Source organism: Streptomyces dysideae (assembly GCF_001514305.1).
GTDB lineage: Bacteria > Actinomycetota > Actinomycetes > Streptomycetales > Streptomycetaceae > Streptomyces > Streptomyces dysideae.
Genome location: NZ_KQ949101.1, coordinates 1 through 111,930, shown reverse-complemented (window position 1 = coordinate 111,930; position 111,930 = coordinate 1). Strand labels below are relative to the sequence as shown.

109 protein-coding genes and 7 pseudogenes (1 of these 116 only partly in view) are annotated in these 111,930 nt (G+C 70.2%); 55 read left to right on the top strand and 61 right to left on the bottom strand.

Annotated elements, in window-relative coordinates; all coding sequences use genetic code 11:
• From AQJ91_RS33530 to AQJ91_RS33510, 5 genes are all read right to left on the bottom strand, one after another.
• Positions 1–721 carry the 5' portion of a helix-turn-helix domain-containing protein gene (locus AQJ91_RS33530; RefSeq protein ID WP_324618037.1) on the bottom strand. 140 nt of this gene lie to the left of the window's left edge, so 721 of the gene's 861 nt are visible here — the first part of the coding sequence; its start codon is at positions 719–721; its stop codon lies beyond the left edge, outside the window.
• 125 nt (positions 722–846) lie between these two features.
• Positions 847–3,402 carry a tetratricopeptide repeat protein gene (locus AQJ91_RS33525; RefSeq protein ID WP_067029124.1) on the bottom strand — a complete coding sequence of 852 codons (2,556 nt, stop codon included), beginning with the start codon at positions 3,400–3,402 and terminating at the stop codon, positions 847–849.
• Between the two features lie 84 nt (positions 3,403–3,486).
• Positions 3,487–4,146, bottom strand: coding sequence for a DUF5063 domain-containing protein (locus tag AQJ91_RS33520; protein ID WP_067029122.1), 660 nt, complete (start codon positions 4,144–4,146; stop codon positions 3,487–3,489).
• Entirely contained in the window at positions 4,139–4,738 is a 600-nt protein-coding gene (recR, locus tag AQJ91_RS33515) for a recombination mediator RecR (protein ID WP_067029120.1), read from the bottom strand. Before recR ends, AQJ91_RS33520 begins: the two co-directional genes overlap by 8 nt.
• A gap of 89 nt (positions 4,739–4,827) precedes the next feature.
• On the bottom strand, positions 4,828–5,172 hold the full coding sequence (locus AQJ91_RS33510; RefSeq protein ID WP_067029118.1) for a YbaB/EbfC family nucleoid-associated protein: 345 nt from the start codon (positions 5,170–5,172) through the stop codon (positions 4,828–4,830).
• A gap of 331 nt (positions 5,173–5,503) precedes the next feature.
• Here AQJ91_RS33510 and AQJ91_RS33505 point away from each other — a divergent pair, with 331 nt between their 5' ends.
• The 3 genes from AQJ91_RS33505 (at position 5,504) to AQJ91_RS54695 (ending at position 8,444) form a co-directional block, all read left to right on the top strand.
• Complete coding sequence (locus AQJ91_RS33505; protein ID WP_067029116.1) at positions 5,504–6,256, top strand: SLATT domain-containing protein; 753 nt, start codon at positions 5,504–5,506, stop codon at positions 6,254–6,256.
• Positions 6,257–6,492: 236 nt separating this feature from the next.
• Complete coding sequence (locus AQJ91_RS33500; protein WP_067029114.1) at positions 6,493–7,938, top strand: DUF2079 domain-containing protein; 1,446 nt, start codon at positions 6,493–6,495, stop codon at positions 7,936–7,938.
• Positions 7,935–8,444: a hypothetical protein gene (locus AQJ91_RS54695; protein ID WP_067029112.1), complete on the top strand. Its 510-nt coding sequence runs from the start codon at positions 7,935–7,937 to the stop codon at positions 8,442–8,444. The genes AQJ91_RS33500 and AQJ91_RS54695 overlap by 4 nt, the downstream gene beginning before the upstream one ends.
• Positions 8,445–10,059: 1,615 nt before the next feature.
• Here the strand turns inward: AQJ91_RS54695 and AQJ91_RS58465 are convergent.
• From AQJ91_RS58465 to AQJ91_RS33480, 3 genes and pseudogenes are all read right to left on the bottom strand, one after another.
• A pseudogene (locus AQJ91_RS58465) lies at positions 10,060–11,442 on the bottom strand (serine/threonine-protein kinase); the annotation flags it as partial.
• Between the two features lie 83 nt (positions 11,443–11,525).
• Positions 11,526–11,984 carry a MarR family winged helix-turn-helix transcriptional regulator gene (locus AQJ91_RS33485; protein ID WP_067029110.1) on the bottom strand — a complete coding sequence of 153 codons (459 nt, stop codon included), beginning with the start codon at positions 11,982–11,984 and terminating at the stop codon, positions 11,526–11,528.
• Complete coding sequence (locus AQJ91_RS33480; RefSeq protein WP_067029108.1) at positions 11,981–12,625, bottom strand: DJ-1/PfpI family protein; 645 nt, start codon at positions 12,623–12,625, stop codon at positions 11,981–11,983. Before AQJ91_RS33480 ends, AQJ91_RS33485 begins: the two co-directional genes overlap by 4 nt.
• Positions 12,626–12,795: 170 nt before the next feature.
• Here AQJ91_RS33480 and AQJ91_RS33475 point away from each other — a divergent pair, with 170 nt between their 5' ends.
• The 3 genes from AQJ91_RS33475 (at position 12,796) to AQJ91_RS33465 (ending at position 15,774) form a co-directional block, all read left to right on the top strand.
• A complete protein-coding gene (locus AQJ91_RS33475; protein ID WP_067029106.1) occupies positions 12,796–14,154 on the top strand; it encodes an aspartate aminotransferase family protein in 1,359 nt (452 codons plus the stop codon).
• 145 nt (positions 14,155–14,299) lie between these two features.
• Positions 14,300–15,007, top strand: coding sequence for a GntR family transcriptional regulator (locus AQJ91_RS33470; RefSeq protein WP_067029200.1), 708 nt, complete (start codon positions 14,300–14,302; stop codon positions 15,005–15,007).
• 116 nt (positions 15,008–15,123) lie between these two features.
• Entirely contained in the window at positions 15,124–15,774 is a 651-nt protein-coding gene (locus tag AQJ91_RS33465) for a hypothetical protein (protein WP_067029104.1), read from the top strand.
• 66 nt (positions 15,775–15,840) lie between these two features.
• On the opposite strand, the gene AQJ91_RS33460 is transcribed toward AQJ91_RS33465, so the two are convergent.
• From AQJ91_RS33460 to AQJ91_RS33445, 4 genes are all read right to left on the bottom strand, one after another.
• Positions 15,841–16,254, bottom strand: a complete 414-nt coding sequence (locus AQJ91_RS33460) for a PIN domain-containing protein (RefSeq protein WP_067029102.1) — start codon at positions 16,252–16,254, stop codon at positions 15,841–15,843.
• Positions 16,251–16,514: a hypothetical protein gene (locus AQJ91_RS33455; protein WP_228044417.1), complete on the bottom strand. Its 264-nt coding sequence runs from the start codon at positions 16,512–16,514 to the stop codon at positions 16,251–16,253. The genes AQJ91_RS33460 and AQJ91_RS33455 overlap by 4 nt, the downstream gene beginning before the upstream one ends.
• Positions 16,515–16,642: 128 nt before the next feature.
• Positions 16,643–17,464 (bottom strand): hypothetical protein, encoded by an 822-nt coding sequence (locus AQJ91_RS33450; protein ID WP_159054699.1) that lies wholly within the window; start codon positions 17,462–17,464, stop codon positions 16,643–16,645.
• 139 nt (positions 17,465–17,603) lie between these two features.
• Positions 17,604–17,999: a hypothetical protein gene (locus AQJ91_RS33445; RefSeq protein ID WP_067029096.1), complete on the bottom strand. Its 396-nt coding sequence runs from the start codon at positions 17,997–17,999 to the stop codon at positions 17,604–17,606.
• A 125-nt stretch (positions 18,000–18,124) separates the two neighbouring features.
• On the opposite strand from AQJ91_RS33445, the gene AQJ91_RS33440 reads away from it, so the two are divergent.
• The 4 genes from AQJ91_RS33440 (at position 18,125) to AQJ91_RS50460 (ending at position 21,071) form a co-directional block, all read left to right on the top strand.
• Positions 18,125–18,961: a helix-turn-helix domain-containing protein gene (locus AQJ91_RS33440; RefSeq protein WP_067029198.1), complete on the top strand. Its 837-nt coding sequence runs from the start codon at positions 18,125–18,127 to the stop codon at positions 18,959–18,961.
• Positions 18,958–19,206, top strand: a complete 249-nt coding sequence (locus AQJ91_RS33435) for a DUF397 domain-containing protein (protein WP_067029094.1) — start codon at positions 18,958–18,960, stop codon at positions 19,204–19,206. The genes AQJ91_RS33440 and AQJ91_RS33435 overlap by 4 nt, the downstream gene beginning before the upstream one ends.
• Positions 19,207–19,384: 178 nt before the next feature.
• A complete protein-coding gene (locus AQJ91_RS33430; protein WP_067029092.1) occupies positions 19,385–20,029 on the top strand; it encodes a TetR/AcrR family transcriptional regulator in 645 nt (214 codons plus the stop codon).
• A gap of 28 nt (positions 20,030–20,057) precedes the next feature.
• On the top strand, positions 20,058–21,071 hold the full coding sequence (locus AQJ91_RS50460) for a protein kinase domain-containing protein (protein WP_407696963.1): 1,014 nt from the start codon (positions 20,058–20,060) through the stop codon (positions 21,069–21,071).
• Between the two features lie 270 nt (positions 21,072–21,341).
• On the opposite strand, the pseudogene AQJ91_RS56275 reads toward AQJ91_RS50460, so the two are convergent.
• A pseudogene (locus AQJ91_RS56275) lies at positions 21,342–21,473 on the bottom strand (GNAT family N-acetyltransferase); the annotation flags it as partial.
• A 125-nt stretch (positions 21,474–21,598) separates the two neighbouring features.
• Between AQJ91_RS56275 and AQJ91_RS58460 the strand changes: the two are divergent.
• Positions 21,599–21,670 (top strand): annotated as a pseudogene (locus AQJ91_RS58460) (DUF397 domain-containing protein); the annotation flags it as partial.
• Positions 21,671–21,691: 21 nt separating this feature from the next.
• Here AQJ91_RS58460 and AQJ91_RS33420 read toward each other — a convergent pair.
• On the bottom strand, positions 21,692–22,048 hold the full coding sequence (locus AQJ91_RS33420) for a hypothetical protein (RefSeq protein ID WP_234383192.1): 357 nt from the start codon (positions 22,046–22,048) through the stop codon (positions 21,692–21,694).
• Between the two features lie 153 nt (positions 22,049–22,201).
• Between AQJ91_RS33420 and AQJ91_RS33415 the strand changes: the two genes are divergently transcribed.
• The 3 genes from AQJ91_RS33415 to AQJ91_RS33405 all read left to right on the top strand — a co-directional run bounded on the left by AQJ91_RS33415 (position 22,202) and on the right by AQJ91_RS33405 (position 25,505).
• Positions 22,202–22,471, top strand: coding sequence for a hypothetical protein (locus AQJ91_RS33415; protein WP_067029087.1), 270 nt, complete (start codon positions 22,202–22,204; stop codon positions 22,469–22,471).
• Complete coding sequence (locus tag AQJ91_RS33410) at positions 22,464–23,084, top strand: DUF6879 family protein (RefSeq protein ID WP_067029085.1); 621 nt, start codon at positions 22,464–22,466, stop codon at positions 23,082–23,084. Before AQJ91_RS33415 ends, AQJ91_RS33410 begins: the two co-directional genes overlap by 8 nt.
• A 129-nt stretch (positions 23,085–23,213) precedes the next feature.
• Positions 23,214–25,505: an ATP-binding protein gene (locus AQJ91_RS33405; protein WP_079085402.1), complete on the top strand. Its 2,292-nt coding sequence runs from the start codon at positions 23,214–23,216 to the stop codon at positions 25,503–25,505.
• A gap of 108 nt (positions 25,506–25,613) precedes the next feature.
• Here AQJ91_RS33405 and AQJ91_RS33400 read toward each other — a convergent pair whose 3' ends face one another.
• Complete coding sequence (locus tag AQJ91_RS33400; RefSeq protein WP_067029082.1) at positions 25,614–26,897, bottom strand: adenylosuccinate synthase; 1,284 nt, start codon at positions 26,895–26,897, stop codon at positions 25,614–25,616.
• Positions 26,898–27,141: 244 nt separating this feature from the next.
• On the opposite strand from AQJ91_RS33400, the gene AQJ91_RS33395 reads away from it, so the two are divergent.
• The gene (locus AQJ91_RS33395; RefSeq protein ID WP_067029194.1) at positions 27,142–27,936 is read left to right on the top strand and encodes a diacylglycerol kinase family protein; all 795 of its coding nucleotides are present in this window, start codon (positions 27,142–27,144) and stop codon (positions 27,934–27,936) included.
• Between the two features lies 1 nt (position 27,937).
• Here the strand turns inward: AQJ91_RS33395 and AQJ91_RS33390 are convergent, their stop codons facing one another.
• The 4 genes from AQJ91_RS33390 to AQJ91_RS33375 all read right to left on the bottom strand — a co-directional run bounded on the left by AQJ91_RS33390 (position 27,938) and on the right by AQJ91_RS33375 (position 31,421).
• Entirely contained in the window at positions 27,938–28,546 is a 609-nt protein-coding gene (locus AQJ91_RS33390; RefSeq protein WP_067029080.1) for a Uma2 family endonuclease, read from the bottom strand.
• 35 nt (positions 28,547–28,581) lie between these two features.
• Positions 28,582–29,352 (bottom strand): ethanolamine ammonia-lyase subunit EutC, encoded by a 771-nt coding sequence (gene eutC / locus AQJ91_RS33385; protein ID WP_067029078.1) that lies wholly within the window; start codon positions 29,350–29,352, stop codon positions 28,582–28,584.
• Entirely contained in the window at positions 29,349–30,743 is a 1,395-nt protein-coding gene (locus tag AQJ91_RS33380) for an ethanolamine ammonia-lyase subunit EutB (protein ID WP_067029076.1), read from the bottom strand. Before AQJ91_RS33380 ends, eutC begins: the two co-directional genes overlap by 4 nt.
• A gap of 180 nt (positions 30,744–30,923) precedes the next feature.
• Entirely contained in the window at positions 30,924–31,421 is a 498-nt protein-coding gene (locus tag AQJ91_RS33375) for a GbsR/MarR family transcriptional regulator (protein WP_067029072.1), read from the bottom strand.
• 104 nt (positions 31,422–31,525) lie between these two features.
• Here AQJ91_RS33375 and AQJ91_RS33370 point away from each other — a divergent pair, with 104 nt between their 5' ends.
• From AQJ91_RS33370 to AQJ91_RS33360, 3 genes are all read left to right on the top strand, one after another.
• Positions 31,526–32,470, top strand: a complete 945-nt coding sequence (locus AQJ91_RS33370; RefSeq protein ID WP_067029070.1) for an ABC transporter ATP-binding protein — start codon at positions 31,526–31,528, stop codon at positions 32,468–32,470.
• Positions 32,470–34,122, top strand: coding sequence for an ABC transporter permease (locus tag AQJ91_RS33365; RefSeq protein WP_067029068.1), 1,653 nt, complete (start codon positions 32,470–32,472; stop codon positions 34,120–34,122). The genes AQJ91_RS33370 and AQJ91_RS33365 overlap by 1 nt, the downstream gene beginning before the upstream one ends.
• A gap of 77 nt (positions 34,123–34,199) precedes the next feature.
• On the top strand, positions 34,200–34,433 hold the full coding sequence (locus tag AQJ91_RS33360; protein WP_234383190.1) for a hypothetical protein: 234 nt from the start codon (positions 34,200–34,202) through the stop codon (positions 34,431–34,433).
• Here the strand turns inward: AQJ91_RS33360 and AQJ91_RS33355 are convergent.
• The 9 genes and pseudogenes from AQJ91_RS33355 to AQJ91_RS33320 form a co-directional block, all read right to left on the bottom strand.
• Positions 34,408–35,610: a cytochrome P450 gene (locus tag AQJ91_RS33355; RefSeq protein WP_067029064.1), complete on the bottom strand. Its 1,203-nt coding sequence runs from the start codon at positions 35,608–35,610 to the stop codon at positions 34,408–34,410. The two genes, AQJ91_RS33360 and AQJ91_RS33355, sit on opposite strands and share 26 nt — an antisense overlap.
• 44 nt (positions 35,611–35,654) lie before the next feature.
• Entirely contained in the window at positions 35,655–36,083 is a 429-nt protein-coding gene (locus AQJ91_RS33350) for a VOC family protein (RefSeq protein WP_067029062.1), read from the bottom strand.
• A gap of 33 nt (positions 36,084–36,116) precedes the next feature.
• The gene (locus AQJ91_RS33345; protein WP_067029059.1) at positions 36,117–36,782 is read right to left on the bottom strand and encodes a response regulator; all 666 of its coding nucleotides are present in this window, start codon (positions 36,780–36,782) and stop codon (positions 36,117–36,119) included.
• Positions 36,779–38,167, bottom strand: coding sequence for a sensor histidine kinase (locus AQJ91_RS33340; protein WP_407696962.1), 1,389 nt, complete (start codon positions 38,165–38,167; stop codon positions 36,779–36,781). Before AQJ91_RS33340 ends, AQJ91_RS33345 begins: the two co-directional genes overlap by 4 nt.
• Positions 38,168–38,309: 142 nt before the next feature.
• Positions 38,310–39,338, bottom strand: coding sequence for an RNA-guided endonuclease InsQ/TnpB family protein (locus tag AQJ91_RS54690; protein WP_199848085.1), 1,029 nt, complete (start codon positions 39,336–39,338; stop codon positions 38,310–38,312).
• A 90-nt stretch (positions 39,339–39,428) separates the two neighbouring features.
• Positions 39,429–39,944: pseudogene (locus AQJ91_RS58455) on the bottom strand (sensor histidine kinase); the annotation flags it as partial.
• 364 nt (positions 39,945–40,308) lie between these two features.
• Positions 40,309–41,538 carry an acyltransferase family protein gene (locus AQJ91_RS33330; protein ID WP_067029055.1) on the bottom strand — a complete coding sequence of 410 codons (1,230 nt, stop codon included), beginning with the start codon at positions 41,536–41,538 and terminating at the stop codon, positions 40,309–40,311.
• Positions 41,531–42,574 carry an alpha/beta hydrolase gene (locus AQJ91_RS33325; RefSeq protein ID WP_067029053.1) on the bottom strand — a complete coding sequence of 348 codons (1,044 nt, stop codon included), beginning with the start codon at positions 42,572–42,574 and terminating at the stop codon, positions 41,531–41,533. The genes AQJ91_RS33330 and AQJ91_RS33325 overlap by 8 nt, the downstream gene beginning before the upstream one ends.
• Before the next feature lie 140 nt (positions 42,575–42,714).
• On the bottom strand, positions 42,715–43,596 hold the full coding sequence (locus AQJ91_RS33320) for an alpha/beta hydrolase (RefSeq protein WP_067029051.1): 882 nt from the start codon (positions 43,594–43,596) through the stop codon (positions 42,715–42,717).
• Between the two features lie 210 nt (positions 43,597–43,806).
• Here AQJ91_RS33320 and AQJ91_RS33315 point away from each other — a divergent pair, with 210 nt between their 5' ends.
• A complete protein-coding gene (locus AQJ91_RS33315; protein WP_067029049.1) occupies positions 43,807–44,409 on the top strand; it encodes a TetR/AcrR family transcriptional regulator in 603 nt (200 codons plus the stop codon).
• Here the strand turns inward: AQJ91_RS33315 and kynU are convergent.
• The 4 genes from kynU to AQJ91_RS33295 all read right to left on the bottom strand — a co-directional run bounded on the left by kynU (position 44,406) and on the right by AQJ91_RS33295 (position 47,564).
• Entirely contained in the window at positions 44,406–45,602 is a 1,197-nt protein-coding gene (kynU, locus tag AQJ91_RS33310; protein WP_067029048.1) for a kynureninase, read from the bottom strand. The two genes, AQJ91_RS33315 and kynU, sit on opposite strands and share 4 nt — an antisense overlap.
• Positions 45,595–46,434: a tryptophan 2,3-dioxygenase family protein gene (locus AQJ91_RS33305; protein WP_067029046.1), complete on the bottom strand. Its 840-nt coding sequence runs from the start codon at positions 46,432–46,434 to the stop codon at positions 45,595–45,597. Before AQJ91_RS33305 ends, kynU begins: the two co-directional genes overlap by 8 nt.
• A gap of 291 nt (positions 46,435–46,725) precedes the next feature.
• Positions 46,726–47,151: a cytotoxic translational repressor of toxin-antitoxin stability system gene (locus tag AQJ91_RS33300; RefSeq protein WP_067029044.1), complete on the bottom strand. Its 426-nt coding sequence runs from the start codon at positions 47,149–47,151 to the stop codon at positions 46,726–46,728.
• Positions 47,148–47,564 (bottom strand): prevent-host-death protein, encoded by a 417-nt coding sequence (locus tag AQJ91_RS33295; RefSeq protein ID WP_067029042.1) that lies wholly within the window; start codon positions 47,562–47,564, stop codon positions 47,148–47,150. The genes AQJ91_RS33300 and AQJ91_RS33295 overlap by 4 nt, the downstream gene beginning before the upstream one ends.
• A 311-nt stretch (positions 47,565–47,875) precedes the next feature.
• Here AQJ91_RS33295 and AQJ91_RS33290 point away from each other — a divergent pair, with 311 nt between their 5' ends.
• Positions 47,876–48,295: a DUF3151 domain-containing protein gene (locus AQJ91_RS33290; RefSeq protein WP_067029040.1), complete on the top strand. Its 420-nt coding sequence runs from the start codon at positions 47,876–47,878 to the stop codon at positions 48,293–48,295.
• 143 nt (positions 48,296–48,438) lie between these two features.
• Positions 48,439–48,564: a hypothetical protein gene (locus AQJ91_RS57520; RefSeq protein WP_267891261.1), complete on the top strand. Its 126-nt coding sequence runs from the start codon at positions 48,439–48,441 to the stop codon at positions 48,562–48,564.
• 119 nt (positions 48,565–48,683) lie between these two features.
• Here the strand turns inward: AQJ91_RS57520 and AQJ91_RS33285 are convergent, their stop codons facing one another.
• From AQJ91_RS33285 to AQJ91_RS33255, 7 genes are all read right to left on the bottom strand, one after another.
• The gene (locus tag AQJ91_RS33285; protein WP_067029038.1) at positions 48,684–50,195 is read right to left on the bottom strand and encodes an MFS transporter; all 1,512 of its coding nucleotides are present in this window, start codon (positions 50,193–50,195) and stop codon (positions 48,684–48,686) included.
• A gap of 67 nt (positions 50,196–50,262) precedes the next feature.
• Positions 50,263–51,294 (bottom strand): class II fructose-bisphosphate aldolase, encoded by a 1,032-nt coding sequence (fbaA, locus tag AQJ91_RS33280; RefSeq protein WP_067029036.1) that lies wholly within the window; start codon positions 51,292–51,294, stop codon positions 50,263–50,265.
• 125 nt (positions 51,295–51,419) lie between these two features.
• A complete protein-coding gene (gene pyrE / locus AQJ91_RS33275) occupies positions 51,420–51,968 on the bottom strand; it encodes an orotate phosphoribosyltransferase (RefSeq protein WP_067029034.1) in 549 nt (182 codons plus the stop codon).
• A gap of 10 nt (positions 51,969–51,978) precedes the next feature.
• Positions 51,979–52,773, bottom strand: coding sequence for an aldose epimerase family protein (locus AQJ91_RS33270; RefSeq protein ID WP_067029032.1), 795 nt, complete (start codon positions 52,771–52,773; stop codon positions 51,979–51,981).
• 57 nt (positions 52,774–52,830) lie between these two features.
• A complete protein-coding gene (locus AQJ91_RS33265; RefSeq protein WP_067029030.1) occupies positions 52,831–53,688 on the bottom strand; it encodes an SRPBCC domain-containing protein in 858 nt (285 codons plus the stop codon).
• A 374-nt stretch (positions 53,689–54,062) separates the two neighbouring features.
• Positions 54,063–55,700, bottom strand: coding sequence for a polyamine aminopropyltransferase (locus AQJ91_RS33260; protein WP_067029028.1), 1,638 nt, complete (start codon positions 55,698–55,700; stop codon positions 54,063–54,065).
• A gap of 139 nt (positions 55,701–55,839) precedes the next feature.
• Positions 55,840–56,385: a DUF2617 family protein gene (locus AQJ91_RS33255; protein ID WP_067029025.1), complete on the bottom strand. Its 546-nt coding sequence runs from the start codon at positions 56,383–56,385 to the stop codon at positions 55,840–55,842.
• Between the two features lie 864 nt (positions 56,386–57,249).
• Between AQJ91_RS33255 and AQJ91_RS33250 the strand changes: the two genes are divergently transcribed.
• Together AQJ91_RS33250 and AQJ91_RS33245 are read left to right on the top strand one after the other, a co-directional pair.
• Entirely contained in the window at positions 57,250–58,440 is a 1,191-nt protein-coding gene (locus AQJ91_RS33250; RefSeq protein ID WP_067029023.1) for a pyridoxal phosphate-dependent aminotransferase, read from the top strand.
• A gap of 249 nt (positions 58,441–58,689) precedes the next feature.
• A complete protein-coding gene (locus AQJ91_RS33245) occupies positions 58,690–59,313 on the top strand; it encodes a dihydrofolate reductase family protein (protein WP_067029021.1) in 624 nt (207 codons plus the stop codon).
• Between the two features lie 485 nt (positions 59,314–59,798).
• On the opposite strand, the gene AQJ91_RS33240 is transcribed toward AQJ91_RS33245, so the two are convergent.
• A complete protein-coding gene (locus AQJ91_RS33240; RefSeq protein WP_234383189.1) occupies positions 59,799–59,993 on the bottom strand; it encodes a hypothetical protein in 195 nt (64 codons plus the stop codon).
• Between the two features lie 75 nt (positions 59,994–60,068).
• Here AQJ91_RS33240 and AQJ91_RS33235 point away from each other — a divergent pair, with 75 nt between their 5' ends.
• Together AQJ91_RS33235 and AQJ91_RS33230 are read left to right on the top strand one after the other, a co-directional pair.
• Positions 60,069–60,326 carry a type II toxin-antitoxin system Phd/YefM family antitoxin gene (locus AQJ91_RS33235; protein ID WP_067029019.1) on the top strand — a complete coding sequence of 86 codons (258 nt, stop codon included), beginning with the start codon at positions 60,069–60,071 and terminating at the stop codon, positions 60,324–60,326.
• A 9-nt stretch (positions 60,327–60,335) separates the two neighbouring features.
• Complete coding sequence (locus AQJ91_RS33230) at positions 60,336–60,596, top strand: Txe/YoeB family addiction module toxin (protein ID WP_067029017.1); 261 nt, start codon at positions 60,336–60,338, stop codon at positions 60,594–60,596.
• 69 nt (positions 60,597–60,665) lie between these two features.
• On the opposite strand, the gene AQJ91_RS33225 is transcribed toward AQJ91_RS33230, so the two are convergent.
• Positions 60,666–62,825 carry a plasmid pRiA4b ORF-3 family protein gene (locus AQJ91_RS33225; protein ID WP_067029015.1) on the bottom strand — a complete coding sequence of 720 codons (2,160 nt, stop codon included), beginning with the start codon at positions 62,823–62,825 and terminating at the stop codon, positions 60,666–60,668.
• Positions 62,826–63,053: 228 nt separating this feature from the next.
• Between AQJ91_RS33225 and AQJ91_RS33220 the strand changes: the two genes are divergently transcribed.
• The 4 genes and pseudogenes from AQJ91_RS33220 to AQJ91_RS33210 all read left to right on the top strand — a co-directional run.
• Positions 63,054–65,963, top strand: a complete 2,910-nt coding sequence (locus AQJ91_RS33220) for a DEAD/DEAH box helicase (protein ID WP_079085391.1) — start codon at positions 63,054–63,056, stop codon at positions 65,961–65,963.
• A gap of 13 nt (positions 65,964–65,976) precedes the next feature.
• Positions 65,977–67,290: an SWIM zinc finger family protein gene (locus AQJ91_RS33215; RefSeq protein WP_067029013.1), complete on the top strand. Its 1,314-nt coding sequence runs from the start codon at positions 65,977–65,979 to the stop codon at positions 67,288–67,290.
• Positions 67,291–67,415: 125 nt separating this feature from the next.
• A pseudogene (locus AQJ91_RS58450) lies at positions 67,416–67,508 on the top strand (aminotransferase class I/II-fold pyridoxal phosphate-dependent enzyme); the annotation flags it as partial.
• 54 nt (positions 67,509–67,562) lie between these two features.
• Positions 67,563–67,976: pseudogene (locus tag AQJ91_RS33210) on the top strand (aminotransferase class I/II-fold pyridoxal phosphate-dependent enzyme); the annotation flags it as partial.
• A gap of 389 nt (positions 67,977–68,365) precedes the next feature.
• On the opposite strand, the gene AQJ91_RS33205 reads toward AQJ91_RS33210, so the two are convergent.
• The 3 genes from AQJ91_RS33205 to AQJ91_RS33195 all read right to left on the bottom strand — a co-directional run bounded on the left by AQJ91_RS33205 (position 68,366) and on the right by AQJ91_RS33195 (position 70,580).
• The gene (locus AQJ91_RS33205; RefSeq protein WP_234383188.1) at positions 68,366–69,112 is read right to left on the bottom strand and encodes a UPF0158 family protein; all 747 of its coding nucleotides are present in this window, start codon (positions 69,110–69,112) and stop codon (positions 68,366–68,368) included.
• 18 nt (positions 69,113–69,130) lie between these two features.
• Positions 69,131–69,823 carry a hypothetical protein gene (locus AQJ91_RS33200; protein WP_067029007.1) on the bottom strand — a complete coding sequence of 231 codons (693 nt, stop codon included), beginning with the start codon at positions 69,821–69,823 and terminating at the stop codon, positions 69,131–69,133.
• 202 nt (positions 69,824–70,025) lie between these two features.
• Positions 70,026–70,580 carry a Uma2 family endonuclease gene (locus tag AQJ91_RS33195; protein WP_067029005.1) on the bottom strand — a complete coding sequence of 185 codons (555 nt, stop codon included), beginning with the start codon at positions 70,578–70,580 and terminating at the stop codon, positions 70,026–70,028.
• 172 nt (positions 70,581–70,752) lie between these two features.
• Between AQJ91_RS33195 and AQJ91_RS33190 the strand changes: the two are divergent.
• Positions 70,753–71,205: pseudogene (locus tag AQJ91_RS33190) on the top strand (aminotransferase class I/II-fold pyridoxal phosphate-dependent enzyme); the annotation flags it as partial.
• Positions 71,206–71,304: 99 nt separating this feature from the next.
• A complete protein-coding gene (locus AQJ91_RS33185; RefSeq protein ID WP_067029004.1) occupies positions 71,305–72,516 on the top strand; it encodes a hypothetical protein in 1,212 nt (403 codons plus the stop codon).
• A gap of 41 nt (positions 72,517–72,557) precedes the next feature.
• Here AQJ91_RS33185 and AQJ91_RS33180 read toward each other — a convergent pair whose 3' ends face one another.
• Positions 72,558–73,088: a YbjN domain-containing protein gene (locus AQJ91_RS33180; protein WP_067029002.1), complete on the bottom strand. Its 531-nt coding sequence runs from the start codon at positions 73,086–73,088 to the stop codon at positions 72,558–72,560.
• Positions 73,089–73,229: 141 nt separating this feature from the next.
• Here AQJ91_RS33180 and AQJ91_RS33175 point away from each other — a divergent pair, with 141 nt between their 5' ends.
• A complete protein-coding gene (locus AQJ91_RS33175) occupies positions 73,230–73,727 on the top strand; it encodes a hypothetical protein (protein WP_234383182.1) in 498 nt (165 codons plus the stop codon).
• Positions 73,728–73,765: 38 nt separating this feature from the next.
• Here the strand turns inward: AQJ91_RS33175 and clpB are convergent, their stop codons facing one another.
• The gene (clpB, locus tag AQJ91_RS33170) at positions 73,766–76,399 is read right to left on the bottom strand and encodes an ATP-dependent chaperone ClpB (protein ID WP_067029000.1); all 2,634 of its coding nucleotides are present in this window, start codon (positions 76,397–76,399) and stop codon (positions 73,766–73,768) included.
• A gap of 121 nt (positions 76,400–76,520) precedes the next feature.
• Between clpB and AQJ91_RS33165 the strand changes: the two genes are divergently transcribed.
• Entirely contained in the window at positions 76,521–76,958 is a 438-nt protein-coding gene (locus AQJ91_RS33165) for a pyridoxamine 5'-phosphate oxidase family protein (protein WP_067028998.1), read from the top strand.
• 179 nt (positions 76,959–77,137) lie between these two features.
• On the opposite strand, the gene AQJ91_RS33160 is transcribed toward AQJ91_RS33165, so the two are convergent.
• Positions 77,138–77,473 (bottom strand): Rieske (2Fe-2S) protein, encoded by a 336-nt coding sequence (locus tag AQJ91_RS33160; RefSeq protein ID WP_067028996.1) that lies wholly within the window; start codon positions 77,471–77,473, stop codon positions 77,138–77,140.
• A gap of 366 nt (positions 77,474–77,839) precedes the next feature.
• On the opposite strand from AQJ91_RS33160, the gene AQJ91_RS33150 reads away from it, so the two are divergent.
• Together AQJ91_RS33150 and AQJ91_RS33145 are read left to right on the top strand one after the other, a co-directional pair.
• Positions 77,840–78,784, top strand: coding sequence for a helix-turn-helix domain-containing protein (locus AQJ91_RS33150; RefSeq protein ID WP_067028992.1), 945 nt, complete (start codon positions 77,840–77,842; stop codon positions 78,782–78,784).
• Positions 78,785–78,803: 19 nt separating this feature from the next.
• Positions 78,804–79,784 carry a helix-turn-helix transcriptional regulator gene (locus tag AQJ91_RS33145; protein WP_067028990.1) on the top strand — a complete coding sequence of 327 codons (981 nt, stop codon included), beginning with the start codon at positions 78,804–78,806 and terminating at the stop codon, positions 79,782–79,784.
• Here the strand turns inward: AQJ91_RS33145 and AQJ91_RS33140 are convergent.
• The gene (locus AQJ91_RS33140; protein WP_079085389.1) at positions 79,747–80,787 is read right to left on the bottom strand and encodes a helix-turn-helix transcriptional regulator; all 1,041 of its coding nucleotides are present in this window, start codon (positions 80,785–80,787) and stop codon (positions 79,747–79,749) included. The genes AQJ91_RS33145 and AQJ91_RS33140 overlap by 38 nt on opposite strands.
• Before the next feature lie 355 nt (positions 80,788–81,142).
• On the opposite strand from AQJ91_RS33140, the gene AQJ91_RS53910 reads away from it, so the two are divergent.
• The 3 genes from AQJ91_RS53910 (at position 81,143) to AQJ91_RS33135 (ending at position 82,640) form a co-directional block, all read left to right on the top strand.
• On the top strand, positions 81,143–81,310 hold the full coding sequence (locus AQJ91_RS53910) for a hypothetical protein (protein ID WP_159054698.1): 168 nt from the start codon (positions 81,143–81,145) through the stop codon (positions 81,308–81,310).
• A 90-nt stretch (positions 81,311–81,400) separates the two neighbouring features.
• The gene (locus tag AQJ91_RS54680) at positions 81,401–81,559 is read left to right on the top strand and encodes a hypothetical protein (protein WP_199848083.1); all 159 of its coding nucleotides are present in this window, start codon (positions 81,401–81,403) and stop codon (positions 81,557–81,559) included.
• A gap of 232 nt (positions 81,560–81,791) precedes the next feature.
• Positions 81,792–82,640: a hypothetical protein gene (locus AQJ91_RS33135; RefSeq protein ID WP_199848082.1), complete on the top strand. Its 849-nt coding sequence runs from the start codon at positions 81,792–81,794 to the stop codon at positions 82,638–82,640.
• 268 nt (positions 82,641–82,908) lie between these two features.
• Here the strand turns inward: AQJ91_RS33135 and AQJ91_RS33130 are convergent, their stop codons facing one another.
• Both AQJ91_RS33130 and AQJ91_RS33125 read right to left on the bottom strand, forming a co-directional pair.
• Positions 82,909–83,094: a DUF397 domain-containing protein gene (locus tag AQJ91_RS33130; protein ID WP_067028984.1), complete on the bottom strand. Its 186-nt coding sequence runs from the start codon at positions 83,092–83,094 to the stop codon at positions 82,909–82,911.
• A 5-nt stretch (positions 83,095–83,099) separates the two neighbouring features.
• Positions 83,100–83,987, bottom strand: coding sequence for a helix-turn-helix domain-containing protein (locus tag AQJ91_RS33125; protein WP_067028982.1), 888 nt, complete (start codon positions 83,985–83,987; stop codon positions 83,100–83,102).
• Between the two features lie 265 nt (positions 83,988–84,252).
• Between AQJ91_RS33125 and AQJ91_RS56270 the strand changes: the two genes are divergently transcribed.
• From AQJ91_RS56270 to AQJ91_RS33095, 6 genes are all read left to right on the top strand, one after another.
• Entirely contained in the window at positions 84,253–84,699 is a 447-nt protein-coding gene (locus AQJ91_RS56270) for an ATP-binding protein (protein ID WP_067028980.1), read from the top strand.
• 64 nt (positions 84,700–84,763) lie between these two features.
• The gene (locus AQJ91_RS33115) at positions 84,764–85,111 is read left to right on the top strand and encodes a hypothetical protein (RefSeq protein ID WP_067028978.1); all 348 of its coding nucleotides are present in this window, start codon (positions 84,764–84,766) and stop codon (positions 85,109–85,111) included.
• Entirely contained in the window at positions 85,108–85,362 is a 255-nt protein-coding gene (locus tag AQJ91_RS33110; RefSeq protein ID WP_067028976.1) for a type II toxin-antitoxin system RelE family toxin, read from the top strand. Before AQJ91_RS33115 ends, AQJ91_RS33110 begins: the two co-directional genes overlap by 4 nt.
• 240 nt (positions 85,363–85,602) lie before the next feature.
• On the top strand, positions 85,603–87,147 hold the full coding sequence (locus tag AQJ91_RS33105; RefSeq protein ID WP_067028974.1) for a circularly permuted type 2 ATP-grasp protein: 1,545 nt from the start codon (positions 85,603–85,605) through the stop codon (positions 87,145–87,147).
• On the top strand, positions 87,144–88,076 hold the full coding sequence (locus AQJ91_RS33100) for an alpha-E domain-containing protein (protein ID WP_067028972.1): 933 nt from the start codon (positions 87,144–87,146) through the stop codon (positions 88,074–88,076). Before AQJ91_RS33105 ends, AQJ91_RS33100 begins: the two co-directional genes overlap by 4 nt.
• 43 nt (positions 88,077–88,119) lie before the next feature.
• Positions 88,120–88,962 carry a transglutaminase family protein gene (locus tag AQJ91_RS33095; protein WP_067029188.1) on the top strand — a complete coding sequence of 281 codons (843 nt, stop codon included), beginning with the start codon at positions 88,120–88,122 and terminating at the stop codon, positions 88,960–88,962.
• A gap of 31 nt (positions 88,963–88,993) precedes the next feature.
• On the opposite strand, the gene AQJ91_RS33090 is transcribed toward AQJ91_RS33095, so the two are convergent.
• The 3 genes from AQJ91_RS33090 to AQJ91_RS33080 all read right to left on the bottom strand — a co-directional run bounded on the left by AQJ91_RS33090 (position 88,994) and on the right by AQJ91_RS33080 (position 90,182).
• A complete protein-coding gene (locus tag AQJ91_RS33090; protein WP_234383180.1) occupies positions 88,994–89,416 on the bottom strand; it encodes a Uma2 family endonuclease in 423 nt (140 codons plus the stop codon).
• A gap of 222 nt (positions 89,417–89,638) precedes the next feature.
• Entirely contained in the window at positions 89,639–89,878 is a 240-nt protein-coding gene (locus AQJ91_RS33085) for a hypothetical protein (RefSeq protein ID WP_067028970.1), read from the bottom strand.
• 61 nt (positions 89,879–89,939) lie between these two features.
• Complete coding sequence (locus AQJ91_RS33080) at positions 89,940–90,182, bottom strand: hypothetical protein (protein WP_159054697.1); 243 nt, start codon at positions 90,180–90,182, stop codon at positions 89,940–89,942.
• Between the two features lie 275 nt (positions 90,183–90,457).
• Here AQJ91_RS33080 and AQJ91_RS33075 point away from each other — a divergent pair, with 275 nt between their 5' ends.
• The 4 genes from AQJ91_RS33075 (at position 90,458) to AQJ91_RS33060 (ending at position 93,262) form a co-directional block, all read left to right on the top strand.
• The gene (locus AQJ91_RS33075) at positions 90,458–90,667 is read left to right on the top strand and encodes a hypothetical protein (protein ID WP_067028966.1); all 210 of its coding nucleotides are present in this window, start codon (positions 90,458–90,460) and stop codon (positions 90,665–90,667) included.
• Positions 90,651–91,328, top strand: a complete 678-nt coding sequence (locus tag AQJ91_RS33070) for a hypothetical protein (protein ID WP_199848081.1) — start codon at positions 90,651–90,653, stop codon at positions 91,326–91,328. Before AQJ91_RS33075 ends, AQJ91_RS33070 begins: the two co-directional genes overlap by 17 nt.
• Before the next feature lie 409 nt (positions 91,329–91,737).
• Positions 91,738–92,202, top strand: coding sequence for a hypothetical protein (locus tag AQJ91_RS33065; RefSeq protein ID WP_067028963.1), 465 nt, complete (start codon positions 91,738–91,740; stop codon positions 92,200–92,202).
• Between the two features lie 172 nt (positions 92,203–92,374).
• Complete coding sequence (locus AQJ91_RS33060; RefSeq protein ID WP_107122598.1) at positions 92,375–93,262, top strand: SPFH domain-containing protein; 888 nt, start codon at positions 92,375–92,377, stop codon at positions 93,260–93,262.
• A gap of 141 nt (positions 93,263–93,403) precedes the next feature.
• Here AQJ91_RS33060 and AQJ91_RS33055 read toward each other — a convergent pair whose 3' ends face one another.
• The gene (locus AQJ91_RS33055; RefSeq protein ID WP_067028959.1) at positions 93,404–94,510 is read right to left on the bottom strand and encodes a sugar ABC transporter substrate-binding protein; all 1,107 of its coding nucleotides are present in this window, start codon (positions 94,508–94,510) and stop codon (positions 93,404–93,406) included.
• Between the two features lie 388 nt (positions 94,511–94,898).
• Between AQJ91_RS33055 and AQJ91_RS33050 the strand changes: the two genes are divergently transcribed.
• Together AQJ91_RS33050 and AQJ91_RS33045 are read left to right on the top strand one after the other, a co-directional pair.
• On the top strand, positions 94,899–95,411 hold the full coding sequence (locus tag AQJ91_RS33050; RefSeq protein WP_067028957.1) for a hypothetical protein: 513 nt from the start codon (positions 94,899–94,901) through the stop codon (positions 95,409–95,411).
• 91 nt (positions 95,412–95,502) lie between these two features.
• Positions 95,503–97,557: a fibronectin type III domain-containing protein gene (locus AQJ91_RS33045; RefSeq protein WP_067028955.1), complete on the top strand. Its 2,055-nt coding sequence runs from the start codon at positions 95,503–95,505 to the stop codon at positions 97,555–97,557.
• A gap of 72 nt (positions 97,558–97,629) precedes the next feature.
• Here the strand turns inward: AQJ91_RS33045 and AQJ91_RS33040 are convergent, their stop codons facing one another.
• The 5 genes from AQJ91_RS33040 to AQJ91_RS33020 form a co-directional block, all read right to left on the bottom strand.
• Complete coding sequence (locus tag AQJ91_RS33040) at positions 97,630–98,082, bottom strand: heat shock protein transcriptional repressor HspR (protein WP_067028953.1); 453 nt, start codon at positions 98,080–98,082, stop codon at positions 97,630–97,632.
• Between the two features lie 5 nt (positions 98,083–98,087).
• Positions 98,088–99,296, bottom strand: coding sequence for a molecular chaperone DnaJ (gene dnaJ / locus AQJ91_RS33035; protein ID WP_067028951.1), 1,209 nt, complete (start codon positions 99,294–99,296; stop codon positions 98,088–98,090).
• 33 nt (positions 99,297–99,329) lie between these two features.
• Complete coding sequence (gene grpE / locus AQJ91_RS33030; RefSeq protein WP_067028949.1) at positions 99,330–99,986, bottom strand: nucleotide exchange factor GrpE; 657 nt, start codon at positions 99,984–99,986, stop codon at positions 99,330–99,332.
• On the bottom strand, positions 99,983–101,833 hold the full coding sequence (gene dnaK / locus AQJ91_RS33025) for a molecular chaperone DnaK (RefSeq protein WP_067028947.1): 1,851 nt from the start codon (positions 101,831–101,833) through the stop codon (positions 99,983–99,985). Before dnaK ends, grpE begins: the two co-directional genes overlap by 4 nt.
• A gap of 94 nt (positions 101,834–101,927) precedes the next feature.
• Positions 101,928–102,944 carry an MraY family glycosyltransferase gene (locus AQJ91_RS33020; RefSeq protein WP_067028945.1) on the bottom strand — a complete coding sequence of 339 codons (1,017 nt, stop codon included), beginning with the start codon at positions 102,942–102,944 and terminating at the stop codon, positions 101,928–101,930.
• Between the two features lie 197 nt (positions 102,945–103,141).
• Between AQJ91_RS33020 and AQJ91_RS33015 the strand changes: the two genes are divergently transcribed.
• The 5 genes from AQJ91_RS33015 (at position 103,142) to AQJ91_RS32995 (ending at position 110,670) form a co-directional block, all read left to right on the top strand.
• Positions 103,142–105,433: a (Fe-S)-binding protein gene (locus AQJ91_RS33015; protein ID WP_067028943.1), complete on the top strand. Its 2,292-nt coding sequence runs from the start codon at positions 103,142–103,144 to the stop codon at positions 105,431–105,433.
• A gap of 255 nt (positions 105,434–105,688) precedes the next feature.
• Entirely contained in the window at positions 105,689–105,979 is a 291-nt protein-coding gene (locus tag AQJ91_RS33010) for a zinc-ribbon domain-containing protein (RefSeq protein WP_067028941.1), read from the top strand.
• A gap of 168 nt (positions 105,980–106,147) precedes the next feature.
• Positions 106,148–107,440, top strand: coding sequence for an FG-GAP-like repeat-containing protein (locus AQJ91_RS33005; protein ID WP_067028939.1), 1,293 nt, complete (start codon positions 106,148–106,150; stop codon positions 107,438–107,440).
• 89 nt (positions 107,441–107,529) lie between these two features.
• Complete coding sequence (locus tag AQJ91_RS33000) at positions 107,530–108,993, top strand: FG-GAP and VCBS repeat-containing protein (protein WP_067028937.1); 1,464 nt, start codon at positions 107,530–107,532, stop codon at positions 108,991–108,993.
• Positions 108,994–109,314: 321 nt separating this feature from the next.
• Positions 109,315–110,670: an FG-GAP and VCBS repeat-containing protein gene (locus tag AQJ91_RS32995; protein ID WP_067029186.1), complete on the top strand. Its 1,356-nt coding sequence runs from the start codon at positions 109,315–109,317 to the stop codon at positions 110,668–110,670.
• On the opposite strand, the gene AQJ91_RS32990 is transcribed toward AQJ91_RS32995, so the two are convergent.
• Together AQJ91_RS32990 and AQJ91_RS32985 are read right to left on the bottom strand one after the other, a co-directional pair.
• Positions 110,660–110,836, bottom strand: a complete 177-nt coding sequence (locus AQJ91_RS32990) for a DUF397 domain-containing protein (protein ID WP_067029184.1) — start codon at positions 110,834–110,836, stop codon at positions 110,660–110,662. The genes AQJ91_RS32995 and AQJ91_RS32990 overlap by 11 nt on opposite strands.
• An 11-nt stretch (positions 110,837–110,847) precedes the next feature.
• Positions 110,848–111,693: a Scr1 family TA system antitoxin-like transcriptional regulator gene (locus tag AQJ91_RS32985; RefSeq protein ID WP_067028935.1), complete on the bottom strand. Its 846-nt coding sequence runs from the start codon at positions 111,691–111,693 to the stop codon at positions 110,848–110,850.
• Positions 111,694–111,930 lie beyond the last annotated feature (237 nt).

Sequence of the window (111,930 nt, the reverse complement as noted above, 5' to 3'; positions counted from 1 at the left end):
CCTCCATGAAGGCGAAACGCTCGTGGTCACAGGTCTCCAGCAGCACCATGGGGCCCATGAGTGCGGCGGGGATGGCCCGTTCGAAGGGGAGCACCTGCAACACGACGTTCCGCAGCCGCCCCACCTCCAGCAGGTGGCGCAGCTGTTCGGCGTCCACCTGTGGGGCGCGCAGCACGGCCTCGTAGAGGACGAAGCTCAGACCCACCGGCGGTTTCCGCTCGGTGAAGATGGACTGCCGCTCCATGCGGCCCGTGATGCGCTCCTCCACCGTCTCCTCGTCCAGGGGCGGGATCCGGTTGTCGATGAGGGCGCGGGCGTACCCCTTCGTCTGCAATAGCCCCGGCACGACCGAGACGTCGTACCACCAGACGCTGGTCGCCTCCTTCTCCCGATCCACGAAGTCCTGCGCCCGCGCCGAGTACCGCTCCCGGTCCAGGAACGCCTTGCCCGCGCTCAACATGCCCTCCGCGCCGCACAGCTCGTCCGCCACGTCGAGCACGCGCGGCGTCGGCCTGCGTACCCCGCGTTCCATGGACGCGATGGTGTCCGGGGAGTAGTTGGCGGCGGAGGCGAGCTCCTCGCGGCTGACGTCCGCCTTGGTGCGCCAGCGTTTCATCTGGTCGCCGCTGTAACGCCACGCAACCGGCTGCTGGGAGTTGTTGTGGCCCGGCACAGCGCCCACCTCCGACAGATACATCCCGGCGAGTATCACCTCGGTCACTACCGAGCGTAGCCCGCAGGTCGCCACCGTGTGACCATGACGAACGCAATTCAGGCGCACTCTTCGCAGAGCTTGAGAGGTGGTCGGCGGCAACGCCTGACTCAAGTGGTTCAGACGACGGTGGTTCAGACGCCGTCGTTCGCTGTGACGTCGCCCCCGTCAGCGTCCGTTTCTGCCACATCCCGCTGCATGGCCATGGCTGCAATGACCTTTGCCATCTTGTGCATGGTGTCCACAAAAGGCAGATTGGTCGGGCTCTCCATCTGGGCTGCGGAGACGGATTCCTGCAGGGCCCCTGCGAAGTTCATGAGGATGCCCTGCATCGCGTTGCCGAATTCACCGACATCGGTCGCCTCGCCACCCAGTGCAGCAGCCAGGGTTGGCCGCAATGATTCGACCTGCCGCGTGGCCTCGACCATGAGGTCAAACGCGGACAAGAGCCCGTTCAGTCGGATCATGAACCAGTGCTCCGGCCCCAAGGCCCGCACGGCGTCCGCCCTCAGGACCTCCACCGCCGTGGAAAGACGACGGCTGTCCAAGGTCTGTCCGTAAGCCTGGACGAGCACCACCCGCGCGGACAGGGTCGTGAGGTGGTCATCGCCGAACACACGTCGGCAGGTGACGACATACCGCTCAGCGACTTGCACGTCCGTCTCCGGCCCCGTTCCAGCCTGTGTGTACGCGTGCCGCGCAGCCGCCATGAGACGAGGCATCATCACGTCAAGGGCTGCGGATTCGGAGGCGTGCAAGGACAAGTCCTGCAGGAATTCCCCGACCGGCCCGTCCAGGATTTTCGACATCGGCAGCACCGTCAAGAGGTGTGACTGGATCTCGAGGGTCACGGGGTGTTCGGGGCCCAGACTGCTCACACACAGCTCGAACAGTTCCTCCAGCATGAGGTGAGCAGCGGCGATATCGCCCCGGGTGAGCAGGTTCATAGCCACACCGTCTCGTGCCAAAAGAGTCCCCGGGTGAGTGTCGCCCAGGATCCGCGCACGCCCCTCGACAACTTCCTCCATCAGTCTCCCGGCCTGCTCGACGTCCCCTCTGCTATTGGCTGCCTTGGCCACCCTCATCAGGGCCGTGAGCGTCAGGTAATGGTCCTCGCCCAGCACCCTTACGCAGTCGTCATGGACGGTTTCCGTAATACCCTCGGCCCGCTCGATGTCGCCCGACCGCCGCCAGGCGTTGGGGAGTTCAACCCGCACCGCCAGCGTTTCGGGCGCGTCGGCGCCGAAGAGACGTACGTACGCGGCCTCTGCGCGCAGGAGCAGCCCGAGCGCCCGCTCGGCCGCCCTTACCCCGGATTCCAGCAGATGAACGGCTGCCCAGTGAAATACCGTGGCCGCCATTTCCGTGTCCGTCTGCGGCGACGCATGCTCGGCCAGCGCCTCGGCGTGCGGGAGCAGCCTCCGTGTCGTCGGCCACGTCGCCAGATCCCACAGGTCTCCCTCCGGGAGAACCCGCGCCAGCGCCTCCACCGCACTCACGCGCGCAGCCTCGATCGCGTCCGCATGACGATGCCTGTCACCCTCGGCGGGTGTGCGGGACACGGCCTGAACCAGACGGTGTACGGCCACTTTGTCGTCGTGCAGCGTGATCATGCTGTGCGCCGCGAGCCGACCCAGCGCCCTGCGGACGGTCGGGGGCGTGCCGAGAGAGTCGAGGAGGGTACGCGGGATGCCCTCCGGGGCGTACCACGCGAGCATCAGGAGGATGTGGACAGCGAGGGGGTCGTCCGCAAGGCGGTCCAGGGTGAGGTGCCAGACACGGGCGATAGTGCGCTCGGTGTCGCCGGACTCGTCCGCCGCCGCGTACATGTCGGCCGGGTAGGCGGCGAGGTCGTCGACATACTCGCGGGCGGTGCAGCTGGTCTGCGCGCAGTACGCGGCCGCCTGGGCAACGGCGAGGGGCAGGCACCCCAGTTCCTCGCACAGCTCGGCGATGCCCTGTGCGCCATCGCTGTCTTCGCGGTGGATGCGGATGAAAAGGTCCATCGCCTCCGTGAGAGACAGGACGTCCAGTTCGATCGGCTCCGCCTGGCCGTGCCATCCGGTCGAACGTCGGCTTGTGATCAGGACGCGCCCCGAAGTCGCCCTCGCGAGGATCTGGTTGACGTCGGCCGGATTGGAGACGTTGTCGAGGACGAGGAGCCAGCCGGTGTGGGAACTGAGCCACTGCAGGGCCCACTCGGTGAGCTGTTCCTGCGACAGGAGGGCGACCAGAGAGGGCTGGAGAGCGGCGGCCAACCCGGCCAGACCCGCGTCCATCGCTGCACGGCTGTCCGCGGTGATCCACCAGACGGGAGCATGCACCGATCCCCGGTGGGCAGCCCAGCGGGCGGCAAGCGTGGACTTTCCGATGCCACCCAGCCCGTGCACGGCCTGCACGACCGCCTGCCCCGGCGTCGCCAACGCCTCGTCCAGAAGGGCGAGTTCACGCTCCCTGCCGACGAACAGGGGGGCACGCGAAGGGAGATTGGTCAGCGTGGGAGCGCAGTCGACCGAGGCTGCGGGAGGGCAGGCTTCCGGGGACAACAGCGTCGCGCTGTCGATGTGGAGACCGACAGAACCCGAACCCGTTATCGCCTGGCCGATGCTCCCGCCGGCGGCGACCGACGACCTGCCGGACGCCTTGACAGAGGCGTCCGTTGCGAGGCGGCGGTCGGACAAGTCACTCATGCATCACATGATGACGCCCGACCGAGTAACCGTCAGGAAGTCACGACAGTTGCTGCTCCCCCGGGGGCGAAGACGAACTCGCCGCTACTGCACCGGCCGCATCCCCAGTGGCCCCCCGATCTCCTCCACCATCACCTTCCCCGCCTCGATCTCGAGGGTCTCGTCGCCCATCGCCTGGTCGGTGTCCAGGCCGTCCAGCTCCTCCAGGGGCTGGTTCAGGCGGACGTGGGCCAGCACCGAGTGGAGGGCCCTGAGCGTCGCCGACGCCGTGGTGCCCCAGTTGGAGAAGTAGGAGAACTGCCACCACCACAGGGCCTCCGTGGTGCGGCCGGCGCGATAGTGGGCCATGCCGTGCCGGAGGTCGGTGATGACGTCCGCCAGGTCGTCGGAGATACGGGCCGGGACGGGGGCCTTGCGCGGCTCGTAGGGGTCGAAGACCTCCGAGTACACGTCCACCGGTTCCAGGAGGCGGGCCAGGTTCTCGCGGAGTTCGTCCACGTCCGGTTCCGGGCCCAGGTCGGGCTCGTAGCGCTCGTCGGGCACGATGTCCTCGTGCGCGCCGAGACGGCCGCCGGCCAGCAGCAGCTGGGAGACCTCCAGCAGGAGGAAGGGGACGGCCGAGTTCGGCTCGTCGCCCTTCGCGACCTCGGTGACCGCGACCAGGAAGCTCCCGATCTGGTCCGAGATCTGGACCGCGAAGTCGTCCGGGTTCGGTTCGGTCGCATGCAGCGTGGCGTCAGACATCTAGGAGTCGTCTCCCCTCGAAGGCGCGGCCGAGGGTGACCTCGTCCGCGTATTCCAGGTCGCCACCCACCGGGAGGCCGCTGGCCAGGCGGGTGACCTTGAGGCCCATGGGTTTGATCATGCGGGCGAGGTAGGTGGCGGTCGCCTCGCCCTCCAGGTTCGGGTCCGTGGCCAGGATCAGCTCCGTGACCGTGCCGTCCGCCAGGCGTGCCAGGAGTTCCCTTATCCGCAGGTCGTCCGGGCCGACGCCCTCGATCGGGCTGATCGCTCCGCCGAGCACGTGGTAACGGCCGCGGAACTCACGCGTGCGCTCGATCGCGACGACGTCCTTCGACTCCTCGACCACACAGATGACCGAGGGGTCGCGGCGGGTGTCCCGGCAGATGTTGCACAGCTCCTCCTGTGCGACATTGCCGCAGGTCGCACAGAAGCGGACCTTCGCCTTCGCCTCGAGCAGGGCCTGTGCGAGCCGCCGTACGTCCGTCGGTTCCGCCTGCAGGATGTGGAAGGCGATCCGCTGCGCGCTCTTGGGACCGACGCCGGGCAGCCGCCCCAGTTCGTCGATGAGGTCCTGGACCACGCCTTCGTACAACGGACTGCCGTCCTTCCTGGGGTTCCTTCAGTACGTACGGTAGTTGGCGGACGCCTGTCTTAGAAAGGCAGGCAGCCCGCCGAACTGTCTCAGAAAGGCAGGCCGGGGATGCCGCTGCCGCCGCCCAGCCCCTGGGCCAGCGGGCCCAGCTTCTGCTGCTGGAGGTTCTGGGCGTTCTCGTTGGCCGCCTGGACGGCCGCTACGATCAGGTCGGCGAGCGTCTCGGTGTCCTCCGGGTCCACCGCCTTCGGGTCGATCCTGAGGCCGCGGAGTTCGCCGGCACCGGTCACGGTCGCCTGCACCAGGCCGCCGCCCGCCTGCCCCTCGACCTCGGTCTGCGCCAGTTCTTCCTGCGCACGCTGCAGGTCCTGCTGCATTTGCTGGGCCTGCTGGAACAGCTGCTGCATGTTGGGCTGGCCACCACCGGGGATCACGATCAGCTCCTCTTTCGGTACGTTTTCCCGCTTGGCATGAGCCTACGTGGTCGGCCCACGCGTCGCCCCGGCAGTCTTCATACACGTTTCTCGGTGCTGCGTCCGACACTCTTTCGAGTGAGATCCACTCCAGGCCTATACCTGATCAAGACCCCCTTCCGGGCGAAAAAGAGTCCAAACCCATCTCTTCGCCACCCATTGGGCGGTAGGAAGGGGTCCGGCGCGTCAGCCCCAGGTGTCACGTGAGCGCCGTACCGTCGCGCGGGTTCGTACAGGTCGCGCAGCAGGTCGTACAGATGGTCACGCACCGTGATCAGTAGGGAGTGGCCGGGTGGGTCAGCCGGAGATGCAGCCCGAGGGTCCGCCTCAGAACGGGCGGGGCGGCGAAAGGGCGGCCGGGCTGCGGCCGGGCGATCTGATGGGGCGGACGTTTCCGCTCGGCGACTGGGGAGAGCCCGCGGACCGGCTGGACGAGCTGTACCGGTGGGTGGAGCGGGGAGCGCTGGAGACGGCGGCCTGGTATCTCGCGGACCGGGTGTGGAAGCGGCGGGGAGCACGGGCGCTGCGGTGCGGGGCCGCGGCGGGGGCGGTCGCCGGGGCGGCGCTGCCGTTGCTGGATATGACGGGGGTGGTGGGTGGTGTCGCCGCCTGGGGGTATCTGGCGCTGCTGCTGGGCGTGGCATGTGTCGCGGGGGACCGTTTCTTCGGGGTGACGTCCGGGTGGATAAGGGACGTCGCTACGGCGCAGGCGGTGCAGCGGCGGTTGCAGGTGCTGCAGTTCGACTGGGCGTCGGAGTGTGTGCGGGAGGTTCTGGGGCCGGCGGAGGGGACGGCCAGTGAGGCCGCCGAGCGGTGTCTCGGGGTGCTGCGGAGGTTCGCGGAGGACGTGACGGAGCTGGTCCGGGCGGAGACCGCCGACTGGATGGTGGAGTTCCGGACGGGAACGGCGCCGTTGGGGATCCAGTCGGCGGTGCCGTCTGCAGGGCGGGCCGAGGTGGGGGGCGTTCAGGGGCGGTTTCCCACACCCCCGGGGAACGGGGCTCGGCCGAACATGCCTCGCCAGCGCCCGCCTGAACCCAGGTGACCCCTTTTAACGGTTTTTCGGTCGGGAAAAGGGGTGACCAGCCGGAACCCCGCGCCCCAAATCCCCCTCTTACCCGCCCCGGCCCGAAATCTCCGCCAAAAATTCGCCGGACGGTGTCAACCACCCCACCACCCCATGCGTATTGCCCCATAGAACGTGATCGTCGGCAGTCCTTCGTGGGACGGCTGGACAGCTGCACCTGTGCCGTTCCCCCCACCCCGTAAGGACCCCCACCCGTGCAACAACCCTCGGCGACGTCACGCATACCGGCGCAGTCCACGCCCCCGATACCGTCGCCGGTCACACACCCCCCAAGTGACCGGCACCCCCAACCGCAGGGCGGGCGCGACCCCTACCTCCTGGCCGGGGCCCTCTTCGTCGCCTACGCGCTCGTCTCCCTCTCCCGCTTCCAGCACATGGCGTCCCGCTCCTGGGACCTCGGCATCTTCGAACAGGCCATCCGCGCCTACGCCCACCTCCAGGCACCGGTCGTCGACCTCAAAGGCCCCGGGTTCAACGTCCTGGGCGACCACTTCAGCCCGGTCACCGCCCTCCTCGCGCCCCTCTACCGGCTCTTCCCCTCCCCCGTGACGCTGCTCATCGCGCAGGCCGCGCTGTTCGCGCTGTCCGCCGTGCCGGTCACCCGCGCCGCCGCCGCGCTGCTGGGCCGCAAGCGCGGGCTGGCACTCGGAATCGCGTACGGACTCTCCTGGGGCATCCAGCGGGCCGTCGACTTCGACTTCCACGAGATCTGCTTCGCCGTCCCGCTCATCGCCTTCTCACTGGAGGCGGTCCTGGCCTCCCGCTGGCGCCGCGCCCTGCTGTACGCACTGGCCCTGATCCTGGTCAAGGAGGACCTGGGCATGACGACCGCGGCCATCGCGCTGGTCGTAGCCGTACGGTCCCGCCGATCGGCCCCGCGCGCGCTGCCGTACGCCCTCGGCGTGGCGGCCATGGGCGTCACCGCCACGCTCATCGTCCTGACCGTCGTCATCCCCTCGTTCAACACGGGCGGCGGCTACGACTACTGGACCAAGGTCGACGGCGGCTTCGCCCTCTTCAACGGCACCGACACCAAGCTCCGCACCCTGGCCTGGCTGCTGATCCCGACGACCGGGCTGCTGGCGCTGCGTTCCCCGTTGCTGGCGGTCGCCCTGCCCACCCTCGGCTGGCGGTTCCTCTCCTCCGACGACCACTACTGGGGCACCGACTGGCACTACTCCGCCGTCCTGACGCCGGTTCTCTTCCTCGCCCTCGCCGACGCGCTGACCACCGCCCGCCTGGACCGCCGCCCCTGGCTGCGTTCGTACGCCCATCATCTGCCCGCCGCCGTCGCCGCGGCGGCGCTCGCGCTCACCACCAGCCTCCCGCTGGCCGCGCTGACCGGGGCGGAGGCCTATCGCAAGCCCGCGCGGGTCACCGTCGTCGAACACCTCCTGGACGAGATCCCGGACGGCGCGTCCGTCGAGGCCAACATCGGCCCGATCAGCCGCCTCACGTCCCGCTGCCGTGTCTTCTGGATCGGCAACACGCGGGGGGTCACGCCGGACTACATCGCCATCGACAACGCGAGCCGGTGGGTGCAGGACGTCGAGGCGTACGGCCGCCAGCTGCATCCGGGGGCGGACTACTCGGTCGTGGGCGCGGCGGAGGGGTACGTCCTGTTGAAGCGGCTCGCATGACTCAGGCCTGGGGTTCCGGGAACGCCACAGGGCTCCGGAGCCCGGCCCGGTTCACCGCGCGCACGCCGAAGAAGACGGTGTCCTTCGACAGGTCCACCTCGTGGGTCGTCACGTCGCCGACCGGGATGACGTGGGTCCGGCAGGTCCCCGTACTGCTTGCCCGTCTCGTCGACGCGGACGTCCTGGTGCTGGTGGGCGAAGTCGGCCGGTTCGGTGAAACGGGCGGCCGGGTGGCCGCGTTCGAGGAACGGGATGTGGTCGCCGCCGCGGCGGTAGCGGTCGCGGCGGTGGACGACGCGGACGCGCATGCCGGTGGCGTCGTTGTCGGCGAGTCGCCGACGAAGCGGGACAGCTGGCGGGTCGGGGAGTCGTTCTCGCCGCCGACCGAGCGGCGGATCGCGGCCTGTTCGGGGGTCTCGGAGGAGGGGACGCCCTCGTGCCCGAGGGCACCGCCTCCGCCGTACCGGCGCTCCCTAACGCCGCCGCGCTCGCCGCCGTCGCGGTGAGGACCGTTCTCCTGGTGGGGGTGGGGCGCATACGTCCTCCCGGGGCTGCCGATGTCGGCCGACCCGGGCCATGGTTGTGGACACAACTACCGGCGGCAAGAGGGCCGCCGGGTCACTGGCGGGTGTACGTCAGCTTCTCCCCGCTGCTGGTGTTCTCACGCTCCAGTGTGCCGTCCGGCAGCAGGGTGATCTCCGTGGCCTCGCCCGGCGAGCAGGAGGATGCCGGTTCGCCGGTGGCCACGGTGGACGGGCCGATCGCCAACGGGCCTTCCGCGTCCGGCGCTTCGGCCAGTTCCGCCTCGAACACGCAGTGATAGGTGCCGTCGCCGGCCGGCCCGTCCGCGACGAGGGACAGCACCGTGTCACCCACGTCGCCCTGCCGGAGGGTGAGCCGACGGGTGTTCTCGCCGCTCGCGTTGCCGATGGTGGCCGTCCAGGTACCGAGGTAGTCGGCCGGGATCGCGCCCTGGGTGGGGGTCGGAGACGGTGGTGAGGGGGTGGCTGCGGTCGCCCCCGGCGTCGGAGGCGCGCTGGTGGCCTGACCAGCGGCGGTGGCCTGACCAGCGGCCTTGTCGTCCTCGCCGTCGCCGCTGCTGTTCATGAGGGCGTACACGGAACCGCCGGCGCCGAGGGCCACGACCAGGGCGACGAGGACGAGGGCTGTGGTGGAGCGGGGGGTTCTTCGGGGCGGAGGGTCGGGGGTGTACGGGGGGATTGGGGTGTAGGGCGGGTGGGGGGTGCCGGGTGGGGTGGTGGCGTAAGGGGTGGTGCCGGGTGGGGGCGTGCCGTACGGGGGGATTGGGGCGGGCTGTGGATTCTGGGCGTACGGCGGGGTTGGGGTGGCGGGCGGATTCTGGGCATGTGGCGGAGTCGACCCGGCCTGTGGATTCTGGGCATACGGCGTGGTCGACCCGGCGGACGGACTCTGACCGTACGACGGGTTCGGACCGACCGACGGACTCTGACCGTACGGCGTGGTCGACCCGGCGGGCGGACTCTGACCGTACGACGGGTTCGGACCGACCGACGGACTCTGACCGTACGACGGGTTCGGACCGACCGACGGACTCTGACCGTACGACGGGTTCGGACCGACCGACGGACTCTGACCGTACGACGGGTTCGGACCGACCGACGGACTCTGACCGTACGACGTGGTCGACCCGGCGGGCGGCGGATAGCCGTATCCAGCGGGGTGCTGCGGATGTCTGGGCGCGTTGGGTTGCGGCGGCTGCTGCGGATAGCCGTACACGGGGTTGGCTGGGTGAGCCGGATGGCCAGGGTTAGCCGGATGACCCAGCTGAGCCGGCGGCCCCACCGACGGGGCGGCCTGCGCAGGCGGGTTCGGAGCAGACGGGCCGGAGTGAGCGGGCCGCGCAGGCCGGTTCGGGGCGCCCGTCCCCGGCGGGGTTGACGTCTGCGAGGTCGTCCCCGCAGCCACCGTCGGCATCTCGGCCGGAGGCGACACCGCGGCTGCCGTCATCGGAGCCACGTCATCGGGGGCGGCCGCATGCTCAGGAGACTCCCCGGCGCCTGGAGCCCCACGGCCTGGAACCCGACCACTCGGAGCCCCCGCACCCGGACCCCCTACGCCCGGAACCCCACCGCCCGAAGCCCCCACACCGGGAACTCCACCGCCCGAAGTGCCTACGCCCGAAGCCCCCACACCGGGAACCCCACCGCCCGAAGTGCCTACGCCCGAAGCCCCCACACCGGGAACCCCACCCGGAGCCCCCACACCCCGGACCTCACCGCCCGAAGTGCCTACGCCCGAAGCCCCCACACCGGGAACCCCACCCGGAGCCCCCACACCCCGGACCTCACCGCCCGAAGTGCCTACGCCCGGAACCCCCACGCCGAGAGCCCTGCCCGAAGCCCCCGCACCCCGAGCTTCACCACCCGAGGCCCCTACGCCCTGCACTCCACCGCCCGGAACCCCCACACCGGGAACCCCGCCCGAAGCACCACCGCCAGGAACCCCCGCACCCGAGATCCCACCTCCCGAAGCCCCACCACCGGGACTCTCTGCCCCCGAAACCTCACCCCCGGGACCTCCAGCCCCCACCCTCTCCTCCCCCGCCGGATCCTCCGCCTCCAACAACCCCACCGCATGCCTCCCCAACTGCGCCACCAGCGCGCTCGGCAACCACGGATCCCGCGACCGCCCACCCGAGACGGTGTCCTCCGCCCCCGTGCGCTCCAGGATCCGGTCCAGCGTCGGACGGGCCCCGGGGTCCTTCCGCAGACAGTCGAGGACCAGCTCGGCGATTCCCTCCGGCACCCCCTTCAGGTCCGGTTCCTCCTGGGCGATGCGGAACATCACGGCATGCGCACCGCTGTCGGCGGAGCCGAACGGCAGGCGGCCGGTCGCCGCGTACGCCAGCATCGAACCCAGGCAGAACACGTCGCAGGCCGGCGTCAGCCGCTCCCCCCGTACCTGTTCCGGCGCCATGAACCCGGGCGACCCGACGAGCGCACCGGCCCTGGTCAGCCCACCGTCCGTGACCGTCTCCAACGCCCGCGCGATCCCGAAGTCGATGACGCGAGGCCCGTCGATCGTGACGAGCACGTTGGACGGCTTCAGGTCCCGGTGCACGATCCCGGCGGTGTGAATGTCCCTCAGCGCATGCGCCAGCCCGGCCGCCAGGATCCGCACCGACCGCTCCGGCAGCGCCCCGTGATCCCGCCCGACGACCTGCTGCAGGCTCGGCCCCGCCACATACCCCGTGGCCACCCACGGCACGGCCGCCTCGGTGTCCGCGTCGAGGACCGGCGCCGTCCAGTACCCGCCGACCTGCCGCGCGGCCCGCACCTCCTGCCGGAACCGCGCCCGGAACTCCTCCTGCGCGGCCAGTTCCTGCCGTACGAGCTTCACGGCGACGGTGCGGCCCCGGTCCGACCGGGCGAGATACACCCGCCCCATACCGCCCGCCCCCAACCGCGCCAGCAGCCGATACGCCCCGATCCGCTGCGGATCCCGCACTCCGAGCTTCTCCATGTCCCCAGGCCCTTCCCGGCCGCCCCCACCCCTGCAACAGCCTCACGATAGTGCGGCGAAGGGCGAGGTGAGCGGGGCGGTGTCTACGGTTCCGTAACAGCGGGCGGCATCGTGTCCAGCACCTTCGACAGCCGCTCCAGCACCCTCACGGCGTCCGCGAGTTCGGCCTCCCCGAAGGCCTCCGCGAGGCGGTCGGCGAAGGCGGCATGGCCGGGGTTGATCTCGGCGATGGCGGCGCGGCCCTCGTCCGTGGGCGCCAGGAGCTTGGCTCGGCGGTGGGCCGGGTTGGGGCGATATTCGGCCAGCCCCCGCTCCACCAGCAGATCGGCGATGCGCTGCACGCTCTGCCGCGTGATGCCCATCGTGCGGGCGATGCCGGAGACGGGGAGTGGGTCGTGCAGCACCGCGCCCAGCACCTGCCACCACGCGGCCGTGAGTCCGGCCGGCTTGGCCAACTCATCGGCGACCGCGAGGAACCGGCCGTTGAGCCGGAAGACACCGAGCGCGCTACGGCTGAGCAGGTCCTGTCGTTCGCGGGTCACCGTGCCGTGGCCTTCTCGAGCACGGCGTACGCCTCCGGGTCGGAGTCGTGGAACAGCCGGTACCAGGCGTCGAGGACCTCACCCTCGTACACCCCGAGGAGGCGGAGGATCTCCCGGGCGAAGGCGACGGGTTCGGTGGGGCCGGCGGTGATCAGGCTCCCGTCGTCCGTGACGGCGTCCGCCTCGACGTATCGTGCGCCGCCCCCGTATCCCGTCGCGGCCAGATAGAAGGAGACCGCGCTGGTGTGGTCCCGGTCGTCGAGCAGGCCCTCACGGGCCAGGCCGGCGGTGGCCCCGCAGATCGCGGCGACGGGCACACCGGCGTCCAGGAAGGCACGGGCCTTGCGGGCGAAGGGGGCCAGGTCGTCGGAGCCCGCCGCGGTAGCGGCTGATGTCTCAGCCCAGAGGTCGGCGCCCGGGAGGATCAGCAGGGCGCTGTCGTCGGGGTGGAGGTCGTCGAGCGCGAGGTCGGGCTGGATCCGCAGGCCACCGATGCTCCGTACCGGCTCCCTGGACGGTCCGACGGTCCTGACCTCGTACCCGGCGCGGGCGAGAAACACGGTCGCGTGTCCCGTTTCCCAGTCGGCGAGGGTGTCGTAGACGGCGAGATGGACGGGCTTGCGGGTGACGGTGCTGTTCATGGCTTCTCCTCGACCCGGTTTCCGTTTATGACAGCATACTGCCATCAAGGCAGCATGCTGTCAATATCTGGCAGAAGGCCGCCGCCTTCGACAACCTGTCGCGGAAACCCCCCGACCACAGACAGGACGCCGATATCGCGTCCCCATCCCGGACATCTACGCTCGCCCGCATGACCCCTCATCTGCCAAACCCCGAGGTCGGCGCCGCCGTGAAGGCCGCGGACCGTGCGCATGTCTTCCACTCCTGGTCCGCGCAGGAGCTCATCGACCCGCTCGCCGTCGCCGGCGCGGAGGGGTCGTACTTCTGGGACTACGACGGCAGGCGCTATCTCGACTTCACCAGCGGGCTCGTCTACACGAACATCGGCTACCAGCATCCGAAGGTCGTCGCCGCGATCCAGGAACAGGCCGCGACCCTGTCCACCTTCGCGCCCGCCTTCGCCGTCGAGGCCCGTTCCGAGGCGGCGCGGCTGATCGCCGAGCGGACGCCGGGGGACCTGGACAAGATCTTCTTCACCAATGGCGGCGCGGATGCCGTGGAGCACGCCGTGCGGATGGCGCGGCTGCACACCGGGCGCGCCAAGGTGCTGTCGGCGTATCGCTCCTACCACGGCGGTACGCAGCAGGCCGTGAACCTCACCGGCGACCCGCGCCGCTGGGCCTCGGACGCCGGTACGGCCGGGGTCGTGCACTTCTGGGCGCCGTTCCTGTACCGGTCCCGTTTCTACGCGGAGACCGAGGAGCAGGAGTGCGCGCGGGCGCTGGAGCATCTGGAGACGACCATCGCCTTCGAGGGGCCGGGGACGATCGCCGCGATCATCCTGGAGACGATTCCGGGTACGGCCGGGATCATGATCCCGCCGCCGGGCTACCTCGCCGGGGTGCGGGAGCTCTGCGACAAGTACGGGATCGTCTTCATCCTGGACGAGGTCATGGCGGGGTTCGGGCGGACCGGTGAGTGGTTCGCGGCGGATCTGTTCGACGTGACGCCGGACCTGATGACCTTCGCGAAGGGCGTGAACTCCGGGTACGTGCCGCTCGGCGGTGTCGCCGTCTCGGGGGCGATCGCGGAGACGTTCGGGAAGCAGCCGTACCCGGGCGGGCTGACGTACTCCGGTCATCCCCTGGCATGTGCGGCGGCGGTCGCGACGATCGGGGTCATGGCCGAGGAGGGCGTCGTGGACTACGCCGCGAACCTGGGCGCGACCGTCGTCGAACCGGCCCTGCGGGAGCTGGCTGCGCGGCACCCCAGCGTCGGCGACGTCCGCGGCGTAGGCATGTTCTGGGCGCTGGAGCTGGTGAAGAACCGGGAGACGCGGGAGCCGCTGGTGCCGTACAACGCGGCCGGTGAGGCGAACGCCCCGATGGCCGCGTTCGGCGCCGCCGCGAAGGCGGGCGGCATCTGGCCGTTCATCAACATGAACCGCACCCATGTCGTGCCGCCGTGCAACGTGAGCGAGGCCGAGCTGAAGGAGGGCCTGGCGGCACTGGACGCGGCGCTGTCGGTGGCGGACGAGTACACCGAGTAACGACAAGTACATCCAGTAACACAGAGTAATGCGGAATAGTTGGCCACCACTAGCTCATCTGTGTGGAACCCGAACGCGTAAGGTGGCCGTGCCCGTAGACATATACGTGCACGCCACCCATCGCGACGAGGGAGACGCCCCGACCATGCCGAGCATCAGCGGCAACGGCGCCGTGACGCGCAGTACTCTGCGGCAGCAGATCGCGGACGCGTTGCGTGACGAGGTGCTGGCGGGGCGGCTGCAGCCGGGCAAGGAGTTCACGGTCAAGGAGATCGCCGAGCAGTACGGCGTCTCCGCGACCCCGGTCCGCGAGGCCCTGGTCGACCTGTCCGCGCAGGGGCTGCTGGAGGCCGACCAGCATCGCGGGTTCCGCGTCCACGAGTACTCCGTCCAGGACTACCGCAGCATCGTCGAGGCCCGCAGCCTCGTCACCGACGGCATGTTCCAGGCCCTCGACCAGGGCCACCAGGGCTACGTCCAGGATCCCGACGACCGCCGGGTCGTCGCCGCGCTCGTCGGGGTACGGCGGCGCGGCGAAGAGGCGCGGCGGGCCGCCGACGCCGGTGACCTCACCGTCCTCATCGGCTACGACCTGCGTTTCTGGCGCGAGCTCGGCGCCCTCTTCTGCAACCCCTATCTCTCCGACTTCCTGCACCGGCTGCGTGTCCAGTCCTGGGTGTGCGCCGTGCAGCATCTGCGCCGGCTGACCGATCTGCGCGGCCACCTGTGGTCCGGCCACACCGAACTGGTCGACGCCCTGTCGCGCCGCGACACGTCTGCCGCCCGTGAGATCGTCGCCGCGTACAACGCGGACAGCCTGGCCCTGATCGAGCGTCTGGCCGGTCGTCGATGAGAGTGGCCCGCATGGTCTGCGGGGATGTGCAGGAGAGGAGCTGAGGCCACGCCTCACCGATTACTCTTCCCTGACCACTGTGCTACGCCTTGCGACCGCTGTGTGAGGAGCCCTCTTTGGCCTGTGACCTGTGGCTGGTACCGCTAGTCGACGTGTTGTGCCACACCCCCGACAACCCTTTCGCCGAGGAACTCGCGCAATACAACATGGTGCTCGCCGAGGCCGGGCTGCCGCCGGTGCCGGTGTACCAGTACATGCCGGGCCTGTCCGGCGAGGTCGCCCCGGTCGCCGGTTTCGACTACGACGCGCTGCACTTCTTGCGCCGCGCGTATCTGCTGCAGGTGTGCGGCCTGCCGGTCACACCCATCGACGAACTGGGCGGCGACTACGAGCAGTTGCTGGAGATGTTCGAGACGACGGCCCAGCAGTCGCACCTGGTCTGGCACTACGACCACGCGGGCGCGTACGTCCCGGTCGACTTCCCGCACCCCCTCTCCAGCGACGACCTCCTGGCAGGCGGCGGCCCCCTGGGCTCCTCCCAGTCCCTGCTGCGCGAGCTGGAGTTCGTGGCCCCCTCGATCGGCATAGACCCGACCAACCCCCCGACGGCCCCCCAGGCCCCGCTTGCTCCCACCGCCCTGGAGGAACCGGCCGTCCCGGCCCCGTACGACCCGAGCCCCTTCGCCCGCGAACGGCATGTGTGGCTGGGGCTGCACGCGGCGGCTACGCGGAGTCTGGCGCAGGGGTCGATGATCGTCTTCAGCTGACACGTATGCGATGAGACGCCTGGGAGGGCGCCCGGCCAAGGGCGCCCTCCCTCCTGCCCTCCTGGTTCACCGCTGATGCGGCAACCGGATCGTGCGTACGAGAGGCATGTCCGCGTACACCTCGGGATCGACGGTCACGACGTGGCGCCCGTCCGGCCAGCCGACCGTGGGCCGCGACAGGTGGACGGCATGGCCGAGCCGCCACTCCGCCCCGTCACGCAGCAGCGCACCCACCGTGGACGCGCCCGCGAAGTCCAGCTCGACGATCTCGACGGCGGGCAGGGCCCCGACATGCTCGGCGAGTCCCTTGCGCATACCGTCGGCGGCGGCCAGGCAGAGTGCGGGAACGTAGACGTGCCGAGTGGGACCGTGCTCGGTGTTCGAGACGAACTGCGACGCGAGCGCGTTCCCCGAGCCCAGCGCCAGCAGAGCCGACTCGTCGAAGACGACGCCGGTCGACCCGGCCCTCTGCGTACTCACAGGCTGTCCACGGGCCGGCCGGCTTCGAGGTCCTGCCAGACCTTCTCCACCCGGTCGTGGTCCTCGTCCGTGAGCGTCACACCGAAGTGCGTCTCGCAGTACGCCTTGGTCTCCTCATACCGCTTCCGCAGCTCCTCCTTCGTGGGCGTCGCCCCCGCCAGCTCGGCGATGAGATCACGCATGGTCATACCGCGCTCGCGGGCGAGCACCATGAGGCGGTCACGGACAGCGGGGTCGACCTTGACGGTGGTGTCAGCCATGACGGCAGTATACCGCTGGTATACTGCCTCGGTCCGTTCGAGTAATGCGGTCATCACGTTCCCCTCGGTTGGGTCAGGTTGGGTTGGCCCGGCAGCACGGGCGTGCGGTCGGGAGTCTGTTGCATCGCCTACGCGAGCGCCGTACGCCCTCGCAGCAGCGCACGGGCCATCGCCCCACCTCGCTGCGCGGCTTCCCGGAAGGCGGAGTCACCGGGCCGACGGATCTCCACCTCAACGGTCGTGACCGGCTCGGCGGCGGCCCCGGCCGGGCACTTGCGCCGCAGCCGGTCCTCGACAAGGGCCCGCGCCGAGTACACCCGGCGCGGCAGACCGCCCGTCAGCGCCGCCCGCACCTGCGCACTGTTCGCCCCCGCGTCCCACCACGCCTCCACCAACGGCGCCAGCCGCAGCGCCTCGGCGGCGCCGAGGGTGAGCCGGGGTTCGGTGCGCCCGAGTGAGCCGAGCAGCTTGGCGGCGAGCGCGGTGCGCTCGGAGGGCGGCGCCGCGTCCGGCGCGGACGGCTCGGGCGGCGGGGAGGGAGGTTCTTGTTCCCTGGTCTTTTCTCCCGAAGGGAGAGCGCCCGAGGCCGCGACGGCCGACTCACCGGAGGCCAGGTTCTGGACTTTTTCCTCTTCACCCGCGGGTGGCTCGTCCTCGTACGGAGTGTCGAAAACCTCGTACACGGTGGAGAGTTGACCCGACTCCCGGTCCTTGCGCACGACCCGCCGCAGATACCGGGATCCCTCCAGCTCATGCAGGGCGGCAGAGATCCTGGCCCGCCCCTCCTTACGCTGATCGGCAAGCGTGCGGATGGTGACGCGGGCCTCGTTCGGGAGACTCAATAGGTACGTCAGTACGCCCACCGCACACCAGGAGATGCTCCGGTCGCGGAGAAGAGCGTTGGAGAAGACTGAAAAGGCGCGCGTGGGCGTCGTACGATGAATGCGCATCGGGAGTTCTGTTCTCCTGGTGTCGAGCCCCCGGGTGTTCCAGCACCGCGGGGGCGTTTCCGTTGCCGTGACTCTATGGGCACGCAAAGCGACGAACGCAAGCTGGAACCGGGTTTTACCTGGCGGAAGTTCGCGTACTTCACTCCTGAGAGTGAAGGGCGGAGCGCAGCAGCAGCGTGTGGACGCGGTGGTCCGGGTCCGTCGGGCGGTAGCGCCAACTCAAGGGCCAGGTCAGGCCGTCGAGAGCCGGTACCGGGATGTACGAGATGTGGCCCGGCCCCGCGGTGAGGCGCGTGATGCCCGGCGGCCAGGGGCGGTGGGACGTACTGCCGACGGTGACGAGGAAGTAGACGCCACGGCGTCCGGTCGCCTCCTGCACGACGGGGCCGGGTGCGCCGCCGGTCATGTGCGCGAGGCGGTCGGCGAGGGCGCGGCCGTCGTCACCGTCCACGCGGACCGCGTCGAACTGGACGCCGGCTTTCCGGAGTTGGATGCCGGTCAAGGGGATCCACTTCAGGTCACTTTGCGTATCCATGGGACCAGTTTCCGCAGGCGGAGCTAGCGTGCTCAATGACTCTGTGTCGCTGGTCGACCACGGTTGGATACCGGCGTCCACGAGTCGTGACCGGTTGAGTTCGGTTGAGTCCGGAGGTGACCGCGATGGCGCGGGCGGAGAACAAGACGGAGGCAGGCGGTACGGCCCATGTGGTCGCCGCCCTGGCGAAAGCGCTGCGGGAGCAACAGGCGCTGACGCAGGAGCAGTTGGGCAAGAAGATCGGGTACACGGCGGCGGCGGTCAGCGCGATGGAGACGTGTGCGCAACCGGCAAGCGATCAGATGCTGGTCAACTTGGAGGAGACGATCGGCGGCGGGCTGGGGGTCTTCCAGAAGGCGCGCAAGTGGATGCTGCTGGAGAAGTACCCCGCACGCTTCCGTGGGTTCTCGGAGCTGGAGGCCGGGGCGATCACGCTCTGCTCGTACGAGACGCATGTCGTCGACGGCCTGTTCCAGACCGAGGACTACGCACGGGCGCTGATCGGCGGCAGCTACCCGCCGGTGTCCGAGCGGAGGCGCGAGGAACTGGTGGAGGCGCGGCTGGCCCGCAGGGCGCTCTTCGACCGGAATCCGGCCCCGTTGATCGAGCTGATCCTTGAGGAGAGCGTGCTGCGGCGGCCGTTCGGCAGCTGGGAGATCCTGCGCGGCCAGCTGCGCTCGCTCGCCGAGGACGCCCGGAGGGACAATGTCTGCGTGCAGGTGCTGCCCCTGGACCGCGGGCTGCGCGGAACGTACGCGGGCGACCGCGGCTCCATGAAGCTCGTGGAGACCAAGGACCACCAGCACGTCGTCTACATGGAGATCGAGGACCAGGGCATTCTGGTCAGCGATCCGGCCGAGGTGTCCCAACTGGCGCACCGCTATGCGAGGATCCGGGCACAGGCCCTGAGCCCCGACGAATCGCTGGGCCTCATCGAACGGTTGGCAGGAGAGGAACGATGACCGGCACCGGAACCCTTCGCTGGTTCAAGTCGAGCTACAGCGACGGCGGCGGCGGCAACTGCGTCGAAGTCGCCTACGCCTGGCGCAAGTCGTCGTACAGCGACGACGGCGGCGGAAACTGCGTCGAAGTCGCCACCTGCCCCCACGCCACCACCATCCACATCCGCGACTCCAAGAACCCCGACGGCCCGAACCTCGCCGTCTCCGGCAAGGCGTGGGCCGCCTTTATAACGGCCCGGTACTGAAAGCCGTCCTGCTGACAAGGGTGACGCGCCCGCCCCCGCCGCCCCTCCCACCCTTGCCCCACAAACACGTAACACTTTCCCGAAATCCGTCACATCTATCCCGACCACACCCCCACCCCCGGGTGATCCTCAGGCGACTCCCCGCCCTTCCCGGCGCCCGCACGCGACGCTGGTCGGCATGAGCGGCTCCCCCCATGTCAAGGCACCACCCGGCACGGGCATCGTGCACCGGGCGACCCTGGAAGCGCTGGCCCAGTACGGTCCCCGGCGAGCCGGGATGACGCAGATCGCGCGCCTGGCCGACACGAACCGGCCCTTCCTCTACCGCAACTGGACCGACCGTGAGGCACTGCTCAGGGAGGCCACACGGCTGGAGCTGCGCCGCCTGCTGCACGTGGCCCGTGAGGTGATGGAGCCCTTGCCGCCTCGGTGCCTGCAGGTGCGGTTCGTCGTGCGTGCGGCGCGCCTACTGCGGGAACACCCCGTCGTCGGGACGATGGCCCGCACCGATCCGGAGCTGGTGCACTCCGCGATCCTGCGGCCGGTCACCGACTGGCACACCGCAGCATGGTTCTGGCTGCGTGAGCATGTGACGCAGCACATCACCGAAGCGGTCGAGCGGGACCACACGACCCTGGCCATCCTCACCACGGCGCTGCCCTACGCCCTCACACCGCCCACGAACCCCTCGGATCCCGAGGAGCGCGCCACGATCGACGCCCGGTTGAGCACAGCCGTACACCTGTGCCTCGCAGCTCCGCCTCCCTGCGCCGCGCCCCAACTGTGCGGACCCCCGCCACCCGTTCGAGGCCCCTCACGGTGACCACACCTGCTGCGACAGGTCGTATGGAATGATCCCGGGCCATGCAGCCCCTGGTCCCCGGCGACCCGTCGCACATCGGCCCGTACCGCCTGATCGCCCGGCTCGGGGCCGGGGGCATGGGCCGGGTCTATCTGGCGCGCTCCGAGGGTGGTCGTACGGTCGCCGTGAAGCTGGTGCATGCGGACTTCGCCCTCCACCCGGGGTTCCGGCGGCGGTTCGCCCGAGAGTTCGCCGCCGCGCGCAGGGCCGGGGGCGAGTGGACAGCGCCGGTGCTGGACGCCGACACGGAGGCCAAGACGCCCTGGGTGGCGACGAGTTACGTACCCGGGCCATCGCTCAACACTATTGTCGAGGGGGCTTCGGCCCACTGCCGTCGACTTCCGTGCACGTCCTCACCCACCGCCTCGCGCTCGCGCTGCAGGCGATCCATGAGGCCGGACTCGTGCACCGGGACCTCAAACCGGCGAACATCCTGCTCACCGTCGACGGCCCCCGGGTCATCGACTTCGGCCTCGCCCGCGGTTACACGGCCAGCCTCGGCGGCAGTCTGACCGAGCCGGGTGCGGTGCTCGGGACGCCGGCGTTCATGTCGCCGGAGCAGGTGAGGGGCGACGGTGCCCCGGGCGAGCGACGTGTTCTCCCTGGGTTCGGTCCTGACGTACGCGGTGACCGGCCGACTGCCCTTCCCGGGCGAGGGCGCCGGGGTGCACAGCGTGATGTTCCACATCGCGTACGAGGAGCCGGACCTGGACGGCTTACCCGACGGGCTGGTGGACCTGGTCCGCCAGTGCCTCGCAAAGGAGCCCGAACAGCGCCCCTCCGTACGGGAGTTGATCGACCGCACCCGGCACGCCGTGGCCCGCGCCTGGCTCCCCGGCGAACTCCTCGCCCGGCTGGGGCGGGACGCGGCACGGCTCTTGGACGCAGAGGTGCACCTCGCCGAGTGGGATCCGGTGCCGGCGGTGTCAGTACCGCCGCATGCGACGACGTTCCCGGACCTACGGGACTTCGACGCGGGCGACGCCACGGGCAGGTCGCGTGACGTACTGAACCTGCCGGAGGCGGGGATCAGACCGCCGAGTGTGCGCAGGGTGGAGGAGCCCAGGCCGAGACGGACGTGGCTGCGGATCGCGGTGCCGTCGATGGCCCAGGCGGTCGTGAGGGCGCTGTTCCTGGTCCCGTCACTGCTCGGCCTGGGTGGCGCCTACGACGAGGACGATCCGCTGACCGGGTGGTGGGAGGGCGGCGGCTCCCTCCCGGACGGCCGGGCATACGCCGAGATCGCCTTGCCCGGCAGGCCCTCCCTGGGGAGCCCTGACCGCCAGAACCAGCCCAGGTCCCCCGGATGCAGTTGCATCGGCGCCCCGTCGTACTGCCACTCCCGCAGCACGCCCACAGCCTCGCTCAGCCCGTCGACTCCCGGCTTGCCCAACGCAATCGCCATACCGCCGATCACACACCACCGCACCGACAGTCCGCACCCGGTTTCCGACCGGCTCTGTGTGCAGGTGCGGCGCTGAGCCCCGACGAATCACTGGGTCTCATCGAGAGGTTGGCAGGAGAGGATCGATGACCGGGCGCGACTCCAAGGCCCCCGACGACGCCGCCCTCACCGTCACGGCCGCCGCCTGGTCCGCCTTCCTCGCTGACCGCGGCGGACCTCTAACCGCCGAACGTGAGGGGGCCGTTGATGTCCCGCGCCTGGACGACCGTGCTCTGAGTGCCGCCCGAGATCACATTGCGGACCTCACCCGGGCCGGTGCGTATACCCGCCTCGGCACTGGCCCGCCGCCGCCAGATGTCCAGCGCCCTGGCGAAGTCCGGGTCCTGCTCCGCGCGCTCGTTCAGCACCTCGGCCAGTTGGTGAGCCCGCTCCTCGCTGCGCGGGGGCTCGGCGGGTACCTCCAACTCGCCTTCGTCGCCTGCCGCTTCGCCCCGCCGACGGCGGGCGACCAGGTCACGCAGAGATGCCCAGATCTGCTGACCCGCCGCGCCCGCGGTACCTGAGGCGAGAGCCACAAGCAGTCCAGCCGTGATCGGCTCCACCGGCAACCTCCAAGTCCTCACCGGGCTTACAGCCCTGCCGTGGCCTGATGCCCCGTTGTTCTGCGTATCGAAACGGATACAATCTGTAGTGGCTGAATGTGCAACCAATTGGGCTGGAGGCGGAAGATGACGCGTGCCTGGGAGGCCGACCCCTCCGCGTTATTCGAGCGAAGGCTGGGAAAGTCGGCCAAAGAGCTGGGCAACTCGGAGGACCACGACGAGTGTCCGGACATATGGCGGCTGGACAACGGCGATATCGCCGTCATCGGCAGGGACCTCACGGCCGCCTACCGCTCCCGCCTCCCTGAGGGTGTGACCCTCGCCCCGGACGAGCGGTTGGTGGTCATCCCAGGAATCATGCTCAGCTCAGCAAAGGCGGACATCCCCGATGCTTGACCTACTTCCCCCGGTTCTCGTACCTGAGCATGGCGAACAGCTCACACGGGACGCCTACAAACGGGACTTCCGCGCACGTGAGACGGCGCTCCGTGACGCGAGCTCCTGGAAACTGGAGCGCCGGCAGCACTTCGAGGAACAGGGCAGCCCCAGCCGGGACGCACTGCGCCGAGGAGAGTGGGAGACGGCGCTGCGGCTGCTGGAGGACCGGCGCGACGCCTTGCTGGCCACGGCCCGGGAAGACGAACGCAAGGGCTATCGCTTTCACCGCGTACGGGTGGTCGAGGAGCCGTTGCCGCCGTACGTGCAATGGGAGCTCCACTCCCTACGGCAGCGCGCGGAGTACGGAGAGCGAATTCGCGTGGTCAGCGGCGGGCGAGTGGCTGCGGCGGAGCGCGAGCACCCGCTGCCGGAAGTCGTCGTCCTCGGCCGCGAAACCCTCTATCAGGTCCTCTACTCCGAGGCCGGCACCACGCTCGGCGCTGTCCGCTACACCGACCATGACCTGGTCAGGGGCTGGGAGCACTACATCAGGAAGCTCTACGAGGCAGGGGAAGACGTGAGGTCCTACTTCGAGCGCGAGGTGGCTCACCTACCCCCGCCGACGGAGTAAGCGATCACCGTGTCCAATGCTGACGACAAGCGACCCGGCAGCACGCACTCCGAACTCTCGGAGACGTCTTCCCGCGACGTTGTACAGGCCAGGGACATCACAGGAGGCATCCACTTCCACGAACAGGCGATGCCGGACCGCAGCGGCTCCGCAGCCCCCACACCGCGGCAACTTCCCGCCGACGTACGCGGCTTCGTCAACCGGACTGAGGAGCTCGACCAGCTGAACGCGGTACTGACCGGCGACAGCGACGATCCTCTCGTCGTCTCGGTGTACGTGATCGCCGGCACCGCCGGCGCCGGCAAGACCTCGCTCGCGCTGCGCTGGGCCCACCAGGTCCGCGACCGCTTTCCGGACGGCCAGCTCTACGTCAATCTGCGCGGCTACGACCCGGGGCAACCGGTCACCGCCCAGGAGGCACTGCACCGTTTCCTGAGTTCTCTGGGAGTCCGAGCGGAATCCGTACCACAGGACCTCGACGCCGCCGCGGCGCTCTACCGCTCGTTGCTGGCCGACCGCCGGATACTGGTCGTCCTCGACAACGCGGCCACGGCGGCGCAGGTCCGTCCGCTGTTGCCCGGCAGCGCAAGCTCTCTGGTCGTCGTCACCAGTCGCAGCCGGTTGTCCGGCCTCGCCGTCCGGGACGGGGCACGCCGCCTCACCCTGGGAACGCTGCCCGAGCGTGAGGCCATCGCCCTGCTACGGGCCGTGACCGCCGGCTACCGGCCGGAGGACGACGAACAGCAACTCGCCGAACTGGCCCAACTCTGCGCGCGGCTGCCATTGGCCCTGCGCATCGCCGCCGAACGGGCCGCCAGCCACCCCCACATGCGGCTGCACGACCTGACGGCCGATCTGCGTGACGAATCCGCCCTGTGGGACGCCCTGAGTACCGGCGACGACGAAGAAGCGGAAGCCGTCCGCACCGTCTTCGCCTGGTCCTACCGAGCCCTGCCCGACCAGGCCGCCCGGCTCTTCCGTCTGCTGGGCCTGCATCCCGGACCGGAGTTCAGCCTGGCCGCCGCAGCCGCCCTCACCGGAGTGGCGACCAGCAGGGCTCGACAGCTGTTGGACTCCTTGGTCGGGGCCCACTTACTGGAGCAGACAGCCCCGGACCGCTACCAGTTTCACGACCTGCTGCGTGCCTACTCCATCGACCAGGCACAGCACGAGGAGCCTCCGGAAGAGCGGAGAGCTGCGCTGCGCCGCATCCTGGAGTGGTATCTCCACACCGCCGACGAGGCCCAGAGCTGGATCAAGCGTGAAGAGGACCGCCTGGACCTCGCATCGCCTCCGGAGGGAGTCCACCGCCTGGACTTTCCCGACTACGACGCCGCCGTGGACTGGGCGGAACGTGAACACACCAACCTCCTGCAGGCAGTCCGGACAGCGGGTGCCGCCAAGGACGACCGGCTCGCCTGGCAGCTGTGCGCCGTCCTCTGGCATGCGCAGTTCCCCTCCGCCGCAGGCACCGAATGGCTGGGTGTGGGGCGCATCGGCCTGGAAGCGGCAGGCCGATGCGACGATCGTGCCGCAGAGGGCCTCCTGTTCACGAACCTCGGTATGGCTCACGCACGGATCAACCATCTCGCCGAGAGTCTCGAATGCCACCGGAACGCGCTGGAGATCTGGAGTGAGCTGGGCGACCGCCTCAACACGGCGCACTCGCTCAACCTGATCGGGCTGAACCACCTCCACCGCAGGCAGCTCGACACCGCCGCCCGCCACTTCGAGCAGGCCATCGCCGTCTTCGAGGAACAAGGCTCCGCCCACTGGGCCGCCACCGCGCTCTCCAACCTCGCGACCACCCACTACCGGGCCGGACGCCTTCCGGAGGCCGCGACCGCGATCGAGCAGGCGCTGGCCGCACACCGCGCCCTGAACAACAAGCGCGGCGAGGGCAACATCCTGCGCCTGCTGAGCGGGCTGCAGCGTGAACGGGGCGATATCGAGCAGGCCTTGGTCTCCGCTCAGACGGCGGTCGACATCGCCCTCGGTCTTCGCAACCTCCGCCTGGAGGCGTACTGGCTGCTCGATCTCGCCGACGCCCAACAGGCAGACGGCCGGTTCGCCGACGCCCTGACGTCCTACCAGCGATCCGCCACGCTCCAACGCCACCTCGGAGACCGCAGCAGAGAGGCACTCGCGTGGCAGGGTACGGGCGAGGTCTACCGTCGGCTCGACCGCCACACTGAGGCGGCCGACTTCCACCGTCAGGCCGCCACCAGCCACCGCGAACTCGGCGACGCCTGGCACGAGGCCCTGGCCCTCGACGGCCTGGGCTCGGCCTTGCTCGACGAGGACCCGCAGGCAGCCCGCCGGCACTGGGCGGAGGCTCTGCGTCTCCTCTCCGACTTCGACGACCCACGGGCGGCGGCGACGCGGGGCAGCCTCGAACGCCGACTGGGTGAAACCATCTGAGTCGGCCGGCAGGTCACCGCAGGCGACTGTGCTGTGTTCCCTTTCGTCGCGGCTGCGTGCGACGGCGGCCGAGCCCGTCCACCGGGCCGGCCGCCGTGCGCGCTCGTCCTACAGGAACGACTTGATCTCGATCGTCTCGTCCCGGCCCGGGCCGACACCGATCGCGGAGATCGGCGCCCCGGACATCTCCTCCAGCGCCTTCACGTAGTTCTGCGCGTTCTTCGGGAGGTCCGCGAAGGACTTGGCCTTCGTGATGTCCTCCGACCAGCCCGGCAGGGTCTCGTAGACCGGCTTCGCGTGGTGGAAGTCGGACTGGGAGTACGGGAGCTCCTCGACGCGCTTGCCGTCGATCTCGTACGCCACGCAGACCGGGATCTCCTCCCAGCCGGTCAGGACGTCCAGCTTGGTGAGGAAGAAGTCCGTGAGGCCGTTCACGCGGGTGGCATACCGCGCGATCACCGCGTCGAACCAGCCGCAGCGACGGTCACGGCCCGTCGTCACGCCCCGCTCGTGGCCGATACGGCGCAGCGCCTCGCCGTCCGCGTCGAACAGCTCCGTCGGGAACGGGCCCGCGCCGACGCGGGTCGTGTACGCCTTCAGGATGCCGATGACGCGGCTGATCTTCGTCGGGCCGACGCCGGCGCCGGTGCAGGCGCCGCCGGCCGTCGGGTTCGACGACGTGACGAAGGGGTACGTGCCGTGGTCGATGTCCAGCAGCGTGCCCTGGCCGCCCTCGAAGAGGACCACCTTGTCCTCGTCCAGTGCCTGGTTGAGGACCAGCACCGTGTCGGCGACGTACGGCCTGATCTGCTCGGCGTAGCCCAGCAGCTCCTCGACGACCTGGTCGACGGCGATCGCGCGCCGGTTGTACAGCTTGGTGAGCAGCTGGTTCTTGACGTCGAGCGCCGCCTCGACCTTCTGCGTCAGGATCGACTCGTCGTAGAGGTCCTGGACCCGGATTCCCACCCGGTTGATCTTGTCGGCGTAGGTCGGGCCGATGCCCCGGCCCGTCGTGCCGATCTTCCGCTTCCCGAGGAAGCGTTCCGTCACCTTGTCCACCGTCACGTTGTATGGCGTGATGATGTGCGCGTTACCGCTGATGAGGAGTTTTGACGTGTCGACGCCACGCTGGTTCAGTCCGCTCAGCTCGGAGAGCAGGACCGACGGGTCGACGACGACACCGTTGCCGATGACCGGGGTACACCCCGGGGACAGGATTCCGGAAGGGAGGAGGTGGAGGGCGTACTTCTGATCACCCACGACTACCGTGTGGCCGGCGTTGTTGCCGCCCTGGTAGCGCACCACATAGTCCACCGAGCCACCGAGCAGGTCGGTTGCCTTTCCCTTGCCTTCGTCACCCCACTGAGCACCGAGCAGCACAAGTGCGGGCACGCGCGTACACCCCTTCCGGGCGGGGCATGTCCAAGGTCAGGGGAATACGCGACACAGCTCGTGCCTCGTACACCGGCGGCCTTCGTTGGCCGCAACCCGTCGGACCGGATGCCCCGGAATAGACGAAGCCCCTGGCGCAATAGCGCAAGGGGCTCTTGCACAAAGATGCTACCCGAGGAAGCGAGGCAGGACCGAGGTGGCGACTTCCGCGACGTCCGATCAGCTGCTGGTGGTCATCGATTCGATGGCCCGGAGGACGGACGGGGAGTCCGTACGGATAGCAAAAGACGTGCTCAGCGCGGGTGCGGCGACGAAGGTGTGTCTGCCGGAGGGGCCGGACGAATTCGCGCGGATGCTGGCACGGCGCGGCTCACGGCGGCCGGTGGTGATCGGTGACGACCGGGCGCTGATGCGTGCGGTGTCGCTGCTGCACCGGCAGCGGGAGCTGGCCGAATGCGTGCTGTCGGTGGTGCCGGTCGGGGGTGCGCTGTCGCTGGCCGGATCCCTGGGGGTGCCCACGGGGGCGGTGGCGGCGGCCCGGGCGGTGCTGGACGGGGTGGAGCGGCGGCTGGATCTGCTCGTCGACGACAGTGACGGGGTGGTGCTGGGCGCGCTGCGGATCCCGCCGCTGTCGGGCGCTCCGGACCACGCCGGGGTGCCGACGCCGGGCCGCCCCTGGCTGCGCACCTGCCAGTCCCTGGTCCGCACCCTGGTCCCGCCCCGCCCGGTGTCCGCGCCCGGCGGTCCCGCGCCGTCCCGGCTGCGGGTGGAGGTCGACGGGGTCACCCTGGTCGACCTGGACCAGCCGGTGGAGGGTGTCTCGGTGATGCCGGGCGACTCGGGTGAGGCGGAGGTGGAGGTCCGTCCGGTGTCGGTGGGCGCGGAGGCGTCCGCGCTGATGGCGCGGGGGCGGACCGTGACGGTGTCGGGGGCGCACTTCCGGTACCGGGCGGACGCGGTGGTGTCGGGGCCGGTACGGAGGCGTACGTGGACGGTGTGGGAGGGCGCGCTCGGGCTTACGTTGCCTTCGCGGTCCTGAGTCAGTCGCCGTCTTCCTCTTCGGGAGCCTCGAAGCCGGTCGTGTCGAGGGTGCAGTCGAATGGCGCGGGCATGGGGAGCTTCTCACCGAACGGCCTGGTGCAGTGTGACTCGTACCCCTTGGCCGAGGGTGTCCAGAGGACGGTGGCCTGTTCCTCCTGCATGTCGAGGATCAGGTAGACGGGGACGCCTGCCTTGCCGTAGGTCTCGACCTTGTCCGTCAGGTCGTCGTGCCGGGTGGAAGGTGAGGTCAGTTCGGCGACGAAGGACAGGGCCTCGCCGTCCAAGCGGTTGTTCTCCGTCTCGAGGACCCGCTCGTGCGCCGCAAAGATATCCGGCCCGTACGCACGCTCTTGCTCTGGGAAGACGTAGAGCGCCGGCGCCCGGTCGATCACGTGACCTTCGGGAAGATGCGGCTCCAGCTGTTTGCACACCAGACGCATCACTCGGAGGTAGTACCCCTTGGACCACGGCGACACGACGATGCTCCCCCTGATGATCTCGGCCTTGTAGCCGGCGGGCACGATCAGCTCATCGAGGGCGTCCAGCAACTCCTCGAAGCTTCGGGACTCAGTGCCGCTCATCGTCGGTCGCTCTGCCATGAGTGTCATGATGCGCCCTCCCCTTGCCGCGGACCAGTCGCGACTCAGAGTAGCCGCTCGGATACATCTCCGTCGCCGCTTTCGTCCTTCAGCCCCACCCCCGTGACCCCCAGCTCCCGAGCCCTCCCCATCAGCGCCGCCAGCTTCCCCGCCGCCCCCTCGTACGTCAGCCCCAGCGGTGGCCTGATGTTGGACAGGCAGTTGCGGTCGGCGTCCGTCGTCACGCCCGGGACCGGGCGGTAGGTCAGATACGCGCCCAGGGAGTCCGCCGCCGACATGCCGGGGCGTTCGCCGACCAGGACCACCACCGTCGCCGCTCCCATCGCCGCCGCGATGTCGTCGCCGAGGGCGACCCGGGCCTGTTCGGCGAGGACGACCGGGGCGATCGTCCAGCCGGTCAGCCGCGCGGCCGTCGCCCGGACCACCGCCGCCGCGTGCTCGTGCACCGCCCGGCTGGACAGCCCGTCGGCGATCACGAACACCACGTCCCACTCCCCGACGGGCAGATGCGCGCGGTCGGTCGCGTCGAGGCGGCGGCCCAGGTCGGGGCGCTGGAGGTACGTCAGCCGGTCGGGTGCCGCGCTGCGGACCCGTACCGTCGGCAGGCCGGCCAGCCCCGCCGCCACCGCCGCCGCGTCGAACGGCGAGTGCACGGCGTCCCGTGCCGCCGCGTGTGCCGTCTGGAGTTCCAGCCGGTGCCGGGTGGGCAGCGCGGAGCCGGCCCGGCCCAGTCCGATGCGGGCCTGGGTGTGGCGGCGCATGGCCGGCCAGAGGGTCAAGTCGTCGGCGCGCTCGTCCATGTGACGGTTCGTCATGCCGCCAGTTCCTTTCCGATCGCCGTCAGCGGGTGGGCCGTACCGGACACGTCTCTGATCGAGCCCCGCTCGTCCAGCAGGCCGATCGACTCCAGCCACGCCTCGAACTCCGGCGCCGGGCGCAGCCCCAGCACCTCCCGCAGATACAACGCGTCGTGGTACGAGGCCGACTGGTAGTTGAGCATGATGTCGTCGCCGCCCGGCGTGCAGATCACGAAGGAGGCTCCGGCGACGCCCAGCATGGTCAGCATCGTCGCGATGTCGTCGTCGTCCGCGTCGGCGTGGTTCGTGTAGCAGATGTCCAGGCCCATGGGCAGGCCGAGGAGCTTGCCGCAGAGGTGGTCCTCGAGGGCCGCGCGGAGGATCTGGCGGCCGTCGTAGAGGTACTCGGGCCCGATGAAGCCGACGACCGTGTTCACCAGCAGCGGCTGATATCTGCGCGCCACCGCGTACGCCCTCGCCTCCACCGTCTGCTGGTCCACCCCGTGGTGCGCGTTCGCGGAGAGGGCGCTGCCCTGGCCCGTCTCGAAGTACATGACGTTCTTGCCGACGGTCCCCCGGTCCAGCTCCCGCGCCGCCTCGTACGCCTCGTCCAGCAGCCCGAGCGTCACGCCGAAGGACGCGTTCGCCGCCTGGGTGCCCGCGATGGACTGGAAGACCAGGTCGACGGGGGCGCCGCGCGCCATCAGGTCGACGCTGGTGGTGACATGGCTGAGCACGCAGGACTGGGTGGGGATCGCGTACCTCTGGATCACCCCGTCCAGGAGCTCCAGCAGGTCACGTACCGCCTTCGGGCTGTCCGTGGCCGGGTTGATGCCGAGCACCGCGTCACCGGAGCCGAGCAGCAGGCCGTCGAGGAGGGCCGCGGCCACGCCCGCCGGGTCGTCGGTGGGGTGGTTGGGCTGGAGTCGGGTGGCCAGCCGGCCCGGCAGCCCGATCGTCGAGCGGAAGGCCGTCACCACCCGTACCTTGCGCGCTACGGCGACCAGGTCGGCGTTGCCCATCAGCTTCGACACCGCCGCCACCACCTCCGGCGTCAGCCCGGGCGAGACCGCCGCCAGCGTCTCCGCGTCCGCCGCCTCCGACAGCAGCCACTCCCGGAACCCGCCGACCGTCATGCCGGACACCGGCGCGAAGGCGGCGGCGTCATGCGTGTCCAGGATCAGCCGGGTCACGTCGTCCGTCTCGTACGGGATCAGCGGCTCGGCGAGGAAGGCCGCGAGCGGCACCTCCGCCAGCGCCCAGCGTGCCGCGACCCGCTCCTGGGCGGACTCGGCGGCGAGTCCGGCGAGGCGGTCGCCGGAGCGTTCGGGGCCGGCGGCGGCGAGCAGCCGGGCGAGCGTGCCGAACGTGTACGTGCGGCCGCCGAGCGTGGAGGTGTACGTACTCATGCCGGTGACCGTACGGAGAGGGGGAGCGCGCGGTCCACGTTCCGCCGGAGAGTTAACGCAGACGTTCGTTCCGCCGTTCGTTCGGCGACGAATCCAAAGGTCTGGTTCACAACCTTTTAACGTCGGGCGGCGTTGACGAGGCAGGCCCACCAGGTCCAGTCAAAGGTATGTGAGCTGAACTCAGCTCCGGCCGAAGGCCTGGTCGCGATGGACGCGCCAGCGCTCCAGCATCGCCACCAGCTCGCCCTCCATGAACTCGAAGAAGGCGAGAGTCTCCGCGAGCCGGCGCCCCGCCGGAGTCTCGGCGCCGAGGCCGGTGACACCCTCGCGCAGGGCGTCCTCCCAGCGCTTCATGATGGCCTCGCGGTTGGTGATCGCCTCGTACCACTGGTCGTTGTGGACCCGGTACCGCTCCCGCCGCGAACCGGGCTCGCGCTCCCGCGACACCAGGCGGACCTGCGCCAGGTAGCGCACCGCCCCGGACACGGCCGCGGGGCTGATCTGCAGCTGCTCACCCAGTTCGGCGGAGGTCATGCTGCCCACGTCGCAGGCGAGCAGCGCGGCGAAGATCCGGGACGGCATACGGGGCATACCGGCCTCGACCAGCTGCGCCGCGAAGCTCTCCACGAACCGCGACACCGCCTCGGGATCCCGCTCAGCGTCCTTCGTCTCGACCATGCCTCGATCATCTCCCCTGGTCAGCCGCTCCCCAGCGAGTCTAACGGCGATTTTGACGTTTCCTTAACTTCACAAATTTCTGAAAGAAGCGTACGTTCTGAATCATGACGAAGGCAATCGCCGCTATTGAGGTATCCGGACTACACAAGTCGTTCGGCAAGACGCACGCGCTCGACGGCCTCGACCTGGCCGTCGAGACCGGTGAGGTGCACGGCTTCCTCGGCCCCAACGGCGCCGGGAAGTCCACCACGATCCGCGTCCTGCTCGGCCTGCTGCGCGCCGACTCCGGCGCCGCGCGGGTGCTCGGCCGCGATCCCTGGACGGACGCCGTGGAACTCCATCGGCATCTCGCCTACGTCCCCGGGGACGTCGAGCTGTGGCCCACCCTCACCGGGGGCGAGGCCATCGACCTGCTCTCACGGCTGCGCGGGGGCATCAACAAGCAGCGCCGCGCCGACCTCATCGAGCGCTTCGACCTGGACCCGACCAAGAAGGGCCGCGCCTACTCCAAGGGCAACCGGCAGAAGGTCGCCATCGTCGCCGCGCTCGCCTCCGACGCCGAACTGCTGCTCCTCGACGAGCCGACCGCGGGCCTGGACCCGCTGATGGAGGTCGTCTTCCAGGACGTCATCGTCGAGGCCAAGGCGGCCGGCAAGACCGTGCTGCTGTCCAGCCACATCCTGGCCCAGGTGGAGAAGCTCGCCGACCGGGTGAGCATCATCCGGCTCGGACAGATCGTGCAGTCCGGCACCCTCAGCGAGATGCGGCACCTGACCCGCACCACCATCGAGGTGGAGACCGAGCGCCCGGCTGCCGGCCTGGACGCGCTGCCCGGCGTCCACGACCTCCAGACCATCGACGCCGCCGCCGGCCGGGTCCGCTTCGCCGTGGACGGCGGCCAGGTCGACGGCGCGGTGCGCAAGCTCACCGAGTTCGGCATCCGCAGCCTCATCAGCCACCCGCCGACGCTGGAGGAACTCATGCTCCGCCACTACGGCGACGAGCTGGCCGCCAACGGCCACTCCGGCAACGGCAACGGAGCCGCGTGATGACCACCGCCACCAAGGCCCCGGCACCCGCCGCACCCGTCACGAGCGGCAACACGCTGGCCGGGACCCGCACCCTGATCCGCTTCAACCTGCGCCGGGACCGCGTACGGCTGCCGGTGTGGATCCTCGCCCTGTTCCTCGGCACGATCTCGACCGCCAACAACTACAAGCAGCTGTACGCCGACCCCGAGGACCGCGCCAACGTCGTCAACACCATGGACAGCCCGGCCGGACTCGCCATGTCGGGACCGCGCCACTACCTCACCGACTACAACTTCGGCTCGATGCTCGGCCACCAGATGCTCGGCTTCATGGCCGTGCTCGTCGGCCTGATGAGCGTCCTGATCATCACCCGGCACACCCGCGCCGAGGAGGAGACCAACCGCGCCGAACTGGTGCGCTCCACCGTCGTGGGCCGCCACGCCCACCTCGCCGCCGCCCTGTCCGTCGCCGTCATCGCCAACCTGGTCCTGGCGCTGCTGCTGGCCGTCGGACTCGCGGGCGCGGGCATCGACGGCATCGACGGCGCCGGCTCGCTGCTCTACGGCCTCGACCACGCGGCCGTCGGCATCGTCTTCGCCGCCGTCGCCGCGATCACCGTCCAGATGACGGCACACGCGCGTGGCGCCTCCGGCATGGCCCTCGCGGTCATCGGCCTCACCTACGTGCTGCGCGCCGCCGGCGACACCGGCTCCAACGGCGCCCTGTCCTGGCTGTCCCCGATCGGCTGGGTGCAGCGCACGTACCCCTACGTCGACAACCGCTGGTGGCCGCTGCTGCTCTGCCTCGCGCTGGCCGCGGCGTGCGCGGCCGCCGGGTTCGTGCTCTCCACCCGGCGGGACGTGGGCGCGGGACTGCGCGCCGAGAAGCTGGGCAGCCCGGTCGCCTCCGACGCGCTCGGCACCCCGCTCGGCTTCGCCCTGCGCCTGCACCGCGGCACGCTCGTCGCGTTCGCCGCGGGCCTGTTCCTGATGGGCGCCATGTACGGGTCGATCCTCGGGGACGCCGACGACATGCTGAAGGACATCGACCAGATCCAGGAGGCCCTCGACCGCATCGGCGGCTCCAGCATCGCCGAGTCGTTCGCCTCGATGGTCATGGTCGTCATCACCGTGGTCGCCGCGGTGTACGTGGTGATGGCGGCGCTGCGCCCGCGCTCCGAGGAGACCGCGGGCCGCGCCGAGCCCCTCCTCGCCACCGGCCTCTCCCGGGCCCGCTGGGTGGGCAGCCACCTGGCCGTCGCGATGGGCGGCGGCACGCTCGTCCTGCTGGCGGCCGGACTCGGCTTCGGCATCTCGGGCGCGGCCTCCACCGGCGACGGCGGGCTGTTCCTGAAGCTGGTCGGCGCGGCCCTGGCCTACGCCCCCGCGCTGTGGGTCACGGTCGGCGTCGCGGTGGTGCTCTTCGGCTGGTTCCCGCGGGCGAGCGCGTTCGCCTGGATCGTGCCGGTGTACGCCTTCCTCGTCGGCTACCTCGGCCAGATCCTCCAGTTCCCCGACTGGATGAACAACCTCTCCCCCTTCGGCCACGTGCCCCAGCTGCCCGCCGCCGACATGTCCTGGACGCCGATGCTGCTCCTGACGCTCGTCGCCGCGGGCCTGGTGTGGCTGGGTCTTGAGGGCTTCCGCCGCCGGGACCTGGAGACGAAGTAGCCCTGGAGGCCTCTGGTATCCCGAGTAGCCCTGCGCAAGCCGGAACCCCCGGCGGCCCGCACGCGTCCATGCCGGGCATGGGACAACGCATGCAGGCCGCCGGGGGATGTCTGCTCGCGGCCGTCGGCGCGGGCGCCGGACTCGCGGTGTGGGCCGTCGGCGTCCGGGAACGCCTGTGGCGCTTCGAGCAGGCACCCGACTGGAGCGTCCTCTACGCCGAGCTGCCGCTCATGGTCCTCGGCGGCACCGCCGTCGCCCTCGGCGTCTGGGCGCTGGGACGGCGCCTCAGATCTCGACGCTCAGCCCGCTGAGCCCCCGGATCACGAAGTTGGGCTTCCGCTCGGGCTCCGCCGCCAGGCTCAGCGTCGGGGCCTTCTCCAGCAGGGCCGTCATGGACGCCGCCAGCTCGATACGGGCCAGCGGCGCCCCGATGCAGTAGTGGATGCCCGCGCTGAAGGAGATGTGCGGGTTGTCCTTGCGGGTGAGGTCCAGCCGCTCGGGGTTCTGGAACACCTCAGGATCATGGTTCGCGGAGCCGAAGAGCATCGCGATCTCCGCGCCCCTCGGGATCGTCGTGCCGTCGATCTCGATGTCGTCCAGGACCCAGCGTTCGAAGAGCTGGAGCGGGGTGTCGTAGCGCATGAGCTCTTCGATCGCGCACGGGATCAGGGTGTGGTCCGCGCGCAGGGCCGCCAGCTGGTCGGGGTTGCGGAACAGGGCGTTCCAGCCGTTGACGGCGGCGTTGACCGTGGCCTCATGACCTGCGTTGAGCAGCAGCACGCAGGTCGAGATCATCTCCTGCTCGGTGAGCCGGTCGCCCTCGTCGTGGGCCGCGATCAGGCCGGAGATCAGGTCGTCGCCGGGCTCCTTGCGGCGCTCGGCGATCAGTTCGCGCAGGTAGTCCGAGAACTCGACGGACGCCCGCACCGCCTTGGCGGCGACATCCTCCGGCGGGTTCAGCTCGTACATCCCGCAGATGTCCGCCGACCAGGGGCGGAGCGGGGCACGATCGGACTCCGGGATGCCCAGCATCTCGGCGATGACGGCGACGGGGAGGGGTTCGGCGACATCGGTGAGCAGGTCGCCGCCGCCGCGCTTCACGAGCCCGTCGACGAGCTGCCCTGCCAGCTCGGTCACGTACGGCTTGAGCTGCTCGACCGTACGCGGAGTGAACGCCTTCGACACCAGCCGCCGGATCCGGGTGTGGTCCGGTGGCTCCAGGTCGAGCATTCCGTGGTCGTTGAGCGTGTGGAACGGCTCGTGCTCGTCGGGAGGCGCGCTCCGCCCGAAGTCCTCATGGGTGAACCGGTGCTGATACGTCCGCCCGAGCCTCCGCTCCCGCAGCAGCGCCGATACGTCGGCGTGGTGCGGGATGAGCCACTGGTTCGTGGGCTCGTAGAAGTGCACGCGGCCCTTGGCGCGCAGCTCGGCATAGGCGGGGTAGGGGTCGGCGAGGAACGCCGGGTCCCACGGGTCGAAGGCTGCCATGAACGGACGCTAGCCCGGCGTCGCCCTGTCTGACCAGGGGTGTCTCACCCGAAGTCCGGGAGGGTGACCGTGCCGTCCTCGGCGAGCGGGAAGCCCGGGTTGTGCGCGGCCTCCCAGGCGTGGCCGTCCGGGTCGGTGAAGGCGCTGGAGTAGAACCCGATCGCGTTGACGGCGGCGGGCTTGGTGACGGTGCCGCCGGCGCGCTCCACGGCGGCGAGCAGTGCGTCGACCTCCGCGTCGGACCGGACGTTGTGCGCGAGGACGATCCCGCCGAAACCGCCCGCCTTTCCGGGCTCCAGCCCACAGTCCGCCGCGAGCTTGTCCCGACCCCAGAGCACCAGCCCGAGCCCGCCCGCCTGGAAGAAGACGGTCTCCTCGACTTCCTGGCCCTGCCAGCCGAGGGCTTCGTAGAAGGCCTTGGACCGGGCGAGGTCGGCCACTCCCAGCGTGATCAGAGTGATGCGCTGTTCCATGCCGTCACCGTACTGCCGGGAGTACCGGCCCGCTCAGCCCGGCGTCACCAACCGCGCCTCATACGCGAACACCGCCGCCTGTGTCCGGTCCCGCAGGCCCAGCTTCACCAGGATGCGGCTGACGTGGGTCTTGATCGTCGACTCGGCGACCACCAGCCGCCCGGCTATCTCCGAGTTCGACAGGCCCTGCGCGATCAGCACCAGCACCTCCGTCTCCCGCTCGGTCAGATCGCCGTACGCCGCCTGCGCCGACGGCATCAGCCGCGGGGCGTCGGACAGCTTCGAGAACTCCGTGATCAGCCGCCTGGTGACGGACGGGGCGAGCAGCGCCTCACCGGAGGCCACCACCCTCACCCCGTCGGCGAGCTGGCGGGCCGAGGCGTCCTTCAGCAGGAACCCGGAGGCTCCCGCCCGCAGCGCCTGGTACACGTACTCGTCGAGATCGAAGGTGGTCAGCACCAGCACCTTCGCCGCCCCGTCCGCCGCGACGATCTCCCGGGTCGCCTCGATGCCGTTCAGCTCGGGCATGCGGATGTCCATCAGGACGACGTCCGGGGCGAGTTCACGGACCCGGTCCACCGCCTCGCGGCCGTTGACCGCCTCGCCGACGACCTCGATGTCCGGCATCGCGTTGAGCAGGACGGAGAAGCCCTCGCGCACCATCATCTGGTCGTCCGCGATCAGTACGCGGATGGTCATGCCTCACCCTCACTCACCAGGGCGACCGGCAGGAACACCGTGACCTCGTAGCCCCCGTCGTCCGTCGGGCCCGCCGTCATCTCGCCGTTCAGCATGGAGACGCGCTCCCGCATACCGGTGATGCCGTGCCCGGCGCCGGGCGAGGGCTTCACCAGGGCCGGTGCGGGCGGCGGGCCGTTGACTATGCGCAGGCCCAGGCCGCCGAGGACGTAACCGATCTCCACGCGGGCGCTCGCGCCGGGCGCGTGCCGCAGGGTGTTGCTCAGTGCCTCCTGCACGATCCGGTACGCCGACAGCTCGACGCCCTGCGGGAGTTCACGCACCGCCCCGGTCACCGTCTTCTCCACGCCGAGTCCGGTGTCCCGCACATTGGCGAGCAGCGCGTCGAGGTCGGCGAGGGTGGGCTGCGGGGCGTCCGGGGCCTCGTAGTCCTCGGCACGGACCACTCCCAGGACGCGGCGCAGTTCGGTGAGGGCCGCCACCGCGTTCTCCCGGATGGTGACGAAGGCCTTCTCCAGCTCCGGCGGCGGGTTCTCCACCCGGTAAGGGGCGGCCTCCGCCTGGATCGCGACGACCGACATGTGGTGGGCGACCACGTCGTGCAGCTCGCGGGCGATGGTCGTGCGCTCCTCCAGCAGGGTGCGCTTGGAGCGCTCGTGCGCGGTCACCGTCTGCTGGGCGGTCACCTCCTGCCGTGCGGCGCGGCGGACGTGGATGACGGTGACGACCATCAGGGCCATCGCGGAGAAGACGAGCAGTGGCGCGGTGTTCGACGACCAGTGGCTGGAGCCGAAGAGGATCTCGGCGCCTATGCCGTACGTCGCGGTCAGCAGCCACATCCACGCCGCCGCCCGCGGCCTGGTGCGCAGGGCCAGGACCGTCAGCACGACCAGGTGGCAGGCGAAGCTGCCGGCCAGCCACGGCCAGTCGTCCCATTCGTTGCCGAGCGTCGCGGTGACCGGGGCGGCCACGAGGGAGAACCAGAAGGCGCCGACGGGCCGGACCAGCGTCAGCAGGACCGGGCCCAGGGCGAGGAAGGAGCCCAGCGCCGAGCCGGCGCTGCCACTGCCCTGGGCCGCGGACGCGGCGATGGCCATCGCCAGCAGTCCGGCGAGCACCACCATGGCGTGCGGGGTCCAGACCGCGTACTGCCGCATGCGCTCGGGCAGCCGCCTGGTCAGCCGGCCGTCGACGCGCATGCGCGGCAGCGGGTCGTAGGCGAAGGCATGGTCGAACAGATCCTGGCGCAGTCCGCGCAGGGCGTCCTCGGCCGCCCTGAACTCCGGGCTGCGCGGCCTGATCCAGTCCTCCGCGGACGTCGTCATGCGCGTCGTCTTCGTCTTGTGCGTCGATGGTGTCGACTGCGTCTGGGGCGTCTCGGTCACACTCAGAACGGTAGGCGGAGACGGGGGTCGCGGTCGTCACCAGTGAGAGGGGTCCTGGTGGATCCGTCTCAAGTACTACGGTTGACTTGCACCTCGGGCTGAAGCCCGAGGATTGTGGCCTTCTCGACTTGTTGCTGTGCCGCTACGCGGCACGGGGTTCGGTCAGGAATCCATGGCTTCCTGTTTCTTCGCGCTGTGCCGGGATTGCTCCTGGTCTTACCGGCGCTCCGCAGGCCGTCACCGCCAGTCCGGCGGCCGTCTTGACGTTGATCGCGGCGTTGGTGTCCCGGTCGTGGACGGTGCCGCAGGCGGTACAGGTCCATTCCCGCACGTTCAGGGGTTTGGGCCCGTCCTTGACGCCGCAGGTGGAGCAGGTCTGGGAGGTCGGTGTGAACCGGCCGATCGTGACCAGGGTGCGGCCGTACCGTTGTGCTTTGTACTCCAGCATGCCGATGAACGATGACCATCCGGCGTCGTGCACGGACTTGGCCAGCCTTGTGCGGGCCAGAGCCTTCACCGACAGGTCCTCCACGGCGATCCCTTGGTTCTCGGAGATCAGCTTCGTGGAGAGCTGGTGGTGGAACTCACGGCGTGCATCGGTGACCTTGGCGTGGGCGCGGGCGACCTTCAGGCGGGCCTTGGCGCGGTTCTTTGATCCCTTCTGCTTGCGGGACAGTTCCTTCTGGGCCTTCTTCAGCTTCTTCTCCGCGCGCCGCAGGAAGCGCGGGGAGTCGATCTTCGTGCCGTCGGACAGGACCGCGAAGTGGGTGAGGCCGAGATCGATGCCGATGGTGCGCTCGGTTTCGGGCATCCGGGTCGCGTCGGCGGCGGGGTCGGTGTCGATGACGAAGGAGGCGACATACCTGCCGGCCGCGTCCTTGATGACGGTGACGGAGGTGGGCGTGGTGGGCAGGGTGCGGGACCATTTCACCTTCACCGCGCCGATCTTCGGCAGGCTCAGACGACCACTGCCGGTGATGTTCCAGCGGGCGTTGGCGGTGAACCGGATCGACTGCCGGGCGTCCTTGCGGGACTTGAAGCGGGGCGGACCGGTCCTGGGGCCCTTGCGGGTGCCCTTGAGGGAGGCGAAGAAGTTGCGGTACGCGGTCTCGGCGTCCCGCAGGGACTGCTGGAGCACCACTGCGGAGACCTCGCCCAGCCAGGAGGCGATCCGGTCGAGGGTGGGCTGCGGGGTGTGCGGGGCGGTGCCGGTGCCGGGCTCGTCGAGGGCGTCCGGGGCGTCGGGGTGTTCCGAGCGCAGGACTCCGAGGACGCGGCGGAGTTCGGCCAGGGCCTCGATCGCGTTCTGCCGGATGCCCGCGAGGTTCTCCTTCAGTTCCTCGGGCGGGTTCGCGACGAGGTGCGGGGCGACCTGGGCCTGGATGGAGATGACCGACATGTGGTGGGCGACCACGTCGTGCAGCTCGCGGGCGATGCGGCTGCGCTCCTCCAGCAGGGTGCGCCGGGCCCGCTCCTCGGCGGTGAGGGTCGTCTGCCTGCCCAGCTCCGCGCGGGCCTCGCGGCGGCCGCGCAGGGCGATGCCGAGCGTCACGACGACGGCGGACAGGGCGATGGCGACCACGCCGGTGGGCGTGTAGTCCTTGGCGCCCCACAGGCCCTGGAGGGCGTAGGTGACGAGCGCGGTCAGGGCCAGCGCCTCGACGGACACCCGGGTGCGCACCCGCAGCGCGAGCAGCAGCAGCACGAGCAGCTGCGCGATGATCCCGGCCGCGGTCCAGGGCCAGGTGAAGCCGTGTGCCGTCTCGTCCTCCGCCATGTTCCAGCCCGCCATCAGCTGGGCGCGCACCGCGACGGCGCCCACCACCATGGCCACGGTCGACAGCCACCACGCGGGGACCGGCCGCCCCAGGGCGAGGACCACCGCGCCGCCCTGCGCGAGGCCGATCAGGAAGGCGGGCCCGACGCTCAGCTTGCCGTTGTCGTTGAGCTGTGCCACGCCGCCGAGCGTGATGCCGAACGCGGCCAGGCACACCAGGCCGTGCGGCAGCCACCGCAGCCAGACGGAGACGGGCAGCGGGTCCGCCCGGGCGGTCCACAGATCGTCGCGCAGCACCCGCAGCCAGCGCAGGACGCGGCTGGTGAACGCGCGCTGGATCCCCGTCTCCGTCACCCGGCCAACCCTAGACATGGCGCTCCTCCAACGCCCCCTCCCGGTCCGGCGGTTGGTACGCTCGCACGACCCGCGACCGGCCCCGGCCCCGCGTCCGGCCCCCTCCCCCTCCACCGCCCTGTTCGTAGCCGCGGAACGCCGTCCAGCAGGCCGCGAGCGCCAGCGCGAACACCGGCAGCCAGGCCAGCCGGAACGCCACCCAGACCAGGTCGTCGGGGCGCGTGTGCAGGCCGGGCAGGTGACCGGCCGCCAGGCCGGTGGCGGTGGTCGCCATCAGGGCCGTCTGGTGCCAGAGGAAGATCGTCATCGCGGAGAGGTTGACCAGCGCCACCGCCCCCCAGGCGACCGGCCGGCGCAGCGCGCGGCGCAGTGGCCCGCGCAGCAGCAGGGCGAGCCCGCACTGTGCGGTGCCGAAGGCGACGGCGGCCAGCGTCGGCGGGTTCAGGTTGGACATCCCCTCGCCCGGGACACCGACCATCGACGCCGGGTAGCCCGCCCAGGCGACGAGCCCGGCCGTCGCCGCCGTACCGCAGGCGAGCAGGAGCCAGCCCGCGCGGCGCCGGTCCAGCTCGCCCCGGGTCCAGGCGGCGCCGAGGGTGTAGGGCACCAGCCAGCCGGCCGCCACGTTGATCCAGCCGAGCCAGGCCGGGCCGCCCAGGCCGAAGCGGATCAGGTCGACGTGCAGGACGACGGCCAGGGGCCACAGCGGGTTGAGGCGCAGCAGCAGAGGCGTCGCCGCCGTCAGCGCGGCGAACACGACGAGGAACCACAGGGGTGACAGGGCGAGTTTGACCGGGGTGCGGACCGTCTCGAACTCCGTGCCCGACACCAGCAGGCACACCGCGGCCACCGTCCACAGGGTGAGGACGGCCGCGACCGGCTTGAACAGCCGGGACAGCCGGGCCGCCAGCCACTGCCCGTACGACATCCCGCGGGCCCGGGCCGAGGCGTAGCCACGCGTCGCGACATGGCCGCCGACCAGGAAGAACACGGCCAACGTCTGGAAGGCCCAGGAGATCGGGGCCAGCCAGGGCAGGTGCTGGAGCGGGCTCGCGGTGTGCAGGGCGCGGCCGTCGGCGACCAGCGCGGTCACCAGCCAGTGGCCGAGCACGACACCGAGGATCGCGAAGGCACGCAGCGCGTCGACGGCCCGGTCACGCTCCGCAGGGGTGGCCGCGTCGACCTGGCCGGCACCCTTCCGTATGCCCTCCCACGTACCGCGCAGGGTCAGGTCAGCCATGAGTCGCCTCCGGGTCGTCGCCCAGCACGATGCGGGTCAGGTTCGCGAGGGACGTCGTGCCCGGCCGGAAGTAGTCGCTGTGGCCGCCGTCGCCGGCCGCGAAGACGCGGGCGCCGAACGCCGGGGACACCGGGTCGGTGCCGAAGCCGACGGTCGTACCGAACAGGTCGGCCTTCATATGCGGGACGTTCGCCACCCAGTCGTCGGCGCCATGGGCCGCCCAGACCCGGGCTCCGGTGTGCAGCCCGGCGGCGGAGTCCGCGCCGGTGCCCGGGCTGCCCACGAGGGCGATGTCGTCGACGTCCAGGCCGGAGGCCGCACGCCCGCAGACCACCGAGCCGTAGGAGTGGCAGAGCAGGGAGACGCCCGCCCGCTCGCCGGTGATGCCGCGCAGCTGCCGTATGAACTCCCGCAGCCGCGGGGCCGCTTCCTCGGCCCGCCCCGTCGTCGTGACCGTCGTACTGACCGTCCCCGGCGTCTCGTAGCCCAGCCAGGCCACCACGGCGGTGCGGATGCCGTGCCGGGCCTCCCGCGTGAGCCGCTCCTGGAGAGCCAGGGCGCCCGCGCGGAACCGGTCGTAGGTGTCGAGGGAAGTGTCGGAGCCCGGGACCAGGACGGCGACCCGGTCGGCGTGCGCCAGGTCGCCGAAGACCTCGGTGGCGCGGCCGGAGCCCCGGCCGTCGAAGGTCAGGAAGCTCCGCCCCGGGCCGGCCATCGCACGGTCCGCCGCGGCTCGCTCACCGTCCCCGTGCGCCGCGGCCATGCGGGACGCCGCCGCGGCGTTGGCCCGGTTCGCCGCGTACGCCTCGCCCAGCGTCGCCGCCGTCACCGGGGCGAGGGCGGCCGGGGCCGGGGCGGGGATCTCGGGCCGGGTGGCGGCGGAGAGGGGGACCACCACGGCGGCGGTGATGAGGGAGGCGAGGAGAGCACGGCGCCATCTGCGGGAGCGGTGGCGTCTGGGCGCCGTACGGCCGCTTCCAGAAAGCTGCTCCGGCGCAACGCTCTGCGTCGCGGCCGCCCCCGTGGTGAGCCCCATGGTCGTCTCCCCTTCCAGTCCGCCCGGCCATCGGGCTTGTCTGGATGGGAAGTTACGGACCGCGGCTCGTCGTCCGCGTCACGCCAGGGAACTGTCCTGCCGCGTAGCTCTCAGGTACTACGGGTACGAGAGGGACCCACTCACCACGCCAGCTGTGCGATCTCCTCCGCCACCACAGCACACGCGTCCGCCACCGGATCGATCAGCGGAAAGTGCCCGACGTCCTCCAGCAGCGTCAGCCCCACCACCTCGCCCGCCTTCGCCGCCGCGTCCGCGTACGCCTCGGCGACGGCCTGCGGGACGGTGAGGTCGGTACGCCCCTGGACGAGCGTGGTCGCGATGCCGGTGGGGAGCAGCAGAGCCGGGTCGGCGTACGGCTGCCGTTCGCCGAACTGCTCCTCGCCGCCCAGTAGTTGACGCGCGGCGCCCTCGCACACATCCAGCTTGTCCGCGACCGCGAAGTCGGCGATGGGGGCCAGCGCCACCACGCCCCGCAGCGGGGCGGGACGGTCGATGCGCCAGGGCGCGTCGGCGGGCAGGACGTGCCGGGCGGCGGCCCACAGGGCGAGGTGGCCGCCCGCCGAGTGGCCGGTGATCACCACGCGGCGCGCGTCGGCCTGTGGAAGCGCCTCGCGGACGAGTGCGGGCAGCGCGTCCAGCGCGGCCGCAACGTCGTCGAAGGTGTCAGGCCAGCGCCCCGCGACCGGAGGACCGGACTCCCCCGCGCCCTCCGCCCCGCGCCGGTACTCGACGTTGGCCACGGCGAAGCCGCGCCGGGCCAGGAAGTCCGCGAACGGCGTGATGTGCCGGCGGTCGTACGGCGCCCGCCAGGCACCTCCGTGCAGGACGACGACCAGCGGGGGCAGCCCGCCGGGGCCGACCTCGGCGCGCGGGGCGTAGAAGTCGATCACCTGGTCGGGGTGGTCGCCGTACGCGGCGGTGACATCGGGGTCGACGGCCGGGTGCGCGAAGGCCGACTCTTCTTCGGCGGCGGCCCGGGCTGCTGCGGCGTCGTCCGGCATGCTCCAACCTCTCAGCGACGAAACGGATTTGGACGAATCGGTGGTGGCGGACCAGGAAAGGAATTCGGCCGTTGGCGGGGACGCTATCAGGCTGGTGACGTGCGCGGACACAGGGATGTCACGCTCGGTGAGGGTTAAACGGTCCTGCCGTTTCGTTACGCTGACCGGGTACCCCGTGCGTGATCCCGCGCATGCACCAAGGAGGCCGTTATGTCCGCCGAACCCGGAACCGTCCGTCCCGGAGGGCGTACCGCGCGTGTCCGTACGGCCGTACTGCGGGCGGCCGGAGACGTACTGGCGGAACGGGGATTCGCGCACCTCGATCTCGCGGACGTCGCCCGGCGCGCCGAGGTCGGCAAGACGACCGTGTACCGTCGCTGGGGCTCGGTCACCGGCCTGGTGGCCGACCTGCTCGCCGACATGGCCGAACAGTCCCTGCCGCGCGAGGAGACCGGGTCGGTGCTCGGCGACCTGCGCGCCAACGCCTCCCTGGTCCGGTGGACGCTGGCCGACGCCCGGCAGGGGGCGCTGTTCCGGGCGGTGATCGCCGCGGCGACCTGCGACGAACGCACGGCCCAGGCGCTGCGGCGCTTCTACGAGGTACGGGTGGCCGAATGGGCGCCGTGCGTCGAACAGGGCGTCGCCCGCGGGGAGTTGCCACCGGGTACGGATGCCAAGGCGGTCGTACGGGCGGTGTCGGCGCCCCTCTACTACGAGCTGCTGACCACGGGGACGGCCCCCGACACCCCCGCCGCGGAGCGCGCCGCACAAGCTGCGTACGCGGCTGCCGTGGCGGGGGTCTACGTCAGTTAGGGCACCAGTACCTCCGCGAGCACCCGCGCCGCCCGCTCCACGTCGGCGAACCCGACGTACAACGGCGTGAACCCGAACCGAAGGACATCGGGCCGCCGGAAGTCACCGACCACCCCCCGCCCGATGAGCCGCTCCATCACATCCCCGGAATCCGCGCACCGCAACGCGATCTGGCTCCCGCGTTCCTCATGCGCCACCGGCGTCACCGACTCCACGCGCCCCTCGGGCACATACGCCGCGACGCACTCCAGGAAGAAGTCGGTCAGCGCGAGGGACTTGGCGCGAACGGCCTCGATCGGCACCCCGTCCCACACCTCCAGAGCCGCCTCCAGGGCGAGCATGGAGAGGATGTCCGGCGTCCCGACGCGGCCGCGCGCCGCACCCGGCGCCGGTTCGTAGTCCGTCCGCATGCCGAAAGGTTCGGCGTGCGAGTTCCACCCGGGCAACGGGGAGTCGAAACGGTCCTGGAGCTCACGTCGTACATACAGGTACGCCGGTGAACCCGGGCCGCCGTTCAGGTACTTGTACGTGCAGCCGACCGCCAGGTCGACGCCGTACTCGTCCAGCCCGACCGGCAGCGCGCCCGCGCTGTGGCACAGGTCCCAGACGGCGTACGCCCCCGCCTCGTGGATCGCGGCGGTGAGCGACGGCAGGTCGTGGAGCCGGCCGGTGCGGTAGTCGACGTGGTTGAGCAGGACGGCGGCGGTACGCGGGCCGAGGACGCCGGGCACCTCGGCCGGGGTCACCGGACGCAGGGTGCAGCCGGTGAGACGGGCGGCGGACTCGGCGATGTACCCGTCGGTGGGAAAGGTGGTGGCATCGACGACGACCTCGTCCCGGCCGGTGTCCTCAAGCCGAGCCATCCGTACGGCAGCCACAACAGCCTTGAACACATTGACACTCGTGGAGTCGCCGACGACGATCTGCCCCGCCGCGGCGCCGACCAGCGGGGCGATACGGTCGCCGATCCGCTCGGGCGCGGACCACCAGCCGCTCTCGTCCCAGGACCGTATGCGCAGCGCACCCCACTGCCGCCGTACGATGTCCTCGACGCGCCCCGGAACATGGGCGGGCAGCGCACCCAGCGAGTTCCCGTCGAGGTAGACGACATCGTCGAGAACGAACTGCGCACGCACCTTGCCGAGCTCATCGGCGACGTCCAAGTCCCTTGCTTTACCGCTCAGTTCAGACATGAGACCGCGCCGTCCACAGCTCGGGGAACACGTTCTTCTGCGCGCGCTTCTCCAGCCAGGCCACCCCGGCCGAGCCGCCGGTACCGGCCTTCGCGCCCATCGCGCGGCGGGTGGCGACGAGATGGTCGTTGCGCCAGCGCCAGACAAGCTCCGCGACATCGGTCAACGCCTCGCCGAGATGACAGAGTTCGGAGTCCTGATCGCCGGAGTAAACAGACGTCCACACGGCCTCGACGGCGTCGGACGACTCGTACCGCCGCGACACATCGCGCCCCACGACATCCTCCGGGATGGCCTGCCCGCGCCGGGCGAGGAACCGCAGGACCTCGTCGTAGAGGCTCGGCTCGTGCAGCGCCTTCTCCAGTTCGGCGTGCACGCGGGGCGCGCCGCGGTGCGGGACCAGCATGGACGCGGACTTCTCGCCGAGCAGGAACTCCATACGGCGGTACATCGCCGACTGGAAGCCGGAGCCCTCGCCGAGGGCGGAGCGGTACGAGTTGAACTGGGCCGGCGTGAGCTGTCCGAGCGGCTTCCAGGAGGCGTTCAGCGCCTCCAGCTCGCGTACGGAACGCTTCAGCGCGGCGATCGCGGTAGGGACGTCGTCCCCGCGCAGGGCATGCGCGGCGGTCTCCCACTCGTGCACGATCACGGTGAACCACAGCTCCATCACCTGGGTCGTGACCAGGAAGACCATCTCTCCGGGGTCGTCGGAGAGGGTGTGCTGGAGGTGGGTGAGGACGTCCGCCTGGACATAGTCCTCGTACGGCGTCGTTCCCTGGAAGTCGAGATGCGGGGTCTCGGGCTCCTGCGTTTCGTGAGCCTCGTGGGACATCGCTGTCTCCTGTTGTGTACTCCGGGTAGCGGTCCGCCCCTGCCGTTACCGACACGGGGGCCCCGGTCCCCGCCGGGCATCTTCTTCGATGCTGCGCCGAAAAGGCAAGGCCCGCCTGATCACACAGGCGGGCCCGGAGATAAGCGACAGCTAGTGCCCCCACAGGCAACATTCGCCCCGTCGCGACGCCCGTTGCCTGCCGGGGCACCAGCCCAGGGTCTGGGCGGCCGTCGGCGAGGAGTCCTTCAGGAACTGGGCGCAGCGCTCCGCCCTCGTGTCGGCAGGAGTCGGTCAGTTCCCGTCGGTCCAGTACTGCTGGAGCCGGGCCACCGCGTCTTCCTTGGACAGAGCGGCAACCGTCTCCTCCGTCAGCCCCACCCGGTGGATCAGCAGGTACACAAGATCCGTAGGCAGCGCCTCCTTCGGTGCCTCGGGAACCCCCCGGTCCGGAAGCTGTCCTCGCAGGACGCAGGCCCAGAACTCGTCGTCGGTGACGTCGAGCTGATCGCGCAGGATGTGGCTCCACATCGCCGGGCCGTAGACGGTGCGGTCCACCGGGTGCGAGATCCGGGTACGCAGCACACGCCCGTCGTGCAGCGTCAGCTCGTAGGTGACATGGTGCGTGCCGGTGCGGCCGCGTGCGTCCCGTACCCGCTTCCAGCTCTCGACGGTGCAGAAACGGTCGTGGCGTTCACGGTCCGGCTGCGGTCGACTCACCGTGCAACTCCCACCAGCCAGTCCCGCAGCTGCTGGTCGTCGCTGAGGGCGATCAGTTGGACCAAGCCCCAGTGGTCCTGGTGGTTCGTGGCGGTACGCAGCCGGTCCTGCCAGTCTTCGGCGTACTCGCGCAGGGCCTGGACCATCTCCGCTATGGCCTCGTCGAAGGTCGCCCCGTCCGCGGCGACCGGCAGACCGGGGATGAACAGCGACCAGCCTCCCGCCTCCGCCACGGTCTGCGCCTTCGACGGGCAGACCAGCGCCAGGTAGTGACGCAGCCGCTCCACGTCCACTACCGCCGCCCGCCCGGAGTCACGGCGTACGGTCGCCACCCGCCCCTCGTCGGCCGCGTCGAGGAGGTCCTTCAGATGGGCGCGCGCCTGGGTGTAGCTCTCGTAGTGCACTGCAGACATGACCAGCCTCCTCATTCTTCTCCAGGGTGCCCCCCAACGGTAAGTACGTCAAGTACCTCACGTACTTAGCGGGGGTGGGTGACCAAGTGCCACATCGGCGTGCCGGTCTCTCGCAGCAGTTCACGCACCCAGTACCCGTAGTCCTCCGCAAGATCCTCTCCCGCGTAGCAGAGCACCTCATCACCGTCGTACGCCCCCTCTCATGCGTCGGACATCCTCGCGGGCTGCCGCTCTCCCAACGTTCTGGCCCCGCAGCAGCCTCTCGTCTCCGAACCCGTCAGGCGACAGCGCACGGGTGGCAGACTGGCGGCATGGCTGAACACAAGAACCTGCTCGGCGGCCCGGAGCCGACACACCTGCCGGAGAACGAAGAGGCGTACCGCCTGCTGGGCGAGGAGTCCCTGGCGCCGGCCGAGGTCGCGGCGAAGCACCCCACATTCTCGCTCGCCTGGGCGATGCTCGCCGACGACGCCTTCGAGGCGGGGCGCGTGGTCGAGTCGTACGCGTACGCACGGACCGGCTATCACCGCGGTCTGGACGGGCTGCGCCGGGCCGGATGGAAGGGACATGGCCCCATCCCTTGGGACCACCGGGCCAATCGCGGGTTCCTGCGCTGCCTCGCCGCCCTCGCTCGTGCCGCTGGCGAGATCAACGAGAAGGACGAGACAGAGCGTTGCTGGCAGTTCCTTCAGGACAGCAGCGCCGAGGCATACGCCGAGCTGAAGCGGTAACAGTCACCGCAGCTCACAACGTCTGTGTCGCCGCTGCTCAGGAAGCGGTGGCGGCACGGAGTGCACGATCACACAGAGCACCATTCTCCCAGGGGACCGGGCCGTGGCCCTTCCGGTCCTATGACGGCGCCCACCGCCCCTCGATGTGGGTGACCGCAGACGCGCGACTCGAGCTCCTCGTCGACGCCCTCGCCCACGCCTGGGGCACCGAGCTGGTGCACGGCGGGAAACGCGTCTGGGCCGAGCTGCGCGCGGACGGCGCGCGATGAGCCGGCCTGCCCATCGCCACGCTGGATTCCCCCAGCCGTCCCGTACCCCGCCGTGTGCCCGGCACGGCGTAGGAACCGCGGCGGCTCCCCCAGGCGAAGCCCTGTGGCCGGCCTCGGTCTCAGGAACCCGCCCGCCCAGCCGACCGCCGCCCCTCCAGCGGCGGAGCCGTCACGCTGCCATGGGTTCGGCACTCCGGGCGTCGACAGTCCGGTGGCAGTCGCCGTACCGTCGCGAACGCGACCACCGCACCCACCACCAGCACCCCCGCGCACACAGCCATCGCCCGCCCGAACGCCTCGTCGAAGGCCGGCGGCGAGCGGTACGCCTCCGGCCCCATCCCCGCGATCAGCGGCAGCGCGGCGACCGCGATCAGGCCCGCCGCACGGGCCGCCGCGTTGTTGATGCCGCTGGCCAGGCCCGCCCTCGCGGTGTCGACGGAGGCGAGGACCGTGGCGGTGAGCGGCGCGACCAGGGTGACCATGCCCAGACCCAGGACCAGGAGGGCGGGGAAGATGTCCGCCCAGTACGACGCGCCCTCTCCCACCCTCAGCATCAGCAGCAAGCCCGTCGCGCACAGCAGAGGGCCGACGGTGAGTGGGATGCGGGGGCCGATGCGGTCCGCCAGCGCGCCCGAGCGGGCCGAGAGCAGGAGCATCAGGGCTGTCGTGGGGAGCAGCGCCGTACCCGCGCCCAGGGCCGTGTAGCCGACCACGACCTGGAGTTGCAGCGCGGCCAGGAAGAAGAAGCCGCCGAACGCCGCGTACACGCACAGGGTGACCAGGTTGACCGCCGTGAACTGACGGGACGCCGTGAAGATGGCCGGCGGCATCATCGGGTCCGGGGTGCGGCGTTCGACGCGGACGAACAGGACCCCCGCCGCCACTCCCGCCACCGCCGTGACGGCCACCGTCAGGGAGCCCTCCCTCGCCTCGATCAGCGCGTACGTCACCAGCGCGAGGGCCAGGGCTCCCAGCGCCGCGCCCGACACGTCGAAGCGGGCATGGTCGCGACGGCCTCCCCCACTCTCGGCTTCGCTCGAGCGGGAGGGACCCCCATCCGACTCGGGGACGTGGCGCAGGGCGATCGGCGCGCAGAGCAGGGCCAGCGGGACGTTCAGGAGGAACACCCAGCGCCAGCCGGGACCGTCCACCAGCCAGCCGCCCACGAACGGGCCCACCGCCGCGCCGATGCCGCCGAAGCCGGACCAGAGGCCGATCGCCCGTCCTCGGTCGTCGGGGTGGAACGACGCCTGGATCAGGGCCAGGGAGCCGGGGGTGAGCAGTGCTCCGCCGATGCCCTGCAACGCCCGCGCCGCGACCAGTACACCCGCGTTCGGGGCGATCCCGCACAGCAGTGACGCCGCCGCGAACCACACCACCCCTACGACGAAGATCCTGCGGCGGCCGTAACGGTCCCCCAGGGAGCCGCCGAGGAGGATCAGGCCGGCCAGCGTCACCATGTACGCGTTGACCGTCCACTGGAGCGCCGCCAGGTCCGCGTCGAGGTCGCGGCCGATGCGCGGGAGGGCGACGTTGACGACCGTCGAGTCCAGCATGGCCATGCTGGAGCCGAGGATGGTGGTCAGCAGGATCCACTTGCCTCGCGGCGAGGCCAGCCGGACGTCGGGCATGTCCCAGGTATACAGCGAGCCCGGTGCCGTGGCACCGGGCTCACCAGAAGCCGTCGCGGAGGACGGATTACTTGATCTTCGTGCCCGTCGAACGCAGGTTGCCGCACGCCTCGAGGACACGCGCCGCCATGCTCGCCTCGGCCAGCTTGCCCCAGGTGCGCGGGTCGTAGGTCTTCTTGTTGCCGACCTCGCCGTCGACCTTCAGGACGCCGTCGTAGTTCTGGAACATGTGGGCCGCCACCGGACGCGTGAAGGCGTACTGCGTGTCCGTGTCGATGTTCATCTTGACGACGCCGTTCTCCAGCGCGGTCGCGATCTCCTCCTCCGTGGAGCCGGAGCCGCCGTGGAAGACGAAGTCGAACGGCTGCGAGCCGGCCGGCTTGCCGTACTTCGCGGCGATGCCCTCGTTGAGGTCCTTCAGCAGGTCGGGACGCAGGACCACGTTGCCGGGCTTGTACACGCCGTGGACGTTGCCGAAGGACGCGGCCAGCAGGTAGCGGCCCTTCTCGCCCAGGCCGAGGGCCTCGACCGTGCGGACGGCGTCGTCGACCGTCGTGTAGAGGGAGTCGTTGATCTCGTGCGAGACGCCGTCCTCCTCGCCGCCGGTCGGGGTGATCTCCACCTCGAGGATGATCTTGGCGGCGCGGGCGCGCTCCAGCAGCTCCTGGGCGATGGACAGGTTGTCGGCCAGGGTCTCGGCGGAGCCGTCCCACATGTGGGACTGGAACAGCGGGTTCTCGCCGCGGGCGACGCGCTCCTCGGAGACGGCGAGCAGCGGACGGACGTAGCCGTCCAGCTTGTCCTTCGGGCAGTGGTCGGTGTGCAGCGCGACGGTGATGTCGTACTTCTTGGCGACGATGTGCGCGAACTCGGCCAGGGCCACCGCGCCGGTGACCATGTCCTTGTTGTGCTGGCCGCCCAGGAACTCGGCACCACCGGTCGAGATCTGGATGATGCCGTCGCTCTCCGCCTCGGCGAAACCACGCAGGGCCGCGTGCAGGGTCTGGGAGGAGGTCACGTTGATGGCCGGGTAGGCGAACTTGCCTGCCTTCGCCCGGTCGAGCATCTCGTTGTAGACCTCGGGGGTTGCGATGGGCATTCGTCCGCTCCTTGGGTGTGCGGGTTGGCGTACTGCGTTGTTCTTACGGCCCTGACCTAGACCTTGGGTGCGACGTCATCGTCGGCCCCATCTTTCCAGACTTGGGCGGATGGTCCATGCTCCGGTCAGTCCAGACCGAGCTCGTCCTTCGAGTACGCGAAGCGGTACGGCACTCCCGCGCCCTGCTCGATCTTCTCCGCGGCCCCGGTCGCCCGGTCGACGATCGTCGCGACGGCCACCACCTCGGCGCCGGCCTCACGCACGGCCTCGACGGCGGTGAGCGGGGAGCCGCCGGTGGTGGAGGTGTCCTCGACGACCAGCACCCGGCGGCCGGCGATCTCCGGACCCTCGACGCGCCGCTGCATGCCGTGTGCCTTGGCCGCCTTGCGTACGACGAAGGCGTCCAGCTTCCGGCCGCGCGCGGCGGCGGCGTGCAGCATGGACGCCGCGACCGGGTCGGCGCCCATGGTCAGGCCGCCCACGGCGTCGAAGTCCAGGTCGGCGGTCAGGTCGAGCAGCACCTGGCCGACCAGGGGCGCGGCCTCGCCGTCGAGGGTGACGCGCCGCAGGTCGACGTAGTAGTCGGCCTCCAGACCCGACGACAGGGTCACCTTGCCGTGCACCACGGCCTTGTCCTTGATCTGCTGCAGCAGCGTGCCGCGTACGTCCGTCATGCCGACCAGCTTAGAGCCGGGTCCAGCTCCAGGTGGTCGTGGCCTCCAGCGGCTCCAGGGGCGTGACCAGGCGCGGGTGGGTGTTGAGCCCGTTGGGCGGGCCGGTCTGCGGCTCCACGCACACGGCGGCCTCCTGCTCGTCGTAGACCACCACCCACTCCTCCCGGCTGGCCACCTTCAGCTCCAGCCGCCCGGGCCAGGTGAGGGTGACGTCGACGCCGCCGGGCATGCCGAAGCAGTCGTCCCAGGGGCCGGGCTCGGGGTCGATGCGCCTGCCGGTGGGGAGGTGGTCGGCGCCGCGCTCCTCCTGCCAGGCGGGGGTGAAGTCGAGGCGTACGTCCTCGCTGTCGCCGCCGAGGTTCCGGTTGAACCAGGGGTGCCAGCCGACCTGCGCCGGGAAGGACGAGTCGTACGTCTCCACGGACATGGTGAGGGTCAGGCAGTCCTCGGCGAGGCTCACGACCTGGGTGACGCGGCCCGAGTGGGGCCAGGGGTCGACCAGGTCGTACGTGATGACCGCCTCGTCGGCGGTGACGCGGGCGACCTTCCAGGCGCCGTCGCGGGCGGTGCCGTGGATGGCGTTCGGCGGGGCGTTCAGCGGCATCTGCCGGCCGACCGCGCCGTCCAGGAACCGGCCGTCCCGGATCCGCCCGCACCAGGGGACCATCGGGAAGCAGCCGAACCGCTCCCCCTGCCGCAGCAGCTCCACGCCTCCGACGCGCAGCCCACCGACCCGTCCGCCGTTGCCCGGCTGCACGGTCACCTCCGCGTCGCCCGCGGTCAGCGTGATGTCTTCGTTACTCACGGGACGACCCTACTGGGGCGATCAAGAGGGCGTGGTGCCGCTCCTGTCCTACGCCGTTCAGCGGCGGCGGCGCAGGATCCTGCCGACCACGATCGCCGACGCCACGACGACGGCGGCGGCCGGTGCCGCCCAGCGCAGGGCGGGGTTGGGGGCGACGGTCTGCGGGGCGGGTACGGGGGCGTAGCGGCCCCGGGGCGGGGCGTGGTCCACCTCTTCCGCGCTGCGGCCGATCATCGTGCGGCGGGCGTGTGCGGCTTCGGCGACGGGGGGTTCGGGGGCGGCGGGTTCGGGCGCGGCGGGTTCCTCGGACTGCGGGTCGAGGGACGGAGGTGGGACCTCGGTGTCGAAGACGGACTCGGGCTCGGGCTCGTCGACGTCCAGTTCCGGTGCTGGGGCGTCATCCGCGTCCGGCGTCGACTCGAAGTCTCGGGTGGCCTGCGGGGAGAAGTCGCCGGCCGCCTGGGGGGAGACGTCTTCGGGGGCCGGGGCCTCCGTGGCCGCCACGCCGAGCCCCTCCGCGAACCGGGTCAGCAGCCGCGTCACGGCCGACGCGACGGACTCCGCCGGCAGTTCGACGACGCGGCCGTCCGCGGAGGCCGTGCCCTCGAAGGTCACCGTGGAACCACCGTCGGTGTCCCTGGCCCGCACCGTGAGCGCGAGCTTCACCGAACCGGTACCGCGTGCCTCGGTCGCGTCGCCCTCGACGGTGTACGCACCGTCGGCCTGGCCGGAGATCCGTACGGCACCGCGGTAGGTGATGGTGTGGCCGCCGATACGCACCTTCATCCGGCCGGCGACGGATTCGGCACCGGCGTCCTGCTGGAGCCCGGGAATCGCCCGGGCGACCCTCGAGGGGTCGGCCAGCACCTCCCTGAGCCGCTCGGCCGGAACCGGAACGAACACCTCATGCTCCATGGTTGGCGAGCGTACCCAGAAGACGGGCCCTGCACCCCCCGTCGGCCTAATCTCCCCGCACGTCGGTGTGGCCCCCGCCAGGGGGCTCCGCCTCCTGGACCCCCGACCTATGCCCCACCCACCACCTGTCTACGACCGGGAAAGAGGTCGACCTCGTCCCCACCCCAACCCCTAGTGCCCCGGCAGGCAGCGTTCGCCCGTCAAGGAGCGGCGTCCGGTGCGTGCTCTCGGCGTGCCGGGTACAAGCCCTCGTACTGGACGTACTCGGGTTTGTACCCGGTGCGGCGAGTGGGGGCACCTCCCACGCCCTTAAGGCAGTGGGGGAGCGTGCCGGGCGTCGCGACGGGGCGAATGTCGCCTGTTGGAAACACCCCCTAGTACCGCGGATGCACCAACGTCGAGGCCTCCAACCCCCGCACCCGCGTCCCCTCCACCACCCGAGCCCCCTCCCTCAGCTCCTCCCCCGTCAGCGTCCGCGCCCGTACCACCCCCGCATCGACCCGCAACCCCGGCCGCACCTCCCGCCCCGCCAGCACGAACCCCCAGTCGTGCGGGGCCCGGGTCCGGCCCGCCGGGCGGTCCGGGCCCGCTGTGAAGTCGTTGGTGTGGCCGGTGACGGCGTAGGGGGAGGTGTGCAGGCCCGCCGCGCGCAGGGTGGTGTCGACCGTCCAGAAGGCCCGGGGGCGGGTGGCGACCGGGCCCGCGTGGACGGCGAGGCGGCCGGCCGGTGTCAGGACGCCCCGGGCCAGGCCGTAGAACTCCTGGGAGTACAGCTTCGTGCTGTCCGTGATGCCGGGATCGGGCAGGTCCGAGATCACCACGTCGTACGCCGCTCTCGGTGCCCCCCGCAGCCAGCCGAAGGCGTCGGCCGTCACGACGTGCACGCGCGCGTCGCCGTACGCGTGGCCGTTGAGGGCGGAGAGGGCGGGGTCGCTGCACGCCAGTTCCACCAGGCCGGCGTCGAGTTCGACGACGTCCACCCGTCGTACGCCGGGATGGCGCAGTACCTCACGCGCGGCCAGGCCGTCGCCGCCGCCGAGGATCAGTACGCGCGCGTGGGGGCCGTTCATCGCGGGGTGGACCAGTGCCTCGTGGTAGCGGTGTTCGTCACGGCCGCTGGCCCGGAGCCGGCCGTCGAGGAAGAGGTCGAGGGGGCGGCCCTCGGTGCCGCCGGTGAGGACGATCTCCTGGACGTGTGTGTGGAGCGCGACCCGTACGTCCCGCCCGTACACCTCCTGCCGTGCGGCCCGTTCGAAGTCGTCGACGTGGACGGCGGCGGTGGCGAGGACGCCCAGGACGGCGACGTTGGCGAGCAGCAGCAGCCAGCGGGCGCGGCAGCTCAGGTCGCGCCGGAACAGGCCGAGGACGAGGGCGCCACCGACCACCGCGTTGACGGCGCCGGTGATCAGCGCGCCCGTCAACTGGCCCAGGAGGGGCAGGAGCAGGAAGGGGAAGGCGAGGCCGCCGACGAGGGCGCCCACGTAGTCCGCGGCGAACAGGTCGGCCACCGCGCCGCCCGCGTCCTGCCGCCGGATGCGCTGGATCAGCTCCATCAGCAGCGGGACCTCGGCGCCGATCAGCAGGCCGATGGTGAGGGAGAAGGCGACCAGCAGGGTGCGGGAGCCGCCCGCCCAGATGCCGCCCCAGTCGCCGGTCCAGGCGAAGGCGGCGTACAGGGCCATCGCGCTGCAGCCGCCGACGAGGGCGAGCAGTGCCTCGATCGCGCCGAACCCGGCCGCGGCGAGCCTGCGGAGACGTTTCGCGGCGAGCGAGCCGATGCCCATCGCGAAGACCATGACGGACAGCACGACGGAGGCCTGGGTGACCGAGTCGCCGATCAAGTACGAGGCGAGGGCGACGAGTTCGAGTTCGTACACGAGTCCGCAGGCGGCGCAGACGAAGACGCCCGCGAGGACGAGGAACCGTCCCGTGCCCGGCCGGACCGGGAGCCGCGCGGGGCCGGCCCAGGGTGGCGTGGTGCCGGACGGGGCGGGCGCGTGCGGTTCGATCACGCTGCGACGTTACGTCACATGCGCGTCACGCTTCGTCACCCACACGTGTGGACCTCTCGGTCAGTTCGGCTTGGTGCGTTTATCTGGCCGGAACCGAGACACGTACGTCACCCGCCACCCGAACTCGTGCGCCTGCCCGTCATCTCACCGGTACCGGCACCGGCACCGGCACCGGGCGCGTCACACGGACGCCCACCCGGGTCCGCGTCGCCACCAACTGGCCGTCCTGCGGGTACGCGTGCCAGGTCCGCCAGTGGACCTGACCCTCGTACCACTGGGCCAGCATCGCCGTGAAGGCGTGCGGGCTGCCGGGGAAGACGCCGGCGAGGCCGTTCGGATGGTCGGCGACCAGCGCCAGCAACTCCTGGGCGCGGCCCGCGAACTGACCCGGCGACAGGACCTCGACGCGGGCGGCGAACTCGTACTCCCAGTCGCCGACCCGCTTGGCGACCCCCAGCGGCAGCGGCGTACTGCTGCCCGGGATGCACGCCACCGTCTCCGAACAGCTGCCCCGCTCCTCCTCCAGGAGTACCTGGTGGGACGCGCCGAGCAGCCTCAACTGAAGCTTCGCTCCGGACAGTTCGAGGTCGAGCGTGGCCAGGGCGGGGAGCGGCTCGCGCCCCAGTGTCCAGGCGAGGTCGGCCGCGCACGTGTCGGTGTAGCAGGTGTTCAGGTTCGTGAGCATGGATCGGCTCCGCAAGCACGCAAGGAAAGGGAGGTGTGGGTCTCCGGCGCACCGGTCGACACCGAGAGTTCGGCCCGGCCAGCCCAGTCGGCGAGTCAGGGAGTGTCCGCAGGACGTCCGAGGGGCTGCGCTGGTGATTTAGAGGGAATCATGAACGGTGGCGGCTCCACAGTGTTTTTACCCAACTTCGTGGGGTTTCCATCCCTCCGGGGGCTCCACAGCTCAACTGTTCAACCACGGCGTGCGCCAGGCCGGTGGAGGCGTGCGCCGGAGCACCTCGCGAAGGATGGACAACAAGGGCCGGACGACAGGCCCGACGGCAGAGGGGGCGGGGCCGACCCCCGTCGTCGGCCCCGCCCCGTCCGGATGCGGCTCCCCCTCGGAGCTCAGCTGCCCCGTGTCAGCTGCCTCCTCCGCCGCATCCACCCCCGCCTCCGCCGCCGCCCCCGCAGGACGACCCGCCTCCGCAGGACGAGCCGCCCCCGCACGAGGAGCCACCGCTGGAGCCTCCCCCGTCGGCCCACCAGCCGCCGCCACTGCTGCTGCCGCTGCTGCTGTGGCCGCTGCTGCTGTGGCCGCTCCGGCGGCCGCGCCCCCGCGCGGCCCGGCTCCTCGCCGCCGCCCTGTCCTCCCGAAGGCTGAGGCGCACGACTGCGAAGATGAGTACTGCGACCACCGCCAGGATGATGCCGAAGGTCATGGCGTCACCCTCCTTTCATTTCCCCCGAAGCGGCCCCCCGTGGGCGCCTCGCCATGTGCTGTCGTAGTGGTGTCCCAGCGCTGTCGTTCCGTTCGTGCGAGGGAGATGCCCACCCCTCCCGGCGGCCAAAGCAGAGTTGAGGAACTCCAGAGCTTGGGCGCAGGATGACCGGCATGACCTCCAGCACCCGCCCCCTCCTCAACCGCCGGCTCGCCGAGTTCGGGACGACGATCTTCGCCGAGATGTCCGCGCTGGCCCTGCGGACGGGGGCCATCAACCTCGGCCAGGGGTTCCCCGACACGGACGGTCCCGAGGAGATCAGGGAGGCGGCGGTGCGGGCGCTGCGCGACGGGCGCGGCAACCAGTACCCGCCGGGTCCGGGCATCCCCGAGCTGCGTGCGGCGGTCGCCGCGCACCAGGAACGCCGGTACGGCCTGTCCTACGACCCCGACGCCGAGGTCCTGGTCACGGCCGGTGCCACCGAGGCGATCGCCGCGACGCTGCTCGCGCTGCTGGAGCCGGATGACGAGGTGATCGCGTTCGAGCCGTACTACGACTCGTACGCGGCCTGCATCGCGATGGCGGGCGGGACGCGAGTGCCGGTCACCTTGCGCCCGTACGAAGGGAGCTTCCGCCTCGACCTCGACGAGCTCCGCGCCGCCGTCACCGACCGCACGCGGCTGCTCCTGATCAACACCCCGCACAACCCCACCGGCACCGTCCTCACGCGCGCGGAGCTCACCGCCATCGCCGAGCTCGCCGTAGAGCGCGATCTGCTCGTCGTCACCGACGAGGTGTACGAGCACCTGGTCTTCGACGACGCCGAGCACCTGCCCCTCGCCACCTTCCCGGGGATGCGCGAGCGCACGGTGACGATCGGGTCGGCGGGCAAGTCCTTCTCCTTCACCGGCTGGAAGGTCGGCTGGGTGACCAGTACCCAGGAACTCGTGACCGCCGTCCGGACGGCCAAGCAGTACCTGACCTACGTCAGCGCGGGCCCCTTCCAGTACGCGGTCGCCGAAGCGCTGCGCCTGCCGGACGCGTACTTCGACAGCTTCCGCGCCGATCTCCAGCGCAAGCGCGACCTGCTCGGCGACGGCCTGCGCGCGGCCGGGTTCGAGGTCTACCAGCCCCAGGGCACATATTTCATCACCACCGACATCACCCCCTTCGGCGACAAGGACGCCTACGCCTTCTGTCGCGCGCTCCCCGAACGCTGCGGCGTCGTCGCCATCCCCAACTCCGTCTTCTACGACGACCCCAACGCCGGCCGCAGCCAGGTCCGCTTCGCCTTCTGCAAGAAGGACGACGTCCTCGCCGAAGCCACCAGCCGCCTGCAACGATTGGCGTCCTGAACTCGCGCTCCTCCCTCGCGAGTGAGGTCGAGGCGAGATCATCACCGGCGTGGGTGCCGGGTGGTCTGCACTCGATCGAGTGCAGACCGGCCGATCAACCTCGGCAGCGGACAGCGCCCCATGGCGTCGCCCCCGTGAAGTACAGCTATGTCCACCCGCGCATGGTGGAAGACCGATGAGTTCGGCCTCGCCGCCCGGTCTGACCGTCTGGCTGGTCGATCACACACCGCGTGGAGAGGTAGTTGTCTCATGAGCAAGGTGGTCTTGAACGTCACCATGTCGCTCGACGGCTTCATGGCCGGTCCGGACATCAGCGCCGAACACCCCATGGGCCGGGGCGGTCTTCGTCTGCATGAATGGATCTTTGACACGTCAGGGAGCGAGGTGGACGCCGCGATCACACGAGAGGTCTCGGACTCGACAGGTGCGGTCGTACTGGGCAGAAGAACATTCGACGTGGGTGTCGAGGTGTGGGAGGACACGCCCTTCCCGGTCCCCTGCTTCGTCCTCACCCACAACGCTCGAAGCCAGATGGTCATGAAGAGCGGGACCTTCACCTTCATCACCGCAGGCGTGGAAAGCGCGCTTCAGCAGGCACAGACAGCGGCGGGCGGCAAGGACGTCACGCTGATGGGTGCGGACATCGCTCAACAGGCGCTCAGGGCCCGGCTCCTCGATGAGATCAACCTTCAGATCGCACCGGTGCTGATGGGCGACGGCCGCCGACTCTTCGATCACCTGGGAAAGGAACACATCGAGCTGGAACGGAGCAGAATCCTCGCCTCACCGCACGTCACACACATGCGATTCCGCGTCACACATGCCCGGAACACGCCGTCCAGCGGAGTGCCGGCCCCAGCCCTTGACGGCTGACGTCCGTGGGAGTGCAGCTCCTCGTAGGCCGTGAGCGGATCGCCGACGCGAGCGGTGAGGCGGGCAGTCGACGAGAGGCTGGAGCGAAGCGGTCGCTGTGCGAGTAGTGCACATCAGCTATCCGGGCCGCAGCCCCGCGGGTCGTGTCCTGCGACGTGGTGTAGGGAATCAAGTGCTTGGCGTTCCGGTTCGAGGCCCTCGGCCGTCCCCGTGGAGGCGGCGGCCCGCCAAGCGTCCTGCTGAGGCCGGCCAGAGCCCTGCCCCGGCGTAGCCGCCGCCCCCGACCTCCGGGTTCCGGTGCCTTGATCCCCTACACCACCTGGCGGACACCTGGCGGGACGCCATCGCCCCGCGTCCCCTTTGTCGCCGTTCCGTGAACCCAGGTTTCAGAGACCGCCGACATCCCCAGTCGGCCACCTGACTCCGCCTGGGCAGGGCGAGCCCAAGGCCGGCCCTGCCCAGAAATTCGCGCTCAACAGTGAGCGCTACTCGGTGTCCTTCGGGTGTCGCAGGGAGGCGTACACCAGGATCACCGTCGAGGTACCCGGGCTGACCAGGTAGCAGACCCGGCCGCCGCTGGTGATCTCGTACTCCCACTGCTCCAGCTCGGAGCCCTTCCATTCCCTGGTGGCGTGCCTGCCGCGGAGCTGGTGCTGACGGTTCCAGTTGGCCCGCGACACGCGGCCGTCATCGCGACGCTTGCCGCACCACAGGAGCAGACGTACAATTTCCTGTACGTCGAGAGAGGGTCGATCGTGAAGACAATGACATATTCCGAATCGCGCGCGCGGTACGCCGAGGTGCTCAACTCGGTCACCGACGACCGCGAAGAGGTCGTCATCACCCGGGCCGGACATGAGCCGGTCGTCATCGTCTCCCTTGAGGACTACGAGTCCCTGAAGGAGACGGCGTACCTGCTGCGAAGCCCGGCCAACGCCCGGCACCTGCTCGCGTCCATCGACGAGCTGGAAAACGGCGGAGGCACCGTACGCGAGCTGGCGACCGACGAATAACGGCCGCGAATGAAGATCACCTTCTCCTCCCGTGCCTGGGAGGACTACCTGTGGTGGCAGCTTCAGGACCGGAAGATCCTGAAGCGCATCAACACACTCATCGCGGACATCGCCCGGAACGGCAACGAGGGAATCGGTAAACCGGAACCCCTCAAACACGGATTCCAGGGCTACTGGTCGCGCCGCATCAACGACGAGCACCGACTGATCTACAAGGCCACCGAGGATGGCGTCCTGATCGCACAGTGCCGCTATCACTACGAGAGCTGACAGGACCCAGGAATCGGGCCCGGGCCCTGCCGGTACCAGCGTCGCTCAGCACTCACGCATGCCGACACCTCATGGTCGACGCCCGGGTCCGACTCTCGTTGCGGACCTGCGCAGTCGCTTGGCCAGCGCCTTGTCCCGAGCCCTCAGAAGTCGCCCTGCCGCATCCAGAACGGCCCCAGTGGCGGGATGGTCGCAGCGCCACAGATCGTCGGCCGCCTGCTCGAGGAGCGGCAGTACCGAGTCCCCCTCCTGCTCCAGGAACATGGCAAGTGCCTCGTCCGCCACGCCGAGCGGGCCCCACAGATGGTCCACGAGCCCCCACAGTTGGAGTTCCGGACCGTGTCCCTCTGGGATCTCACCATGGCCGGCCAGCGCGATCGCCGCGGTCTCCGCGCAGCCGGGGACCTGGGAGGCCGCGGCTTTGCGCAGGACCGCGAGCGCTCTGGGTTCATCGAGTTCCGCGAGCACCGGCGCGGCGGCAAGGCGGCGGAGGGCCGCATCGGCTTCCAAACCGGCACAGGCGTCGATGAGCTGGACTGCCGCTGAGCCCTGGCCCCGATGACTGATCCATCCGGTGATCTCGGAGTGGGCGGCCTCCTGGTCGTAGTCGAGGAGAGCGTCGAGCAAGGTCGGAGCGTCTGCGTCGGCCAGTTCGCCGATGAGCGGGGCGTGGAATCCCTCGGCGAGCAGGTACTCGCGCAGCCCGTGGCGTCCCAGCGGAGTGAGCCGGAGCCGTGTCCCGGCCGGCGGAGTGCCGTCGCTGTCCTCGGCGCTCGCCTCGATACCGAGGATGCCGAGGACGATGTGATCGCGCTGTCGGCTCGTCTGCGGGCCGCTCTCGACCTCCGCCGCCTGGTACTCGGCAAGGACAACGGCCGCCTGGTCGAGAATCTGCAGGAGGAACAGTTCGACCAGCCGTGCCTCCTGCTTCGGGAGACCCTCGCGGAGTGCTCCGATGAGCAGCGCGGTGTCCAGCCACTCGCCATCGGGAACCTCGTACAGCGCCCGCAGCACCACCGCCGCCAGGCCGTGGCCGTCCTCGTCCTCAATGTCCAGCGCGCCCAGCAGCACCGGGGACAGGCCGAGGTTCCCGAGGTCGTTCAGATCATCGAGGTCGTCCCCGAGCGCATCGCACCAGAGGTCCAGCGCTCCCTCGTCCTCCGCGGCAGCGGGCAGGCCGGCACCGGGATGGGCGACGCCCCTGCCGATCTCCACCAGGTCCGCGTACACGGCGAGCTGCCAGGGGTCGTCCAGGCAGGGCAGGTCTCCGGAGCTGCGCAGGCGGGCCAGCCGCTTGTCGCGCTCCTCGGGCCGGAGTGTGCTCAGTTCGTCGTCATGGGTCCAGAGTTCGAGTTCCTGGACGGCCTGGCGGCCCAGGGGAGGCTTGAGCACCTCCCGGGATGTGACGGCTCGTCCGCCCTGGCACCAGTGGGCCAGGCGGATCGCGGAGGCGATCAGCGGCACCTGCCGGGCTGCTGCGGCGAGTTCCGCGCGTGGTGCGAGGGAGACGGGTCGCACCGGGACGGAATCCATGTACAGGTCCTCGTCGTCCTCGGCGTCGTGGACCTCGCCGCAGGAACAGCGCCGCCCACCGGGGGCGGCTTCGGCCGGACCTGGTGCCGGGGTGGCCGTGGGCGGCTGCGGGTCCAGGCCGGCCAGTTCCCGGTCCAGGGCGTCGCGGTCGAAGCGGGCGGCGTCGAACCCCTCCTCCCGCAGGGTTTCGACCAGGTCGGTCCACGGCTCGGGGGCCGGTGCGCCACGGTCCTCGACGGCGTCGAGTACGGCTTGCAGCCCCCAGGCTCCGCCGATGTCCTCGGCACAGGGCATGGCGCGGCGACCCCCGGTACAGCGGACGCGCCGATCGGGGGTGGACGCGGGGAGGATCTTCTCCAGCGTGATCCGGTGCCGCCAGTCGTCGCCGAAGTCGTAGGTGTACTCCAGCCGACCGCCTTCGCGGGGCAGCACCTCGGCCACGGTCACCGACTCCTCGTCGGCGTCGCGGAAGGGATCGCGGTCCAACGGTGCGTCGAAGTCGACGAATTGGCGGCCGGAGTCAGGTTCGGTGAAGGAGTGCAGGTGCGAGTCGTCCCAGCCGAAGCATGCCTGGATGATGTCGTGCAGGCAGCCGAGCGAGGTGTCAGCGGGCAGGGTGACCCGGCGCCAGACCGGCGGACTGGTGTCTCGCAGGGCGATCTTCAACTGGTAGGTCGGCATGGGCTCGGCGGTCACGGCGAAGGGTTCCCTCAGGGCGGAGGCGGATTCCGGCACCGGTAACGGGCTGCGATCACAAAGGGGTCGCGCTGGTCCCTGGCGGGTGCCGGTGACATCTTTCCGCACTGCGCCGAGTGGGCGAAACACTTCTGGCGTTCCCTGTCCATCCGCGCGGATAGCCTTGACCCGCCGAGGGCTCGTGGGCTACCCGCGCCCTCCCGAACAGTTGCAGGAGCCTGGCCAGGAGTGGGCGTGGTGGCGAAGACTTACCCGTCGGCGGAGCCCGAGTCGGCGACTTGGGACCGGGAACGGATGTCTGCCGGGTTGCCGGAACTCGCCCTGGGCGAGGCCGTGTTCCTTCCCGCGGACCCTCCCCGGATGGGACGGATGGCGTTCTGGACGCCTGGGAGTGAGCCACCGGACCTCGGGGTGGAACCCGAGGAACTCACCGTGGTCCGCCCGCACGGTTCGTCCGTGCGACGGGCGCGGGTGGTCGCCGTGCTGCTGCCGGTGGAGGAGGCGCTGCCGCTGCTGACCCGCTGCCGGGCGCTCGGCGCGGACGGCAGCGGGCGGGCGTCGGCCGGTACCGCGTTCTGGGGCACAGCGGCCCTGCTGGGGCTGCGTCTGCTCGCCCGGGGCCGGATGCTGCCCGGGGTGTCGCCGGAAGGCTTCGACGCCTGGCGGGTCGGCCCGCTGGACACCGAGGATCACGAGCGGCTGGCTGCCCTTGCCGCCGCCATGCCTCCTCAGGCCCGCGCAGTCGCGGTTCCCGGGCTCTCCCCCCTCACGCTTCCGGCGGCCGAGCCACTGCTGCGGGCCTTCCTTGACGCCGTGGCCGATTCCCTCGCCCGCCCTCCCGCCGCCCGCCAGGTGACCGCCGGGCCGGCGTTCGCGGTGCGCGCACCGCAGTCCGTGCCCGAGCAGCGGGCGTGGGCAGCGGAGGTCGCCGCCGGCCGCGACGCGGGCCTGGCTGTCTCGCTGCGGTTGGAACTGGGCCGCTCGGACTCCTTCCAGGCTGTGGTCCAGCTGCGCAGCCTGGCCGATCCCACTGTGCTCGCCGACGCCGCGGACCTGTGGTCCGGCAGGGCCACCGCCCCCGAACTGTTCGGCCCGCGGGCCAAGGTGGACACGCTGCTGACGCTGCGCCGGGCCGCCCGCGCCTGGCCCCCGGCCGGACGGCTGCTGGACTCCGCCGCCCCGGCCGGCCTGGAGCTGTCCGACGAGGAGGCCCAGTCGCTGCTGGGCGACGCGGCGGAAAGCCTTGCCGCCGCCGGGGTCGCCGTGCACTGGCCCAAGGAGCTGGTACGCGAGCTGACGGCCTCCGGCGTCCTGGAACCCGTTCGCCGCCAGGGGACGCAGTCTGCGGCCGAGTCGTTCCTGTCCTCCGGCGGCCTGTTGGACTTCCGCTGGCGGGTCGCCCTCGGAGACCGGGAACTCACCGAGGAGGAGCTGGAGCGGCTGGTCCAGGCACACCGGCCGATCGTGCGGCTGCGCGACCAGTGGGTGGTCGTGGACCCGGATCTGGTCCGCCGGCTGCGCCGGGCCGCGCAGTCCACGACGACCCCGCTCACCCCGATCGACGCCCTGGGTGCCGCGCTGACCGGCAGCGTGGAGGTGGACGGCGAACAGGTGGCGGTCACCGCGAGCGGCGTACTGGAGGAGCTGCGCTCCCGGATCGCCGACCCCGAGGCCCGCGCCGCGCGCGAGCCCCAGGGGCCGCCGAGAGCCCTGGCCGCGACCCTGCGCGACTACCAGTTGCGCGGCCTGAACTGGCTGCACCGGATGACCTCGCTCGGCCTGGGCGGCTGCCTCGCCGACGACATGGGCCTGGGCAAGACCGTCACCCTGATCGCTCTCCACCTGCGTCGCCAGGAGCGGAAGACCACCGCCGGCCCCACCCTGGTGGTCTGCCCCGCCTCGCTGCTCGGCAACTGGGAGCGCGAGATCCGGCGCTTCGCACCGGCCACCCCGGTGCGCCGCTTCCACGGTCCCGGCCGTGAGCTGGCCGGCCTCGACGGCGGAGCGGACGGCGGCTTCGTCCTGACCACCTACGGGACCATGCGCCGCGACACCGAACGCCTCACCGAGCAGCCCTGGGGCCTGCTCGTCGCCGACGAGGCCCAGCACGTCAAGAACCCGCACGCACTCACTGCCCAGGCCCTGCGCCGGATCCGCTCACGGGGACGGGTCGCGCTGACCGGCACCCCGGTCGAGAACAACCTGTCCGAACTGTGGTCACTGCTCGACTGGACCACCCCCGGCCTGCTCGGCACGCTCACCTCCTTCCGTGATCGTTACGCCACGGCCGTCGAGGGCGACCGCGACGAACAGGCCGCCCGGCAGCTGGCCGCGCTGGTCCGTCCCTTCCTGCTGCGCCGACGCAAGTCCGACCCCGGCATCGCGCCCGAACTGCCGCCCAAGACCGAGACCGACCAGCCGGTGTCCCTGACGAAGGAGCAGGTGTCGCTGTACGAGGCGCTGGTACGCGAGCTCATGGCCGAGATCGAGGAGAAGCAGGGCATGGCGCGGCGCGGCCTGGTGATGAAGCTCCTCACCGGCCTGAAGCAGGTCTGCAACCACCCCGCGCAGTTCCTGAAGGAGCCCGCGGGTGCCAGGCTCCCGGGCCGCTCGGGGAAACTGGAACTCCTGGACGAACTCCTCGACACCGTCCTGGCCGAGGACGGGTCGGCCCTTGTCTTCACCCAGTACGTGGCCATGGGCGCGCTGATCGAGCGCCACCTGGCCGACCGCGGCGTGGGCACCCTGTTCCTGCACGGAGGCACCACGGTCAAACGCCGCGAGGAGATGGTCGACGCCTTCCAGACCGGCGAGAAGAAGGTGTTCCTGCTGTCCCTCAAGGCCGCCGGGACCGGTCTGAACCTGACCCGGGCCGGACACGTCATCCACTACGACCGCTGGTGGAACCCGGCCGTGGAGGACCAGGCCACCGACCGCGCCTACCGGATCGGACAGACCCAGCCGGTCCAGGTGCACAAGCTGATCGCCGAGGGCACCGTGGAGGACCGGGTCGCCGAGATGCTCCGCCAGAAGCGGGAACTGGCCGACTCGGTGCTCGGCTCGGGCGAGGCGGCCTTCAGCGAACTGAGCGACAGCGAACTGGCCGAACTGGTCACACTGCGAAGGACGGGACGATGACGGGGACAGGACGATGACCGGACGCGGTCGGCCGGGCGAGTCGGCCGCCCGTACCTTCGAGGCCCTCCCGCCGGCCAAGGGCAGCCGCGCGCCTTTCGCCGAGTCCTGGTGGGGCCGCGCCTGGCTGCGCTCCCTCGAGGAGTCCTCCCTGGACTCCGGCCGCCTGCAGCGCGGCCGGACCTACGCGCGCGGCGGCGCGGTCGGCCAGGTCACCGTCGCGCCCGGTTCAGCCGCCGCTCCGGTGCAGGGCAGTCGCCGTACCCCCTACCGCTCCACGGTCCAGGTGGAGCAGCTGACGGACCGGCAGTGGGACCGGCTGCTCGACATGATCGCCGAGCGGGCCGCCAACATCGCCGCGCTGCTGGACGGCGAGATGCCCGCCGGGCTCGCCGACGACGCGGCGGCCGCCGGCGTCCCGCTGCTGCCCGGCCCACGGGATCTCGACCCGGAGTGCAGTTGCCCCGACTGGGGCTACCCCTGCAAACACGCCGCGGCCCTCTGCTACCAGGTCGCCCGGCTCCTGGACCGCGACCCCTTCGTGCTGCTGCTCCTGCGGGGGCGCGGCGAGCAGGAGCTGATGGACGAGCTCGGCCGCCGCAACACCGCCCGCGCCTCCGCCGAAGCCGCGGTGGCCACGGCAACGGCAGGCACGGATCGGAGCGGGCCCCCGGCCCGGACCGGCGATCCCGCAGGGCCCGCCTTCGCCTCACGCGCCGACCTGCCGTCCCTGCCCGCCCCGCCCCCGCTGCCCGACCGGGCCGGCCGCGGCCCCGCGCTGATGGACTCGGCCGTCCCGGAGCCCGGCCTGGACCCGGCCGCGCTCGAACTGCTCGCCGCCGACACCGCGATGCGCGCCCACCATCTGCTCGCCGGAGCCCTCGGCTCGCGGCATGCCGACACGGCCCCGCCCGTCCCGCTCACCAATTGGCAGGACGCCGTCCGCTTCGCCGCCGCCCACCCCACCCCGGAGGTCTTCGCCCGGATCGCTTCGAACTGCGGCCGCACCCCCCGCGACCTCGCCGCCGCCACCCGCGCGTGGCGGCACGGCGGCGCCGCATCCCTGGACGTACTGGAAAGCTCTTGGACCCCACCCGCCTCCCGCCTGGAGCGCGACCGCGAGGCGCTGCGAGCGGACTGGGCCGACAGCAGACCGCCCCGGCTCCGCTCCTGGCGCAACCGCTGGACCGTCGAGGGCCACAACGCCCAACTGCGCCTGGGCCGGGACGGACTGTGGTACCCGTACACCAAGGACCAGGGCATCTGGTGGCCGGCCGGACCGCCTGACGCCGATCCCGCCGTCGTCCTGACCGCTCTCCTCGAAACATGATGCTCGAGGTGTCCCTCGATCCACCGAATCCGTCCCCGGCCGCACGTTGCGTTCGGTCGCGCGGCGGAGACGCGCGAATCGGTCGGCGCCCCGACCGGCGACGGCGGACTCCGGTGGGCACGTAATTCATCACCACCGACATCCGGCCCCTCGGCGAGAACGACGGCTTCGCCTTCTGCCGGGCCCTGCCGGAGCGCGCCGGGGTCGTCGCCATTCCTGGCGGTACGGCTGCGCCCGGTCCGAACCCACGCGAATGGGTGTGTGAACGCGGAGTCGGCTGGGTTACCGGCGCCCCCGATCTCGTCGCCGCCGTCCGCTCGGCCAAGCAGTTCCTGACGTACGTCGCCTCCGGGCCCTTCCAGTACGCCGTGGCCGAGGCCCTGCGCCTGCCCGACGCGTACTTCGCGGACTTCCGCGCGGACATGCTGGCCAAACGGGACCTGCTCGCGGGCGGCCTGGAGCGGGCGGGCTTCAAGGTCTTCCGCCCGGCCGGCACGTACTTCATCACCACCGATATCCGGCCCCTCGGTGAGAGCGACGGTTTCACCTTCTGCCGTGCGCTGCCGGAGCGCTGCGGGGTGGTCGCGATCCCCAACGCGGTCTTCTACGACCACCGTGAGCAGGGCGCACCCTTTGTTGGGTCTTCGAAGTTGAGCGGTGCGCGGACGCCGGGCGCCGACTGGTAAGCCGCGAGGATGTGACAGTTTCCGCGGGAGTGTCACATCCCCGGCTTACGAGGGCCCTGGGGGCGGACGCCGACCAACAGGGGCGCACCGCTCAACTTCGAAGACCCCCTTTGTTCGCTTCGCGTTCTGCAAGAGAGACGACGTTCTCCACGAGGCAGCCGGTCGACTGCAACACCTCGCGTCCTGAACTCAGGCCGCCTCTGGGCTCGCTCGAAGCATGCGTCCTCGTCGGCAAGCTCGACTGCCGCCTGGTCGACCGGGACACCGGTGATCGGCAGTCATATCACGCAGCCCGCCTGTCGGCGGACACGCTTCCAACAGCGGTCAACCGGTGCCGCCACGCCCGGTGACAGCGCCCCCGGATCATGCAGGACAGGGGCAGCAGAGAGTTATACCGGCCCCGAAGGATACGAACCCGAGCTGGGCTCTGCGAAGAAGGTGATGGGCGGGCAGTAGCCCTCCTCGGCCAGCCAGGCGCGGGCCCGGCCACGCTGTCGCTCATCGCGGAACCGGTGGTACCGGCGCCAGGAGCGCTCGTCACGGGCGAGGACGTCCTTGAAGCGCCGGAAGGCGCCCCGCCCACCGATGGCGATCCGCAGCCGGTCGGCAAGGGCGGCGGCCCCGACCTCTTCGATGAACAGCTCCATGTCCCGGTAACCGGCCCGGGAGCCCAGAGCCGGAACGTACAGCCATCGCTCGGGATCGTCCGCCTCCTCGGCCTCGGGCCCAGGCTCCAGCTCGTCAGTGAACGCCCGCCCGCACTCCCCGGTGGACAGATCCAGACGGCCACCGGACTCGGCCGGGTCGCCCTCCAGCAGCATGGCGAGCATCTCCAGATCGACCGCGAGCGGGCGCAGGAGGGGGATCGCCGCGTCTCCCGTGGCCGCACGCAACCGATCCGCCAGCTCCTCATCGCCACGGAAGCCACGCTCCTGGAGCGCGCCGAGAAACAAGGCCGCCATCTCCGCAGCCCCCGGCAGGCCCTGCGCCGCGGCCACGGCCACACCATCGCCGGCCAGTTGCAGCACCTCACGCACGGGTCCACGGTGCAACGCGGCAAACAGCGCCGCCCCGTCCTGCGTGTAGAGCGCGCCGCGCACGGCCCGCAAGCCGTCTTCGTCCCATCCTTCGGCCACGGCCCCGACGGTAGCGCGTCACCGAGGACGTACGAGGCCGGGGCCCATCGGTTTCCCGGCGCCCGGCTCCGTGCCAGTGCCAGTGCCAGTGCCAGCAGCGCACCCGGCGCCTGGGGGGCCAGGCGGTGTTGCCCGGTCAGCGGCGTCGCTTGTGGCCGCGCTTGCCTGAGGGGCGCCGAGCCTTCCGGGCGCGGCCGAGGCGGGCGCCGGGGGTACCCAGTGCCCGTGCCGCCAGCTGCCTGAGCTCGTCGAGCCCGGCCCGGTCCGGGTGCGCGGAGTCCAACGCGGCGGCAACCGCGTCCCCGGCCTGGGGACCTGGGCGCGCAGCACCTCCTCGGCGCCGTCCCCGCCGCCTGCCAACTCCACGAGCTGAAGCAGGCTCTCGGCAAGCACCAGCAGATACTCGGCATCGGTCATGTCCTCGGGAGACAGCAGCTCACGGTGCGCCAGCGCGTTCAGCGCCAGCGGCGCCAGCTGTGTGTCTCGCCGCAGCGTGCACAGCAGCCGCTCGCCCTCACCGTCCGGCAACGCCGCCAGCAGCACGTCGAGCATCGCCTGCGCACGCGTGCGGAAGGTCATGGTCCTTACGGCGTCGGTCAGTTGCCGCAGGGCACCTTCCCGCTCGCCGTGGGCCGCAATCCAGCCGGCAAGCTCCGCGCGGGCGGCATCGGGGTCGTAGTCCTCGGCCAGCACCCCCAGCAGGCCGGCCACTACAACACGGTCGGCTCAATCTTCGGGTTCCGTGAGCGGATCGCGACGAGAACGAGTTCGGTCGTGCGGGTCGCCGAGAATCTTGCTGGAGGGTGGAAGCCCCTGCCCGAAGGCCGAGATCCACGGCCGCCACCGACCAGGAACGACCACGCCCGACGACGGAGGCGCCGACGGCACGGCCCGGCCGCACCGGGAGTCCTTGTCAGCGGGCGTCCACCTCGGGCTCCGGGCGCGGGAGTTCGTCGAGGTCGAGGGTGAAGGTGCGGCCGTCGGCCAGGGGGATGGGGAGCTTGCCCGTGCCGTACTTGTGGGTGTGTGCCGCGATGTAACCGGTGGCGGTCGGCTGGGTGTGGAGGACGACCTCCTGGGCGTAGGGGTCCACGACCAGGTAGACGGGGATGCCGTAGCGGCCGTACTTCGTGGTGCAGTCGTCGTAGTCCTTGCGTGCGGAGGAGGTCGAGACGACCTCGGAGATCAGCAGGACGTCCTCGAAGCTGTAGCGCTTGCCTTCCCGACGGGCGTCCTCGCGAAGGATCGCCAGATCGGGGGCGGAGTTCTCGTCGGCGGGGAAGTCGATGTAGACGTCGGAGGCGGTCTTCGCATGGCGTCCGAGGGACACGATCGTGTCGTACTGCATCGACTTGATCGTGTTGGAGTGCTCGAAGCTCTGCGGAGTCATGATCACCTTCCCGTCGGCCCCGAACAGGACCGTGTACCCCTTGGGGAACTCGGTGTGCACGATCGCGTCGACACTCATGGACGGCTCCTTCCCGTGTGGTCAGGATACGACGGACAGCGCCGCGTCACCGAGCCCGACGGTACAGCTGTGAGATCGGTCCGGACAGGTTCTGCGGCCGGCTCACCGGCGGTCCTGGAGATACCTCTGGTGGGCCTGTCGCGCGACACGCGAATGAGTGCACGAACGAGGTGTGGCCTGGATGACGGCGGCTCCGGGGCTGGTCTCGGCGGTCCGTTCGGCGAAGCAGTTCCTGACGTATGTCGCGTCGGGGCCGTTCCAGTACGCCGTCGCCGAGGCCCTCTCGCTCCCCGACACCTACTTCACCGCCTTCCGCGAGGACATGCCGGCCAAGCGGGACCTGCTGGCGGCCGGCCTGACGGAGGCGGGGTTCGAGGTGCTCCGGCCGGCGGGCACGTACTTCATCACGACCGACATCCGCCCACTGGGCGCCGCGCTGTCCCAAGAGGGCGACGGCTTCGCCTTCTGCCGCGCGCTGCCGGAGCGGGCGGGGGTCGTCGCCATCCCCAACGCGGTCTTCTACGACCACCGGGAGGCGGGCGCGTCGTTCGTGCGGTTCGCGTTCTGCAAGCAGACGGCGGTGCTGGAGGAGGCGGTGCGGCGGCTCAAGGCGCTGGCGGGCTGATCACCGGGGAGTCACGCCGCCACGCCGTACGCCGCGAAGCCACACCCGGCCGGGCGCGCAACGCTCGCATATGCGAGGTTTCACCTGCAATGTTCCGGTGTGACCCACGCCAGTACCCTCGCGTCACCTGCGCCACCCTCGCCTCCTGCACCGGCCGAGCCGGAGACCGGGGAGCGTCTTCGCCCGCGTCACCTGCTCGCGGCGGCGCTGGGTCTGTTCGCCGCCGTCCGGCTGGCCGGGGTGGCCATGGTCGCGGCCGTCGCCTGGGCGACCGGTGACAAGCAGCCGCTGGCGCTGCTGGGGCGGTCCTGGGACTCGCTCTGGTACCTGGGGATCGCCGCGCACGGCTACGGCCGCACCCTGCGCTTCGAGCCCGACGTCGTCCAGAGCGACCTGGCGTTCTTCCCGCTGTACCCGGCGCTGGTGCGGGCGGTCACCGCATTGACGCCGCTGGGCGGGGGCGCGGCGGGGCTGCTGGTGTCGTGGGCCGCGGCGGCGGTGGCGGCCTGCGGGATCCACGCCGTCGGGGCCCGGCTGCACGGTCGGGCGGTGGCCACCGCGCTGGTGCTGCTCTGGGGGCTCCTGCCGCACTCGGTCGTGCTGTCGATGGCGTACACCGAGCCGGTGCTCACCGCCTTCGCCGCCTGGTCGCTGTACGCGGTGCTCGGCGGACACTGGGTGCGGGCGGGGGCGCTGGCCACGCTGGCGGGGCTGGCCCGGCCGAACGGGTTCGCGGTCGCGGCGGCGGTGCTGGCAGCGGCGGCGTACGAGGTGTGGCGGAGCCGTCGGCGGATCGGAAAAGTTATCCACAGGCTGTGGACGGGTGCCGCGCTCGCGCCGCTGGGGTGGGGTGCGTGTGTGCTGTGGGTCGGGCACCGGAAGGGCGATCTGCTCGGCGGCTACTTCGAGGTGCAGGAGCTGTGGGGCTCGCGGTTCGACTTCGGCCGGGGCTCGGCGCACTTCGCCCGCCGTCTGCTGCTGCACGGGGACCGCTTCGTCTTCCCGATGACGATGGTGATCGTGGCGGCGGCGGTCCTGCTGTACGCGCTGCTGCTGGCCGACCGGGCGCCGCTCCCGCTGCTCGTCTACAGCGGCGTACTGCTGCTGATCACGCTCGGCGGATCGGGCTTCTTCGAGTCCAAGCCGCGCTTCCTGCTGCCCGCCTTTCCACTGCTCCTGCCGCTCGCGCGGGCGCTGGTGCGGACGGCGAGAGCCCGGCCCTGGCACGCGGCCGTGGTGGCCGGTGCCCTGGCCGGGCTCTCCTTCGCCTACGGCGCGTATCTGGTGGTCATCGCCAACACGCCGCTGTGAAGCTGTCGAGCTGGTAGAGCTGCGGGGCTGGGGCCGAGGGCTTACTCCTCGTCGTCCTCGGGCTTCTCCGCGTCGTTGACCTCCTGCTCGAGGCCGAGCTGTTCAACGAGCCACTTGTCGAACTCGATGGCGGCCCGCACCCAGCTGACCGTCGACGAGACGAAGTGCTCCAGGCTGACGCCGGTGCCGATCAGCATCTGCGCCTCGCCGATCAGGCGGACGGTGCCGTCATCATGGGTGTGGCTGTAGACCTTGGGCCACAGGGTCCGCCGGTTCCAGTCGTCGATGGACTCCAGCAGCAGAGGCTTCTCGTCGATCTTGTGGGGCCGGTCGTAGAACGTCCGCACCGAGAAGACCTGCTGGTCACCCTCACCGCGGAACATGAAGTACGTACGGAACTGCTCCCACGGCGCCGCGAGGTCACCCTCGTCGTCGACGACATACTTGAGCTCCATCTGGTCGAGGAGCTGCTTCACGAGGTCCTGATCCGGGACGACGGGGCCCGCCGGTCCTTGGGGCTGCGGCTCTGGCTGGCCCCCGAAGTTCGGAATCGAGGACGGGTCGATGCTCACCGTGTTTTTCCCTTCGTACGGATTCCGCCATCCTCCCCCATGCGGGGAGGGGGGTGGCAAGCTCTGACGGGACCTGTCTGCCGTCGGCTGACATGATCTGGCCGCACGTACTTGTCGGGGTACGCACAAAGGGGTGGGGCCGTGTCGGAGATCTGGAGCGAGACGGGGGCGTCGCGCGGGCGGACCAGGTGGGGAGTGGTGGCCGCCATCATGGGGTTGCCGGCGCTGGCTGTGATCGGCTTCGTCGCCATGATGGTGGTCTGGGTGGTGACCGACGACGAAGCGAGGGGCGCCGGTCTCGAGAAGGTCCCCTGTGCCGACGCCCTGCACTTCGGCGGGGCCGAGCTGCCGGACGGCGCCCAGGTCGTCGGGGCATGCGAGGTGCAGGGTTTCCAGGACATCCACTACAGCGCGGCCTTCCGGATGCCGCGCGCGGACGTCCGCGACTGGCTCACGCACACCTATCCGGACGCCCCGGCGCCCGAGACGGAGTTCTGCGGCGCCGGGGACGTGGATCTCTGTCTGGATGTGGACCACCCGGGAGGCCATCCCGATGCGGGCGCCCACGTCGTGCAGGTGAACGTGGAGCACGAGGGCGCCGACACCGCGCTGGTGCGCTTCGCCGCGTTCACGCTGTGACGCGACGGCCGACCGGGCCGTCGCGTCACACCCGGCGGCTACAGCGTCTTGCCGGTCGCCGGCCCCACGATCAGGCCCTCCCCATGGGGGTCCCCCCGGTCGAGCGAAGCCGAGACTGGGGGAACGTCCACCCATACCGTGTCGCCGTCCTTGACCTCGCCGGCCAGGATCTCCTTGGCCAGCCGGTCGCCGATGGCGGTCTGGACGAGGCGGCGCAGGGGGCGGGCGCCGTACGCCGGGTCGTTGCCCTCGTCGGCGAGCCAGGCCAGGGCCTCGGGGGTGACCTCCAGGGTCAGCCGGCGCTCGGCGAGCCGCTTGGCCAGCCGGCCGATCTGGAGCTCGGCGATCCGCTGCAGCTCCGCCTTCGACAGGGCCGAGAAGACCACGAAGTCGTCCAGCCGGTTGAGGAACTCCGGCTTGAAGGACGCCCTCACCACCTCCAGCACCTGCTCCTTCTTCTCCGCCTCGCTGGTCATCGGATCCACCAGGAACTGGCTGCCGAGGTTGGAGGTGAGGACCAGGATCGTGTTCCGGAAGTCGACCGTACGGCCCTGACCGTCCGTCAGCCGCCCGTCGTCCAGCACCTGCAGGAGGATGTCGAAGACCTCGGGGTGCGCCTTCTCCACCTCGTCCAGCAGGACCACGGAGTACGGGCGACGCCGCACCGCCTCCGTCAGCTGGCCGCCCTCCTCGTAGCCGACGTAGCCGGGCGGCGCGCCGACCAGCCGGGCCACGCTGTGCTTCTCGCCGTACTCCGACATGTCGATGCGGATCATCGCCCGCTCGTCGTCGAAGAGGAAGTCGGCGAGGGCCTTGGCGAGTTCGGTCTTGCCGACGCCGGTGGGGCCGAGGAAGAGGAAGGAGCCGGTGGGGCGGTCGGGGTCCGCGATGCCGGCGCGGGTGCGGCGTACGGCGTCGGACACGGCCTGCACGGCCTCCGTCTGCCCGATGAGCCGGCGGCCCAACTCGTCCTCCATCCGCAGGAGTTTCTGCGTCTCGCCCTCCAGGAGCCGCCCGGCCGGGATACCGGTCCAGGCCGCCACGACGTCCGCGATGTCGTCGGAGCCGACCTCCTCCTTGACCATGGTGTCCTTGGCGGCCTCCTCCTCGGCCTCGGAGGCGGCCTCCAACTCCTTCTCCAGGGCCGGGATCTCCCCGTACAGCAGCTTGGAGGCGGTGTCGAAGTCGCCGTCGCGCTGGGCGCGTTCGGCCTGGCCGCGGATCTCGTCGAGGCGTTCCTTGAGCTCACCGACGCGGTTGAGGGACTGCTTCTCCTTCTCCCAGCGGGCGGTGAGGCCCCGCAGCTCCTCCTCCTTGTCGGCGAGGTCGCGGCGCAGCTTCTCCAGGCGCTCGCGGGAGGCCGGGTCGGTCTCCTTGCCGATCGCCAGCTCCTCCATCTTCAACCGGTCGACGGCACGCTGGAGTTCGTCGATCTCGACGGGGGAGGAGTCGATCTCCATACGGAGGCGGGACGCCGCCTCGTCGACGAGGTCGATGGCCTTGTCGGGGAGGAAACGGGAGGTGATGTACCGGTCGGACAGAGTCGCCGCCGCGACGAGCGCACTGTCGGCGATCTGGACCTTGTGGTGGGCTTCGTACCGCCCCTTGAGCCCGCGCAGGATGGCGATGGTGTCCTCGACGGTCGGCTCGGCGACCAGCACCTGCTGGAACCGCCGCTCCAGGGCCGGGTCCTTCTCGATCCGCTCCCGGTACTCGTCGAGGGTCGTGGCGCCGACCATGCGCAGCTCACCGCGGGCGAGCATGGGCTTCAGCATGTTCCCGGCGTCCATGGCGGAGTCACCACCGGCGCCGGCCCCCACGACGGTGTGCAGCTCGTCGATGAAGGTGATGATCTGCCCGTCGGACGCCTTGATCTCGGCCAGGACGGTCTTCAGCCGCTCCTCGAACTCACCGCGGTACTTGGCCCCGGCGACCATGGCACCGAGGTCGAGCGCGACGAGCCGCTTGTTCTTGAGGGACTCGGGCACGTCACCCTTGACGATCCGCTGGGCGAGCCCCTCGACGACGGCGGTCTTGCCGACGCCGGGCTCACCGATGAGGACGGGGTTGTTCTTGGTACGGCGGCTGAGCACCTGCACCACGCGCCGGATCTCATGGTCCCGCCCGATGACGGGATCGAGCTTCCCCTCCCGCGCGGCGGCGGTGAAGTCCGTACCGAACTTCTCCAGCGCCTTGTACTGCCCCTCGGGATCGGCACTGGTCACCCGGCGCCCTCCCCTGGCCTTCTTGAAGGCGTCCAGCAGCTTCCTGGCACTGGCCCCCTGCTGGTTCAGGACGTCACCGGCCTGCCCGCCCTTGGCGGCGATGCCGATGAGGAGATGCTCGGTGGAGAGGTACTCGTCCCCGAGGTCCTGGGCCCGCGTCTGCGCGTCCGCGATGACGGCGAGCAGCTCCCGGTTGGGCTGCGGGGGCGCCACGGTGGACCCGGTCACGCTGGGCAGCGCGGCGAGCACCTTCTCCGCTTCCGCCCGTACGGCGGCCTGGTCGGCGTCGACGGCGGCCAGCAGGTCGATGATGTTCTCGTTGTCCTGCCCTTGAAGCAGCGCAAGCAGCAGGTGGGCGGGGGTGAGGTCGGGGTGCCCCTCGGTCACGGCCCGGTTGCCGGCCGCGTTGATGGCGTCCCGGCTCCGGTTGGTCAGCTCGGCGTCCACGTTCGCGTTCTCCTCCTGGCGTCAGCTTCTCCCAGTGCTGACTCAGTCAGCGTACACAAACTTGAGTCTATTCCACTCAAGGTTGAGTTCGGGAGTGCCACGGCGGCTAAGTTCCACCCTCATGGCAACGACATACTCCGTGGACCCGGGCGATCCAGACGCGACGTATCTCAGCTTCTGGCGGGAGAGACACCTGTGCACCCTGACGACCCCGCGCCCGGACGGCAGCCCGCACGTCGTACCCGTCGGGGTCACATACGATCCCGAGGCCCGGCTGGCTCGTGTCATCGCGAACAAGGCGAGCACCAAGGTGGCGAACGTGCTCGCGGCCGGGCCGGCGGGGGCGCGGGTCGCCGTGTGCCAGGTGGACGGGCGGCGGTGGGCGACGCTGGAGGGACGGGCGTACGTCCGGACCGATCCGGGGCGGGTCGCGGAGGCGGAGCGGCGGTACGCGGAGCGCTATGAGCGGGTGCCGTCGCCGAATCCGTCGCGGGTGGTGATCGAGATCGAGCTGGAGCGGGCGATGGGGCGCGGCCGAGGAAGGCGGAGCCGCGGCTGACGTACCCGTGATCGACGCCTGCCTGATCGATTCTTTTCAGCCACTGACGGTCGGCTTCCACTTCCCCGCATACTCCGATATTTCCCCAGAAAACTGCAGCGGCGTCACCGTGTTCAGGTCACGGTGACGCCGCTGCGGGGGGAAGCACCTGAGCGATTTGTTACGACGGGGGAATCGCGTCAGGCACTGCGGGGGGTGGCTGAGATGGTTCGGTGGGCCGGGGTCTCCGGCTCCACCAGCTGATGGTCACGCTGGTCCAGATTCACAAAGATCATTCCGTACCGGATGGCACACCGCACAGGCTGCGGCGCCCCCCGAGGCCGCCGCAGACACCGGTACGCCCGTACGTCCTCGTCGTCATCACGCGTGACCACGACCGGCTCGCCGAAGACGGTCACCATCAACGAGTCACCGGAGTGGGGGATCGCGGTGACCAGGTCGATGAAGTGCCAGCCGGAGCGGTAGGCGGTGGCCATTTCTCGGCGGAAGGAGCGGTCGTCGGGGGGAGTGGTCACGTCAGTTCCCGGCCCCATCCGCCGGCGCCACCGGCCAGCTACTGTTGTCGGCGCCCTCAGTACTCACCGCCACGGACGGCCAGCTGCTGTTCGCCCGAATATCGTCCTTCGCGTCGGTGAAACCACCGATTGCGCCGAGGGTCACAACGGCGGAGAAGGCGGCAACAAGAACCGAGCGAAGCATTCTGTTACGCATAGTCGGCTTCGTCCTCACTTGAAGGTCCCCTTTTCCCCCGTCGAGTACGACGATGGCTCATTCGGGCACGTCATGGCCACACAATCGATGCATCATGTTCCTGCATGTTCAGGACCCTGGGGGGTGGAGATTTGACAACGAATCACGCTAAAGCGACACATCCCCACGCGATGAGTGAGCTGTGCGAAGAAGGAGGGCGGCTCTACGCCACCGCTCTGCGCGCGGGCCGGATCGCGCGCGCGGACGTGGAGCCCGCGCCCTGTCTGACGGAGTTCGCCCTGCTCCACCCGGATCCCGACGACTCGGACTGGCTGTGCCCCGTCAGTCCCGCGGTCGCTCTGGCCCGGCAGCTCAACCCCCTGGAGCATGAGATAGCCGAACGCCGGCGATGGGCCACCGAACTCGCCGACGCGTTTGAGCCGTTCATGAACCTCAGTACGCAGATCGGCTCGACCAGTGACTCGGTCACGGTCCTGGAGGGCGGTGAGCGGATCAACGCCGCGCTCAACCTGGCCGCGTCCCAGTGCCAGACGGAGATGCTCACGGTCCAGCCGAGCGACCGTATGTCCGAGCGCGCACTCCTGCTCGGGATGGAGCGCGACAGGCCACTGATAGAGCGCGGGGTGCGCATCCGCACGCTGTACCAGCACACGGCCCGGTACAGCCCGGAGAAGCTGGCCTATGCGGCACACCTCCCCGACGGCAAGGCGGAGTACCGCACCATCGACGAGTTGGTGGAGCGTCTGATCATCTGCGACGAGACCGTCGCCTTCATCCCCACCCGCGACGACCAGCAGGTCGCGCTGGAGATGCGTCATCCGGGCCTCGTGCGGTACCTGATCAAGGTCTTCGAGTTCATGTGGAACCGGTCGGTACCGCTGAGCGCCGGCGCCCCCTACGAAGCCGCCTCCGACGGCATCACGGACATCCAGCACTCCATCGCCAAACTCCTCGTCGAGGGCCACGTCGACGAGGCCATAGCCCGCCGCCTGGGCATGAACGTGCGCACCTGCCGGGCCCACATAGCCAAGCTGGCCACCGCCTTGGGCAGCGGCAGCCGCGCGCAACTGGGCTACCTCATAGCGCAGTCGGGGATCCTGAAGCAGGAGAACTGATCAGAGAGGAAGGACGGCAGTGCCCCCAGCAGGACATCCGGAGCACAGTGCAGAAGATCTCTGCCCGGAAGGAGCAGTGCTGTACGAACGGGCGCTGCGCGAAGGCCATTTACGCGCCGAGGATGCGGGCGGAGCACCCTGCCTGATCGACTTCGGACTTCTGCACCCCTCGGTTGCGGACCTGAGCCGGCTGGAGCCTGTGGCCCCTGCCGTCGCCCTCCACCGGCTGCTGCGGGCCTCCGAGGACCGGATCGCCGACGAGCGGCGGCGCGAGCTGCGACTGGCGGAGACATTCGCGGGGCTGATGTGGATCGATGGGCGGCACACGGCGGCGACGGACACACCGGTCATCAGCGTCCTCAGCGGTTTCGGCCGGGTCAACCAGGCCATCGCCGAGGCCATGGCCGACGCCTCTCGGGAACTCCTCGCCATTCAGCCCTACAACGGCCGGACCGCCGCCCGCCTGAATGCGGAGACGCTGGAGCGCGACCAGGCTCTGCTCGACCGCGGCGGCCGTATCCGCACCCTCTACCAGCACACGCAGCGCCACTCCCTCGCCACTGTCGCCCACTACGAGCAGCTGAACGGCGACGCCGAAGCCCGCACCCTCGACCAGGTCACCGAGCGTCTCCTCGTCATCGACGGCACCGTCGCGTTCATCCCCGCCAGCAAGGACCGCACAGTCGCCCTCGAAGTCCGCCACCCGGCCTTGGTCGACTACTTCGCCACCACCTTCGACCGCTTCTGGCACATGGCCACCCCCATGTACCCCGAGGCTGTCCAACGCCCGTCCCACAACGGCATCACCCCCCGCCAGCAAGCCATCGCCGCCCTGCTCATCGAAGGCCACACCGACGCCGTCATAGCCGACCGCCTCGGCATGAACATCCGCACCGCCCGCGAACACATCGCCAAACTCGCCGCCACCCTCGGCAGCGAAAGCCGGGCCCAGCTCGGCTACCTCATCGGCCAGTCCGGGATCCTTGATCAGGGACGATGACCGATCCGACGTCGGCCGACCGCGCCGGCCCGTCCAGCCCCACCTGCGCGATCCGCACGCCCAGCTGCGTACGGCTCGCCGCCCCCAGCGTCTCCGACAACCGGGCGATGTGTGCCCGGCACGTACGGACACTTATCCCCAGGCGTTCCGCGATGACCGCGTCCTGGTGGCCCTCCGCCAGCAGGGCCGCGATGGACTGCTCGCGGTGGGAGATGCCCTCGATGCCGGTGTCGGGGAGGGAGGCGGTGAGCGGGATCGCCAGGCGCCAGAGGCGTTCGAAGACCGTGACCAGGTACTGGACCAGCCCTGGGTGGCGGAGCTCCAACGCCATCGTGCGGTTGGTGTTCGCGGGGATGAAGGCCACCGTACGGTCGAACAGGATCAGCCGGTCGATCACCTCGTCCAGCGTCCGCGCCTCCACCGAATCGCTCATCAACTCCAGGTAGTTGAGCAACCCCTGACCGTGTCGCGCGACGTGCGTGTACAGGTCGCGCATCCGCACACCCCGGCCGCGCAACGCCATCGCCCGGTGCAGCCCCTCCGTCAGCTCGTGCTCGGGACGGATGCCGCCCGGCTGCACCGTCAGCACCTCCGACGCGCACGCCGCCGTCGCCTCGTCCAGGGCCGCCTGGATACGGGAGTCGCCGTCCAGAACGCGGATCGCCGTGCCACCCTCCGCGCCGGACGCCGCGAGTCGGTGGCCCAAGCCGGCGTACCACTCGAAGGCCGCCACCGCCGAACCCATCCGCCGCTGGCTCGCGCTGACCTCGTCGTAGACCCCGTGCAACAGCCGCGTCATGACTTCTTGCGGAGACGTCGGCACCAGCCAGTCCATGTCGTCCGGGTCCGGGTGCAGCAGCGCCAACTCCAGCAGGCAGGGCACTTCCTGGGCATCACGGCGCGGCACCCGGCCCCGCCGTACGGCCCGGGAATACACGCGATCCCCGGCGTCGCACAGTCGGTCAGCACCGTGTGGATGCTCACCCCTTCCCTGCTCGGCCATCTCCCACCCCTGGCTACCGTCCCTTGCCGCACACGATCCGCTATCCCTGCGCAGCGCACTCACAGCACTAACGGGCAACCGCCCATGACTTCCGCAGCGCAACTATGCGCAGAGGGGCTTGCCGCCGCAACACGGCCCGGCCCCCATCTCCGCATGGTCTTCCCAGCTTCAAGAGCCAAGAAATGCCCCAAATGCAAGGCCATGCACCCTTCATTCCCCCTTCGCTTCAGGCAGGAGCAGCATCATGAGGCTACCTATGCGTGTGCATGCCATACAGGGTTGATCAAGCGGCAGCAAATAAAGCTTCATGAGCAGGCCGCATTCTTCTGCAGTTCTCGACTAATGGGGGTTTTCCATGCGCACCAAGACCAGCGCCGCGGTCATCGCCTGCGCCATCGCGGCTGGTTCAATCATGTTCAGCGCGCCCGCCGCCTCGGCCGCCGCTGGCTGTGATTCCTCCGGCTACACAGCCTCCGGTCTGCCCATCGAGCGGTGCACCACCCTGACCAACGGGATCTTGTAGCACAAGAAGGACGGCAACTCCCCGACCACCCTGCGGACCACCTATTCCAAGACCGGCGGGTCCAGTGTCAGCATCCGCCTCGGCTACAGCATGTCCGGCTCCACCACCTACTCCTCCTACTTCTCCATCAGCTCTGGCCAGACTGTGGCGAAGAGCTGGAGCAAGTCCGGGAGTTACATGTGCTACAGCAGCACCGGCGTGCTGAACTACAGCGGCGGCACCTTCCAGACGCCGACCGCGCACTGCTGATTCGAGCAGCATCATGGGCCCCGTCTGCCACGGCGGGGCCTTTTCTGCCGCCATGCCCTGACCCCGGCAAGGACTCCTCGGCGGCCTCGTTGGACTTGGTGTTGCCGCGGTAGAGCTGGCCCGACGCGGGGCACTCAACGGGCAGGCCGGCGCCAAGGCATCGCTCATCGCTTCCGCAGCCATCCTGACCCTGGGCGCCGGCGTGGCGCGTCCGATGGTCACCTTCATTCATGTGGACGGCACCAGTCTGTCGGCCGCAGGATCCTCGCAGCGCCAGGCCGTCGAGCGAGCGGTGACGGAGGCGTTCGGTGACCGCTACGAACTGGGCCAGGTGTACGAGCAGCCGTGCGTCGGAACGGCCTGCACGAATGTCGTCTTCACCCTGCTCAGCCGGGACAACGGGCAGTCGGAAGCGTTCAGCAACGGCAGCCTGTCGTGGCCGGACAAGAAGCACCTGAACGTGCTGCTGGACGACAGCGACCGTCCCAGTGTCATGGGGTATCCCGTGACGGGGGCCAAGGCGCCGCTCACGGAACAGGAGGCATACAAGATCGCCCAGCAGTACATGCGCGAGCACTACCGCTGGGCGAAGGACGCGGTCGAGCACAAGACATATCCGGTGGGGGAGAAGGCGGAACTGGGATGGATGACCAGCTGGCGCTGGCTCCACGACGACGTACTAATGCCCCGGATGCTGGACGTCCAGGTCAACAGAGCAGGACGCGTATCGCAGGTGGCCGTCACCCTCGGTCCCACGCGCGTGAAACTCGAGAAGGCGAAGCTGGACGCCGGGCAGGCCGAGGAGGTGGTGCGAGAGGGGTTGGTCGCACAGTACCAGGCCAATGGCGGCGGGGATCTGAGCAAGCGTCAGCTGCAAGCCAGATACCAGGTCGAGGCGTTCACCCTGAAGGCGGCTGAGCGGGATGGAACATGGCGGCCTGAGTGGCTCGCGAACGTGTCGATGCGCCCAGAAGAACCCGGAGCTGATTCGCTGGAGCCAGGGGAGGCGGAAATGTGGCGGGTCGATGCGGTGAACGGACAGGTCTATGACGGCACCGACACACCGGTGAAGGCCGACTGACGCCGTGACTGCTTGCCTGCAGGAGGGGCCTGAACCGAAGGCTCATCGATCTTGACCGGAGTCCAGGCATCCGCGGCCTCGCCGCGTGGTGACGCAGCGTGTTCGTAGGCGCTGGTTGGCGGCATTGCGGAAGCCATAGGCGCACCAGGCGGTGAGCCAGACGACACGGTTGTATCCCGCGCTGGCGGCGTTACTGATGCCGGTCGGGAAGAATTCCTCGATCTGCGGCCGTCACGTGTCGATGATGCGGGCGAGGCTTGACGTCGAGCTAACACCCCCCTACGTACGCGGCGAACTCCGCCCACGTCTCCGCGGCGAGCCGGAGTATCGGACCGTCCGCGTCCTTGGAATCACGGACGGCGACGGTGCCGGGGACGTTGCGGGCGACTTCGACACACTCCTGAGGGGCATCTCCGCCGCTGTAGCTGGACTTGACGAACTCGAACTCGGTCACCAGGCCTACAACTCCTTGCGAATGGTCTCGATCAGGGCGATGGCGTTGCGTTCCGCGAGCCCGACCCGCGCGATGCGGTCGAAGGTCCGACCGTGGCGGGCGGCGTCCTCTTCGCTCTCCAACCAGAGAGTAGAAGAAGGTACGTCCATGTGTACGACATCCAGCGCTGCGGGCTCGCTGAACGAGACGATGCTGAACGCCCCGATCATGCCCGGGTTGGCGCCCGCCAAGAACGGCACCACCTGGATCTTCACCGTGTTCAGAACGGCCAGTTCGAGCAGATGCCCCAGCTGTTGCCGCATCACGTCACGACCACCGACGAGCTGACGCAGCACCCCCTCGTGGATCACGGCCCACAGCCCCAGCGGGCGCTCCGATCGCAGTCGCGCCTGGCGGGCAAGCCTCGCTTCCACAAAGGGCTCGATATCGCTCGGGTCCTCCCACGAACCGGCGCCCACCGCCACAGCGCGCGCATAGTCCGGCGTCTGCAACAGCCCAGGGATGAAGGCAAGTTGCCAGGTACGAATACTGGTGGCGATGTCCTCCAGAGCCACGTACTCGACCATGGCGGGAAGCTGCGGGTACTGATTCCACCATCCCTGGGCCTTGCGCCTCTCTCGATCGGTGCGCGCCAGCGCCAGCAGCCGCTCGATCACCACTTCGTCGGTCTCGCCGTACAGGTGGCACAGCGCACGGATGTCCGGGTCCCGCATCGGCACGCCACCACGCTCCATCTTGGCGACCTTGGACACGGATGCCGCCAGCACCTCGGCCGCATGAGGCTGGCGCATTCCGCATGCCTCACGCATGCGCAGCAACTCACCCCCCAGTCTGCGCGCGAGCACCGTTGACACGACCTTGCCGCGATCAGGGTCCCGGTCCCTGCCTGCCATCCCGTCTCCCCTGCCCTTGAGTTGGCCACAGTCTGCGGCGACACCGTACTGCAAGCAAACCAGTTCGAGTACATCTTTCTGGCAAGCAACTTGCTGGCATCCCGCCGCAAGCACTACCGTCAGTGTCCAATCGCCCACTCAGCGACACCAGTTGGCGGAAGTGCACCATGCTGCCCACCCCAGGGCCGTACGGCAGAGCCACCTCCCCCCACCCACCTGGCGGCCGCCTCGGGCACCCGGCCCCCGCACAAGGAGGTGCGCCCCCGTGACCGACTCCTGTCCTCCCCGCCGCGCCAAAGACCCCAAGCCGTACGACCGTTACGACGCCGTCAGCTACTCCCCGTATCCCCGCAACATCCCCCTCGCCCGCAGACACGTCGCCCAACTCACCGTCGACTGGGGCCACCCCGACGCGGCGGGCGACGCGGCGCTCCTGGCCAGCGAGTTGTGCACGAACGCCCTGCTGCACGGGTGTCTACGGGACCGCCTGTTCCGGGTGGAGACGTCCCTCACCGGCACTGCCCTGCGCGTCGCCGTGACCGATCCTCGAGGCGAGCGGCTCCCGTGCTCCCGCCCCTCCACCACCGGTGACCAGTTCGGCCGCGGCCTGCTCATCGTCCGCACGCTCACCGACCGCTGGTCCGTGGAGAAGCTCACCGTGGGCAAGACGGTTTGGGCGGAGCTGGACGTTCGGGGAGCGACGGATGCGTAGTCTGCTCGGCCGTCTGCGAAGGTGCCGCACCGGTACCTTGGCCGCACGGCGAAAGGAGACGCACATGGCGATCGAGTGGCAGGACGCGGTGGCCGAGGCTCGGGACGTCACCGGCTTCACGGGGGAGGTCGTACAGCGGACCATCGACGGAATCGGGGCTGCCCTGCGCCTCGACCACCGCGCCGACTTCTACACGGAGCTGGGCGCCCTGGCCGACTCCGGCGGCTTCGACGCGTTCCTCAACCACTGGTGGACCCAGGCACTCGCCGACTCGGCGGCGGACGGGGACGCACGCGAGCAAGCGATCGACTTCGCCGACGTGACCGTATCCCTGTACGCACGAGCCACGGGCGGCCCCACGTCCACCCAGGCCGAGATCGAAGCCCTCGTCACGGGAGCGGAGGCCTCTTGAGCTACACCATCATCTGGGAGAGGCCCGCTTCCGACGGCCTCATGCGGCTCAGGACCCGTGCCGGGGATGCCGTGAAGCCACTCCTCAAAGCGATCAACGCGCTCGCCGACGAGCCGGAGCCCGCCGCGAGCAGCAAGCTCGGCGGCACCAGCCTGCGGCGGTTACGCGTCGGTGCCTACCGGGCCACGTACGAGATCGACGGCTCCACGGTGTCGATCAAGATCCTCATGGTCGGCAGCACACCTCTCTGACCACAGCAAGGACACGGGCTGCCCCGCCGAAAGAGCCAACGGGGGCAGCCCTCTCGTCCTCGTTCCGCCAGATGGTCGGCCAGGAATTCGCGGCCGGCGTCGGTGGGGACGAGCCATGTGTGCGTGTCGGCGTTCAACGGCAACCGGCCCCCTCCGCTACCGGACGCCTCCCCTCCGCGCGCCACGCCCCGGAAATCCCCCGGTGATCGCCGTGTTACCTGCCGCATTTAACGTCAGCCCATGGCGGACATATTTGACGCATACGCGTTGGCCGACGCGTGGGACGAGATGTTTGAGCGGCCGGGTGAGGTCAGGACCGCCTATGAGCCGGTGCTGGCGGCGCTGCAGCCGATCGAGCCGAGTGAACTCCGGTTCCGGGCCGACCAGATGGCCCGGGCCTTCACGGACCGTGGAGTGACCTACGCCTTCGCGGGCGAGGAGCGGCCCTGGCCGCTTGACCTGGTGCCCAGGATCCTCGACGCCCTCGAATGGGATCTCATACAACGCGGGGTGAGGCAACGGGTCAGAGCCCTGGAGGCCTACCTCGCCGACGCCTACGGACACGCCCGTGCCTTCGAGGACGGCGTCGTGCCCTGGCGGCTGCTCCTCAACTCCGCGCACTTCCACCGCGCGGCCCACGGCATCGAGCCCCCGGGCGGGGTACGCATCCACGTGGCCGGAATTGATCTCGTACGGGACGAGGCCGGCGACTTCCGGGTGCTGGAGGACAACGTCCGGGTGCCCAGCGGGGTCTCGTACGTCATCGAGAACCGGCGTGCGATGACCCGGATCTTCCCCTCGCTCTTCGCCGAGCAGCATGTCGTGCCGGTCGACGGATACGCGCAACGGCTGCTCGCCGCCCTACGCGCCGCCGCACCCGACGGGACCGCCGACCCGCGGGTGGTCGTCCTGACCCCCGGCCCCAACAACGCCGCCTACTTCGAACACGCCCTGCTCGCCCGGCTGATGGGCGTGCAGCTGGTCGAGGGGCACGACCTGGTCTGCCGCAACAACCGCGTGTGGATGCGCACCACCCGTGGCGAGGTCCCCGTCCATGTCGTATACCGGCGCCTGGACGACGACTTCCTGGACCCCCTGCACTTCCGGCCGGACTCGGTCATCGGCTGTCCGGGCATCCTGAGCGCGGCCATGGCCGGAAACGTCACGCTCGCGAACGCCGTGGGGAACGGCATCGCGGACGACAAGCTGCTCTACACCTACGTCCCGGACCTGATCCGCTACTACCTCTCCGAGGAACCGATTCTCCCCAACGTCGAGTCGTTCCGGCCCGACGAACCGGGCCAGCTGGAGGCGGTCCTCGACCAGATCGACCAGCTGGTCATCAAGCCGGTCGACGGCGCCGGCGGGCAGGGCATCGTCATCGGGCCGAAGTCGGACCGGGAGACCCTCGAAGAGACACGGAAGGCCGTCATCGCCGATCCCCGCGGCTTCATCGCCCAGCGCCCCGTCGCCCTGTCCACCTCCCCCACCCTCGCAGGCGAACGTATGGCACCACGCCACATAGACCTGCGCCCCTTCGCCGTCAACGACGGCAACGACGTCTGGGTGCTCCCCGGCGGCCTCACCCGGGTCGCCCTCCAGGAGGGCAACCTGATCGTCAATTCCAGCCAGGGCGGCGGCTCCAAGGACACCTGGGTGCTGGCCGAGGGGCCCACGGAGAACCCCGTTCCGGTGAGCCCGGGCGCCCTGCCCGACGTCGCGCCGCGCCAGCTGGGACCCGACGGCAACCCCACCGTCGTACAGGAAGGGGCGCAGCAGCAGTGAGCGACGTGATCCTCTCCCGGATAGCCGAGGCCCTGACCTGGACCGGACGGTATGTCGAGCGGGCGGACGCCACCGGCCGCATCCTCGACGCGTATCTGCACCGCATGCTGGAGGACCCCTGGCGCGACGAGGACGTGGCGTGCCGGTCGCTGTACGCGATCCTCGGCGTGGACGCCGGCGGCCAGCGCGTCGACATGCAGCAGGTCCTGGACCAGCTGGCCTTCGACGCCCGTTCGACCTGCTCCATCGAGGGCGCGCTGGGCGCCGCCCGGCTGAACGCGCGCAGTGCCCGCGAGGCGGTGTCGTCGGAGATGTGGGAGTGCCTCAACTCCACCTGGCACGCCCTCGCCGACCAGCGGATGGCGGCCCGCCGCACGGGCCCGTACGCGTATCTGGAACTGGTACGGCGCAGGGCGGCCCTCTTCTTCGGCCTGGCCGACTCCACCATGAGCCGGGACGACAGCTGGCGTTTCGTCGTGCTGGGGCGCAGCCTTGAGCGGGTGGACATGACGGTACGGCTGCTCTCGGTGCGCGTGCTGGACGCGGCGCACGCGCCGGACTGGCCGACGCTGCTCAGCGCGTCCGGCGCGGACGAGGCGTACGCACGCGTCTACGGCGGTTTCGGCGACACACCGAGGGTGGCCGAATTCCTGCTCCTGGACCGCGACTTCCCGCGCTCGGCGCTGCACGCACTCACGACGGCGGAGGAGTGCCTCACAGCACTGGGCCGCCCCCGCCAGGACCCGGCGCGCCGCCCGATAGGCCGGATGCGCACCCGGCTCGAATACCTGGACACACACGCTCTGGAAGACCAACTACCAGCTCTGCTCCGTGACTTGCAGCAGGCCTGCATGGCCTCTGCGGACGCGGTGGCCGACCGGTTCTTCCCGTACCAGGGGCCCGTCGAGTGGGCCCAGGAAGGAGCGTGAACAGGACATGAACGTGAATCTGAACCTGACCCCCACCGCCACGGTGTCGCGCCGCCTCCGCATCAAGCACACCACCCGCGTCTCGTACGCCCAGCCCGCCGCGTCCTCGCACAACGAGGTCCGGATGACCCCGCTGACGCTGCCCGCCCAGACCACCCTGGACGCGCGGGTCACCGTCAACCCCACGACTCCCACCTGGTCGTACTGGGACTACTGGGGCACCCAGGTCACCAGCTTCGACCTGATGGACCCACACGCCGACCTCACGATCACGGCGTCGAGTCTGGTCGAGACCCACCCTCCGGGCCCGCTCCAGGGGGCACCCACCTGGCTGGAGCTGGCCGAACAGTCCGCCAACTCCCGCCTGTTGGAGTACGCGAACCCGACTCCCCGTACGACGATCCCCGCCGAACTGATCGAGAAGGCGAGGGAGGTCGCGGCCGGCCTGGACGTACACGAAACGGCGGTCGCCGTCTCCTCCCTGGTCGCCGACCGCGTGTCGTACCTCCCCGGCGTCACGGGGGTGAACACCTCCGCCGCCGAGGCCTGGGACCAGGGCGCGGGCGTCTGCCAGGACATCGCCCACGTCACCATCGCCCTGCTGCGGGGCCTGGGCCTGCCGACCCGCTACGTCTCCGGTTACCTCCACCCCGAACAGGAGGCGGAACTCCACCGCCCGGTCGCCGGGCAGAGCCACGCCTGGGTCGACTACTGGGCGGGCGACTGGTGCGGCTACGACCCGACGAACCGGAAGAGGGCCGACGAGTCCCATGTGGTCGTGGGGCGTGGGCGTGACTACGACGACGTGACGCCGCACAAGGGGATCTATCGGGGGGTGGCGGGTGGTCCTCCGGATGTGACGGTGGAGTTCACGCGGGTGGGATGACCGGGTGACCGGGTGACCCGGTTTCCGCTCCTCAGCCCCGCTTCGGGCCCGTGATCGCTTCCTCGATCACGAAGCCCTTGGCGGGGCCTTCGGGGAGGGTGACGTCGGTGCCGTAGGGGACGCGGTGGATGTCCTCCCAGTCGGCCTTGTCGGGGCGAGGGTGGGTGAAGAGGGTGACGGCGCCCTGGCCGTCGTAGTCGTCGAGGAGGACGTACGCGGGGATGCCGGCGCGGGCGTACTCGCGACGCTTGCGGACGCGGTCTCGATGGTGATGGCGTTCGCCTTGAGAGACCACTTCGGCGACGAGATATACCCCTGAGGCGAGAACCCCGATGTCGTCGCTGTCCGCGTACCGATCGAGTGCCAGTGGAGCGAGCACGAGATCCGGAATCCACACACTGCGGTCATGAACGACGGCAAGCGCTTGGGAGGCGCCGACCTCGTCCTCGACCATGCCCCGGACAACGCGTCCCGCAGACGGTTGGCGACCAGACCATGCCGTACCCGGCCGATACGTTGAACCTCGATCGCGCCCTCGATGATCTCGGCTCGGTACCCTTCCGGGAGCCGCATGGCCTTCCAAGCCCGCCAGAGGACCTCATCGAGGTCGACCTGATCCGGATCGCTCCCGGTCCTGTGACGCATGACGTCGGTTCTCCGCCCCCCTCCGGCCTCGCTAGAAGTCAGGGACGTCCGCGCGGAGGATGCGAGCGACGAAGATGTCCGGCCCGGGGTCCGGGTCGTCCTGTCCCGGTTGGGTATCGCCGACGTGGTACTCGACCAGGCCAAGGTCCCGGATGAGCGGGGCGGAGTACCAGTCGGGCCGTCCGGGGACGGGAAGCGCGTCCTGGGGAACCGGATCTTTCCGCAGCTCGACGAGAAATGCGGCGATCGCGCCGAAGACGTCCCCGGACACGCTGGTGTCGTTCAGGATCTCCTAGACCTGCGGGGAGAGAGTGATGCGGTCGTACTGCTCGTCACTCACCGGCGCGGGCCTCCGCGGCAGCACGGAGCGCGGCCGTGGCGGGTCGTCCGGGCCGGGTGCCGTTCTGGTGCTCACGCTGCATCCGCTCCCCGGGATCAGGGTGCTGGTAGAGGCGGAGGCGCAGGCGCCAGCGGCGCAGGACACCGCTGATCGTCTCTTCGGTGGCGGTGCCGATCTCGCCTGTTGCCTGGCAGAACCGCCGCAACACCGCAGAGCTGGGCCGCACCCCGGACATCGTCTTCCTCCACAACCCCGAACGAGCCGCCCGCCCGCACGACGCCATCGCCAGCGCCTTCACCGCTCTCGAAGTCGAGGCCCGCGCCGGACGGATCGGAGGCTATGGCGTCGCCACCTGGACCGGCTTCGAAGGCGCGTTCACTGTCGCTGACCGTCTCGACATCGCTACCCGCTGCGGAGGCCCTGGACGCTACCGGCCCTCTCGTCGAGGCGACCGCAGCCAACCTGGACACGTTCGTTTCCGCGCCTTTGCACGGCGGAGATCTCCCCGCCATGGTCACCGACGAACTCGCCCAACTCATCGACCCGGGCACCACCCCGGCCGAGGCCGCGCTGCGTGTCACCGCGTCCACCCCAGGGGTGAAACACGTCATCCTGGGGTCCGGGCGCGCGCAACACTGGCAGGCCGCCCAGCGCGTCCTCGCGCTGCCTCCGCTCCCGGACAAGACCCTGCATGAGGTGATCGATGTTCTCGGCGCCTGACGACGCCACCGCCCGGCGCATGCGTACCGCCAGGGCATTTGCGTGCACGACTCTCACTCTGACTGATCTTGCCGAGAAACCCGTCTGGAGCTACGCCGCCCGGACCCTCTCCGGCGCCGTAACCAGCGCGCAGGGCACCGGCTGGCTCCGCCTCGTCGCGGAGCGCTCCGACAAGGCACACGGGAAACTCTGGGACGGCCCGAAGACCGCCCAGGAACTGCTTCCTCCCGAGATCCCTCGTCCCGTCCTCCACCACCTCCACGACTGGCAGGCCGCCGACTGGGCGTACCGGGCGGAGCTGTATCAACACACGGACGCCACCGCCATCTCCCGCTCACCGGTCCTCGAACACGATCCGGCCCTCCCCGAAGCATGGTGGGCGCGGCTGCGGACCGCTCTCGACTCCCTTGCCGAAGTCCCCACCGTACGCATCGCCGTACGCGAGGAGTACATCCCCCGAGCCGTCCCCGAATACACGGGCTGCGATGTAGGTGAGATCCGGTGGTCCACCGCCCACAGCGACTTCCACTGGTCAAACCTCGGCGGCCCCAAACTCACCATCCTCGACTGGGAAGGCTGGGGGCAAGCCCCGGTCGCGTTCTCGAAAAGGACTCCCGCCCACCACGGGCGGTGGCGGTCAGCCATGGCCGCGATCAGTTGAGCAGGAAGAGGTGCAGTGATGCTGGACGGAAGTGACCTGTACGCGCTCGACATCAACGGGGCCTCGTTCGTGAAGGCGTGCGGCGGAGCTGGACGCGGCCGGTATCGAGGGTCTTCGAAGTTGAGCGGTGCGCGGACGCCGGGCGCCGACCGGTAAGCCGCGAGGATGTAACAGTTTCCGCGGGAGTGTCACATCCTCGCGGCTTACGAGGGCCCTGAGGGCGGACGCCGACCAACAGGGGCGCACCGCTCAAGTTCGAAGACCCGGTATCGACCCGGTGCGGTTCGGCCTGAGCGTTAAATCCCTCCCCTCTGTCCTCCCTCCCCCCTGTCCATCCCACCTGTCGGCCGGTCCCCGAACGGGTCCGGCCGGCTCCTTCCCGACCGCCCACACCAAACGGGAACCACAGATGCACCACCACGGCTACCTCTGGACCGGTCCGAAAGAGCGTTTCGACAACGAGGCCCTACGACGGCCCCCGCACCCCGAGCCGCCTCCGGCGGGAAGCAAGCCAGAACTCGTCCAGCGCTACCGCGAGGTGGCCGCGGAGTTCCCGACGGCCGACCTCCCGCCGCTGGAAACGGCGTACTGGCTCATCAAGCCGCGTTCCCTGATGCGTGGCACATGGGAAGCGAAGGAAGCCGCCTCGTGGCTCCGAGAGCGGTTGGCCGAGTACGCGCCCCGGTTCGCCTCCGAAAGGGAGCGCGACATCACCCACCTGGCCACGCTCGTCAACTCTGCTGCGAAACGGATGGAGTCGGGGACGGATGTGTCTGTCGGCTTCTACCTTGAACGCCCCTCTTACCTGTCCCTGGCCGTGGTGACGTGCTCCCCGAACCGCTCGATGCCGGAACTTGCCTGTCCTGTGGCGTAGTTGAGCGAACGAAGGCCGTGCGAAGGCCCGGCGGCATGACAGCAGCGCCGGCTCCAGGGTGCGGCGCCGCTTGCGAGCCGACCCCATGATCGGGCCGCACCCTGGTTGCCGTACCCTCCACTGACGCGCGGTGCCGGGGGTACCGCGCATGATCTCTCAGGGGGAAGCCACCGTGCTCGCACTGTCATGCCTGCTCATTCTCGCCGCCGTGGTGATGTACTTCGTCGCCCGTGCCCAAAGCTCGTCCCGGCTTCGCCTCGGTGCCGTCGCCGCACTGCTCGGCGGCGTGCTCTTCGGCATCGCCAGCAGCGTGTACGTCGTCAGCGCCTACGAGGTCGGCGTGCCGGTGACGTTCGGCAAGGTGGGTGCGCCGATGACGTCCGGGATACAGCTGAAGGCGCCGTTCACCGATGTCACCTCCTTCTCGACCCGTCCGGTCGACCTCAACCTCTCCGACGAGGACGTCGTCGAAGTGCGTTCCTCCCAGGGAGGTGTGATGTACGCGGAGGTGACCGTGAAGTGGGCGGTCATACCGGCCAAGGCGGTGGACCTGTACCGGCTGGCGGGGAACGAGGCGGCCATTCAGCAGCGGCTGGTCTACCCGGACAGCAGGGAGATCGTCCGGAACGTCTTCGCCCGCCACACCAGCGAGCAGGGCTACGCCTCGGCCCGGGAGCAGATCAACGCGGAGATCGGAAGGTTGATCAAGGAGCGACTCGCGCCCCGCGGTGTCGACGTCACCGCCGTGAACCTGCGCAACGTCAAGCCTTCGGACGCACTCCAGAAGCAGATCGACCGCAAGATCCAGCAGAAGGAGGCCACCGAGCGGGCCATCGAGGCGACCCGCACGGCGGAAGAGGAGTCCAAGCGCCGCAAGATCGAGGCCGAGGGCATCGCCCGCGCCAACAAGATCCTCGACGACTCTCTGACCGACAAGGTTCTGATGAACCAGTGCATCGAGGCGTACAGGGATGCGGCCAAGGAGAACCCGGTCTACGCCGTGCCCTGCGGCTCGGGCGACGGCACCCCGGTCATCGTGGACGGCAGCAGCCGGAACTGATTCCTCCGGCCGGGCGTCGCCCATTGCCACGTGCGCACAGGTCCCAGTGGACGTGACCCGCTCCTGTGGCGCATCAGGAAATCGAGTGGTTCCGGCTGCCGACAGCAGCAGTGAGTGTGGGCCCGGGAGTGCCCCCGGGCCCTACTTCAGCCCGGCCGCCGCGCAAGCCGACTTGTACTCCGCCGTGCAGATGTCCGACAGCTTGTAGATGCCGTCGGCGAGGACCGTCTCGTCGATGTTCTTCTTCGTCAGCGCGATCACCGGCACCAGCTTGGCCTGGATGTCCTTGTCGGTCGGGCTGTCGACCCGGTCCCGGGTGAGGGCGTCGAACTGGATGTCCCGGCCCTGCACCTTGGCGACGGCCAGCTCGGCGGCGGCCTCGGCCTCCGCCGGGTACGACTTGTAGACGCTCATGTACTGATCGCCGGTCACGATCCGCTGTACGGCGTCCAGTTCCGCGTCCTGCCCGGTGATGGGCGGCAGCTTGGTCACGCCCGCGGCCTCCAGCGCCTTGATGATGCCGCCGGCCATGCCGTCGTTGGCGGAGTAGACGCCGGCGATGTTGTTCGCGCCGATCGCCGCGATCGCCTCGGTCATGTTGGCCTGGGCGTTCTCCGGCTTCCAGTCCTTGGTGTCGTACGTCTTGGCGATCTGCACCCTGCCGTTGATCTCGGAGAGCGCGCCCGCCTTGAACTGCTTGGCGTTCGGGTCGGTCGGCGAGCCGTTCATCATGACGATCTTGTCGGAGGTGTCGATGTCCTCGCCCAGCGCCTCGATGAGGGAGCGGCCCTGGACCTCGCCGACGAGCTCGTTGTCGAAGGAGATGTACGCGTCGATCGGGCCCTCGGCCAGCCGGTCGTACGCGATGACCGGGATCCCGGCGTCCTTGGCCTTCTTCACGCCGCCCGCGATGGCGTGCGCGTCGACGGCGTCCAGCAGGATCACGTCGACCTGGTCGTCGATCATCTGCTGGAGCTGGCTCGCCTGCGTCTCCGCGGACGCGTCGGCGTTCTGGTAGTCGACCGTGCCGCGCTTCTCGGTGAGCTCGGCGACCTTGTTCTCGATGATGGGGTAGTCGAACTTGTCGTAGCGCGTGTTCGCCTTCTCCGGCAGCAGCAGCCCCACGGTGATGTCGTTGCCCTTGGTCGGGCTCGCGTCGTCGCTGCTCCCCGATGCGTTCAGTACGCCGCAGGCGGCCAGGGAGAGGGTCATCGTGGACGCGGCCACGGTTATGGCGATTCGACGCATCGGGGTGCTCACTTCAGTGGTGCCTTCCGTACGTGGGCGCAGCAGTGCAGCCCATGTGACTGAAAAGCCAACGTGGAGGCACCCCTCACCGTCAAGCGAAACCACTTAACGAGTGCGCAACGCCACGCTCCGCTTCACTGTGAAGACATGACGGAATCCCCTCCAAACGGCCTTTACGTCTACTCCACGCCACACTGCCGGATCTTCCGGTTCCCGATCGGCAGAGATCCGTACAACCAACCCCATACCTCGCGGGTCGAGATCAGGACAGCTTCCAGCACGGCTGTCCAGCCACCAGAGGACCGAATGAACCCAGCCAGACAGTGACCCGGCCATCGCCCAGAACCCTGACCCGCACCGCACCACACCACACCGCAAGGACATCCGTATGACCGTCGCCGAGAACCTCGTCGAGGACAGCCTGTTCGGCCCGCTCACCGTCCGTCTGGACACCGAGCGGGGCGAAGTCACCGTCGAGGGCGCGGCGATACCGCGGATCGTGCTGAGCCGCGCCGCCGGTACCGGGGCCAAGGCCCACATCCCCGTCGGCACCCGGGACGGCGGCCGGCTCACGCTCACCGTCGACGGCACGGAAGTCTCCGTCACTCCGGCCAAGGGGCGGCTGACCCGACGTTCGTACCGGGTCGACGTCCGGCACGCGGGCCACCGCTGGCGGCTGGTGCCGGACTCCGTGCCGGGCAGCCGCCTCCTGCGGGACGGGCGGCGGCTCGGCGACCTCACGTCGGAGGGCGATGGCCGGGTCCTCGTCGAGTGGCGGCCGGACGGCAAGGTGGACGCCCTGGACGCGGCCCTCGGGTACGCGCTCGCAGCCGCCTTCGGCACGGGCGCGCAGTCCGCATGGACGCTGGTCATCGACGTGATCGGCGATCTGCTCCCCTGATGTAGTCCGCCGTACAACCAAATCCGGCCTTGGCTGGTCCTGTTCGGCGACGGTTGATCTCCGCCGTCGCCGAACAGGACCGAAGGACCGCATGAACCCAGTCAGACGTACGACCGCGGCCACCGCGACCGCCGTCGTGCTCGCCACCGCGGGCGGCCTCCTCACCGCCGTCGCCGCGCCCGCCTCCGCCGCCACGACCTGCACCTCGCCGGTCTTCAAGCGGCAGTTCTTCGCGAACACCACCTTCTCCGGCACGCCGAAGAAGACCGACTGCGACTCGGTCATCGACCAGAACTGGGGCACCGGCGCCCCGGCCACCGGACTGCCGAAGAACTACTTCGGCGTCCGCTGGTCCGTGACCCGCGACTTCGGCTCCGGCGGGCCCTTCTCCCTCGCCGCCTCCGGGCTCGACGGCATCCGCGTCTACCTCGACGGCGTCCGCAAGATCAGCCTGTGGAAGAACACCGCCACCACCGTCTCCAAGACGGTCAACGTCACCATCCCGTCCGGCAAACACACCCTCCGCGTCGACTACGTCAACTGGACCGGCAGCGCGAGGGTCAAGTTCCGCTACACGCCCCGCACCTCCGCCACCGTCGACAAGGTCAAGCCGCTCACCCCGACCGGCGTCTCCCTGTCGTACGACGCGGCCACCGGCAAGGCCAGGTTCAGCTGGGCGAGGAACAAGGAGATGGACCTCGCGGGGTACAAGGTGTACCGCCGCCTCAAGGGCACGTCGTACGGCAGCACACCGCTCGCGAGGACCACTTCCACCTCGTACACCGACACCCCGCCCGCGACGGGCGAGATCTACTACTACGAGGTCCGCGCCTACGACAAGGCCGGCAACACCTCCTCCGGCACCGCCGACAAGGGCGTGACCACCGTCGACCGCACAGGTCCGGCCGCGCCCACGGGGCTCACCGCGCACGGTGACCTCTACGGGATGGTGCTGGGCTGGGACGCCGTGTCGGACGCGGTCGGTTACGAGCTGTACGAGAAGGACCCGGCCACCGGCTCGTACACCCTGGTGAAGGCGCTCACCGGCACCTCCTACCTGCACGACGTGGGCCACAACGAGACGCAGCACACCTACGTGGTGCGCGCCCTCGACGCGCTGGGGAACGCCGGCCCGTACTCGGCGCCGGTCAGCTCCGACGGCATCGACCGCGCGGCTCCGGCCCCGCCGCACGGCCTTGAGGTGATCACCCACCACGGCGACGTGCTGGTGACCTGGAACGCACCGTGGCACCCCACCCGCGACGAGCTGGACAACGGCGGCAGCTTCACCGTGCTCCGCTCCGCTGGCAGCACCCTCGGCGCGGACGCGGTACGCCTGGAGTGCGACTACACCACCACGCTCGACACCAGCGACACGTACGTGTTCACCTGCTACGACTCCGACTGGGCGCTCGACACCACCTACACCTACGGCGTCACCTTCACCGACTGGCAGGGCAACGAGTCCGCCCCCTCCGACACCGTCACGGTGACCACGGCCGACCGGGTCGCGCCGCTGCCCGTCACCGGCCTGACCGCGACGCCCCGCGCCGACGGCATGCTGCTGCGCTGGAACGCGCCCGCGGACGACGACATCGACTTCTACCGCGCGGTGCAGGGCGTACGGCAGGCCGACGGCTCGGTCCGGTGGACGAACACCTGTGTCATCGGCAAGGACGATCCTCTGGCCGCCCTGTGCATCGGCATCCCCAACGGCGAGACGGCCGTGTACGCGGTCTACGCGGTCGACGAGTGGGGCAACGCCACCGCCCAGGCCGACTGGTCCACCGTGACCGCCACGGAGCTGGACATCACCCCGGGCGAGCCCATCGGCGCGGACTCCGCTCCGCTGACCGGCGGCGGGGGCTGGACGGTCTCCGAGGCGGCCGGGCCGGTCCAGTGGCACTGCGAGGGCGACATCTGCGCGGACGTCACCGAGTACCGGGTGAGCCGCTGGAACCCCGAGACGGGGACCTACGACCTGCTGGGCACCGTGCCGCCGCAGAACGTCGACTACCACCACTCCTACGCCGACGCCACCCAGCCGCTCGGCTCCATCTCCTACTACCGCGTCGTCGGCGTCCTGGCCGACGGCACCGAGACCGCGGCCGCGCACCCCTGGCGGATCCGTCCGGACCTGGTCTGATCCCCATGCACAGTCATAGAAGGGGCCCGGAGGTTCGCCAACCTCCGGGCCCCTTCTGCGACTTGTCGGTCGTCAGTCGGACGACTGCTGCCGCTTCGGCCGCCACACCACCAGCGCGCTGGTCTGCTGCACCTCCTGGTACGGGACCAGGTCACGGCGGTACGACGCGTGCACCGCGGCCTCGCGCTGCTGCATCGCCGCCGCCGCGCCGTCCAGCGCCGACTCCAGTTCCGCGACCCGGGACTGGAGCGCGGCGACCTGGTTCTCCAGTTCGATGATGCGCTTGATGCCGGCCAGGTTGATGCCCTCGTCCTGCGACAACTGCTGGACGGTGCGCAGCAGTTCGATGTCGCGGGCCGAGTAGCGGCGGCCCCGGCCGGCGGTGCGGTCGGGGGACACCAGGCCGAGGCGGTCGTACTGGCGCAGTGTCTGTGGGTGCAGGCCGGAGAGCTGGGCCGCCACCGAGATGACGTAGACCGGGGTCTCCTCGGTCAGTTCATACGGGTTGCGTCGACGGCCGTCCATCTCGATCAAGCTCCCTTCGCGGCCTGGAACAGCTCCGCCCGTGGATCCTCACCCGCGGTCGCCTCGCGATACGCCTCGAGTGCGTCACGAGCCTTCCCCGAAAGGTCCTTCGGGACACTCACCTCGACGGTGACCAGGAGGTCGCCGCGGGTGCCGTCCTTGCGGACCGCGCCCTTGCCGCGGGCGCGCATGGTGCGGCCGTTGGGCGTGCCCGGCGGCAGTTTCAGGGTGACCGGCGGTCCGCCCAGGGTGGGGACCCTGACCTCGCCACCGAGTGCCGCCTCGGCGAACGTCACCGGCACGGTCACCGTGAGGTTGTCGTCCTTGCGGCCGAACACCGGGTGCGCGCCGACGTGCACCGTGACGTACAGGTCGCCCGCGGGGCCGCCGCGTTCGCCGGGTGCGCCCTTGCCGCGGAGGCGGATGCGCTGGCCGTCGGACACCCCGGCCGGGATGCGGACCTGCATGGTGCGGGACGACTTGGCGCGGCCCGAGCCGTGGCAGACCTCGCAGGGGTTCTCCGCGATCAGGCCGCGACCCTTGCAGTCCGGGCAGGGGTCGGTGAGGGAGAACCCGCCACCGGAGCCCCGGGCGACCTGGCCGGTGCCGACGCATGTCGGGCAGACCCGCGGGTTGCCGTTGGCGTCGCCGGTGCCCGAGCAGGCCTTGCAGGGGGCCTGCGAGGACATCCGCAGCGGGACGGTCGCGCCCTCGATGGCCTCCGTGAAGCTGAGGGTGACCTCGGACTCGATGTCCTGGCCGCGCCTCGGCTGCACGCGTGTGGTGCCGGAGCTGCCGCGGTTGAACAGGCCCCCGAAGACGTCACCGATCCCGCCGCCGAAGCCGCCGGCTCCCCCCTGGCCCTGACCCTGCCCCTGGGCGCCGCCTCCGAAGAGGTCGCCCAGGTCGAAGTTGAAGTTGCCGCCGCCCGCGCCGCCCGGCCCGGGGCGACCGTGCCTATCAAAGAGGGCGCCGTTGCCGAAGAGGGTGCGGGCCTCGTCGTACTCCTTGCGCTTCTTGGGGTCGCCGAGGATGTCGTTCGCCTCGGAGATCTCCTTGAAGCGCTCCTCCGCCTTGGCATTGCCCTTGTTGGCGTCCGGGTGGTACTCGCGGGCGAGCTTTCGGTACGCCTTCTTGATCTCGGCTTCGGTGGCGTCCCTGGGGACGCCGAGGACCTTGTAGTAGTCCTTCTCGATGAAGTCCTTGGTGCTCATCCTCGACGCCCCTCCTTCCTGTCAGTTCTCACGTCAGCCCTCGTCCGGGCCACCGCTCTCCTTGTCGTCCGCCGCCTCCGCGGAATCCGATGAGTCCGCCTTGACGGTCTGCGCGCCCGGCTGCGGTTCGGCGACGGCCACCCGCGCGGGGCGGATGGTGCGCTCGCCGATGCGATACCCGGGCTGGAGAATCGCCACGCAGGTCGTCTCGGTGACGTCGGGCGCGTACGAGTGCATCAGGGCCTCGTGGATCGTCGGGTCGAAGGGTTCGCCCTCCTTGCCGAACTGCTGAAGCCCCATCTTGGCCGCGACGACCTCCAGCGACTCGGCGACGGACTTGAATCCGCCGACGAGTTCGCCGTGTTCCCGTGCGCGGCCGATGTCGTCGAGCACGGGCAGGAGCTCGGTCAGGAGGTTCGCGACGGCGATCTCCTTGACCGTGATCCGGTCGCGCTCCACGCGGCGGCGGTAGTTCTGGAACTCGGCCTGGAGCCGCTGGAGGTCCGCCGTGCGCTCGTCGAGCGCCGTCCGCACCTGGTCCAGCTGAGCCGTCAGGCCTGCGACCTGTGCTGCTGCGTCCCCGGCCGGGGCCGCCCCCTCCTGGGGGGCGGCCTTCGGCTCGGCGTCGTCGGAGGTGGCGCCGGAGGGGACGTCGGGCTTCTCGTCGAAGCCCGGGGTCTCCTCCGTCACGCGGCACCGTCCTTACGCTCGTCGTCCACGATCTCGGCGTCCACGACGTCGTCGTCAGCGGGCTTGGCGCCACCCGGGGCCGCACCCTCGGGACCGCCGGCGGCCTGACCGGCCTGGGCGTCGGCGTACATGGCCTGGCCGACCTTCTGCGAGACCGCGGCGACCTTCTCGGTGGCCGTGCGGATCTCGGCGGTGTCCTCGCCCTTGAGCGCGGTCTTCAGCTCCTCGACGGCGGCCTCGACCTCGGTCTTGACCTCGCCGGGGACCTTGTCCTCGTTGTCCTTGAGGAACTTCTCCGTCTGGTAGACGAGCTGCTCGCCCTGGTTGCGGGTCTCGGCGGCCTCGCGGCGGCGGTGGTCCTCGTCCGCGTACTGCTCGGCCTCCTGACGCATCCGGTCGACCTCGTCCTTCGGCAGCGAGGAGCCGCCGGTGACGGTCATCTTCTGCTCCTTGCCCGTGCCGAGGTCCTTCGCGGTCACGTGCATGATGCCGTTGGCGTCGATGTCGAAGGACACCTCGATCTGCGGGACACCGCGGGGCGCCGGCGGCAGACCGGTCAGCTCGAACATCCCGAGCTTCTTGTTGTATGCCGCGATCTCGCGCTCGCCCTGGTAGACCTGGATCTGCACGGACGGCTGGTTGTCCTCGGCCGTCGTGAAGATCTCGGAGCGCTTCGTCGGGATCGTGGTGTTGCGCTCGATCAGCTTGGTCATGATGCCGCCCTTGGTCTCGATACCGAGGGACAGCGGGGTCACGTCGAGGAGCAGGACGTCCTTGACCTCACCCTTGAGGACACCGGCCTGGAGCGAGGCGCCGATGGCGACGACCTCGTCCGGGTTCACACCCTTGTTGGCGTCCTTGCCGCCGGTCAGCTCCTTGACGAGCTCGGCGACGGCGGGCATACGGGTGGAGCCGCCGACGAGGACGACGTGGTCGATCTCGCTGAGCGCGATACCGGCGTCCTTGATGACGTTGTGGAACGGCGTCTTGCAGCGCTCCAGCAGGTCGGCCGTCAGCTGCTGGAACTGGGCGCGGGTGAGCTTCTCGTCCAGGTGCAGCGGGCCTTCGGCGGACGCGGTGATGTACGGCAGGTTGATCGAGGTCTCGGTGGACGAGGACAGCTCGATCTTGGCCTTCTCGGCGGCCTCGCGGAGGCGCTGGAGGGCCATCTTGTCCTTGCCGAGGTCCACGCCGTGGCCGGCCGCGAACTGCTTGACCAGGTAGTCGACGACGCGCTGGTCCCAGTCGTCACCACCGAGGTGGTTGTCGCCGTTGGTGGCCTTCACCTCGACGACGCCGTCGCCGATCTCCAGCAGGGACACGTCGAAGGTGCCGCCGCCGAGGTCGAAGACGAGGATCGTCTGGTCGTCCTTGTCGAGGCCGTAGGCGAGCGCGGCCGCGGTGGGCTCGTTGACGATGCGCAGGACGTTGAGACCGGCGATCTCACCGGCCTCCTTGGTCGCCTGGCGCTCGGAGTCGTTGAAGTAGGCCGGGACGGTGATGACCGCGTCCGTGACCTTCTCGCCCAGGTAGGACTCGGCGTCCCGCTTCAGCTTCTGCAGGATGAAGGCGCTCATCTGCTGCGGGTTGAAGTGCTTCCCGTCGAGCTCGATCTTCCAGTCCGTACCCATGTGACGCTTGACGGACCGAATCGTCCGGTCCACGTTCGTGACCGCCTGACGCTTGGCCACCTCGCCGACGAGCACCTCACCGTTCTTGGCGAAGGCGACGACGGACGGCGTGGTCCTGGCGCCCTCGGCGTTGGTGATGACGGTGGGCTCGCCGCCCTCCAGAACGCTGACGACGGAGTTAGTCGTGCCCAGGTCGATGCCGACCGCACGTGCCATGGTTGATTCCTCCAGCTGACTTGAGTGGAACGGACTCAAGTGTGCACGACGCCCACCGCTCGGTCAACAGACCTGAGTCGGGCGGACTCAACTCTTATCCGTTCCTTACGCGCAACTGGGCTCCGACCTGCGGAGATACGGTTCGACGAGGGCCGTAGGACTTGACACGCAGGAGTGCGAGTACGACGACCAGGGCGCCCGCACCCACCCAGTACACCCCGGATTCCGCGACCCACCCCAGGTGCACGAGGACTCCGACGAGTACCCCGCAGAAGGCGCCGGCACCGAGGAGGACGGTCACCCCCTGCGGCGTCAGCCCGAGCCGCCGCAGCCGGTGGGCGAGATGGTCGGGCCCCCGGCGCAGCAGCGGCCGCCCGGACAGCCGCCGGGAGAGGACCACGAGGACGACGTCGGCACTGGCGACGGCGGTGAGAGCGAACAACACCCCCACACTGGACGTGAGTTCGTGCCCGGCACGGGTGACGACCGCGGCGGCGGCGAGCACGAACCCGGTGAACAGCGACCCGCACGCCCCGAAGGCCATGCGCGCGGGATGCCAGCCGTACATGAGGAACCCGGTCAGCGCGGCGGCCAGCACGCTCAGCAGCACCGCAAGACCGTCCATCACCTCGGCCGCGGCACAGGCCCCGACCCCGAAGGCGGTGACGACGCCGACGGTGCCCACGAGGGTGTCGGCGTGGTCGAGGGCCCGGAACCCGGCGGCCACGAACACGATCCAGCCGACGGCGAGCAGCCCGCCGAGGACGCCGGTCTCCCGGTACGGCACGACGAGCGCCGCCGCCACGGCCGTACCGCCGAACAGGAACCGCGTCTTCACCCGCCGCACGTCGGCGACCAGCCCGAGCACGGCGACGCCGGCCCCGGCGACGAGCAGCCGCCCGACCTCGCCCCCGAGCGGCGCGACGCCCGTCCAGCCCCCGACCCCGGCGACCAGCCCGACGGCGAGCACGACGGCGGCCCCGCCGAGCACCGGGAGCGGCCGGTGTCTGCGCCGGTCGACGATGCCGAGGCGCAGGGCGGGGGCACGAAGGAGGGCGGTGAGGACGGCGGCGAGGAGCAGGGCGGTGGTGGCGGCGATCCCATAGAGCACGGATTTACGTTAGTGCCGGATGCCCCGATTCGTCGCGAATAACACGATCGGTTCTTAAGGTAACCCTGAGCGATTCAGATCACCCCGCACCCGGCTACAGTGCGACGGAGGATGGGGGTAGTCTCAGACGGACTGCATAAGTTACCGCTTAGTAATGTCGCTCGACTGAACCCCTCGCAGGCCCGAGGAGCCCCGAAATGCAACTCGCCGCGATCATCGTGTCGCTGGTTCTGACCGTGGTCGGCGTCGCGCTGCTCGCACGCGCCATCGGCCAGTTCGTCCGGTACTTCAAGCTCGGCCAGCCGGTGCCTGCCGGCACCCGGACCGACAACCCCTACCAGCGCAGTGTGACGCTGGTGAAGGAGTTCCTCGGCCACACGAGGATGAACCGCTGGGGCATCGTCGGCATCGCCCACTGGTTCGTGGCGGTCGGCTTCCTCACGCTGCCGCCGACCCTGGCCCAGGCGTTCGGCCAGCTCTTCGAGGCCGACTGGACGCTGCCGGTCATCGGTGAGTTCCTGCCGTTCGAGCTGTACATCGAGTTCATCGGCGTGATGACGGTCCTGGGCATCGCGGTGCTCATGGTGATCCGGCTGCTGAGCCTGCCCTCGCGAGCCGGCCGCAAGTCCCGCTTCGCCGGCTCCAAGGCAGGCCAGGCGTACTTCGTCGAGTACGTCATCCTCACCATCGGCCTCGCCATCTACGTCCTGCGCGGCCTCGAGGGCGCGCTGCACCACGTGGAGCACTACGAGGCCGGGTACTTCGCCTCGTACCCGCTGGTCCTGGCCTTCAAGGGGCTGTCGCTCGGCACGCTGCAGAACCTGGTCTACCTCACCGCGATGGTGAAGATCAGCACCTCGTTCATCTGGATGATCGTGGTCTCGCTGAACACCAACATGGGTGTGGCCTGGCACCGCTTCCTCGCGTTCCCGAACATCTGGTTCAAGCGCGAGGCGACCGGTGGGACCGCGCTGGGCGCTCTCCAGCCGATGACGTCGGGCGGCAAGCCGATCGACTTCACCGACCCCGGCGAGGACGACGTCTTCGGCGTATCGCAGGTCGAGCAGTTCTCCTGGAAGGGCCTGCTGGACTTCTCGACGTGCACCGAGTGCGGCCGCTGCCAGTCGCAGTGCCCCGCCTGGAACACCGGCAAGCCGCTCTCCCCCAAGCTGCTGATCATGTCCCTGCGGGACCACGCGCACGCCAAGGCGCCGTACCTGCTGGCCGGCGGTGGCAAGACGATGGAGGGCGAGGAGAAGGCGTCCGAGGAGCAGCTGGCTTCTGTGCCTGCGGCTGCGTTGGCGGAGGCCGAGCGGCCCCTCATCGGCACCGCCGAAGCTGCATCTGATAGCGGCTTCGCCGCGGGCGGCGTCATCGACCCCGACGTCCTGTGGTCCTGCACCACCTGCGGCGCCTGCGTCGAGCAGTGCCCGGTGGACATCGAGCACATCGACCACATCGTCGACATGCGCCGCTACCAGGTGATGATCGAGAGCGCGTTCCCGTCCGAGGCGGGCACGATGCTCAAGAACCTGGAGAAGAAGGGCAACCCCTGGGGCCTGGCCAAGAAGCAGCGCCTGGAGTGGACGAAGGAAGTCGACTTCGAGGTGCCGGTCGTCGGCAAGGACCTCGAGGACCTGTCCGAGGTCGAGTACCTGTACTGGGTCGGCTGCGCGGGCGCGCTCGAAGACCGCGCGAAGAAGACGACGAAGGCCTTCGCGGAACTGCTGCACATGGCGGGCGTGAAGTTCGCGATCATGGGCGGCGACGAGAAGTGCACGGGTGACTCGGCGCGGCGCCTCGGCAACGAGCCGCTGTTCCAGGAGCTCGGCATGGAGAACGTGGCCGCGCTGAACATGGCGTTCGGCGAAGACGACGAGGACGAGTCCACCCGTAAGCCCAAGTCCGCGAAGAAGATCGTCGCGACCTGCCCGCACTGCCTCAACACCCTCGGCAACGAGTACCCGCAGCTCGGCGGCGACTACGAGGTCATCCACCACACCCAGCTGCTCCAGCACCTGGTGGACGAGGGCAAGCTGATCCCGGTCACGCCGGTCGAGGGCATCATCACCTACCACGACCCGTGCTACCTGGGCCGCCACAACAAGATCTACACGCCTCCGCGCGAGATCATGACCGCCGTGCCCGGCCTGCGCCAGCAGGAGATGCACCGCCACAAGGAGCGCGGCTTCTGCTGTGGCGCCGGTGGCGCGCGGATGTGGATGGAGGAGCGGATCGGTAAGCGCATCAACAACGAGCGCGTCGACGAGGCCCTGTCGGTGAACCCCGACATCGTGTCGACGGCCTGCCCCTTCTGCCTGGTCATGCTGACCGACTCGGTCAACGGCAAGAAGAACGAGGGCAAGGCCAAGGAGTCCATCCAGGTCGTGGACGTCGCCCAGCTGCTGCTGGAGTCGGTGAAGACGCCGGTGGATCCGGAGGACTCGGCGGAGACGGCGAGCGAGCCGGAGCCTGAGCCCGTGAAGTAGCCGCTACGGCGCTTTCGACGCCCTCTGTCCATTCCGGGCAGGGGGCGTCGTCGCTCGCCAAGCTCGACGACCCGCGCACCGAGGCCGCGATCGAGCGAGTGGAGCCGCTCGGCGACCTTTACCGACCTGACCACCGGGTCAGCGCCCTGTGGACCTGGCAGTGGCAGAAGCAGCACGCGACCGACGAACAGTGACCCGCATACAGGAGACTGGGGTTCCGTAACCCCGCCGCCGCTCCTCCCGAAAGGACCCCGCGTGATCATCTTCGGTACCAAGGGCTACCTCTACCAGCTCGCGATACTCACCCTCGTGTGCGGCCACTGCGGCAACCCCTCCGCGCACACGCTCCGCAAGCGCGTCACCAAGTTCACGCTGTTCTTCGTGCCGCTGTTCCCGTTCTCGACGAAGTACACGACGCAGTGCACCTTCTGCGGCGCGGAGCAGAAGATCACCGAGGAGCAGGCGGAGCAGCTCCAGGCGCAGGCCGCGAGCGGCCAGGCCGGCCAGCCGTACGGCCAGCCTCAGCAGCAGCCGTACCAGCACTGAACGCCGGGCTGCCGTCAGTCCCCGCCCGGCCCCGGCGGCCGGCGTCGCGGAGGATGTGGTCGGCGGTCTCGTCGGCCGTGAGGACCGCGGTGCCGAAGGGACTGTCACCCCACCTCGAACGCATGCATCATTACGGGGTCGTTGCCCATGATGCTGACGAGGTGAACGGTGCGCGCGCGAAGAGACGGGATCCGTACGGCGGCCCTCTGCGGCACCCTGCTGCTGGCCACCGCCTGCGGGCCCACCCCCGCCCCTGACGCCGCCGAGCGCACCCCCGTACAGATCGCCAAGGCCCCCACCCACCTCCCCGTCCCGCCCGGCAAGGGCAGCGAGACCCCGGACGACTTCAACGGCGACGGCCACCGCGACCTCGTCCTCAACGACCTGGTCAAGGCCGACGCGCACACCGACGACGCGGGGATCGGCGTCGTCTACGGCGGCGAGCGCGGACTCACCCCGGGCGCCTGGCAGTTGATCGCCCCGCGGAAGCAGGCCGCGCCGACCAAGGGCCAACTGCCCGCCGTCTTCGACGCGGAGGCGGCCTGCGATCTCGACAAGGACGGCTTCACCGACCTGGTCGTCTCCACCGACCCGCCCTACGACGGGCAGGGCCGGCCCCCGGTCCCCCTCCAGCTCCTCTTCGGCTCCCCGGCCGGCCTCACCGGCAAGGCGGTCAAGCTCGTCGTCCCGGCCACCGCCCGGGCCGGCAACGACTGGCCCGACCAGCCGGTGTGCGGGGACTTCGACGGCGACGCCGCGGAGGACCTGGTCGTACACGCGTCGGGAGGCCGACTGAGCTTCCTGCGGGGGCCGTTCAGCCGTAGGGGCACCCCCCGTGCGGCAGGCGCCCCCATCCCGTCGCCGGGCGAGGCCCCCACGGGCCCGGCCGCCGACGTGAACCGTGACGGATACGACGACCTGGTGGTCCGTACGACGGAGGGGACGGGCAAATCGGCGGTGGTCCTCGGCGGCCCGACGGGGCCGACGCGCACGGGGGTTGTCCTGCCGTCCGGCATCGATGTGGCCTTCGGCGCGTTCGGCAAGGGCGAGGCCCTGGACGCGGCGGTCGGCGCGACGGGCGGCACAGCCCTGCGCTACGACCTGTCGACGGTCGCCGTGCGCGGCACGCTCGATGTCGCCGGTTCGATGCTGGACGCGGCCGACTTCGACGGCGACGGGCTGAGCGAACTCATCTCCAGCGGCTCACGGTTGAGGGTCTTCCGAGGTCGCACGGCGGGACTCTCGACGGCGGGCATGGTGACCGTGGAACCCGCCGCTCGCGGCACCACCCGCGTGGTGGCGGTGGGCGACTTCGACGGCGACGGACGGGCGGACCTGGCGGTGCGGACATACGTCGGCGAGACGAAGGACACCGTGGCCGTGTACCCGGGGTTGAAGAAGGGGCTGGTCGCGGCGGAGCCTTCGGTGTCCTTCTCCAGCTCGGAGTTCCTGGCGCCGTAAGGCAGGTTCATCGAACGCACGTACAACCCTGACGCGCCTGCAAGGGTCTCCTGAGCACCGGACCTTTCACTCCCCACAGGAGAACCCGCATGCGCAAGCAGCACCCGCGCCCAGCACGACTCGCCCTCGCGACGGCCGCCGCCGCCGCGCTGACCGGCGGTCTGCTCAACTTCGCGGCCGTACCGGCGACCGCCGCCGACGCGAACCGCAACTACGAGGCGGACTTCAACGGCGACGGCTACGGCGACGTCGCGTTCGCCGCCCCGTACGTGAAGCTCGGCGACAAGGGCTTCGCCGGGTACGTCGCCGTGGTCCACGGCGGCCCGGCCGGCCTCGACCCGGCCAAGCGCACGGTCGTCCATCAGGACACCCCGGGTGTGCCCGGCACCGTGGAGACCGAGGACACCTTCGGTTCCGCGCTCGCCGTGGCCGACCTCGACGGCGACGGCTACACCGACCTCGCGGTGGGCGCGGCCGGCGAGGACGGCGGCGAGGGTTCGGTCACCATCCTGTGGGGTTCGGCGAGCGGCCTCGCGAACGGCACCACGGTCGCCGACCCGGAGCCCGCCGCGCACGGCGAGTGGGGCAAGCTGCTGACCGCCGGCGACTTCGACGGCGACGGCAGGACCGACCTGGCGGTCGGTACCGGCTCCGGGCACGTGTACGTCATCAAGGGCGGCTTCACCCCCGACGGCACGGCCGGCGCCGCACAGCGCATCGACGTCCCCGACCAGGCGTACGCCATCGACGCCATGGCCGCGGGCGACACCAACGCCGACGGCAACGCCGACCTCGTCCTCACGTACCGCACCGACCAGACCTCGTCCCCGTCGGGCAGCTGGTCCAAGGGCGTGGCGTATCTGGGCTCGTCCTCCGGGCCGGACGCCTCGGTCCCCCGCCCGCTGAACGGCGGGACGTCGATCGCCCTGGGCGACATCAACGGCGACGGCTACGACGAGATCGCCCTCGGCAACGTCTTCACCAAGGAGGACGACCACAGCGGCAGCCTCGGCGGCAAGGTCGTCGTCATCCGCGGCTCGGAGGGCGGCCCCGTCAACGGCGACGCACCCATGGCCGAACTCACCCAGTCCGCCACGGGAGTTCCGGGCGCCGACGAAGCCCGCGACGGCTTCGGCAGCGCGGTCTCCATCGCCGACGTCAACGGCGACGGCTACGGCGAGCTCGCCATCGGCGTCGTCTTCGAGGACCTCGGCACGACGGAGGACGCCGGCGCGGCCATCGTCATGAACGGCGCGTCCTCGGGGGTCTCCCGCACCGGCGCCCGCACGGTCACGCAGAACACCTCCGGTGTCCCCGGCACCGCCGAGGCCATGGACTACTTCGGCTCGGATCTCCTCCTGTCCGACGTCACCGGCGACGGCCACGCCGACCTCACGGTGACGGCCGGCTTCGAGGACGACGGCATCGGCGCGATCAGCGCCCTGCGCTCCACGGCGACGGGCATCACCACCGAGGGCGCCCGCACGTTCGGGCCGGGCAGTCTGGGGCAGCCGCGGTCGTACGGGGCGTTCGGCGCGGGCCTGATCGGCTGATCGGACCGCACCCGGCGGCAAAAGGGGCTTCCCCGCCGCGCCCTCACCCGCAAGGCCCTCACTGACGGCATGCTGCTCACCGGCCTGAACAAGGACGGCAAGGCCGATCTGCTGGTCGGCTCGGACGGCTCGGACGGCTCGGACGGCTCGGACGGCGAGAACGACGGGGACGGCCTCGTCACCGTCATGAAGGGCTCGGCCTCGGGCATCACGGCGTCCGGTGCGACGACGTACGGCCCGAGCGGCTTCGGCATCTCCACCGGCGACAACCCTCGACTCGGCACGATCATGGTCGGCCAGACCCAAGGAGCTTCCTCCCCCATGCGCAGACACACCTCGGCGGCCCTGGCCGCCGCCCTCCTCACCGCGGGCCTGACCCCGCTCGTCCTGAGCGCCCCGGCGTCCGCCGCGGTCGCCAAGCACTACGACGACTTCAACGGCGACGGCTACCGCGACGTGGCGTACGGCCACTACTACAAAGGCATCTCCGGCGACGACGGCTGGGAGGGCGGCGCCGTCAACGTCGTCTACGGCAAGGCCGGCGGCCTCGACACCTCCCGCACCCAGGTGATCCACCAGGACAGCGCGGGCATCCCCGGCACCGGTGAAGAAGACGACACGTTCGGCGAGTCGATCACCAGCGCGGACCTCAACAAGGACGGCTACGCGGACCTGATCGTCGGCAACTCGATGGAGACGGTCGGCAGCACCCAGTACCGCGGCACGGTCACCATCGTCTGGGGCTCCAGGTCCGGCCTGGCCGGCGGCACCAACGTGACCCCGAAGTCCGGCGCCGCCGGCTACTTCGGCCGCGACCTCGCCACCGGCGACTTCAACGGCGACGGCTCACCCGACCTCGCGGTCATCGGTGGCCACGAAACCTGGCTGTACCGCGGCGGCTTCACCAAGTCCGGGACGACGGGCAGCGTCAGCAAGATCGACAAGACGGGCCAGGGCTGGTACTCGTCCGGCCTCGCCGCCGGCAAGGTCAACGGCGACGGCAAGACCGACCTGGTGGTACTCGGCGAGCAGTTCATCGACAACAAGCCGGTCCCCCGCATCTGGTTCCTCAAGGGCGCCTCGGGCGGCCTGACTTCGGGCGCCTCCAAGACGTACACCAGCGCTCCCTGGACCGCGGCGATCGGCGACTTCAACAAGGACGGCTACGGCGACATCGCCGTCGGCCTGCCCGACAACAACAGCGGCAAGGGCATCGTCAGCGTCTGGCGCGGCACATCCTCCGGCCCGAGCGGCTCGATGACGTACAACCAGGCCAGCTCCGGCGTCTCCGGCAGCCCCGAGGCGGACGACAACTTCGGCTACGCCGTCTCGGCCGGCGACACCAACGGCGACGGCTACGCGGACCTGGCGGTCGGCGTGCCGAACGAGGACGTGAACGGCCTGGTGGACCAGGGCGGCGTCCACGTCTTCCGGGGTGGCTCCGGCGGCCTGGACGGTGCGCGGTCCTCGTGGATCCGGCAGACGGTTCAGGGTGCGGCCGACTCGTATGTGTCCTTCGGCTACGCCCTCCGCCTGCGCGACGTGACAGGCGACGGCAAGGCGGACCTGGGCATCGGCGCGGTGGACGGCAGCGTGCTGCTGCGCGGCTCGAGCAGTGGGCCGACGGCAACCGGGCTGATCGAACTGCCGGAGATGGGCGGGTCGTTCAGCGACTGAGGTGACGTATGAGGGCGGCGAGTCCGGTGGCGGTGGTGGTGATCGTCGTGCCGGGCTCGTCGCTTTCGCGGAGGTGGACTGCGTCCTGGCGGGCGGCGACCTCAACGCAGTCGGGGGCGTCGCCCCCACCGGAGAAGGAAGACTTCTGCCAGGCGTGCTGGGTCATGTCGAGGCCTTTCACATCTGCTGAGCGAGGCGATGGATGAAGTCCCTTGACTCTACGATGCCCAGGGCCGCCTCCTCGATCGTGCCGAGGATCGCCCGGTAGCGGTTGAGCTGTGCCTCCGCGTCCAGGTAGGCACCGTCGTGCACGATGTCCACCAGGACGGTGTCCAACTGTGCAACGGGACCACTCGCGTACACCACCGGAGTGGTGCTGATCGCGGCGACGCCATCCACATCGAACGGCACGACACGCACGGTCACTTGAGGCTGCTCTGACCGCTCCAGGATGTGCAGCAGCTGATCTCGGGCCACCTTGCTGTCAGCAGCCCGGATCCGTAGCGCCGCTTCGTGAATCACAGCTGTGTAGGGGAGCTTGCCCAGAACCTCCTGGCGGCGCAGCCGAAAACGTACCCGCGCTTCGCGCTGTTCTTCGGGGAGCGCCGGCACCGACGCGGAGAAGATGCCCCGCATCTGTTCCTCGGTCTGCAACAGCCCCGGGACGTGCACGGTCTGGTAGGTCGTCAACCTGGCAGCGTGGTACTCAAGTTCCGCCACCTGCAGGTACCCGGCAGGCACCGTCTCCCGGTGCTCCTCCCACCATCCGCGCACCCGCTCGGTCGCCATGGCCACCAGCGCGTCAATGAGAGCGGCGTCATCACACGCGTAACGGCTGGCCCAATGCCGTACGCGCTCGGCACTCACCCCAACGCGGGCTACCTCGGTGGCAGAGAGCTTGCTCTCGGCGATCCCCAACGTACGCGCCGCCTCCCGGCCGCTGAGCCCTGCCCTCTCTCGGAGTTTGCGCAGTTCAGCGCCGAGCCGCTCCTGGCGAGCCGTGATGATGCTCCGTGCCGGCATGTGCCCATCCTGTTCCGGGAGTTGAGGAACCCAGTATCCCGTTCCACTTGACGGGGTTCAATTGAACCCCCTACCGTCGGTGACGTACCGACCACTCCCCGGAGCGGAAGTGCATCACCGCGCCCTGCCCTCAACCCACCGCGCGGCCGACGGAGCCACCGCCCCCAACCCCACACACCCCAGACACACCGGGAGCCCCCATGCCCTCACCCTGGGGATGGAATACACCCTCTACAT

Bases quoted from the DNA above. Each gene is read 5' to 3' on its own strand.
- AQJ91_RS33305 (WP_067029046.1), bottom strand. From the start codon at position 46,434: ATGTCCCACGAGGCTCACGAAACGCAGGAGCCCGAGACCCCGCATCTC.
- AQJ91_RS33445 (WP_067029096.1), bottom strand. From the start codon at position 17,999: ATGGATACGCAAAGTGACCTGAAGTGGATCCCCTTGACCGGCATCCAA.
- AQJ91_RS33040 (WP_067028953.1), bottom strand. From the start codon at position 98,082: ATGGACGGCCGTCGACGCAACCCGTATGAACTGACCGAGGAGACCCCG.
- AQJ91_RS33355 (WP_067029064.1), bottom strand. From the start codon at position 35,610: ATGGCAGCCTTCGACCCGTGGGACCCGGCGTTCCTCGCCGACCCCTAC.
- AQJ91_RS33295 (WP_067029042.1), bottom strand. From the start codon at position 47,564: ATGTCTGCAGTGCACTACGAGAGCTACACCCAGGCGCGCGCCCATCTG.
- AQJ91_RS33115 (WP_067028978.1), top strand. From the start codon at position 84,764: ATGGCGATCGAGTGGCAGGACGCGGTGGCCGAGGCTCGGGACGTCACC.
- AQJ91_RS33380 (WP_067029076.1), bottom strand. From the start codon at position 30,743: ATGAGTACGTACACCTCCACGCTCGGCGGCCGCACGTACACGTTCGGC.
- AQJ91_RS33125 (WP_067028982.1), bottom strand. From the start codon at position 83,987: ATGGCAGGCAGGGACCGGGACCCTGATCGCGGCAAGGTCGTGTCAACG.
- AQJ91_RS33520 (WP_067029122.1), bottom strand. From the start codon at position 4,146: ATGTCTGACGCCACGCTGCATGCGACCGAACCGAACCCGGACGACTTC.
- AQJ91_RS33455 (WP_228044417.1), bottom strand. From the start codon at position 16,514: ATGGCTGACACCACCGTCAAGGTCGACCCCGCTGTCCGTGACCGCCTC.
- AQJ91_RS33480 (WP_067029108.1), bottom strand. From the start codon at position 12,625: ATGAACAGCACCGTCACCCGCAAGCCCGTCCATCTCGCCGTCTACGAC.
- AQJ91_RS33055 (WP_067028959.1), bottom strand. From the start codon at position 94,510: ATGCGTCGAATCGCCATAACCGTGGCCGCGTCCACGATGACCCTCTCC.
- AQJ91_RS33320 (WP_067029051.1), bottom strand. From the start codon at position 43,596: ATGCCGGACGACGCCGCAGCAGCCCGGGCCGCCGCCGAAGAAGAGTCG.
- AQJ91_RS33525 (WP_067029124.1), bottom strand. From the start codon at position 3,402: ATGAGTGACTTGTCCGACCGCCGCCTCGCAACGGACGCCTCTGTCAAG.
- AQJ91_RS33405 (WP_079085402.1), top strand. From the start codon at position 23,214: ATGCCGGACCGCAGCGGCTCCGCAGCCCCCACACCGCGGCAACTTCCC.
- AQJ91_RS33360 (WP_234383190.1), top strand. From the start codon at position 34,200: ATGGGACAACGCATGCAGGCCGCCGGGGGATGTCTGCTCGCGGCCGTC.
- AQJ91_RS33045 (WP_067028955.1), top strand. From the start codon at position 95,503: ATGAACCCAGTCAGACGTACGACCGCGGCCACCGCGACCGCCGTCGTG.
- AQJ91_RS33415 (WP_067029087.1), top strand. From the start codon at position 22,202: ATGACGCGTGCCTGGGAGGCCGACCCCTCCGCGTTATTCGAGCGAAGG.
- AQJ91_RS33325 (WP_067029053.1), bottom strand. From the start codon at position 42,574: ATGGGGCTCACCACGGGGGCGGCCGCGACGCAGAGCGTTGCGCCGGAG.
- AQJ91_RS33230 (WP_067029017.1), top strand. From the start codon at position 60,336: ATGAAGATCACCTTCTCCTCCCGTGCCTGGGAGGACTACCTGTGGTGG.
- AQJ91_RS33265 (WP_067029030.1), bottom strand. From the start codon at position 53,688: ATGGAGCATGAGGTGTTCGTTCCGGTTCCGGCCGAGCGGCTCAGGGAG.
- AQJ91_RS33070 (WP_199848081.1), top strand. From the start codon at position 90,651: ATGTTCTCGGCGCCTGACGACGCCACCGCCCGGCGCATGCGTACCGCC.
- AQJ91_RS33345 (WP_067029059.1), bottom strand. From the start codon at position 36,782: ATGACCATCCGCGTACTGATCGCGGACGACCAGATGATGGTGCGCGAG.
- AQJ91_RS33435 (WP_067029094.1), top strand. From the start codon at position 18,958: ATGACCGGCACCGGAACCCTTCGCTGGTTCAAGTCGAGCTACAGCGAC.
- pyrE (WP_067029034.1), bottom strand. From the start codon at position 51,968: ATGACGGACGTACGCGGCACGCTGCTGCAGCAGATCAAGGACAAGGCC.
- AQJ91_RS32995 (WP_067029186.1), top strand. From the start codon at position 109,315: ATGCGCAGACACACCTCGGCGGCCCTGGCCGCCGCCCTCCTCACCGCG.
- AQJ91_RS33440 (WP_067029198.1), top strand. From the start codon at position 18,125: ATGGCGCGGGCGGAGAACAAGACGGAGGCAGGCGGTACGGCCCATGTG.
- AQJ91_RS33080 (WP_159054697.1), bottom strand. From the start codon at position 90,182: ATGTCCGGGGTGCGGCCCAGCTCTGCGGTGTTGCGGCGGTTCTGCCAG.
- eutC (WP_067029078.1), bottom strand. From the start codon at position 29,352: ATGACGAACCGTCACATGGACGAGCGCGCCGACGACTTGACCCTCTGG.
- dnaK (WP_067028947.1), bottom strand. From the start codon at position 101,833: ATGGCACGTGCGGTCGGCATCGACCTGGGCACGACTAACTCCGTCGTC.
- AQJ91_RS33285 (WP_067029038.1), bottom strand. From the start codon at position 50,195: ATGCCCGACGTCCGGCTGGCCTCGCCGCGAGGCAAGTGGATCCTGCTG.
- AQJ91_RS33475 (WP_067029106.1), top strand. From the start codon at position 12,796: ATGACCCCTCATCTGCCAAACCCCGAGGTCGGCGCCGCCGTGAAGGCC.
- AQJ91_RS50460 (WP_407696963.1), top strand. From the start codon at position 20,058: ATGATCCCGGGCCATGCAGCCCCTGGTCCCCGGCGACCCGTCGCACAT.
- AQJ91_RS33090 (WP_234383180.1), bottom strand. From the start codon at position 89,416: ATGGTCGAGGACGAGGTCGGCGCCTCCCAAGCGCTTGCCGTCGTTCAT.
- AQJ91_RS33050 (WP_067028957.1), top strand. From the start codon at position 94,899: ATGACCGTCGCCGAGAACCTCGTCGAGGACAGCCTGTTCGGCCCGCTC.
- AQJ91_RS32990 (WP_067029184.1), bottom strand. From the start codon at position 110,836: ATGACCCAGCACGCCTGGCAGAAGTCTTCCTTCTCCGGTGGGGGCGAC.
- AQJ91_RS33330 (WP_067029055.1), bottom strand. From the start codon at position 41,538: ATGGCTGACCTGACCCTGCGCGGTACGTGGGAGGGCATACGGAAGGGT.
- AQJ91_RS33470 (WP_067029200.1), top strand. From the start codon at position 14,300: ATGCCGAGCATCAGCGGCAACGGCGCCGTGACGCGCAGTACTCTGCGG.
- AQJ91_RS33290 (WP_067029040.1), top strand. From the start codon at position 47,876: ATGGCTGAACACAAGAACCTGCTCGGCGGCCCGGAGCCGACACACCTG.
- AQJ91_RS33000 (WP_067028937.1), top strand. From the start codon at position 107,530: ATGCGCAAGCAGCACCCGCGCCCAGCACGACTCGCCCTCGCGACGGCC.
- AQJ91_RS33390 (WP_067029080.1), bottom strand. From the start codon at position 28,546: ATGACACTCATGGCAGAGCGACCGACGATGAGCGGCACTGAGTCCCGA.
- AQJ91_RS33410 (WP_067029085.1), top strand. From the start codon at position 22,464: ATGCTTGACCTACTTCCCCCGGTTCTCGTACCTGAGCATGGCGAACAG.
- AQJ91_RS33250 (WP_067029023.1), top strand. From the start codon at position 57,250: ATGACCGGCATGACCTCCAGCACCCGCCCCCTCCTCAACCGCCGGCTC.
- AQJ91_RS32985 (WP_067028935.1), bottom strand. From the start codon at position 111,693: ATGCCGGCACGGAGCATCATCACGGCTCGCCAGGAGCGGCTCGGCGCT.
- fbaA (WP_067029036.1), bottom strand. From the start codon at position 51,294: ATGCCCATCGCAACCCCCGAGGTCTACAACGAGATGCTCGACCGGGCG.
- AQJ91_RS33375 (WP_067029072.1), bottom strand. From the start codon at position 31,421: ATGGTCGAGACGAAGGACGCTGAGCGGGATCCCGAGGCGGTGTCGCGG.
- AQJ91_RS33065 (WP_067028963.1), top strand. From the start codon at position 91,738: ATGCACCACCACGGCTACCTCTGGACCGGTCCGAAAGAGCGTTTCGAC.
- dnaJ (WP_067028951.1), bottom strand. From the start codon at position 99,296: ATGAGCACCAAGGACTTCATCGAGAAGGACTACTACAAGGTCCTCGGC.
- AQJ91_RS53910 (WP_159054698.1), top strand. From the start codon at position 81,143: ATGCGCACCAAGACCAGCGCCGCGGTCATCGCCTGCGCCATCGCGGCT.
- AQJ91_RS33165 (WP_067028998.1), top strand. From the start codon at position 76,521: ATGGCAACGACATACTCCGTGGACCCGGGCGATCCAGACGCGACGTAT.
- kynU (WP_067029048.1), bottom strand. From the start codon at position 45,602: ATGTCTGAACTGAGCGGTAAAGCAAGGGACTTGGACGTCGCCGATGAG.
- AQJ91_RS33245 (WP_067029021.1), top strand. From the start codon at position 58,690: ATGAGCAAGGTGGTCTTGAACGTCACCATGTCGCTCGACGGCTTCATG.
- AQJ91_RS33370 (WP_067029070.1), top strand. From the start codon at position 31,526: ATGACGAAGGCAATCGCCGCTATTGAGGTATCCGGACTACACAAGTCG.
- AQJ91_RS33365 (WP_067029068.1), top strand. From the start codon at position 32,470: ATGACCACCGCCACCAAGGCCCCGGCACCCGCCGCACCCGTCACGAGC.
- AQJ91_RS33150 (WP_067028992.1), top strand. From the start codon at position 77,840: ATGAGTGAGCTGTGCGAAGAAGGAGGGCGGCTCTACGCCACCGCTCTG.
- AQJ91_RS33015 (WP_067028943.1), top strand. From the start codon at position 103,142: ATGCAACTCGCCGCGATCATCGTGTCGCTGGTTCTGACCGTGGTCGGC.
- AQJ91_RS33215 (WP_067029013.1), top strand. From the start codon at position 65,977: ATGACCGGACGCGGTCGGCCGGGCGAGTCGGCCGCCCGTACCTTCGAG.
- AQJ91_RS33195 (WP_067029005.1), bottom strand. From the start codon at position 70,580: ATGAGTGTCGACGCGATCGTGCACACCGAGTTCCCCAAGGGGTACACG.
- AQJ91_RS33255 (WP_067029025.1), bottom strand. From the start codon at position 56,385: ATGCTCACGAACCTGAACACCTGCTACACCGACACGTGCGCGGCCGAC.
- AQJ91_RS33350 (WP_067029062.1), bottom strand. From the start codon at position 36,083: ATGGAACAGCGCATCACTCTGATCACGCTGGGAGTGGCCGACCTCGCC.
- AQJ91_RS33430 (WP_067029092.1), top strand. From the start codon at position 19,385: ATGAGCGGCTCCCCCCATGTCAAGGCACCACCCGGCACGGGCATCGTG.
- AQJ91_RS33450 (WP_159054699.1), bottom strand. From the start codon at position 17,464: ATGCGCATTCATCGTACGACGCCCACGCGCGCCTTTTCAGTCTTCTCC.
- AQJ91_RS33395 (WP_067029194.1), top strand. From the start codon at position 27,142: ATGGCCCGGAGGACGGACGGGGAGTCCGTACGGATAGCAAAAGACGTG.
- AQJ91_RS33105 (WP_067028974.1), top strand. From the start codon at position 85,603: ATGGCGGACATATTTGACGCATACGCGTTGGCCGACGCGTGGGACGAG.
- AQJ91_RS33075 (WP_067028966.1), top strand. From the start codon at position 90,458: ATGGTCACCGACGAACTCGCCCAACTCATCGACCCGGGCACCACCCCG.
- AQJ91_RS33140 (WP_079085389.1), bottom strand. From the start codon at position 80,787: ATGGCCGAGCAGGGAAGGGGTGAGCATCCACACGGTGCTGACCGACTG.
- AQJ91_RS33315 (WP_067029049.1), top strand. From the start codon at position 43,807: ATGTCCGCCGAACCCGGAACCGTCCGTCCCGGAGGGCGTACCGCGCGT.
- AQJ91_RS54695 (WP_067029112.1), top strand. From the start codon at position 7,935: ATGACTCAGGCCTGGGGTTCCGGGAACGCCACAGGGCTCCGGAGCCCG.
- AQJ91_RS57520 (WP_267891261.1), top strand. From the start codon at position 48,439: ATGTGGGTGACCGCAGACGCGCGACTCGAGCTCCTCGTCGACGCCCTC.
- AQJ91_RS54680 (WP_199848083.1), top strand. From the start codon at position 81,401: ATGTCCGGCTCCACCACCTACTCCTCCTACTTCTCCATCAGCTCTGGC.